General features: G+C 59.6%; 92 protein-coding genes, 2 tRNA genes and 2 pseudogenes (2 of these 96 cut by a window edge). 36 read left to right on the forward strand and 60 right to left on the reverse strand.

Annotated features, from left to right (window positions below):
* Both betT and mgrA read left to right on the forward strand, forming a co-directional pair.
* Window positions 1-264, forward strand: partial view of a choline transporter BetT gene (gene betT, locus H045_RS22180; protein ID WP_167325133.1) — the end only. 1,698 nt of this gene lie to the left of the window's left edge; only the last 264 of its 1,962 coding nucleotides appear in the window; the start codon falls outside the window, past its left edge; it ends in the stop codon at window positions 262-264.
* Between the two features lie 110 nt (window positions 265-374).
* The gene (gene mgrA / locus H045_RS22185; protein ID WP_003236041.1) at window positions 375-1,412 is read left to right on the forward strand and encodes an L-glyceraldehyde 3-phosphate reductase; all 1,038 of its coding nucleotides are present in this window, start codon (window positions 375-377) and stop codon (window positions 1,410-1,412) included.
* Window positions 1,413-1,480: 68 nt separating this feature from the next.
* On the opposite strand, the gene gshA is transcribed toward mgrA, so the two are convergent.
* Window positions 1,481-3,064 carry a glutamate--cysteine ligase gene (gene gshA, locus H045_RS22190; RefSeq protein ID WP_003236039.1) on the reverse strand — a complete coding sequence of 528 codons (1,584 nt, stop codon included), beginning with the start codon at window positions 3,062-3,064 and terminating at the stop codon, window positions 1,481-1,483.
* Between the two features lie 291 nt (window positions 3,065-3,355).
* On the reverse strand, window positions 3,356-5,692 hold the full coding sequence (locus H045_RS22195) for a Tex family protein (protein WP_015373499.1): 2,337 nt from the start codon (window positions 5,690-5,692) through the stop codon (window positions 3,356-3,358).
* Between the two features lie 355 nt (window positions 5,693-6,047).
* Between H045_RS22195 and ompR the strand changes: the two genes are divergently transcribed.
* Together ompR and H045_RS22205 are read left to right on the forward strand one after the other, a co-directional pair.
* A complete protein-coding gene (gene ompR / locus H045_RS22200) occupies window positions 6,048-6,788 on the forward strand; it encodes an osmolarity response regulator transcription factor OmpR (protein ID WP_015373500.1) in 741 nt (246 codons plus the stop codon).
* A gap of 117 nt (window positions 6,789-6,905) precedes the next feature.
* Window positions 6,906-8,219: an ATP-binding protein gene (locus H045_RS22205; protein WP_003236033.1), complete on the forward strand. Its 1,314-nt coding sequence runs from the start codon at window positions 6,906-6,908 to the stop codon at window positions 8,217-8,219.
* Window positions 8,220-8,297: 78 nt separating this feature from the next.
* On the opposite strand, the gene rimK is transcribed toward H045_RS22205, so the two are convergent.
* From rimK to rimA, 3 genes are read right to left on the reverse strand one after another with little or no spacing between them, the layout of a single operon-like run.
* Window positions 8,298-9,203, reverse strand: a complete 906-nt coding sequence (rimK, locus tag H045_RS22210; RefSeq protein WP_003171022.1) for a 30S ribosomal protein S6--L-glutamate ligase — start codon at window positions 9,201-9,203, stop codon at window positions 8,298-8,300.
* The gene (gene rimB, locus H045_RS22215) at window positions 9,200-9,682 is read right to left on the reverse strand and encodes a retropepsin-like aspartic endopeptidase RimB (RefSeq protein ID WP_003236030.1); all 483 of its coding nucleotides are present in this window, start codon (window positions 9,680-9,682) and stop codon (window positions 9,200-9,202) included. Before rimB ends, rimK begins: the two co-directional genes overlap by 4 nt.
* Window positions 9,683-9,695: 13 nt before the next feature.
* Window positions 9,696-10,475, reverse strand: a complete 780-nt coding sequence (rimA, locus tag H045_RS22220; protein ID WP_015373501.1) for a S6 modification regulatory phosphodiesterase RimA — start codon at window positions 10,473-10,475, stop codon at window positions 9,696-9,698.
* 116 nt (window positions 10,476-10,591) lie between these two features.
* On the opposite strand from rimA, the gene H045_RS22225 reads away from it, so the two are divergent.
* On the forward strand, window positions 10,592-10,999 hold the full coding sequence (locus H045_RS22225) for an RNA-binding S4 domain-containing protein (RefSeq protein WP_003236026.1): 408 nt from the start codon (window positions 10,592-10,594) through the stop codon (window positions 10,997-10,999).
* 125 nt (window positions 11,000-11,124) lie between these two features.
* On the opposite strand, the gene H045_RS22230 is transcribed toward H045_RS22225, so the two are convergent.
* Window positions 11,125-11,928, reverse strand: a complete 804-nt coding sequence (locus tag H045_RS22230) for a phosphatase PAP2 family protein (RefSeq protein WP_041931558.1) — start codon at window positions 11,926-11,928, stop codon at window positions 11,125-11,127.
* A gap of 125 nt (window positions 11,929-12,053) precedes the next feature.
* Here H045_RS22230 and hslO point away from each other — a divergent pair, with 125 nt between their 5' ends.
* Window positions 12,054-12,956 (forward strand): Hsp33 family molecular chaperone HslO, encoded by a 903-nt coding sequence (hslO, locus tag H045_RS22235; protein WP_015373503.1) that lies wholly within the window; start codon window positions 12,054-12,056, stop codon window positions 12,954-12,956.
* A gap of 179 nt (window positions 12,957-13,135) precedes the next feature.
* Window positions 13,136-14,677 (forward strand): phosphoenolpyruvate carboxykinase, encoded by a 1,542-nt coding sequence (locus H045_RS22240; RefSeq protein WP_015373504.1) that lies wholly within the window; start codon window positions 13,136-13,138, stop codon window positions 14,675-14,677.
* Window positions 14,678-14,854: 177 nt separating this feature from the next.
* On the opposite strand, the gene H045_RS22245 is transcribed toward H045_RS22240, so the two are convergent.
* The 3 genes from H045_RS22245 to H045_RS24860 all read right to left on the reverse strand — a co-directional run bounded on the left by H045_RS22245 (window position 14,855) and on the right by H045_RS24860 (window position 16,389).
* Window positions 14,855-15,211: a DUF1493 family protein gene (locus tag H045_RS22245; RefSeq protein WP_015373505.1), complete on the reverse strand. Its 357-nt coding sequence runs from the start codon at window positions 15,209-15,211 to the stop codon at window positions 14,855-14,857.
* A gap of 408 nt (window positions 15,212-15,619) precedes the next feature.
* Window positions 15,620-16,219 (reverse strand): putative adenosine monophosphate-protein transferase Fic, encoded by a 600-nt coding sequence (locus tag H045_RS22250; protein WP_015373506.1) that lies wholly within the window; start codon window positions 16,217-16,219, stop codon window positions 15,620-15,622.
* A complete protein-coding gene (locus tag H045_RS24860) occupies window positions 16,219-16,389 on the reverse strand; it encodes a YhfG family protein (RefSeq protein WP_003236014.1) in 171 nt (56 codons plus the stop codon). Before H045_RS24860 ends, H045_RS22250 begins: the two co-directional genes overlap by 1 nt.
* A 234-nt stretch (window positions 16,390-16,623) precedes the next feature.
* On the opposite strand from H045_RS24860, the gene H045_RS22255 reads away from it, so the two are divergent.
* Both H045_RS22255 and H045_RS22260 read left to right on the forward strand, forming a co-directional pair.
* On the forward strand, window positions 16,624-18,561 hold the full coding sequence (locus tag H045_RS22255) for a RecQ family ATP-dependent DNA helicase (protein ID WP_015373507.1): 1,938 nt from the start codon (window positions 16,624-16,626) through the stop codon (window positions 18,559-18,561).
* A 25-nt stretch (window positions 18,562-18,586) separates the two neighbouring features.
* Window positions 18,587-19,018 carry an acyl-CoA thioesterase gene (locus H045_RS22260; RefSeq protein ID WP_015373508.1) on the forward strand — a complete coding sequence of 144 codons (432 nt, stop codon included), beginning with the start codon at window positions 18,587-18,589 and terminating at the stop codon, window positions 19,016-19,018.
* Window positions 19,019-19,091: 73 nt separating this feature from the next.
* Here the strand turns inward: H045_RS22260 and H045_RS22265 are convergent, their stop codons facing one another.
* The 4 genes from H045_RS22265 to H045_RS22280 form a co-directional block, all read right to left on the reverse strand.
* Window positions 19,092-19,565 carry a glycine zipper domain-containing protein gene (locus tag H045_RS22265; protein ID WP_015373509.1) on the reverse strand — a complete coding sequence of 158 codons (474 nt, stop codon included), beginning with the start codon at window positions 19,563-19,565 and terminating at the stop codon, window positions 19,092-19,094.
* A gap of 200 nt (window positions 19,566-19,765) precedes the next feature.
* Window positions 19,766-22,114 (reverse strand): FdhF/YdeP family oxidoreductase, encoded by a 2,349-nt coding sequence (locus H045_RS22270; RefSeq protein ID WP_015373510.1) that lies wholly within the window; start codon window positions 22,112-22,114, stop codon window positions 19,766-19,768.
* Entirely contained in the window at window positions 22,111-22,950 is an 840-nt protein-coding gene (gene fdhD / locus H045_RS22275; RefSeq protein ID WP_015373511.1) for a formate dehydrogenase accessory sulfurtransferase FdhD, read from the reverse strand. Before fdhD ends, H045_RS22270 begins: the two co-directional genes overlap by 4 nt.
* 97 nt (window positions 22,951-23,047) lie before the next feature.
* Window positions 23,048-23,935: a LysR family transcriptional regulator gene (locus H045_RS22280; RefSeq protein WP_015373512.1), complete on the reverse strand. Its 888-nt coding sequence runs from the start codon at window positions 23,933-23,935 to the stop codon at window positions 23,048-23,050.
* Between the two features lie 139 nt (window positions 23,936-24,074).
* On the opposite strand from H045_RS22280, the gene lysM reads away from it, so the two are divergent.
* Complete coding sequence (gene lysM, locus H045_RS22285; RefSeq protein ID WP_003235997.1) at window positions 24,075-24,515, forward strand: peptidoglycan-binding protein LysM; 441 nt, start codon at window positions 24,075-24,077, stop codon at window positions 24,513-24,515.
* A gap of 48 nt (window positions 24,516-24,563) precedes the next feature.
* Here the strand turns inward: lysM and yrfG are convergent, their stop codons facing one another.
* Window positions 24,564-25,226, reverse strand: a complete 663-nt coding sequence (yrfG, locus tag H045_RS22290; protein ID WP_015373513.1) for a GMP/IMP nucleotidase — start codon at window positions 25,224-25,226, stop codon at window positions 24,564-24,566.
* Window positions 25,227-25,313: 87 nt separating this feature from the next.
* Between yrfG and nudE the strand changes: the two genes are divergently transcribed.
* Window positions 25,314-25,880, forward strand: a complete 567-nt coding sequence (gene nudE, locus H045_RS22295) for an ADP compounds hydrolase NudE (protein ID WP_003235993.1) — start codon at window positions 25,314-25,316, stop codon at window positions 25,878-25,880.
* Complete coding sequence (gene cysQ, locus H045_RS22300; RefSeq protein WP_003235991.1) at window positions 25,877-26,713, forward strand: 3'(2'),5'-bisphosphate nucleotidase CysQ; 837 nt, start codon at window positions 25,877-25,879, stop codon at window positions 26,711-26,713. The genes nudE and cysQ overlap by 4 nt, the downstream gene beginning before the upstream one ends.
* Window positions 26,714-26,780: 67 nt before the next feature.
* Here cysQ and H045_RS22305 read toward each other — a convergent pair whose 3' ends face one another.
* Genes H045_RS22305 through rfbB form a run of 7 tightly spaced genes read right to left on the reverse strand, consistent with a single transcriptional unit; the run spans window position 26,781 to window position 33,864 of the window.
* On the reverse strand, window positions 26,781-27,236 hold the full coding sequence (locus H045_RS22305; protein ID WP_015373514.1) for a thioesterase domain-containing protein: 456 nt from the start codon (window positions 27,234-27,236) through the stop codon (window positions 26,781-26,783).
* 26 nt (window positions 27,237-27,262) lie between these two features.
* Window positions 27,263-28,648: a sigma-54-dependent transcriptional regulator gene (locus H045_RS22310; protein WP_003235988.1), complete on the reverse strand. Its 1,386-nt coding sequence runs from the start codon at window positions 28,646-28,648 to the stop codon at window positions 27,263-27,265.
* Entirely contained in the window at window positions 28,645-30,453 is a 1,809-nt protein-coding gene (locus H045_RS22315; protein ID WP_015373515.1) for a sensor histidine kinase, read from the reverse strand. Before H045_RS22315 ends, H045_RS22310 begins: the two co-directional genes overlap by 4 nt.
* 36 nt (window positions 30,454-30,489) lie before the next feature.
* On the reverse strand, window positions 30,490-31,371 hold the full coding sequence (rfbD, locus tag H045_RS22320; RefSeq protein ID WP_015373516.1) for a dTDP-4-dehydrorhamnose reductase: 882 nt from the start codon (window positions 31,369-31,371) through the stop codon (window positions 30,490-30,492).
* Window positions 31,368-31,913: a dTDP-4-dehydrorhamnose 3,5-epimerase gene (gene rfbC, locus H045_RS22325; RefSeq protein WP_015373517.1), complete on the reverse strand. Its 546-nt coding sequence runs from the start codon at window positions 31,911-31,913 to the stop codon at window positions 31,368-31,370. Before rfbC ends, rfbD begins: the two co-directional genes overlap by 4 nt.
* Window positions 31,910-32,785 (reverse strand): glucose-1-phosphate thymidylyltransferase RfbA, encoded by an 876-nt coding sequence (rfbA, locus tag H045_RS22330; protein ID WP_041931559.1) that lies wholly within the window; start codon window positions 32,783-32,785, stop codon window positions 31,910-31,912. Before rfbA ends, rfbC begins: the two co-directional genes overlap by 4 nt.
* A complete protein-coding gene (gene rfbB / locus H045_RS22335; RefSeq protein WP_015373519.1) occupies window positions 32,782-33,864 on the reverse strand; it encodes a dTDP-glucose 4,6-dehydratase in 1,083 nt (360 codons plus the stop codon). The genes rfbA and rfbB overlap by 4 nt, the downstream gene beginning before the upstream one ends.
* Before the next feature lie 334 nt (window positions 33,865-34,198).
* Here rfbB and aguA point away from each other — a divergent pair, with 334 nt between their 5' ends.
* The 3 genes from aguA to H045_RS22350 all read left to right on the forward strand — a co-directional run bounded on the left by aguA (window position 34,199) and on the right by H045_RS22350 (window position 37,346).
* Entirely contained in the window at window positions 34,199-35,305 is a 1,107-nt protein-coding gene (gene aguA, locus H045_RS22340) for an agmatine deiminase (protein WP_015373520.1), read from the forward strand.
* Window positions 35,306-35,539: 234 nt separating this feature from the next.
* The gene (locus tag H045_RS22345; RefSeq protein ID WP_003235972.1) at window positions 35,540-35,743 is read left to right on the forward strand and encodes a hypothetical protein; all 204 of its coding nucleotides are present in this window, start codon (window positions 35,540-35,542) and stop codon (window positions 35,741-35,743) included.
* A gap of 301 nt (window positions 35,744-36,044) precedes the next feature.
* Window positions 36,045-37,346, forward strand: coding sequence for an OprD family porin (locus H045_RS22350; protein ID WP_015373521.1), 1,302 nt, complete (start codon window positions 36,045-36,047; stop codon window positions 37,344-37,346).
* A gap of 80 nt (window positions 37,347-37,426) precedes the next feature.
* On the opposite strand, the gene H045_RS22355 is transcribed toward H045_RS22350, so the two are convergent.
* Genes H045_RS22355 through H045_RS22365 form a run of 3 tightly spaced genes read right to left on the reverse strand, consistent with a single transcriptional unit; the run spans window position 37,427 to window position 40,767 of the window.
* A complete protein-coding gene (locus H045_RS22355) occupies window positions 37,427-39,004 on the reverse strand; it encodes a M48 family metallopeptidase (protein ID WP_003235969.1) in 1,578 nt (525 codons plus the stop codon).
* 15 nt (window positions 39,005-39,019) lie between these two features.
* Window positions 39,020-39,385: a hypothetical protein gene (locus tag H045_RS22360; RefSeq protein WP_003235967.1), complete on the reverse strand. Its 366-nt coding sequence runs from the start codon at window positions 39,383-39,385 to the stop codon at window positions 39,020-39,022.
* Window positions 39,382-40,767 (reverse strand): CHASE2 domain-containing protein, encoded by a 1,386-nt coding sequence (locus H045_RS22365; protein ID WP_015373522.1) that lies wholly within the window; start codon window positions 40,765-40,767, stop codon window positions 39,382-39,384. Before H045_RS22365 ends, H045_RS22360 begins: the two co-directional genes overlap by 4 nt.
* 1,215 nt (window positions 40,768-41,982) lie before the next feature.
* Here H045_RS22365 and H045_RS22370 point away from each other — a divergent pair.
* On the forward strand, window positions 41,983-42,636 hold the full coding sequence (locus tag H045_RS22370; protein ID WP_015373523.1) for a sce7726 family protein: 654 nt from the start codon (window positions 41,983-41,985) through the stop codon (window positions 42,634-42,636).
* A gap of 8 nt (window positions 42,637-42,644) precedes the next feature.
* On the opposite strand, the gene H045_RS22375 is transcribed toward H045_RS22370, so the two are convergent.
* The 13 genes and pseudogenes from H045_RS22375 to H045_RS22425 form a co-directional block, all read right to left on the reverse strand.
* Window positions 42,645-43,772: a beta family protein gene (locus H045_RS22375; RefSeq protein WP_015373524.1), complete on the reverse strand. Its 1,128-nt coding sequence runs from the start codon at window positions 43,770-43,772 to the stop codon at window positions 42,645-42,647.
* Between the two features lie 3 nt (window positions 43,773-43,775).
* Entirely contained in the window at window positions 43,776-44,270 is a 495-nt protein-coding gene (locus H045_RS24865; RefSeq protein WP_157225376.1) for an ImmA/IrrE family metallo-endopeptidase, read from the reverse strand.
* The gene (locus H045_RS22380; protein WP_157225377.1) at window positions 44,267-44,938 is read right to left on the reverse strand and encodes a hypothetical protein; all 672 of its coding nucleotides are present in this window, start codon (window positions 44,936-44,938) and stop codon (window positions 44,267-44,269) included. Before H045_RS22380 ends, H045_RS24865 begins: the two co-directional genes overlap by 4 nt.
* Window positions 44,939-45,859: 921 nt before the next feature.
* Window positions 45,860-46,183: a hypothetical protein gene (locus H045_RS24870; RefSeq protein WP_015373527.1), complete on the reverse strand. Its 324-nt coding sequence runs from the start codon at window positions 46,181-46,183 to the stop codon at window positions 45,860-45,862.
* Entirely contained in the window at window positions 46,180-47,106 is a 927-nt protein-coding gene (locus H045_RS25385) for an integrase domain-containing protein (RefSeq protein WP_049818610.1), read from the reverse strand. The genes H045_RS24870 and H045_RS25385 overlap by 4 nt, the downstream gene beginning before the upstream one ends.
* Window positions 47,107-47,193: 87 nt before the next feature.
* Window positions 47,194-47,943 (reverse strand): annotated as a pseudogene (locus tag H045_RS25945) (IS110 family transposase); the annotation flags it as partial.
* 180 nt (window positions 47,944-48,123) lie between these two features.
* Window positions 48,124-49,122: pseudogene (locus H045_RS24880) on the reverse strand (IS3 family transposase); the annotation flags it as partial.
* Between the two features lie 88 nt (window positions 49,123-49,210).
* A complete protein-coding gene (locus tag H045_RS22400) occupies window positions 49,211-49,669 on the reverse strand; it encodes a hypothetical protein (RefSeq protein ID WP_015373531.1) in 459 nt (152 codons plus the stop codon).
* Window positions 49,666-50,175, reverse strand: a complete 510-nt coding sequence (locus H045_RS22405) for a hypothetical protein (protein ID WP_157225378.1) — start codon at window positions 50,173-50,175, stop codon at window positions 49,666-49,668. Before H045_RS22405 ends, H045_RS22400 begins: the two co-directional genes overlap by 4 nt.
* A 120-nt stretch (window positions 50,176-50,295) precedes the next feature.
* Window positions 50,296-50,371 (reverse strand) — tRNA-Thr (locus tag H045_RS22410).
* A 119-nt stretch (window positions 50,372-50,490) separates the two neighbouring features.
* Complete coding sequence (locus tag H045_RS22415) at window positions 50,491-51,867, reverse strand: HlyD family type I secretion periplasmic adaptor subunit (RefSeq protein WP_003235959.1); 1,377 nt, start codon at window positions 51,865-51,867, stop codon at window positions 50,491-50,493.
* Window positions 51,857-54,010: a type I secretion system permease/ATPase gene (locus H045_RS22420; protein ID WP_003235957.1), complete on the reverse strand. Its 2,154-nt coding sequence runs from the start codon at window positions 54,008-54,010 to the stop codon at window positions 51,857-51,859. The genes H045_RS22415 and H045_RS22420 overlap by 11 nt, the downstream gene beginning before the upstream one ends.
* A 45-nt stretch (window positions 54,011-54,055) precedes the next feature.
* On the reverse strand, window positions 54,056-55,408 hold the full coding sequence (locus H045_RS22425; protein WP_003235955.1) for a TolC family outer membrane protein: 1,353 nt from the start codon (window positions 55,406-55,408) through the stop codon (window positions 54,056-54,058).
* Window positions 55,409-55,754: 346 nt separating this feature from the next.
* Here H045_RS22425 and H045_RS22430 point away from each other — a divergent pair, with 346 nt between their 5' ends.
* On the forward strand, window positions 55,755-71,531 hold the full coding sequence (locus H045_RS22430) for an Ig-like domain-containing protein (RefSeq protein WP_015373533.1): 15,777 nt from the start codon (window positions 55,755-55,757) through the stop codon (window positions 71,529-71,531).
* 123 nt (window positions 71,532-71,654) lie between these two features.
* Window positions 71,655-71,993, forward strand: coding sequence for a hypothetical protein (locus H045_RS22435; RefSeq protein ID WP_003237545.1), 339 nt, complete (start codon window positions 71,655-71,657; stop codon window positions 71,991-71,993).
* A gap of 55 nt (window positions 71,994-72,048) precedes the next feature.
* On the opposite strand, the gene lapD is transcribed toward H045_RS22435, so the two are convergent.
* Both lapD and lapG read right to left on the reverse strand, forming a co-directional pair.
* Window positions 72,049-73,995: a cyclic di-GMP receptor LapD gene (lapD, locus tag H045_RS22440; protein ID WP_015373534.1), complete on the reverse strand. Its 1,947-nt coding sequence runs from the start codon at window positions 73,993-73,995 to the stop codon at window positions 72,049-72,051.
* Window positions 73,996-74,006: 11 nt separating this feature from the next.
* On the reverse strand, window positions 74,007-74,723 hold the full coding sequence (gene lapG / locus H045_RS22445) for a cysteine protease LapG (RefSeq protein ID WP_015373535.1): 717 nt from the start codon (window positions 74,721-74,723) through the stop codon (window positions 74,007-74,009).
* 266 nt (window positions 74,724-74,989) lie between these two features.
* Here lapG and bcsQ point away from each other — a divergent pair, with 266 nt between their 5' ends.
* Window positions 74,990-75,934 (forward strand): cellulose biosynthesis protein BcsQ, encoded by a 945-nt coding sequence (bcsQ, locus tag H045_RS22450; protein WP_015373536.1) that lies wholly within the window; start codon window positions 74,990-74,992, stop codon window positions 75,932-75,934.
* Between the two features lie 240 nt (window positions 75,935-76,174).
* Here bcsQ and H045_RS22455 read toward each other — a convergent pair whose 3' ends face one another.
* The 5 genes from H045_RS22455 to H045_RS22475 form a co-directional block, all read right to left on the reverse strand.
* Complete coding sequence (locus H045_RS22455) at window positions 76,175-77,362, reverse strand: methyltransferase (RefSeq protein WP_015373537.1); 1,188 nt, start codon at window positions 77,360-77,362, stop codon at window positions 76,175-76,177.
* Window positions 77,343-78,074 (reverse strand): ABC transporter permease, encoded by a 732-nt coding sequence (locus H045_RS22460; RefSeq protein WP_003237534.1) that lies wholly within the window; start codon window positions 78,072-78,074, stop codon window positions 77,343-77,345. The genes H045_RS22455 and H045_RS22460 overlap by 20 nt, the downstream gene beginning before the upstream one ends.
* Window positions 78,071-78,766 carry an ABC transporter permease gene (locus tag H045_RS22465; RefSeq protein ID WP_003237533.1) on the reverse strand — a complete coding sequence of 232 codons (696 nt, stop codon included), beginning with the start codon at window positions 78,764-78,766 and terminating at the stop codon, window positions 78,071-78,073. The genes H045_RS22460 and H045_RS22465 overlap by 4 nt, the downstream gene beginning before the upstream one ends.
* A gap of 73 nt (window positions 78,767-78,839) precedes the next feature.
* Window positions 78,840-79,592, reverse strand: a complete 753-nt coding sequence (locus H045_RS22470; RefSeq protein ID WP_003237532.1) for an ABC transporter substrate-binding protein — start codon at window positions 79,590-79,592, stop codon at window positions 78,840-78,842.
* Window positions 79,593-79,605: 13 nt separating this feature from the next.
* On the reverse strand, window positions 79,606-80,379 hold the full coding sequence (locus tag H045_RS22475) for an ABC transporter ATP-binding protein (RefSeq protein WP_003237530.1): 774 nt from the start codon (window positions 80,377-80,379) through the stop codon (window positions 79,606-79,608).
* Between the two features lie 556 nt (window positions 80,380-80,935).
* On the opposite strand from H045_RS22475, the gene gabP reads away from it, so the two are divergent.
* The gene (gene gabP / locus H045_RS22480; RefSeq protein ID WP_003237528.1) at window positions 80,936-82,327 is read left to right on the forward strand and encodes a GABA permease; all 1,392 of its coding nucleotides are present in this window, start codon (window positions 80,936-80,938) and stop codon (window positions 82,325-82,327) included.
* 56 nt (window positions 82,328-82,383) lie between these two features.
* Here gabP and H045_RS22485 read toward each other — a convergent pair whose 3' ends face one another.
* The gene (locus tag H045_RS22485) at window positions 82,384-82,797 is read right to left on the reverse strand and encodes a hypothetical protein (protein ID WP_015373538.1); all 414 of its coding nucleotides are present in this window, start codon (window positions 82,795-82,797) and stop codon (window positions 82,384-82,386) included.
* 150 nt (window positions 82,798-82,947) lie between these two features.
* Between H045_RS22485 and H045_RS22490 the strand changes: the two genes are divergently transcribed.
* Together H045_RS22490 and H045_RS22495 are read left to right on the forward strand one after the other, a co-directional pair.
* Entirely contained in the window at window positions 82,948-83,913 is a 966-nt protein-coding gene (locus H045_RS22490; protein ID WP_015373539.1) for an arsenic resistance protein, read from the forward strand.
* An 86-nt stretch (window positions 83,914-83,999) separates the two neighbouring features.
* On the forward strand, window positions 84,000-85,607 hold the full coding sequence (locus tag H045_RS22495; protein ID WP_041931561.1) for a glycosyltransferase family 39 protein: 1,608 nt from the start codon (window positions 84,000-84,002) through the stop codon (window positions 85,605-85,607).
* Window positions 85,608-85,701: 94 nt separating this feature from the next.
* Here the strand turns inward: H045_RS22495 and H045_RS22500 are convergent.
* The 4 genes from H045_RS22500 to H045_RS22515 form a co-directional block, all read right to left on the reverse strand.
* A tRNA-Phe gene (locus tag H045_RS22500) sits at window positions 85,702-85,777 on the reverse strand.
* A 103-nt stretch (window positions 85,778-85,880) separates the two neighbouring features.
* On the reverse strand, window positions 85,881-86,153 hold the full coding sequence (locus tag H045_RS22505; protein WP_003237521.1) for an oxidative damage protection protein: 273 nt from the start codon (window positions 86,151-86,153) through the stop codon (window positions 85,881-85,883).
* Window positions 86,150-87,217: an A/G-specific adenine glycosylase gene (gene mutY / locus H045_RS22510; RefSeq protein ID WP_015373541.1), complete on the reverse strand. Its 1,068-nt coding sequence runs from the start codon at window positions 87,215-87,217 to the stop codon at window positions 86,150-86,152. Before mutY ends, H045_RS22505 begins: the two co-directional genes overlap by 4 nt.
* A complete protein-coding gene (locus tag H045_RS22515) occupies window positions 87,214-89,430 on the reverse strand; it encodes an AsmA family protein (RefSeq protein WP_015373542.1) in 2,217 nt (738 codons plus the stop codon). Before H045_RS22515 ends, mutY begins: the two co-directional genes overlap by 4 nt.
* Before the next feature lie 325 nt (window positions 89,431-89,755).
* Here H045_RS22515 and H045_RS22520 point away from each other — a divergent pair, with 325 nt between their 5' ends.
* The 7 genes from H045_RS22520 to H045_RS22550 all read left to right on the forward strand — a co-directional run bounded on the left by H045_RS22520 (window position 89,756) and on the right by H045_RS22550 (window position 95,515).
* A complete protein-coding gene (locus tag H045_RS22520; RefSeq protein ID WP_003237515.1) occupies window positions 89,756-91,390 on the forward strand; it encodes an OFA family MFS transporter in 1,635 nt (544 codons plus the stop codon).
* 266 nt (window positions 91,391-91,656) lie between these two features.
* The gene (hisB, locus tag H045_RS22525) at window positions 91,657-92,250 is read left to right on the forward strand and encodes an imidazoleglycerol-phosphate dehydratase HisB (protein ID WP_003237513.1); all 594 of its coding nucleotides are present in this window, start codon (window positions 91,657-91,659) and stop codon (window positions 92,248-92,250) included.
* A complete protein-coding gene (gene hisH, locus H045_RS22530; RefSeq protein WP_003237511.1) occupies window positions 92,250-92,888 on the forward strand; it encodes an imidazole glycerol phosphate synthase subunit HisH in 639 nt (212 codons plus the stop codon). Before hisB ends, hisH begins: the two co-directional genes overlap by 1 nt.
* A complete protein-coding gene (locus tag H045_RS22535; protein ID WP_003237509.1) occupies window positions 92,888-93,145 on the forward strand; it encodes a DUF2164 domain-containing protein in 258 nt (85 codons plus the stop codon). The genes hisH and H045_RS22535 overlap by 1 nt, the downstream gene beginning before the upstream one ends.
* Window positions 93,146-93,184: 39 nt before the next feature.
* The gene (gene hisA, locus H045_RS22540) at window positions 93,185-93,922 is read left to right on the forward strand and encodes a 1-(5-phosphoribosyl)-5-[(5-phosphoribosylamino)methylideneamino]imidazole-4-carboxamide isomerase (RefSeq protein WP_003237507.1); all 738 of its coding nucleotides are present in this window, start codon (window positions 93,185-93,187) and stop codon (window positions 93,920-93,922) included.
* Between the two features lie 9 nt (window positions 93,923-93,931).
* On the forward strand, window positions 93,932-94,702 hold the full coding sequence (gene hisF / locus H045_RS22545) for an imidazole glycerol phosphate synthase subunit HisF (RefSeq protein WP_003171107.1): 771 nt from the start codon (window positions 93,932-93,934) through the stop codon (window positions 94,700-94,702).
* 66 nt (window positions 94,703-94,768) lie between these two features.
* Window positions 94,769-95,515: a substrate-binding periplasmic protein gene (locus tag H045_RS22550; protein WP_015373543.1), complete on the forward strand. Its 747-nt coding sequence runs from the start codon at window positions 94,769-94,771 to the stop codon at window positions 95,513-95,515.
* Between the two features lie 3 nt (window positions 95,516-95,518).
* Here H045_RS22550 and H045_RS22555 read toward each other — a convergent pair whose 3' ends face one another.
* The 5 genes from H045_RS22555 to gpmI all read right to left on the reverse strand — a co-directional run bounded on the left by H045_RS22555 (window position 95,519) and on the right by gpmI (window position 102,346).
* Window positions 95,519-97,117 carry a S1 family serine peptidase gene (locus H045_RS22555; protein WP_015373544.1) on the reverse strand — a complete coding sequence of 533 codons (1,599 nt, stop codon included), beginning with the start codon at window positions 97,115-97,117 and terminating at the stop codon, window positions 95,519-95,521.
* 65 nt (window positions 97,118-97,182) lie between these two features.
* A complete protein-coding gene (locus H045_RS22560; RefSeq protein ID WP_003237501.1) occupies window positions 97,183-97,968 on the reverse strand; it encodes a divergent polysaccharide deacetylase family protein in 786 nt (261 codons plus the stop codon).
* 1 nt (window position 97,969) lies between these two features.
* Entirely contained in the window at window positions 97,970-99,298 is a 1,329-nt protein-coding gene (locus H045_RS22565; protein ID WP_003237499.1) for a S41 family peptidase, read from the reverse strand.
* A 30-nt stretch (window positions 99,299-99,328) separates the two neighbouring features.
* The gene (locus H045_RS22570) at window positions 99,329-100,624 is read right to left on the reverse strand and encodes a murein hydrolase activator EnvC family protein (protein WP_003237497.1); all 1,296 of its coding nucleotides are present in this window, start codon (window positions 100,622-100,624) and stop codon (window positions 99,329-99,331) included.
* 195 nt (window positions 100,625-100,819) lie between these two features.
* Complete coding sequence (gene gpmI / locus H045_RS22575) at window positions 100,820-102,346, reverse strand: 2,3-bisphosphoglycerate-independent phosphoglycerate mutase (protein ID WP_015373545.1); 1,527 nt, start codon at window positions 102,344-102,346, stop codon at window positions 100,820-100,822.
* Window positions 102,347-102,497: 151 nt separating this feature from the next.
* On the opposite strand from gpmI, the gene H045_RS22580 reads away from it, so the two are divergent.
* The 3 genes from H045_RS22580 to secB are packed head-to-tail and all read left to right on the forward strand — an operon-like array spanning window position 102,498 to window position 103,683.
* The gene (locus H045_RS22580; RefSeq protein WP_003237494.1) at window positions 102,498-102,911 is read left to right on the forward strand and encodes a rhodanese-like domain-containing protein; all 414 of its coding nucleotides are present in this window, start codon (window positions 102,498-102,500) and stop codon (window positions 102,909-102,911) included.
* 1 nt (window position 102,912) lies between these two features.
* Entirely contained in the window at window positions 102,913-103,164 is a 252-nt protein-coding gene (gene grxC / locus H045_RS22585) for a glutaredoxin 3 (protein ID WP_003237492.1), read from the forward strand.
* 39 nt (window positions 103,165-103,203) lie between these two features.
* Window positions 103,204-103,683 carry a protein-export chaperone SecB gene (secB, locus tag H045_RS22590; protein WP_003237490.1) on the forward strand — a complete coding sequence of 160 codons (480 nt, stop codon included), beginning with the start codon at window positions 103,204-103,206 and terminating at the stop codon, window positions 103,681-103,683.
* 152 nt (window positions 103,684-103,835) lie between these two features.
* On the opposite strand, the gene H045_RS22595 is transcribed toward secB, so the two are convergent.
* Window positions 103,836-104,291, reverse strand: coding sequence for a tRNA (cytidine(34)-2'-O)-methyltransferase (locus H045_RS22595; protein WP_015373546.1), 456 nt, complete (start codon window positions 104,289-104,291; stop codon window positions 103,836-103,838).
* Between H045_RS22595 and H045_RS22600 the strand changes: the two genes are divergently transcribed.
* On the forward strand, window positions 104,290-104,730 hold the full coding sequence (locus H045_RS22600) for a hypothetical protein (RefSeq protein WP_015373547.1): 441 nt from the start codon (window positions 104,290-104,292) through the stop codon (window positions 104,728-104,730). The genes H045_RS22595 and H045_RS22600 overlap by 2 nt on opposite strands.
* A gap of 622 nt (window positions 104,731-105,352) precedes the next feature.
* On the opposite strand, the gene ntrC is transcribed toward H045_RS22600, so the two are convergent.
* The 4 genes from ntrC to glnA all read right to left on the reverse strand — a co-directional run bounded on the left by ntrC (window position 105,353) and on the right by glnA (window position 110,321).
* On the reverse strand, window positions 105,353-106,789 hold the full coding sequence (gene ntrC, locus H045_RS22605; protein WP_003237477.1) for a nitrogen regulation protein NR(I): 1,437 nt from the start codon (window positions 106,787-106,789) through the stop codon (window positions 105,353-105,355).
* Complete coding sequence (glnL, locus tag H045_RS22610) at window positions 106,786-107,871, reverse strand: nitrogen regulation protein NR(II) (RefSeq protein WP_003237475.1); 1,086 nt, start codon at window positions 107,869-107,871, stop codon at window positions 106,786-106,788. The genes ntrC and glnL overlap by 4 nt, the downstream gene beginning before the upstream one ends.
* A gap of 321 nt (window positions 107,872-108,192) precedes the next feature.
* The gene (locus H045_RS22615) at window positions 108,193-108,735 is read right to left on the reverse strand and encodes a chorismate mutase (RefSeq protein ID WP_003237473.1); all 543 of its coding nucleotides are present in this window, start codon (window positions 108,733-108,735) and stop codon (window positions 108,193-108,195) included.
* A 179-nt stretch (window positions 108,736-108,914) separates the two neighbouring features.
* Window positions 108,915-110,321, reverse strand: a complete 1,407-nt coding sequence (gene glnA / locus H045_RS22620; RefSeq protein WP_003237471.1) for a type I glutamate--ammonia ligase — start codon at window positions 110,319-110,321, stop codon at window positions 108,915-108,917.
* A 334-nt stretch (window positions 110,322-110,655) separates the two neighbouring features.
* On the opposite strand from glnA, the gene thiI reads away from it, so the two are divergent.
* Together thiI and typA are read left to right on the forward strand one after the other, a co-directional pair.
* Window positions 110,656-112,110: a tRNA uracil 4-sulfurtransferase ThiI gene (thiI, locus tag H045_RS22625; RefSeq protein WP_032871373.1), complete on the forward strand. Its 1,455-nt coding sequence runs from the start codon at window positions 110,656-110,658 to the stop codon at window positions 112,108-112,110.
* Window positions 112,111-112,249: 139 nt separating this feature from the next.
* A complete protein-coding gene (typA, locus tag H045_RS22630; protein WP_003237466.1) occupies window positions 112,250-114,070 on the forward strand; it encodes a translational GTPase TypA in 1,821 nt (606 codons plus the stop codon).
* A gap of 368 nt (window positions 114,071-114,438) precedes the next feature.
* Here the strand turns inward: typA and H045_RS22635 are convergent, their stop codons facing one another.
* On the reverse strand, window positions 114,439-114,873 hold the full coding sequence (locus H045_RS22635; RefSeq protein ID WP_003237464.1) for a YkgJ family cysteine cluster protein: 435 nt from the start codon (window positions 114,871-114,873) through the stop codon (window positions 114,439-114,441).
* A 238-nt stretch (window positions 114,874-115,111) separates the two neighbouring features.
* Here H045_RS22635 and H045_RS22640 point away from each other — a divergent pair, with 238 nt between their 5' ends.
* On the forward strand, window positions 115,112-115,343 hold the start of the coding sequence (locus H045_RS22640; RefSeq protein ID WP_003237462.1) for a glycogen/starch/alpha-glucan phosphorylase. It continues 2,219 nt past the right edge of the window; the window shows 232 of its 2,451 coding nt (coding positions 1-232); its start codon is at window positions 115,112-115,114; its stop codon lies off the right edge, out of view.

The following is a 115,343-nucleotide window of genomic DNA, read 5'->3' on the forward strand; positions in this document are numbered from 1 at the left end:
GACAGCGTCAGCCTCGAGATCGGCCATGGCGAGGAACACCCGTTCATCTACCAGGTGCAGATGCGCGGCTACTTCACGCCGTCGTTCGCCCGTGGCGGCATGGGCTCCAAACAGATCAACAACCGTCGCTACTACCGGGCGGAAGTGCACTTGAGCGAGGGCAGCCAGGACTACGATCTGGTGGGCTACACCAAAGAGCAGATCATCAACGACATCCTCGACCAGTACGAGCGGCATTTGCAGTTTCTGCATCTGGTGCGCTGATGCCCTGTGATCGTTCCCATGCCCTGCGTGGGAACGATCATCGGCAGGTCCACTCTGTTGTTAAATTGCTGTAAAAGGGAAACCACGCCCAACAGCCCAGAGAGGATTCGATGACGTACATTGCTGCCGAAAACCGCTATGAATCTATCCCGTATCGCCGCACAGGCCGTAGTGGCCTGGTGCTGCCGGCCCTGTCCCTGGGGCTGTGGCACAACTTTGGCGACAGCACCCCGATCGCCACGCAGCGCGCGCTGCTGCGTACCGCGTTCGACCTGGGGATCAATCACTTCGACCTGGCCAACAACTACGGCCCGCCCTACGGCAGCGCCGAGATCAACTTCGGCCGCCTGCTGCGCGAAGACTTCAAGCACTACCGCGACGAACTGATCATCTCCAGCAAAGCCGGCTGGGACATGTGGCCCGGTCCTTACGGCCAGGGCGGTGGTTCGCGCAAGTACGTGCTGGCCAGCCTCGATCAGAGCCTGCAGCGCATGGGGCTCGACTATGTGGATATTTTCTATTCCCACCGTTTTGATGCCGACACGCCGCTGGAAGAAACCGCCAGCGCCCTGGCGACTGCCGTACAGCAGGGCAAGGCGCTGTACATCGGCATCTCGTCGTATTCCGGGGTGAAAACCCGTGAGATGGCGGCGCTGCTCAACGAGTGGAAAGTGCCGCTGTTGATTCACCAGCCGGCCTACAACCTGCTCAATCGCTGGGTGGAGAAAGACCTGCTCGACACCACCGATGAACTCGGCGTCGGCGTGATCGCGTTCACCCCGCTGGCCCAGGGCCTGCTCACCGACAAGTACCTCAACGGCGTGCCGGCCGACGCGCGGGTCAACCGTCCGGGCGGTGGTTCGCTGCAGGCTGGTCACCTGTCCGAAGCCAACCTCGCCCATGTGCGCGCCCTCAACGAAATCGCCCAGCGTCGCGGCCAGAGCCTGGCCCAACTGGCGCTGGCCTGGACGTTACGTGACCCACGGGTGACCAGCGCGCTGATCGGCGCGAGCCGGCCGGAGCAGATCATCGAGAACGTCGGGGCATTGAAGAATCTGAGTTTCAGCAAGGAGGAACTGGCGCAGATCGATCGGTTTGCACAGGAAGGCGGGATCAACCTGTGGGAGAAGCCGTCCAGCGCTGAGTAAGCTGAGAGTGGGAATCGGGCTTGTTGTGGCAAGCCCTCTTCCGCACTTATAGCCAAGTCAGCCTTTGTTCAGTTGCTGATGGCCAGGATGCTCGCCTGATACGACCCGACGAACACATCAAAGTCGCCCACTTCGGTTTGCTCCAGCTCCGCCTGTTGCGCCAGCGACTTGCGCGCCAGCTCTTCAAAGTGCGCCTGTTCGTCTGTTGTCAGCGGATCGTTGCGGAAATACTCGGCATGCAGCTGGCTCTGGTGCAGGGAGAACTGCGCGAAGCTCTCTTTGCGCTCGGCCATTGCTGCCAGCACCTGGGCCGACGGGGTCAGCGACGGGTCCTGGATTTTTGCCAATTGGGCGTCCAGAGCCTGGCTGTGTTCGCTGATGCCGTGGCTCTCGTCGAGCAGGGCGGCCAGTGGCGCAATCTGCTCCAGCAGCTCGGTGGCCCATTGCTTCATGTCCACCGCCGCGCCGTCGCGCTGCAACTCCAGGCCCGGACGACGGCCTTCCTTGACCACGCTGAGGAAGTTGGCGCTGGCGTTGCCGCATTCGTTGTTGGCGAACAGCGGGCTGTCGTTGAGTGCGCAATACAGCAGGAACGCGTCGAGAAAGCGCGACTCCGGCAGATCGATGCCCATGGGCAGGAACGGGTTAATGTCCAGGCAGCGCACTTCGATGTACTGGATGCCACGGGCCACCAGCGCCTGGATCGGCCGTTCGCCGGTGTAGGTCACGCGCTTGGGGCGGATGTTGGAGTAGTACTCGTTTTCGATCTGCAGGATGTTGGTGTTGAGCTGCACCCACTCACCGTCCTTGTGCGTGCCGACTTCGACGTACGGCGCGTAGGGCGTTGCTACCGCCTGGCGCAGGCTATCGGTGTAGCTTGCCAGGTCGTTGTAGCACGGCGTGAGACCGGCCTGGGCGTTGCTCTGGTAACCCAGGTCGCTCATGCGCAGGCTGGTGGCGTAGGGCAGGTACAGCGTATCGGCGTCCAGCACTTCGAGCTGGTGCGAGCGACCGCGCAGGAACCCGGCGTCCAGGGCCGGCGAGGCACCGAAGAGGTACATCAGCAGCCAACTGTAGCGGCGGAAGTTGCGGATCAGCGCGATGTAGGCCGTGGACTGATAGTCACGCTCAGTCCCGACGAAGCCTTCGGTGTCCTTGAGCAGCGGCCACAGCTGTTCCGGCAGGGAAAAGTTGTAGTGAATACCGGCGATGCACTGCATGGTCTTGCCGTAACGCAGCGCCAGGCCCTTGCGGTACACGTACTTGAGCTGTCCGATGTTGGAAGTGCCGTAATAGGCAATCGGGATATCTTCCTCGGCCGGCAACGGGCAAGGCATCGACGGGCTCCACAGGTATTCGCTGCCGAGCTTGGTGTAGGCAAAGCGGTGGATCCTGTCCAGGCTGCTCAGGGTATCGGCCGGGTTGGGCAGGGCCGGGGTGATGAACTCCAGCAGCGATTCCGAGTAGTCGGTGGTGATCATTTCGTTGGTCAGCGCGGCGCCCAGGGCTTCGGGGTGCGGCGTTTGTGCCAGGCGACCCTCACCGGTGACCCGCAGGCATTCGCGCTCGATGCCGTGCAAGCATTGCTCCAGCAGGGAGAGGTGTTCGCGCTTGCCGAGCAGAGCCAGGCGGCGGTTGAGAAGTTCGCTCAAGTTGGATTCCTTCACGCGTCAGTCGCCCCAATATGGGGGTGGGCAGGACGGTCTACAAGGGTGAAGTGGAAACTGGCGTTATCGCCTGGTTTTGAATCGAGGTGACCTGCATTGAAAAAGCCTCCATCGCTCCATGAATTGGGCTACAGCGCATCAAGAAAATTCCGACGCTGTGATTGCAGCGCCGAAATTAACTCAAATCGAGGGTGGGGAGCTATAGGGCAACGAAGGTGCCCTGTGCTTTTGCGACAAGTCTTGCGCGCGGGTACGCGCACGACTTTGATTTGACCCCTAGCGTTTCTTTAACTGCTTGGCGTTGGCGAACAGCGAGGCCATGGCGTTGTTGGCCGGCGCCGCGGTCGCGGTTTCCTTGCGCGGTTGGCTGTTTTCCGAGCGATTCTGCGACTGACGCGGTGCCGAGCCCGGACGCGCGCCGCGTGCACCGTCGACTTTCTCGCCGGGGGTGTCGCTCATGCGCATCGACAGGCCCACGCGTTTGCGCGGGATGTCGACTTCCATGACCTTGACCTTGACCACGTCACCGGCCTTGACCGCTTCGCGCGGGTCCTTGATGAACTTCTCCGACAACGCGGAGATGTGTACCAGGCCGTCCTGGTGCACGCCAATGTCCACGAACGCGCCGAAGTTGGTCACGTTGGTCACCACGCCTTCGAGGATCATGCCCGGCTGCAGGTCTTTGAGGTCTTCGACGCCATCCTGGAATTCGGCGGTCTTGAACTCGGGACGCGGGTCGCGACCGGGTTTCTCCAGCTCTTGCAGAATGTCGGTGATGGTCGGTACACCGAAGGTTTCGTCGGTGTATTTCTTCGGGTCCAGGCGCTTGAGGAACGCGGCGTCGCCGATCAGCGAGCGAATGTCGCGGTCGGTTTCGGCGGCGATGCGTTGCACCAGTGGGTAGGCTTCCGGGTGGACGGCGGACGAATCCAGCGGGTTGTCGCCATTCATGACGCGCAGGAAACCGGCAGCCTGTTCGAAGGTTTTTTCACCCAGACGTGCGACTTTTTTCAGCGCGGCGCGGGTTTTGAACGCGCCGTTCTGATCGCGGTGGGTGACGATGTTCTGCGCCAGTGTCGCGTTGAGGCCGGAGATACGTGCCAGCAGCGCCACCGAGGCAGTGTTCACGTCCACGCCCACGGCGTTTACGCAGTCTTCCACCACGGCATCCAGGCCGCGCGCCAGTTTCAGCTGCGACACGTCGTGCTGGTACTGGCCGACGCCGATGGATTTGGGGTCGATCTTCACCAGCTCCGCCAGCGGATCCTGCAGGCGGCGGGCGATGGACACCGCACCTCGGATCGACACGTCGAGGTCCGGGAACTCTCTGGACGCCAATTCCGACGCCGAGTACACCGACGCACCGGCCTCGGAGACCATGACTTTGGTCATCTTCATGGCCGGGTATTTTTTGATCAGCTCGGCGGCCAGCTTGTCGGTTTCACGGCTGGCGGTGCCGTTGCCGATGGCGATCAGGTCCACCGAATGCTTGGCGCACAGTGCGGCCAGGATGGCGAGGGTCTGATCCCACTTGTTGTGCGGCACATGCGGGTACACGGTGGCGTGGTCCAGCAGCTTGCCGGTGGCGTCGACCACCGCGACCTTGCAACCGGTGCGCAGGCCGGGGTCCAGGCCCAGGGTGGCGCGCGGGCCGGCGGGGGCGGCCAGCAGCAGGTCGTGCAGGTTGTGGGCGAACACGTTGATCGCCTCGGTTTCGGCGCCGTCACGCAGTTCGCCCAGCAGGTCGGTTTCCAGGTGGGTGTAGAGCTTGACCTTCCAGGTCCAGCGCACGACTTCACCGAGCCACTTGTCCGCAGGACGGTTCTGGTTCTGGATACCGAATTGTTGCCCGATCATGCCTTCGCACGGGTGCATGGTGCCCGGCAATTCGTCGCCGACTTTGAGCGCAGAGCTGAGAATGCCTTCGTTGCGACCGCGAAAAATGGCCAGCGCGCGGTGCGACGGCATGCTCTTGAGCGGTTCGTCGTGCTCGAAGTAATCACGGAACTTGGCGCCTTCTTCCTCTTTGCCGGCGATGACGCGGGCGCTGAGCACGGCTTCCTGCTTGAGGTAGTTGCGCAGTTTTTCCAGCAGGTTGGCGTTTTCGGCGAAGCGCTCCATGAGGATGTACTTGGCGCCTTCGAGAGCGGCCTTGACGTCGGCGACGCCCTTGTCGGCATCGATGAAGCGTGCGGCTTCGGCTTCCGGGCTCAGCAACGGATCGTTGAACAGGCCGTCGGCCAGATCGCCGAGGCCGGCTTCCAGGGCGATCTGGCCCTTGGTGCGGCGCTTTTGCTTGTAGGGCAGGTAAAGGTCTTCGAGGCGGGTCTTGGTGTCGGCGAGCTTGATATCGCGCTCAAGTTGCGGGGTGAGCTTGCCCTGTTCCTCGATGCTGGCGAGGATGCTGATGCGCCGTTCGTCGAGTTCTCGCAGGTAGCGCAGGCGTTCTTCCAGGTGCCGTAGCTGAATGTCGTCGAGGCTGCCGGTCACTTCCTTACGGTAACGGGCGATGAAAGGCACCGTGGAGCCTTCATCCAGTAGAGCGACGGCCGCTTCGACCTGTTGGGGGCGTACGCCGAGTTCTTCGGCGATGCGGCTGTTGATGCTGTCCATAAAACCACCTGAAATTCTGAAAAGCAGCGCGCAGGCCCGCAAAACAAGGCCCGGCAAGACTGGTTGAGCGGCCCGACCGGCACCGCTGCCTGGGTCAAGAGGCAGCCAATTGACCCTCGAAATCTAAAAAGTCGCATCAAGCGGGTAAAAAAAGGCGGCAGTAACCGGAAACGATCTGACGTTGCCCTGCAAGACGGCGCCGCATTATAACCAGCGTTCTGTCCTTGAGGGGTACTGCGCCGGTGGTTGTAGGACGTGGGTCCGCTGGTGGTCGAGGAAAAATCTGCTAACAATGCACACGGTGCGTATAACGGCAGCTAGGCCATAATGCGCGCCGAGATAAGAGGAGCATCTAATGAGCAGCACTGCACAAACTGCTGAAGGCGAAAAAATTCTCATCGTTGATGACGATCCGGGGCTGAGCAGCCTGCTGGAGCGCTTCTTCAACTCCAAGGGCTACCGTGCCCGTGCGGTGCCGAATACCGAGCAGATGGACCGCCTGCTGGGGCGAGAAGTATTCAATCTGGTCGTACTCGACCTGATGCTCCCCGGCGAAGATGGCCTCACCGCCTGCAAACGCCTGCGTGGCGCGAACAACCAGATTCCGATCATCATGCTCACCGCCAAGGGCGACGAGCTGAGTCGCATCAAGGGCCTGGAACTGGGTGCAGATGATTATCTGGCCAAGCCGTTCAACCCTGACGAGTTGATGGCCCGGGTCAAGGCCGTACTGCGGCGTCAGGCCCCGCCGGTGCCGGGCGCTCCGGGCAGCGAAGACGAAAGCGTCACCTTTGGCGACTACGAGCTGTCGCTGGCGACCCGTGAACTCAAGCGTGGCGACGAAGTACACATGCTCACCACCGGTGAGTTCGCGGTGCTCAAGGCCCTGGTGATGAACGCGCGCCAGCCGCTGACACGCGACAAGCTGATGAACCTGGCCCGTGGCCGGGAATGGGACGCTCTGGAGCGCTCCATCGATGTGCAGATATCCCGTCTGCGTCGAATGATCGAGCCGGACCCCTCCAAGCCTCGCTATATCCAGACGGTCTGGGGTGTGGGTTACGTGTTTGTGCCGGATGGCACTGCGACCAAGTGACCGATGACTTGCAGGCGCGGGTATCCCGGCGTTTGATCCCTTGAGGGTCAACGGGGTGCTCGGCGTCTGCAATTCCGCGAGCGCTGCTTTTTCCTGCCAGGTGTCCAGCTGTCTCTTATGAAAACCCCATTGTGGTTCCCACAAAGTTTCTTCTCGCGCACCCTTTGGCTGGTGTTGATCGTCGTTCTGTTTTCCAAGGCACTCACACTGGTTTATCTGCTGATGAACGAGGACGTGCTGGTTGACCGGCAATACAGCCACGGCGTCGCGCTGACGCTGCGTGCCTACTGGGCGGCCGACCCCGAAAACCGCGAGAAGATCGCCAAGGCCGCCACGCTGGTGCGTGTTGCCGGTGCGGGCGTGCCGGAGGGCGAGCAACATTGGCCCTACAGCGAAATCTATCAGCGCCAGATGCAGGCCGAGCTCGGTGAAGACACTGAGGTGCGCTTGCGCATGCATGTGTCGCCAGCCCTGTGGGTGCGTGCGCCGAGTCTGGGTGAAGACTGGCTGAAGGTACCGCTGTATCCGCACCCGTTACGCGGGCAGAAGATCTGGAACGTGCTCGGCTGGTTCCTGGCGATCGGTTTGCTCTCCACCGCCTCTGCGTGGATTTTTGTGCGTCAGCTCAACCAGCCGCTTAAACGCCTGGTATTCGCCGCCCGCCAGCTCGGTCAGGGACGCAGCGTGCGCCTGCCGGTGAGTGACACACCCAGCGAGATGACCGAGGTGTACGGCGCGTTCAATCAGATGGCGGAAGACGTCGAACAGGCCGGGCGCGAGCGGGAGCTGATGCTGGCGGGGGTATCCCATGACCTGCGTACGCCGCTGACGCGTTTGCGGCTGTCTCTTGAATTGATGGGCAACCACACCGATCTGACGGACGACATGGTCCGCGACATTGAGGACATGGATGCGATTCTGGATCAGTTCCTGGCGTTTATCCGCGATGGCCGTGATGAAGTCGTTGAAGAAGTCGATCTGACCGACCTGGTGCGTGAAGTCGTGGCGCCCTACAACCAGAACGGCGAACAGGTGCGCATGCGCCTTGAGCCGATCCAGCCCTTTGCGTTGCGCAGGGTTTCGATGAAGCGCCTGCTCAATAACCTGATCGGCAATGCCTTGCACCATGCCGGTTCCGATGTGGAGGTGGCGGCATATGTGTCCGGGGATAGCACGGCGCCCTACGTGGTGCTGAGCGTGATGGACCGTGGCGCCGGTATCGATCCCGCCGAACTGGAAGGCATTTTCAACCCGTTCACCCGCGGCGACCGTGCCCGTGGCGGCAAGGGCACCGGGCTGGGACTGGCTATTGTGCGGCGAATTGCATCGATGCATGGCGGCAATGTTGAGCTGCGCAACCGTGCGGACGGTGGGCTGGAGGCACGGGTGCGTTTGCCGCTTGGTTTGATGCTGCCCCGAGATGCGGTCTAACCAACAACACTGATTGAAAATGTGGGAGAGGGCTTACTCCCACATTTGGTTTTATGGTGTGTCAGAGGAGGAGGGGTTTCAGCCCTTGCCTTTGGTCCGGGTCATATTCGGTCCACCATTCTTTTCCAGATGTTGAATGATGATCCCCGCCACATCCTTGCCCGTGGTGGTTTCGATTCCCTCCAGGCCTGGCGATGAGTTCACCTCCATTACCAGGGGGCCATGGTTGGAGCGCAGGATATCCACACCCGCCACGGCCAACCCCATCACCTTCGCTGCGCGCAATGCGGTCATGCGTTCTTCCGGGGTGATCTTGATCAGGCTGGCGCTGCCGCCACGGTGCAGGTTGGAGCGGAATTCGCCCGGCTTGGCCTGGCGCTTCATCGCGGCAATCACCTTGTCGCCCACCACGAAGCAGCGAATATCCGCGCCACCGGCTTCCTTGATGTACTCCTGCACCATGATGTTCTGCTTGAGGCCCATGAACGCCTCGATCACCGACTCGGCGGCAGTCGCCGTTTCGCACAGCACCACGCCGATGCCCTGAGTGCCCTCCAGCACCTTGATCACCAGTGGTGCACCGTTGACCATCTCGATCAAGTCGGGGATGTCGTCGGGCGAGTGGGCAAAACCGGTGACCGGCAGGCCGATACCCCGGCGCGACAGCAGTTGCAGTGAGCGCAACTTGTCCCGCGAGCGGGCAATGGCCACGGACTCATTCAGGGGGAACACCCCCATCATTTCAAACTGGCGCAGCACCGCGCAGCCGTAGAAGGTCACCGATGCGCCGATACGCGGGATCACTGCATCAAACCCTTCCAGGGGCTTGCCCCGGTAGTGGATCTGCGGCTTGTGGCTGGCAATGTTCATATAGGCACGCAACGTGTCGATCACCACCATTTCGTGGCCACGTTCGGTACCGGCCTCAACCAGGCGGCGGGTGGAATACAGACGCGGGTTTCGCGACAGCACAGCGATCTTCATGCAGCACCTGGGACAGAAATGGTAGAGACCGGGAACACCGGCTTGTCTTGAACGTACTTGACGCCGGGACTGACCACCAATTGGCCGTCAATCAGCGCCTTGGAGCCCAGCAACAGGCGGTAACGCATGGCCTTGCGGCAAGCCAGGGTGAACTCCACCCGCCATACCCGATCACCCAGCGCCAGCGTGGTGCTGATCACGTATCGCACCTGCGCGTGGCCGTTGGAGCTCTTGATGGTCTTCATGGTCACCAACGGCGCCTCGCAGCGCCGATGACGCAGTTGCACGACCGTGCCCAGGTGCGCGGTAAAACGTACCCACTGCGCACCATCGCGCTCAAACGGCTCGATATCGGTGGCGTGCAGGCTTGAGGTACTGGCACCGGTGTCGATCTTCGCGCGCAGGCCCGCCACTCCCAGGTCGGGAAGGGCCACCCATTCACGCAGACCCACAACGGTCAAATGGTCAAATGTCTTCAATATAGATAACCGGTCAATTCGCCCAGGCTTGAGGAGCAACCTTGGCCAGGGCGTTGAATGCGGGCCTGGCGAACCAGTAGCCCTGCATCAGAAATATTCCACAGTCGGACAGGAAGTCGCGCTCGCCGGCACTTTCGATGCCTTCAGCGATGACAGTAACCCCCAACTGCTCACAGATTGTGACAATTCCCCGGACGATCACCTGACGGACACGGTCCTTGTCGATATCGCGGATCAGCGCCATGTCGAGTTTGATCAGGTCAGGTTGGAAATCGGCCAGCAGATTCAGCCCCGAATAGCCCGCGCCGAAATCGTCGATGGCGGTCTTGAAGCCGAATTCGCGGTATTCACGCAGAATATTCGTCAAATGGCGATAGTTATCGACGTACTCGCTTTCCACCGTCTCGAAAATCAGCCGGTTTAGCGGGAAATTGTGCGCCCGGGCCGCGTCCAGAGTGCTGCGAATACACAGCTCAGGGCGGTACACGGCGTTGGGCATGAAATTGATCGAAAGATTGCTTTGCATATCCAGCGCCGCAGCGCGGGCGATGGCCTGGGTGCGGCAGCGCTGGTCGAAGCGGTAGCGATTGCTGTCATTGACCTGGTTCAGTACCGAGAGGGCGCCTTCACCCTGAGGGCCTCGCACCAGCGCCTCGTGGGCAAAAATGGAATGATCGCGCAGGTCTACGATAGGCTGGTAGGCGAAGGCAAAGTCAAAGCTCAGTGGTTCGCTTTGCTGGCAACCCACGCAACGCTGGTTGGGCGAGGTGAGTGAAGTGGGGAAGTCGGTCACAGCGTATCCTCGCGAAAACAGGGTGCTACCCGGCGTATCTTAGGTGAGCCTTGGGATTTATGCGTCGAAGGGTTTCGACGGTAAGGTTGCGACATTTTTCAGAGCGGGGAATTCAAGTGGCTCAAAAGCAGGAAGAGGAAGAAAAGGTCCGTTTGGACAAGTGGCTGTGGGCGGCGCGATTCTATAAAACCCGCGCCCTGGCCAAGGCTGCCATCGAAAGCGGCAAGGTGCACCATCGGGGCGAGCGCTGCAAGCCGGGCAAGGAACCGCGTGTTGGCGACGAGTTTCAGATTCGTACAGGGTTTGATGAAAAAACCATTGTGGTGCAGGCGCTTTCCATCGTACGTCGTGGCGCTCCCGAAGCGCAGGCACTGTACGCCGAGACCGAGGCCAGCATCGCCAAGCGTGAAAACGCTGCAGCCATGCGCAAGGCCGGGGCGTCAGGCCTGACCACGGATGGCAAGCCGAGCAAGAAGCAGCGTCGCGATCTGTTCAAGTTTCGCGGCAGCGGCAATGACGACTGATTGCGCTGATCTCGTGGTTCAAATGTGGGGGAGGCTTGCTCCCGATGGCGGTGTATCAGTCACCTATGCATGAACTGACAATCCCTCATCGGGAGCAAGCCCCCTCTCACATTACATACTCGGCGTTACGCAGTTTGTCGTATGACACTCAATCGCCCGATCACCGGCAGCTTACCCAGCAACCCGAAGATCGGCGCCGTCACGCGCAGCAACGCCCCCGACACCTTCGCCGCAAACGGTGTGTAATACCCCCACCCCAATGCCAGCAACGCCAGCAACACGCCGCCGATATAGTCGTCCTGCCCCCAGTGCGCGCCCGCCACCAGGCGCGGCATCATGAACAGCAGCGCCAGGCCCCAGATCACCAGCACCTGGCCGATGCTGCGGGCAAACACGGTCATGAACATGCCCCAGATCAGCAGCACCGACGCATGGTCCCCCGGGAAACTCTGGCTCGAACGGTCCTTCAGCTCCCAGGTTTTCTCAAGCCCTGGGAAGTAGTCGCTCATCTGCACGGCACCGCCGATCACCATCGACGGGCTGCTGTGCTGCCAGCCCATGTGCGCGGCGAGTTTGGAAAACAGCATGCGGATAAACAATAGCAACAGCAGAATGCCGAGAAAGCCAAAGAACGCCTGGCGTACCTGCACCGCCTTGAATACCCAGTCACCGCGAACCAGCAGGGCCAGCAAAATCAGCCCAACCACCGCATCAAACGGGCGCAGACTGGCCACGGCCCACACATGCAGCCAGGTTGCGCTGGTCGCCAGCGGATCATTGAGCAGGTGAAACAGCCATTCGTCGAAAAACACACATAGCATCTGGCCCGTGGGCCACAGCCAAAAACACAGCAGTCCGATAGCGAGTAGATTGCAAAGAGCCCATCGCCGGAGGTTCCACTTTGCTTGGAACAAACCCGGATTGTTCATAAACTGTCCCTCTTCGCTCTAGTAAGTTCTCTGTTTCCAGGAGAAAACCGCACCAAGATGGTGCTAAAGCGTTTAATTTTATAAATTTTGTAATCATTTTGTCATCAATTCAGATACCCAAACCTATGACTGATCTACCGGATACCGACTTCACTCAACGCTTCATCTTCGACGAGAGCGACGCCCGCGGCGAACTGGTCTCGCTGGAGCGCAGCTATGCCGAAGTCCTCGCCAAGCACGCCTATCCGGAGCCGGTTGCGCAACTGCTCGGTGAGTTGATGGCGGCCGCGGCGTTGCTGGTGGGCACCATGAAGTTCGATGGTTTACTGATTTTGCAGGCCCGCTCCGATGGCCCTATTCCCTTGCTGATGATCGAGTGTTCCAGCGAGCGCGACATCCGGGGCCTGGCCCGTTACGACGCCGACCTGATCGCCCCTGACGCCACGCTGAGCGACCTGATGCCCAACGGCGTGCTGGCGTTGACGGTGGACCCGACTGTGGGGCAGCGTTATCAAGGCATTGTCGACCTCGACGGCGACACGCTGTCGGACTGCTTCACCAATTATTTCGTGATGTCCCAGCAAGTCGGCACCAGGTTCTGGCTTAACGCCGACGGCAAGCGCGCTCGTGGCCTGCTGCTGCAACAACTGCCGGCCGATCGCATCAAGGATGACGATGACCGTGCCGAAAGCTGGCGCAATCTCACCGCCCTGGCCGGCACCCTCACGGCTGAAGAGCTGCTGGGCCTGGACAACCCGACCATCCTGCACCGCCTTTATCACGAAGAAGCCGTGCGCCTGTTCGACCCGCAAACGCTGCGCTTCCACTGCAGCTGCTCGCGCGAGCGTTCTGGCAACGCGCTGGTCAGCCTGGGCCTGGAAGATGCACAGAATCTGGTGGTCGAACACGGTGGCCATATCGAAATCGACTGCCAGTTCTGTAACCAGCGTTATCTTTTCGATGCGGCCGATGTTGCTCAATTATTCGCCGGCGCAGGCATCGACACCCCTTCCGACACCCGCCACTAAAACGTTTAAGCACAGGTAAATCACCTGAGAAATGCCGAGATAGCGCTGTTCTGACGGGAGGGCCCTACTCTTTTTGGGCTTTTCTGGCATAATCCGGCCCACTTTTTTCGCGGTAGTAGTGCGCAACTTTCTACTACAAAACGTTTGGAGCACTCGGCCATAGGCCGACGGGGAACCTCATGACGCAAGCCAACAACGCCGTATACACCGATCTGAGTGTTGACGATCTGGTTAAAGAAGCCCTGAGCCGCGGTGAAGGCGAGCTTGCCGATACTGGCGCGCTGGTCGTACGTACCGGTCACCGCACCGGCCGTTCGCCGGTCGACCGTTTCATCGTTGAAGAGCCTTCTACTCAAGACGCTATCGCTTGGGGCCCGATCAACCGCAAGTTCCCGGCCGACAAGTTCGATGCCCTGTGGAGCCGCGTGGAAGCATTCAACAACGCGCAAGAGCACTTCGTTTCCCATGTTCACGTAGGGGCCGCAGAAGACCACTACCTGGCCGTGAAAATGACCACCCAGACTGCCTGGCAGAACCTGTTCGGTCGCTGCCTTTTCATCAACCCGGCGCAGTACAACCCGGCCGGTCGTGAAGAATGGCAAGTGCTCAACGTGGCCAACTTCGAGTGCGTGCCAGAGCGTGACGGCACCAACTCCGACGGTTGCGTGATCCTCAACTTCGCGCAGAAAAAAGTCCTGATCGCCGGCATGCGCTACGCCGGTGAAATGAAGAAAGCCATGTTCTCGGTGCAGAACTTCCTGCTGCCGGCCTCCGATGTGCTGCCGATGCACTGCGCCGCCAACATCGGCGAAGCAGGCGACGTGACTCTGTTCTTCGGCCTGTCGGGCACCGGCAAGACCACCCTGTCCGCCGACGAAAGCCGTTACCTGATCGGTGACGATGAACACGGTTGGGGTGAAGGCGTGGTGTTCAATATCGAAGGCGGTTGCTATGCCAAGTGCATCGACCTCTCCGAGAAGAACGAGCCGGTGATCTGGAAAGCCATCAAGCACGGTGCGGTGCTGGAAAACGTCGTGATCGACGACGCCAAGCACGCCGACTATGCCGATGTCAGCCTCACCCAGAACAGCCGCGCGGCCTACCCGCTGGAGCACGTTGCCAAGCGTTCCGAGAAGAACCTGGGTGGCGAGCCTAACGCTGTGATCTTCCTCACCTGCGACCTGACCGGCGTACTGCCGCCCGTGTCGATCCTCAGCGAAGAACAAGCGGCCTACCACTTCCTGTCCGGCTACACCGCGCTGGTGGGTTCGACCGAAATGGGCTCGGGCGGCGGCATCAAGTCGACCTTCTCCACCTGCTTCGGCGCGCCGTTCTTCCCGCGCCCGGCCGGCGAATACGCGGAGCTTCTGATCAAGCGCATCCGCGGTTTCGGTTCCAAGGTTTACCTGGTCAACACCGGCTGGACCGGTGGCGGCTACGGCGTTGGCAAGCGCTTCAACATCCCGACCACTCGCGGCGTGATCGCAGCCATCCAGAGCGGCGCGTTGATCGGTGCCGAGACCGAGCACCTGGACACCATCAACCTGGACGTGCCGTTGGCGGTGCCGGGTGTTGAGACTGGGCTGTTGAACCCTCGCAATACCTGGGCTGACAAGGCTGCTTATGACGAAGCGGCGAAGGCGCTGGCAGGGTTGTTTGTCGAGAACTTCAAGAAGTTTGAAGTGAGTGATGCAATCAAGGCGGCGGGTCCCAAGTTGTAAGACTCGATCGTAATGAAAAAGCCGCCCTTATCGGGCGGCTTTTTTGTGCCCGATCGCCAGGTCGTTAGGGATCAGGTGTGGGAGGGAGCTTGTTCCCGATAGCGGTATGTCATTCAAATGTTCGCTGACTGACACTCTGTCATTGCGAGCAACCCCCTCCCACAGTTTGTGGCGCACTTAACTCAGGTTTTCCAGCGTCTGCGTGTCCCAGCTGTGGGTCTTGATAGCCAGGTAGAGCATGCCGATGGTCAGCGGGATTTTTTCCCCACGGCCTTTGGCGCGGTGTTTGAAGAAGACATCAAACACTGGCGGCTGGAAGTAACGGTAGGCATCGTAGTCGCCCAGGTCGACGGCGAAATCCTGCTCCAGCGTCTCCATCAGTTGCCTGGCTTCGCCGCCATCGCAGCCCAGGTCGAGATTGATCGCGGTTTGCAGGCGAAGGGTTTTATGTTGCGGCAATCCGATTTCTTCGTGCAGCAGTTGCAGGAGTTGCTGCATATCGGAGTCTTCGGGGAAGTTTGGGGCCAGGTTCATGTTGGAGGTTCGCAGAAGTGGGTGAGCATGACGTCGTCGACGATATATGGCTCGTGTGATCAAGGCAGAAATTATCAGGAAGAGAGCCAGACTGATCCAGAAGCTATATTCAGTCATTGAAGCAGCCGCCCCGGCGTTGCCGGATCATCCTTGAAGGGCGAATCACGGCAAATTTGAAACCGTAACGGCCGTTGTGTTGAGTCCTTTCGATGTTCACGGGCTTTACCGAGAAAGTGGAGAGGACGTTAGTTTCGGTCAGAAAGAGGGATATTCAATAGAGGGGTAAGCAGGTGTTTTTTGCAGTTTGGGAAGCGGATTGCGCGGTATTTCGTCCTTTCCTACAGTGATTGCCGGCATCTTCAGCTTAGCGTCGATCTTTCGATCAGCACTGCCCAACCATGGGAACGATCATGGCGTTGCCGGTGTGCTTATGCAGCGCTTGAAAATCGTTTCCAGCCCCCTGTAATCACACGCCACCGCGTCGATGTTCGCAGGTATCCACGCTGCGTCTTTTACCAGCCACCAGTTCACCGAGAATCCCGCATTTACGATGATTTGTTCAAACAGGATCCGTTGCGCCCGGCCATTGCCTTCGCGAAAAGGATGGATGACGTTGAGGTCGCCATAAACTTCAGCGATTTGAGTCACCAGGTCAGCCTGGGTGGCGCCGACAAACCAGTTCGCCTCTTCCATATGCCGAATAATCTTTTCCGCTTCCGGGGCGATACGCTCGGGCGTGCAGAATAGCGTGTCGCCTTTCTGGATATTGACGCTGCGCAGCTCACCGGCCCAGTCGTAAATATCGCCAAATAAAGTGCGGTGGATGTTTTGCAGGCGATCAAGGTCGTAGGGCGGCGGGAAGAGGGGAAGATTACCTATGGCGATTTCGGACAATTCCCGCTCGGCTTCATGCAAGCGTACTTCATCGAGCAAATCGAGACGGTTGCGCAGGACGTTGCTATCGGGATAGCAGTAAGGATCCTGGCCCACCCCGTATTTGTCGAGCATCAGCGCGGGGTATTGCGGTACTTGGCAAGGACGGCTTCGCGAGTGGGCAGCGGTTTGTCGACGTCCGCCGGCTGGGTATCGAACCCCTCCAGGCGCAGGCTGGCCAAGTAATTGGAACGGCGGATCTTGTGGTAATGATCCTGTTTTTGCTCAAACGTCAGTTCGCTCATCGCAGCGTACTCCTAGATAGCAAGGCTTGATTGTAGCGCAATGCGTCTGCGCGAAGGCAGTCTTTGGATAGGCAAGATGTGGTAGTTGTTCCTACAAGCTTGCGCGAATAGTCCTGCTTTCCACCACGCTGTGTATCATCCTGTCTCTTTTTTTCCATGCGACCTTTCTCGATTCGCTGACCCGGGTGAGCTACGTTTTTAAGCCACCCTCAGCGGTCAATGGAGTGACAGCCTATGCACGACACCCTCCAGCAGGTCTTTGGTTATCCACAGTTTCGTTCGGGCCAGCAGGAGGCAGTGAGCGCCGTGCTGGCCGGGCGCTCGGCGGCTGCAATTTTCCCCACCGGTTCCGGTAAGTCCCTGTGCTATCAGCTGTCGGCGGTTCTGCTCCCGCACCTGACGCTGGTGGTTTCACCGCTGCTGGCGTTGATGCAGGATCAGTTGGGCTTTCTGCAGCGCCACGGTATTTCAGCCGGTAGCATCGATTCGGCGCAGAGTCGCGAGGATGCCAATGAGGTGATGGCGCGGGCGCGCTCCGGTGAGCTGAAAATCCTGATGATTTCCGTAGAGCGCTTGAAGAACGAGCGTTTTCGCAACTTTCTGCAAAGTGTGCAGATCTCGCTGCTGGTGGTGGACGAAGCGCACTGCATTTCCGAGTGGGGCCATAACTTCCGTCCGGACTATCTGAAGCTGCCGGACTACCAACGCCAGTTCAATATCCCGCAAGCCCTTCTGCTGACGGCTACAGCAACACCCAAGGTGATTGCCGACATGCAGGCCAAGTTCGCCATTGCGCCGAGCGATGTGATTACCACGGGCTTCTATCGGCCCAACCTCAACCTGCTGGTAGAGCCGGTCGGCGGCGTGAACAAGCGCCAACGTCTGGTGCAGTGGATGAGCGAGCGGACCCGCCAGCCGAGTATCGTCTACGTCACCCTGCAAAAAACCGCCGAGCAGATCGCTGAGCACCTGAACCGCAACGGTATCCAGGCCGAGGCATATCACGCCGGGTTGCCGCACGATAAACGCGAGGGCATCCAGCAGCGATTCATGGGCGGGCGCTCCAACTGCATCGTCGCTACCATCGCGTTCGGCATGGGTATCGACAAGAGTGATATCCGCAACGTGGTGCACTTCGACCTGCCCAAGTCCATCGAGAACTACAGCCAGGAAATCGGCCGCGCAGGACGTGACGGGCAGCCATCGGACTGCCTGGTGCTGGCCAACCGTGACAGCCTCAATGTGCTGGAAAATTTTGTGTACGGCGACACGCCGGAGCAAGAGGGAATCCGCCGTGTGCTGGAGGAGTTGCAGGCTTCACGCAGCGAGGGGCAGTGGGAGTTCCTGCTGCGCTCGTTGTCGGACCATAGCAATATCCGTGAGCTGCCGCTCAAGACCTTGCTGGTACAACTCGAACTCAAGGGCGTGATCGCGCCGCGCTATGCTTTTTATGCCGAGTACCGTTTTAAATACCTGATTGAGCCGCAGGCTTTGCTGGCGCGTTTTTCCGGCGAGCGGCAGCAGTTTGTCGCGGCGATCATCCAGGTGTGTAAACGCGCCAAAACCTGGGCGACGGTGGATTTCGACGTGCTTTATCAACAGCACGGCGCTGAGCGCAACCGGGTGGTGAAGGCACTGGATTATTTCCAGGAGCAGGGGCTGATTGAACTGGAGAGCAAGCAGATGACCGAGGTCTACAGTTTGCTGAACACGGATTTCGACCCGCAGGTATTGAGCGCCGAGTTATACACAGGCTTCAAGCAGCACGAGGTAACGGAAGTGGCGCGTATTCACGCCATGCTTGATCTGTTCGCCACCGAATATTGCCTCGGTCATCGTCTGGCGCAGTATTTTGGCGATGACCAGGCGCCGCAACGCTGTGGAAACTGTTCGGTATGCCACGGCCATATCGCGCATTTGCCACCGCCGCCGAGCCTGCCGGCGCTTGTGGATAAAAACTTCATGGGCCTGTGCAGTGATTTTATCCACAGGCACCATGAACACACCGGCGACTTGCTGGGCGCCGAACGGCTCGCGCGCTTCCTCGGCGGAATCAGCGTGCCGTTGTTTACCCGGTTGAAGGCGCGCAGCATTCCCGGGTTCGCCGCGCTGGAGGACTATCCCTACGCAGAGGTACGCAAGTGGGCCGAGGCTCATTTGCAGGACCTGTAAACAGACACCTTGAAGAGACTTGCCAATGCCTGACTCAGTGCCACAACGCGCCGATTACGCTCACTTCCAGCCGATCATCACACGCTGGCACGACAATGATGTGTATGGACATGTGAACAACGTCACCTACTACAGCTTTTTTGACACGGCGGTGAATACCTACCTGATCGAGCAGGGCGGGTTGGACATTCACGACGGCGAGGTGGTGGGTTTTGTGGTGAGTTCAGCCTGTGATTATTTTGCGTCGATTGCCTTTCCCGAGCGCATCGAAATCGGCCTGCGGGTGGGCAAGTTGGGCAACAGCTCGGTGCAATATGAGTTGGCGGTATTCAAGGCCGGCGAGGAAGAGGCCTGTGCGGCGGGGCGGTTCGTGCATGTCTTCGTGGATCGGGCTTCGAACCGGCCTGTGATGATCCCGCAGACGCTGCGCGAGGCGCTGCAGCGTTTGCTTGCTTAGGCGAAACACCCTCTAGGCGGATGTGAGAGGAAGCACGCTCCTCCCACATTGGATGTGCGGTGGCCTTGAGCCCTCAGCGGTGAAGATGATGATGCTTGCGATGCCCATAGGCATGGCCACGGCCGCGATGGTCATCACGGTCATAACGACGGTTATCGCGTCCACGGTAACGACGATCATCGTTATCGCTCTTGTTGCCCATGTAGTTGCCCAGCGCGCCCCCGGCACCACCGCCGGCGGCTGCGCCCACCAGGCTGCCGGTGTTGCCGCCTACACTGCGACCTACCACGTTGCCACCGGCCGCGCCCAATGCACCGCCGATGGCGGCTTCGCCACGGCTGCGCTTGTCGGCACCCACGGCGCTGCCGCCTGCGCCGCCCAAGGCTGCACCGATGGCCGAACCTGTGTTGCCGCCGATCTGCTGGCCTACGACCGAACCCAGAACCCCACCCAATGCGCCGCCCACACCGGCTTCGGTGGTGCCACCCGCCATGGCTGCGCCGCTGACGAGGCTAAAGGACAGCAAGAGAATCGAGGAGAACTTCATAGGGAGACCTCAAGAGGATGACGCCGCGATCCTGAGGTCGCAGGAGAATGCTGACAATCGAAATCCGACCAGTGGCAATAGTTGTATACAATTCGCTAACTTGCTGTTTTATATAGGGAACTTAAGTCGTTTTGACCAGTCTCTATCTACTTCGGAACGGCCGCTTTTATGCAAAAAGCGGCCTTTTTTGTGCCTGTAATTTATGCAGTGCGGGCCATGATCAACCCGTTGTCACTCGCCGCTTCCAGGCGGATCGCCACGAATTTCGAGGTCGGCGTATGGCTGCCGTCCCCGGTGCTTTCCAGCGGCACCAGCGGGTTCACTTCCGGGTAATACGCGGCGGCCTGACCCGCCGGAATATCAAAGGCCAGCAGAGTGAAGCCCTTCACGCGGCGTTCACGGCCGTCTTCCCACAGCGACACAATGTCGGCCTTCTGCCCCGGCTTGAAGCCCAGGCGGATGATGTCTGCTTCGTTGACGAACAGTACGTCACGCTGGCCTTTCACTCCGCGATAACGATCATCCAGGCCATAAATGGTGGTGTTGTACTGATCGTGGGAGCGCATCGACTGCATGATCAGGTCCGGCACGCGGCCTGTGGCGTGAGTGCGTTCGTGGATCAGGTCTTTGGGCAGAATGTTGGCGCGGAAGTTGGCGCGGCCCAATGGGGTGTTCCAGCGACGTGCGCCGGCCGAGTTGCCGAGGTAGAACCCGCCTGGGTGCTTGATGCGTTCGTTGAAATCCTTGAAGCCTGGAATGGTGTCGGCGATCAGGTCGCGAATGCGCCCGTAGTCGGCCACCAGCCAGTTCCAGTCCACCGGCTTGCTGCCCAGGGTGGCGGCGGCGATGCCAGCGATGATCGCAGGCTCCGATTTCATCAGCTTCGACAGCGGTTGCAACTGGCCATTGGAGCCGTGAACCATGCTGAACGAGTCTTCCACCGTCACCGCCTGGGGGCCGTCGGCCTGGATGTCGATGTCGGTGCGGCCCAGGCACGGCAAAATGAGTGCGTCCTTACCGTGCATCAAATGGCTGCGGTTGAGCTTGGTGCTGATCTGCACCGTCAGGTCGCAGTTGCGCAGCGCTTCGAAGGTGCGCGAACTGTCCGGCGTGGCCTGGGCAAAGTTACCGCCCAGGGCGATGAAGACTTTGGAGCGGCCTTCGAGCATGGCGTGAATCGCTTCCACCACGTTGTGGCCGTTTGTGCGCGGCACCTGGAACTGGAAACGACGCTCCAGGGAATCCAGAAACGCGACCGGCGGGCGCTCGTTGATGCCCATGGTGCGGTCGCCCTGCACGTTGCTGTGGCCACGCACCGGGCACAGGCCGGCGCCTGGGCGGCCGATGTTGCCGCGCAGCAGCATCAGGTTGGCGATTTCCTGGATGGTCGGCACCGAGTGGCGATGCTGGGTGATGCCCATCGCCCAGCACATGATCACGTTCTTGCCCTTGGCGTACATGCGCGCGGCTTGCTCGATCTCGACCAGGGTAAGCCCTGACTGCTCGACGATTTCATCCCACGAGGTGTCGTCGATCTTGCCCAGGTAGTCGAGCACGTTGGCGGTGTGTTCGTTGAGGAAGTCATGGTCGAACACCGCTTCCTTGCCTTCGGCCTGCGCCTGGCGTTCCCACAGCAGCAGGAACTTGGCCATGCCGCGCAGGATGGCCATGTCGCCGCCCAGCGCCGGGCGGAAGTAAGCAGTGTTGGTGGGCTTGTCACCGTTGGTGAGCATTTCCAGCGGATGCTGCGGGTGCTGGAAGCGTTCGAGGCCGCGCTCTTTGAGCGGGTTGATGCACACCACCTGGGCGCCGCGTTTAACCGCTTCACGCAGAGGTTCGAGCATGCGCGGGTGGTTGGTGCCGGGGTTCTGGCCCCACACGAAGATCGCATCGGCATGTTCGAAGTCATCGAAGGTCACGGTGCCTTTGCCGACGCCCACGCTTTGCGCCAGGGCCACGCCGCTGGCCTCGTGGCACATGTTCGAGCAATCCGGGAAATTATTGGTACCGTAGGCGCGCACGAACAGCTGGTACAGGTATGCGGCTTCGTTGCTGGCACGGCCCGAGGTGTAGAACTCGGCCATGTCCGGGCTGGGCAGGGCGTTGAGGTGCTTGCCGATCAGGTCGAATGCCGCTTCCCAGCTGACTGGCTGATAGCGGTCGGCTTCGGCGTTATAACGCATCGGCTCGGTCAGGCGGCCCTGGTATTCGAGCCAGTAGTCGCTCTGCTCCAGCAGCGCGGTGACGCTGTGCCTGGCAAAGAATGCCGGATCGACACGGCGCTTGGTGGCCTCCCAGTTGACCGCCTTGGCGCCGTTTTCGCAGAACTTGACCATGCCGCTTTCCGGCGAGTCACCCCAGGCGCAGCCAGGGCAGTCAAAGCCGCCGTTCTGGTTGGTCTTGAGCATCATGCGCAGGTTTTTCAACGCATTATCGCTGGTCAACCATGCCTGGGCTACGCTGATCAGCGCGCCCCAGCCGCCCGCCGGGCCTTTGTAGGGCTTGTAGCGCGGGGTCGGGGTTTGGTCGGCTTGATGATGATTGCTCACGGCTGGTTCTCCATCGCGGGGCTGTAGACCCGCGGCGCACTTTTCTGCGGCAGGTGGATGAGATTGAGGTTGTGCCGGCGTGCCCATTGCAGGGCCAGTCCGGTGGGCGACGACAGGCTGACCAGGGTCTGGATGCCTGCACGCAGCACTTTTTGAATCAATTCGAGGCTGCAACGACTGGTGACAATCGCCAGGCCGCCGTCGGTCGGGATTTTTTGGCGGATCAGTGCACCGATCAACTTGTCGAGGGCGTTATGCCGGCCGATGTCTTCACGGCCCAGCAGCAACTCGCCCTGGCCGTTCATGAACACTGCCGCGTGCACGGCGCCGCTGTGCTGGCCCAATGGCTGAAATGCGCTGATGCGTTGACGCAGGCCGTCCAGCCAGTCAGCAGGCGGTAACGGCGCGCCCGGCAGCACGTTGAGGTCCGGCAAGGCTTGTTCTACCGCTTCGACGCCGCACAACCCGCAGCCGCTGGTGCCGGCCAGTTGTCGGCGCTGCTGCTTGAGGTTCCAGAACGCACGGCTGGAAATCTGCACCTCGGCGTACTGCGCCGAACCCGAGCCACTGAGTTTGAGGTCATAAATGTCGCTGACGTCGGCAATGATGCCGCTGCCCAAGCTGAAGCCGACGATAAAGTCTTCCAAGTCCGTTGGCGTCACCAGCATCACGGCTTGGCTGATGTCGTTGTAGGCGATGGCCAACGCCACTTCTTCGGCCAGCGCGGTGCTGGCCACTTCTGTGTGTTCAAGATTGCAGAACTGGTAGCTCTGGCTGGCGACGGGCGCAGGCGTGTCGAGAGCGGGCGCCGCGCAGACCGGGTGCTTGGCGTTCATGGGGCAATACCATCGGCGGATTGGTCAGTGCTTAGACTAGGCGCGACAAAGCGTCGCGTCTAATCGCCAGTACTGATCTGTCGATAGATGGCGTCGATCAAGAGGCTGTCGGCGATTTCTGAAACAGTGCGAAGCAGGCCTCTGCCAAGGCCGAGCGCGGTGCACTGCGCCGCATGATCAACCCCAGGCGCGCGAGGGTGTGGGCATCTTCGATAGGTTGCAGGCGCAAATGCTCGGTGAGCGCATCCAGACCGCCCTCCAGAGGCATCACCGCGCAACACAGCCCGCCGTGCACCGCTTGCAGCAACTGATGAACGGCGTCGGTCTGCAACAGCGGTTGTGGGTTGAGGCCGCGGCTGTGGAAGTTGTGGTCGATGGACTGGCGAAAGTGCATGCCGCTGGTAAGCATGCCCAGGGGCAGTTCTATCAGCGATTCCCAGCTCAACGGCGTATCGCCGAAGCTGAAGAAACGTTGATCGTAGAGCAGACCCATGCGCGTTTCGCCGAGGGCCAGGGAGTCGAAGCGTTCGGTGTCCAGACGCTCCAGGTACGACACGCCAAGGTCCAACCGATTGTTCGCCAGTTGCTCCAGGATCTGTTCGGAGCTGAGGGCCGACAGTTCAAAACGCAGGCTGGGGTGTTCCTTGTGCAATTGCTGCATCAGCGCCAGGGGGTCAAAGCTCGACAGCGGCACCACGCCCAGACGTAGCGTACCCACCAGATTGCCTCGACAGGCCGCCGCTTCGGCCTGCAAGCCGTCATACGCCGCCAGCACGGTACGGGCCCAAGCCAGCACACGTTCGCCGGGGGCGGTGAAGCCTTCGAAACGCTGCCCGCGATTGACCAGCGGCAGGTCCAGCTCTTCTTCCAGGCTGCGCAGTCGCATCGACAGGGTCGGCTGGGTGATGTGGCAACGCGCCGCCGCTTGGCCGAAGTGACGGGTTTCGTCGAGGGCGATGAGGAATTTCAGCTGTTTGATGTCCATCTTCGCTCCGAGGCTTATTCCAATGGCGGGGGGATTCTAGCGCGTTTGGGTCTGTGCTCGGGCCGGAACCCATGTCGGCAGGGCGGGTCTAGTCTTGGGCATCTGGAAATCAAATCCCGAATCCCAAGGAGAGCGCACCATGAGTCTTTTAAGCTTTGTCAAGGAAGCAGGCGAGAAGTTGATCGACCTGCTGACGCCCGGTAATGCCAACGCCAGCGAGCAATTGAAAGAGCATGTGGCCAAGGTCGGCCTGGGCAATCCCAATGTGCAAACCACGGTAGACGGCGACAAGGTAACCGTGACGGGCGAGGTGGCGACTCAGGAAGAGAAAGAAAAGATCCTGCTGGCATTGGGCAACATTGCCGGTGTGGCGAGTGTGGATGATCAGATCACCGTATCCGGTCCGGTGGTGGCTGCCGCCCGTTTCGTTGTGGTGAAAAAGGGCGACACCCTCAGCGCGATTTCCCTGGCGGTGTACGGCAACGCCAACCAGTACAACAAAATTTTCGAGGCTAACAAGCCGTTGTTGTCGCATCCGGACAAAATCTACCCAGGCCAGACCCTGCGTATTCCCGAGTAATACGCAAATCAAAAAGGTGGGAGGGGGCTTGCTCCCTCCCACAGTGGTTTAGAGCCCGGCGATGAGGTCGCGGTAGTCTTCGACTGCAGAAAATTCTGCGGTGTCCTTGGGCCCCTTCCTGCTGTCCGGCTCTTTCACCGCCAGCAAATGTCCCACGCCGAAATCCCGCGCGCTGCGCAGAATCGGTAAGGTGTCATCGATAAACAGACTGCGGGCAGGGTCGAAGCCGATGTCGGCCTGCAAGGCGTCCCAGAACTGCGGGTTTTCCTTGGCGAAACCATAGTCGTGTGAGCTGATCAACCGCTCGAAATACGGCGCCAGCTCGATGCGCTCCAACTTCAACGATAACGAGTCACGATGGGCGTTGGTGATCATGATCACCCGCTTGCCGGCCTGTTTGATCGCCGCCAGGAAGGTGTCGGCATCCGGGCGCAGGGCGATCAGGTCGGCGGTTTCCAGCTTGAGTTCGCGCACCGGCAGTTTCAATTCGGCGCTCCAGAAGTCCAGGCAATACCATTGCAATTGTCCGGCGTTACGCTCGAACAACGGCTGCAGCTCCATCTCGGCCATGGCCCGACTCACCCCGTGCAGGTCGGCGTAGCGTTGTGGCAGGTGCTCCATCCAGAAGTGGTTGTCGTAATGCAGGTCGAGCAGGGTGCCGTCCATGTCCAGCAGGACAGTGTCGATGGCGTGCCAGGGTAAAGCGGGCATGGGGCGGTCTCATGTAAGTAAAGATATCCGACACAGACAATCGGAAAAGCCACGGTATAGTAACCCGATCACGCCAAGGAGCCTCTCATGCGCCAGAAACCCACCGTCCTCGCCCGCGAAATCGTCGCCAGTAGCCGTTTGTTCCGCGTGGAGGAAGTGCAATTGCGCTTCTCCAACGGCGTTGAACGGACTTACGAGCGTCTGGTCGGACGCGGCGCCGGTTATGGCGCGGTCATGATCGTGGCGATGATCGATGCGGATCATGCGCTGCTGATCGAGGAATACTGTGGCGGGACCGACGAATATGAGCTGTCGTTGCCCAAGGGTCTGATCGAACCTGGCGAGGACGTACTGGCGGCGGCAGATCGCGAGCTCAAGGAGGAGGCGGGCTTTGGTGCGCATCAGTTGGAGCACATCACCGAGTTGTCGTTGTCGCCTGGCTACATGAGCCAGAAAATTCAGGTGGTACTGGCCACCGACCTGTACGAAGAACGCCTGGAGGGCGATGAGCCCGAGCCGATGCGTGTAGACCGGATCAACCTGCGCGAGCTGTCGCAACTGGCGCAAAACGAGCAGTTCAGCGAAGGCCGCGCATTGGCCGCGCTTTACCTGGTACGAGACCTGTTGACCCAGCGAGGAGCCTTCAGCGCATGAGCGAACTGTTTTTAGGTCACCCGTTGATTGCCCCCGTGATCGAGCTGGCACGCCAGGCCGGCGACGTGATCCTGCCGTATTGGCGCGCCGATGTGGCGGTCACTGCCAAGGCGGATGACTCGCCGGTGACGGCGGCGGACCTGGCCGCTCACCACCTGATTCTCGCCGGCCTGACTGCGCTCGACCCCAGCATTCCCGTACTGTCCGAAGAGGACGCCGATATCGACCAGAGCGTGCGCGCGTGTTGGCAGCGCTGGTGGCTGGTGGACCCGCTGGATGGCACCAAGGAGTTCATCAGCGGCAGTGAAGAATTTACCGTCAACGTGGCGTTGATCGAACAGGGTCGCGTGGTGTTTGGCGTGGTGTCGATGCCTACCAGCGGTCGTTGCTACTTCGGTGGCGCAGGCCTGGGCGCGTGGCGTTCGGATGTAAACGAAGCGCCCCGGCAGATCCAGGTGCGCAAGACCCCGGCTGCGGGCGAAGCGTTTACCGTCGTCGCCAGCCGCCGCCACAGCAGTCCCGAGCAGGAGCGTTTGCTGGACGGCTTGAGCCAGGGCTTGGGTGAGTTGAAGCTGGCGAATATCGGCAGCTCGTTGAAGTTCTGCCTGTTGGCTGAAGGCAGCGCCGATTGTTACCCACGGCTGGCGCCCACGTCGCAGTGGGACACGGCGGCGGCCCAAGGTGTACTGGAAGGCGCGGGCGGCGAGGTGTTGGAGTTGAGCGGCGAGCGGTTCAGCTATCCGGCGCGGGAATCGTTACTGAACCCATTTTTTTTGGCGTTGCCGGCGCAGGCGGCGTGGCGTGAGCGCCTGTTGAGCCTGGCCAGATCCTGAATCCTCTGAACAATCAAAATGTGGGAGGGGACCAGCTCCCTCTCACAGGGATTTTTTGGTGGGGCCGCTAGCGGTGCAGCACGTACTGGCCGGTAAACGCCACGGCCCGCTCTTCACTGCCTTCGTTCAACACCCACGTATCCAATGTCAGCCGCGCCCGCCCGTGGCGTTTGTAGGTCGCCAGGAAGCGCTGCCACACCTTTTCCTCCGGCGGCCCGCACACTACGGTCGCATCCCGGGTTACCGGCAGCGGATAACTGATCTGCCCCTCCTGAATCACGATATGCCCGTCTTCAATGCCATTACGGCGCAATTGCAGGTGCAGCCAGCCCCAGCCCGCCAGCACGGCGCCGCAGTACAGGCTGCCGCCAAACATGGTGCTTTTGTGGTTGATATTGGCCTGCAACGGCATGCGCAACCGTAGTTGGTCCTGTTGCCAGTCGACGACCTTGAGGCCCATTTCCCGAGTGAGCGGGATGTCGTGGTGCAGGACGGATTCCAAATAACTGCTATCGCTTGGCATGTCAGCCTCCTGGCGGTTGGGGCGGGTCATTCGTCGTCGGTGCTGTGGCTGGCGCTGTCGGCGAAGTTCAGGCCGTGCTTGCGCAGTTTGTCGTGCAAGGTCTTGCGCGGTAAGCCCAACGCTTCGGCAAGGCTGCGCAGGGAGCTGTGGGGACGTGTGAGTTCGGCGGCGATCAGGCTTTTTTCGAACTGCTCGACCTGTTCGCTCAATCCGCCCGGTGTGGACGTCAGCACGCTAATGGCAGGGTTATCCGGCGTGTTGTCCAGTGCCAGTTCCAGGCCCAGGGCGAAGCGCTCGGCAGCGTTCTGCAATTCGCGCACGTTGCCCGGCCAGCTATGGCGCAACAGCAACGCGCGTTGGCCCGGTTGTAGTTCGTGCAGCGGCAGGCCGTGGCGGCTGCTGGCCTCGTCGGCGAAGTGCTGGAACAGCATCAACGCATCCTCACCGCGCTCGCGCAGCGGCGGAATGCGCAGCGGCGCAACATTGAGGCGGTAATACAAGTCAGCGCGAAAGCGCCCCTGGTCGGCGGCTTGGCGCAGGTCTTCCTTGGTGGCGGCGATGATGCGGATGTCCAACGGGATCAACTGGTTGCCGCCCAGGCGCTCGACTACGCGCTCCTGCAACAGGCGCAACAGCTTGACCTGCACATCCAGGCTCATGCTTTCGATCTCATCCAGAAACAGCGTGCCGCCGTTGGCGAATTCGAACTTGCCGATCCGACGTTTCTGCGCGCCGGTGAACGCGCCCGGTTCATGGCCGAACAGTTCGCTTTCAACCACCGATTCGGCCAGGGCCCCGGCGTTGATCGCCACGAACGGCCCGCTGCGCCGGCTCGACAGGTCGTGCAGCGCGCGGGCGACGACTTCCTTGCCGGCGCCGGTTTCGCCAAGGATCAGCACGTCGGCACGGGTCGCGGCCAGGGCGCCGATCTGCTCGCGCAGGCGCAGCATCTGCGGCGAGTGGCCCACCAGACGCGTGCTCAACTGCTGACGGTCACTGAGGGCCAGGCGCAGGCTGCGGTTGTCCAGCACCAGCCGGCGCAGGGCCAGCGCGCGGCGCACGCTGTCGAGCAGGGCGTCGCTGGCAAAGGGTTTTTCGAGAAAGTCATAGGCACCCGCGCGCATGGCTTGCACCGCCAGCGGCACATCGCCGTGGCCGGTGATCAGCAGCACCGGCAGGTCCGGGTCCTGGCCGTGCAGTTCGGCGAGCAACTCCAGGCCGTCCATGCCGGGCATGCGAATGTCGCTGACCACCACGCCTGGCCAATCGCGGGACAGGCGTGCGGTGAGGCCATTGGCTTCGCCCAGGGGCAGGACATTCAGCCCGGCCAGGTCCAGGGTCTGGCACAGAGCCTGACGCAGGTGTGGATCGTCGTCGATCAACACCACCTGGATCTGGTTATCGATACTCATACACTGCGGTCCTCGGACGGTTGCAGACTTACGCCCGGCGAGCCGGCGCGCAGTTTCAAGGTTAACAGCGCGCCGCCTTCCTTGTGATTGGCGAACAACAGTTCGCCGCCAAAAGCACGCATCAGGGTTTCGCAGATCGCCAGGCCCAGGCCGAGCCCCTGGGTGCGCGTCTTGGTGGTGTAGAACGGCTCACTGGCGCGGCCCAGGGCTTCCATGCAAAAGCCCGGGCCGTTGTCGCGGATGTACAGGTTGACGCCCTGCGCAGTGGTTTCGGCACTCAGCCACAGTCTGCGCGGCGGGCCCTTTTCGGTGAGAGCGTCCAGGGCGTTGGCCAGCAGGTTGCCCAGTACCTGGCGCAAGCGGGTTTCGCCGGCCTGCACCCACAAGGTGGCTTCCGGCAGGTCGCGGATCAGTTCCACCTCCATTGACCGACGCCGCTTGGCCAGCAACGCCAGTGCATCGTCGAGCGCCGGTTGCAGGGCCACACTCTCCGGCGCATGACGGTCGCGGCGGGCGAACGCGCGCAAATGGGCGATGATCGAGGCCATGCGCCCGGTCAGTTCGCTGATCAGCTTGAGGTTGCCACGGGCATCGCTGGTGCGTTCGTGATCAAGCAGGATTTCGGCGTTTTCCGCATAGCTGCGAATAGCCGCCAGGGGCTGGTTGAGTTCATGGCTGATGCTTGCCGACATAGTGCCCAGCGCCGAGAGTTTGCCGGCCTGCACCAGGTCATCCTGGGCGCGTACCAGTTCCTGCTGGGCGTGCTCGCGTTCCAGCACTTCCTGTTTGAGGCGCCTGTTCAGGCCTTCAAGGTCACTGGTGCGTTCCACCACGCGCATTTCCAGTTCGCGGCGCGCCTTGGCTTCGAAGGCAATGCGCTCCAGGTAATGGCGACGGCGCTGCATCAGCAGCCCAAGCAGGAGCATCAGCACCAGCAGCGCGGCACCGCCCACCGCCACCACGGTGCGTACCGGGCGGTCGATCAAGGATTGCGGCGCGAGGATCTCCACGTTCCAGCCGGTCTCGGCGATGGCGGTGGACTGGCGCAGCCAGGCCGTATTGCTGAGGCTCAGCGGCTGCGGGTCGCGCGTGGGGTAGGGCTGGATGGCGCTGATGGCCTGGCGCTCTTCGGCGCTCAAGGGCCGCGTGGCGCGAAAGCGCCATTGCGGACGCGACGTGAGAATCACCACGCCGTTGTGGTCGGTCACCAGCAGTTGTTCCGGGGTGTTGCCCCACAGGCTTTCGGTGTGGTCCAGGTCGACCTTGACCACCAGCACGCCGATGACCCTGTCGCCATCGCGTACGGCGGCGGCGAAAAAATAGCCGCGCTTGGCCGAGGTGGTGCCCAGTCCGAAGAAGCGTCCCAGGCGCCCGGCCATGGCTTCACTGAAATACGGGCGGAACGAGAAGTTGCGCCCGACGAAGCTGTCCTGTTTGTCCCAGTTGGACGCGGCGAGGGTCTTGCCGGACGTGTCCATCAGGTACATCACTTCCGCCCCGGCCTGGGCGGCGACGTCTTTGAGCAGCAGGTTGGCGCCGGCCAGGTTGGTGCTGACCTCTGGCGCATCCAGCGCGGTACGCAAGGCCGGCAAGTCGCCGAGGATCTGCGGCAGCACCTCGTAGCGATGCAGCGTACCGAGCAGGTTAGCGACATAGAGGTCGAGGGTCTGACGGTTCTGCCCGGCCAGTTCGTTGCGGTAATAACGCTCGGCCAAGTGCTCCAGCGGCCACAACAGCGGCGCCAGGCACAACGCCAGCAGCGCCAGGCTGCGCCAGCGGGGTCTTCGCGGAAGGGGTGGAGTCATGTGAACTGTGCGCCTGTGGGTACAGGCGCATTATGCCTAGTGCTGGCCGGCAAGACACTCGCGCAATGCATCCTGCCACTGCGGTTGGCTGACCTGCCACTGCTGCTGCAGGCGGCTGCAATCGAGGCGCGAGTTCAGCGGGCGCCTGGCGGGTGTCGGGTAGGCGCTGGAGGGGATTGCTTCCAGCTCGGCGCAGGTTTTGCCGGCGGTCTGCAAATGCTCGGCAATGGCCTGGGCAAAGCCGAACCACGATGTTTCGCCCCCTGCCGTCAGGTGATACACGCCCCAATCGCCCACCTGGCCGGCCTGCCAACGCTCGATCAACCCGCGCGTGCTGTTGGCGATGGTCCCGGCCCAGGTCGGCGCGCCGATCTGGTCGGCGACGATGCGCATGTGCGGCTTCTCTTGCAGCAGCCGCTGCATGGTCAGCAGGAAGTTTTTACCGGTGTTGGAATAAACCCAACTGGTACGCAGCACCAGATATTCGCCGCCAACGGCCGCGATCGCCTGCTCACCTGCCAATTTGCTCTGGCCGTAGACGCCCAGCGGGTTGGTCGCGTCGGCCTCGGTGTAGGGTGCAGGCTTGCTGCCGTCAAACACGTAGTCGGTTGAGTAGTGAATCAGCGGGATGCCCAGCGCCTTGGCTTCCTCGGCAAGCACGCCCGGCGCTATGGCGTTGATGGCGAAGGCTGCGTCCGGCTCGCTTTCAGCCTGGTCGACCGCCGTGTGTGCGGCTGCGTTGATGATCAGGTTGGGGCGGTGGGTGCGCACTTGCTGGCGGATCTGCTCAATGTTGGCCAAGTCCAGTTGGTCGCTGCCCAGCACGATCAGTTCGCCGAGGCCCTGGAGCTGTTGCTGCAGGGCCTGAGAAACTTGGCCGTGTCGGCCGGTGATCAGGATTCTGAGAGCGCTGCTCATGGGAACACGTCCGCATCTTTCAGGCTTTTGCCGTTCTGGTCCTTGGCAGACAAGGTCGGCGCAGCGCTCAATTGCCAGTCAATGCCCAGCTCGGCGTCGTCCCAGCGAATGCAGCGTTCAGCTGCAGGCGTGTAGTAGTCCGTAGTCTTGTAGAGGAACTCGGCATGGTCGCTGAGAACTACGAATCCATGGGCAAACCCCGGCGGGATCCACAATTGGCGACGATTTTCGGCAGACAGCCGCACACTGGTCCACTTGCCAAAATTGGGCGAGCTGCGACGAATGTCCACGGCAACATCCAGCACTTCACCTGCGGTTACACGCACCAATTTCCCTTGGACGTGTTCTATCTGATAGTGAAGGCCACGCAACACGCCTTTTTGCGAGCGTGAGTGGTTGTCCTGTACAAATTGCTGTTCTAACCCTGCGACACGGGCGAAATCGCGAGCATTGAAACTCTCGTAGAAAAAACCGCGTTCATCGCCGAAAACCTTAGGCTCGATGATCAATACACCCGGCAGCTCAGTGGCAATCACATTCATTTATTGGCCCCGGCGAGTGTATACAGGTACTGACCATAGCCGGTTTTGCCAAAGTATTTTGCGCGCTCAAGCAAATAATCACGACTGATCCAGCCATTGTCGTAGGCGATTTCTTCGAGGCACGCCACTTTTAAGCCCTGACGGTGCTCGATGGTCTGCACATATGTCGAAGCCTCAAGCAGGCTGTCGTGGGTGCCGGTGTCCAGCCAGGCAAAACCACGGCCAAAGCGCTCAACATGCAGATCGCCACGCTTGAGGTATGCGTTGTTGACGTCGGTAATTTCCAGCTCTCCACGTGGAGAAAGCTCGACAGCCTTGGCGATCTCGATCACGTCGTTGTCATAGAAATACAGGCCAGTCACCGCATAAGACGACTTGGGTTTGGCCGGTTTCTCTTCGATGGACAGGGCACGGCCTTCCTTGTCGAAGTCGATCACGCCGAAACGCTCCGGGTCCTTGACCCAATAGCCGAATACTGTAGCGCCAGAAGGACGCTCGGCAGCCGTGCGCAGTTGCTCACCGAAATGCTGACCGTGGAAGATGTTGTCGCCCAGGATCAGGCACACCGGGTCAGTGCCGATAAATTGCTCACCAATGATGAACGCCTGGGCCAAGCCGTCCGGCTTGGGCTGCTCAGCGTAGGTGAAGCGCACGCCAAACTGGCTGCCATCGCCCAGCAGATTGCGATACTGCGGCAAATCAACCGGTGTGGAGATGATCAGGATGTCCTTGATGCCGGCCAGCATCAGCACCGAGATCGGGTAGTAGATCATCGGTTTGTCATACACCGGGAGCAGTTGCTTGGACACACCCAGGGTGATGGGGTGCAAACGAGTGCCGGAGCCGCCGGCCAATACGATTCCCTTCATCATGCGATCAAATCCTTCACGTCGGTGTTGCCCAATCGTTCACCCTGATAACTGCCGTCCTGGACCCTGCGGCACCATTCCAGATTATCGAGGTACCACTGCACGGTTTTACGCAGCCCTGTTTCAAAGGTTTCTTCCGGGATCCAGCCCAGTTCACGTTCGATCTTGCCGGCGTCGATGGCATAGCGCTGGTCGTGGCCGGGGCGATCCTTGACGAAGGTGATCAGGTCGGTGAATTGCGCTACGCCGGCCGGGCGCTGTGGCGCCAGTTCTTCGAGCAGGCCGCAGATGCCGCGCACCACGTCGATGTTCTTTTGCTCGTTGTGCCCGCCGATGTTGTAGGTCTCGCCCACCACACCTTCGGTCACCACTTTGAGCAGCGCGCGGGCATGGTCTTCGACGAACAGCCAGTCGCGCACCTGCAAGCCGTCGCCATACACCGGCAGCGGTTTGCCCGCGAGAGCGTTGAGAATCACCAGCGGGATCAGCTTCTCGGGGAAGTGGAACGGCCCGTAGTTGTTCGAGCAGTTGGTCAGCAGCACCGGAAGGCCGTAGGTGCGCTGCCAGGCGCGGACCAGGTGGTCTGACGCGGCCTTGCTGGCCGAATAGGGCGAGCTTGGCGCGTAGGGCGTGGTTTCGGTAAACAGGTCGTCCACCCCATGCAGGTCGCCATACACTTCATCGGTGGAAATGTGATGAAAACGGAATGCGCTTTTGGCAGGCTCCGCCAGTTTCTGCCAGTAGGCTCGGGTGGCCTCCAGCAGGCTGTAGGTGCCGACGATGTTGGTCTGGATGAAATCCGACGGGCCGTCGATGGAGCGGTCGACATGGGATTCGGCCGCCAGGTGCATGATGGCCTGCGGCTCGAAACGCGTCAGTAACGCGCTGACGGCGTTCTGATCGATGATATCGGCCTGCACGAACTCATAGCGGCTGTTGGAGGCGATGCTGGTCAGCGATTCCAGATTGCCGGCGTAGGTGAGTTTGTCCAGGTTGAGCACTTCGTGCTCGGTGTTTTGAATCAGGTGGCGAATCAGGGCGGAGCCAATAAAACCGGCGCCGCCGGTAACGAGAATGCGCATGTCGGAAGCCTTTTCCTTAGACGGACATCAAGCAAATGAAGCATAGCTTGAGTGGTGGCGTCAGGCGGCGCAAGCACGATGTGTGCACTGGGGTTGCGTGACTCTCCTGCACAATCGCGATATGCACGCCTGAAAAGCCGAGGTCGTCAGAATGCTACGTGCCATATTGATCCACCGACACGCAGTCGAAGGCGATGCGTAAGTAGTTGCAATTAACCCGATTTTTATCGGTTATTTGATGTTCTCTTTGTCGCCTACCTTTTTTTATCCCTGTCAAAGCCGATTTTTATCCGTTATAAAGTCGACCTTCACCCCATTCGGAGCCATGATCGCCATGACCACCCTGCTCAGCAAACCCCGCGCCGATGGCTTCCATATGCCTGCCGAATGGGCGCCACAAACCCAGACCTGGATGATCTGGCCCGAGCGCCCGGACAACTGGCGCCTGGGCGGCAAGCCGGCGCAAGCGGCTCACGTTGCCGTGGCCAAGGCCATCGCGCGATTTGAACCGGTGACCGTGGCCGTGTCCGCCGGCCAGTACGAAAACGCCCGCGCCCGCCTGGATGTGCCGAATATTCGTGTGGTGGAAATGTCCAGCGACGACGCGTGGGTTCGCGACACCGGCCCTACATTTGTCATTAATGACAGTGGCGAAGTGCGCGGTGTGAACTGGGATTTCAATGCATGGGGCGGTTTTGATGGCGGTCTTTATGCGCCGTGGAACCGCGATACGCAGGTGGGTGGCAAGATCCTCGAGATCGAACGCACGCCCCGTTATCGCACCGAAGGTTTTGTGCTGGAAGGCGGCTCCATTCATGTCGACGGCGAAGGCACGGTGATTACCACCGAAGAATGCCTGCTGAACCGCAATCGCAATCCGCACATGGACCGCGCGGCCATCGAGGCTGTCCTCAGCGACAACTTGGCTGTGGACAAGATCATCTGGCTGCCGGACGGCCTGTTCAACGACGAAACCGATGGCCATGTGGATAACTTCTGTTGCTACGTGCGTCCAGGTGAGGTGTTGCTGGCCTGGACCGACGATCCGCAAGACCCGAACTACACACGCTGCCATGCCGCCATGGATGTATTGCAAAGCAGCACCGACGCCAGGGGGCGCGCGTTTATCGTGCACAAAATGCCGATTCCGGGGCCGCTGTATGCCACTGAGGACGAGTGCGCCGGCGTGGATCCGGTGGATGGCAGTCAGGAACGCAACCCGACCGTGCGGTTGGCCGGCTCCTACGTAAACTTCCTGATCGTCAACGGCGGCATCATTGCACCCAGCTTCGACGACCCGCTGGACAGCCAGGCCAGGCACATCCTCCAGGGCCTGTTCCCGCAGCACGAAGTGGTGATGGTGCCGGGACGTGAACTGTTACTCGGCGGCGGCAATATTCACTGCCTGACTCAACAGCAACCAGCGCCGCACAAAAACTGAGTGCCGTTGTAACAGTGATGGAGTGCACGCATTAAGGCCATCACTTCAACGTGCTCATGCAAGCCCGCGCCCTGGCAAGGTCGCGGGCTTTTTTGTGTCTGCGTGCCTGCAATCCGCAGACATTGGCATAGCTCTTGTATCGCTGTCGTAACAGTGGCCCCCGGTGAATGACGGTGCCGTTCTGTCATAAACCTTGAGTAAGTTAGCCGCTCACGCAGTAGGGAGAGCGCGAAAATGAATGCTCACAGCAATTCGTCCAAGACGTATACGCATCACCCGGCGCGGGTGAATGGCGATGCAATTCATGCGCTGGCGCAGTGGTTGAAGGCAAACGACTCACGTCAGCCCGACCTGCGCAGCGTCTTGAATGAGCGCTACCCGGCAGGGCTGTTCAGCGAGGATGAGATGACGGCGCTGTGTGACCTGGCACGTAACTGAAGAACACCGGAGTCAAAAAATGGGGTTGGCCCAAAATGTCAGCCCAAGCGGTGTAGCTGGCTGTTTAGAGTTTTTTCGTCTGAGCTCAGAACATTCACGAAATTGACATAAAGTTCAGCGCGCGACTAGGATTGCGCCCAACGCCTGTGGCTAACCGCCATGACTCATCCAATAAAAAAAGGCCCGCGGCAGTTCAGTCGTCCGCGGGCCTTTTTTGTTCTGGAAAAAGTCGACACCAGAAAAAGCGATACGGGGCCTGGTGTCACAGCGCGTACTCAAACAGTAATAAGGAATATAAGAAATGTTGAAGCAACGGATGAGTCTGGTCGCTCTGGGGATTTTGAGCGCATCGGCAGCCATGGCAAACGATCAGGAGCAATCCAAGGGTTTTGTCGAAGACAGCCACCTGAATATCGCCGCACGTAATGCCTACATCAGCCGTGATTATAAAAACGGCAAGCAGGACAAAGCCGAATGGGGCCAGGGCTTTATCGGCAAGCTGGAATCGGGTTTCACCCAAGGCACCGTGGGCGTGGGTGTGGACGTGATTGGCCAGTACGCCATTCGTCTGGATGGCGGTAAAGGTCGCGCCGGCGCCGGCGGTATCGATTTCTTCAAACAGGGCAACGGCACCACCGATAACCCTGGTTCCGCCCCCCATGACCTGGCCAAGGGCGGCGCTGCCGTGAAGTTTCGTGTATCCAACACCGTGCTCAAGTACGGGGACCAGTTTCCGGCCGTGCCGGTGTTGCAGTACGACAACTCGCGTTTGCTGTCGGAAACCTACACCGGTACTTCCATCGTTTCCAAAGAGATTGCCGGCCTGCAACTGGACGCCGGTCATTTCACCAAGGAAGCGCGCAAGAGCGCCGAAGGCACCGACAGCGGCCGCCTCAAAAACATCGACTACATCGGTGGCAGCTACAAATTCACCGAAAGCCTGTCGGCTGCGTTGTATGCCTCCCACATGCAGGACGTGCTGAAGAAGCAATACGTCAACGTCAACTACGTACTGGCCCTGCCAGAGAAGCAGTCGCTGACCTTTGACTTCAACGGCTACAAAACCAAGCTGGACCGCAGCTTCGCCCTGGAAAACCAGAAAGACGCTGACGCCCGCGACAACAAGATCTGGAGCCTGGGCGCGACCTGGGCCGTTGGCGCGCACAGCTTCACCGTCGCTCACCAGCGCAGCACCGGTGACACCGGCTACCTGTATGGCGGCTACCGCAACGCCGGCGGTATCGGCGATGGCGGCAACACCATCCTGTTGGCCAACTCCTACTGGTCCGACTTCAACGGCAAGGACGAGCGCTCGTGGCAAGTGGGCTACGGTATCGACTTCGCCACCTTCGGCGTACCGGGCCTGACCTATAACGTTGCCTACGTGCGCGGCACCAATATCGACGACGGCACCGGCCGTGGCGATGGTACCGAGCGCGAGATCTGGAACCAGTTCAAGTACGTGGTCCAGGGTGGCCCGGCCAAAGACCTCAGCCTGCGCGCGCGCGCATCCTGGCTGCGGGTGTCGAACAACGCCGACCAGTACAACGTGGGCGGCAATGAAATCCGCCTGTTCGCCGACTACCCGATCAATGTGTTCTAAAGTGATTTGGCGTCGCGCCTGATTCAAGGCGATAAAAACCCCCGACTGGTTCGGGGTTTTTTATGCGCGTCGTTTCAGCGTCAGGCTTTTTGCGGGGCGAGCTTCTTGCAGTTTTCCTTGCGAGTCGGGTATTGCTCGCACTTGCGCAACACGGTTTGCACCTGCTGCGTGTCCTTGAGCTGCTGGTTGGCCAACAGTTTCTCGGTGATGAACAGCTCCTCCGAGCCCAAGTTGCGCTCGGCCTTGTCGATCATTGCGAGCGCCGCCTGGCCGTCGCCACGCTTGAGATGGTAGCTGATGATCAAGTCATAGGTGGAAGGGCCGGCCAGGGACCAGTCCTTGATCGCCTGCAACTCTTTCACCGCCTCGCTGCCTTTGCCCTGGGCCAGGCGCACGGTGTACGCAGTGCGTCGAATGCCCGGTTGATCCTTGACCGGCGACGCCAGCGCCTTGCGGATAAACGCGTCGGCATCGGACACCTTGTTTTTTTCCAGGGCGTCATTGGCAAAGTACGCGTCCTTATAGCCCTGCAGCGCCTTCGCCACCTGCGGCGTGTTCTTCATCGTCGCCCAGCTTTTAGGGTTGACCCGTGCGCGGCGTTCTTTTCGATATTCGCGTTGCAGGTACTGGCGCAGCTCGGTGTCGCGGTCCATCGCGGCCATGTGCGAGCGGTTGAAGTACTGTGTGGTGGCGGTGATGCTGGTGGCCAGGCCGTCCTTGATCAGCACGTCCAGCTCCTTTTGGAACTGGCTGAGATTGAACTGCTGCAACGAGTCCTGCATGGCATTCTTGCGTGCGGTGAGAAAACCCGCGAGCAACGGCTTCTGCTTGCCCTGGAAATCGTTGAGACGTTCCAGGCTGTGGGTGGCCGCGCGCGGGGCGTAGCCTGCGCGAATCATCAGATCGGTGCCGAGCAGGTCAGCCTGGTCCTCCTGGCTGCGGCCCCAGGCGGTGCTCCACACGTGATCGGAGAAGGTATTGGCCAGCGCGGTGTAGAGCACGGTATTGCCGATGGTCTTCTGGGTGCCGGCCGGGTCCTTGCTGAACACCTTCATGGTGCCGGAGCTGCGGTCCACACGAGTGTCGGCGGCCATGGTGGCCAGGGCGACAGTGGACGCCACAGTGGTGAACATGTCTTTCTGCTGCTGGAATGCGGCCATGCGGTCATGGTGATGCAGCAAGATGTGGCTCATCTCGTGGCCCAGCATGGCGGCGATTTCGTCTTCGCTGGCGACGTTATCCAGCATGCCCAGCGGCACGAACAGGTTGCCGTAGGGGTCGGCCGCAGGCCCGAAGCCGTAGCTGTCGGTGATCTTCACCTGCAAGGTCGGCAGCTCGCCCGGCCAGCCCTTGGACAGGCGCGTGACGATACCCTGCAAATACACCTGCAGCATCGGGATATCCACCAGGTTCTGCTGACGCGCTTCCGCTGCCGGCACTGCGCGTCCGTCGTAGCTCAGGCGTTGCTTGCTCTGTCGCTGCGGGTCGAGCTTGTAGTACTGGCGCACGTCAGTGTTGTCCACGTAGTGGCCCTGGACCCTGGATTGAGTCGACGGCCCCACCAGATTGAGGAACGCCTGGTCGGCGCCCTTCAAGGTTGCGCAACCACTGAGCAACGCGCTTGCCAGCAGGCTGGCTGCCACGAGAAATCCCTTCACCCTGACGCTCCTTTGTTATTGATTGCAGCCGGCACCGAAACCGATGGTGGAATGATTACGGCTGCTTTTTGCCTGGCTCTTGGTCAGGCCTTCGCAGGGCAGGCCCACCACCTTCAGGGGCGGCTCAATGCGCAGATCCATGGTATCCAGCCACACCTTCTGACCGGCCAGTTCCACCTGTACGATTTCCAGTGCCGAGTTGTACTGCAGCACCGTCAGCGGTTGGGTGGGGGCGTCTTTTTTCGCCAGGTCGCGCTGAGGTGCACCTTGTTCATCCAGCACCGTCACCGGGTCGGCGAGGAACGCGTTGATGGTGTGGGTTTCTGCCCAGGCGCCCTGAGTAAAGAGGGCGGTGAGCAATACGATGAGGCTTCTGTTCATCCTTGGGTTCCTTGAGTTGAATCACGCAGCGGTCGGTCAGAGCGCTCGCCATCGAAGAAGGCTTCGATGCGCTCGCTGAACAACACCAATGACAGCGAAATGATGCCCAGCACGTTGACCGGGGTGATGCTGTTACAGCTCAGCACAATGCTCAAAGCAATGAGCAATGACATCACCAGCAGCCAGGACGGATAGGGTGAGGAGAAAAACCATGCTTCCTGGCGTCGGCAAAAGGTAAAGGTGCTGTGGCCCGCCTGCATGCGCCTCTGAAGCTCCTTGAGCAAGGCAATCAGCGCCAGCAGGCTTAGTTCCAGCAGGTCCAGCCCATTGACAGGCAGGCGGGAAAGATTGGCGGGTTCGTGGTTGTAGTCCATGCCCTTGTTGATCAGGTTATCCAGGGCCATGGCATGCAGATACACGCCGGGCAGTTGGCCGTGTACGGGTGACTCCACCAGGTCGCCGGTAGACTCAATACGGGCACCGACCAGTACCAGGCGACCGCGCAGCAGTTCGGCGATCAGGGCCTGATCTTCGGGGCTGGTGACTTCCAGGTCGCTGGCGGTCAGCGTTAACGTGTAGGGGTAGACTTGCTGAGCCGAGTCATCCAGTTTCCAGAACACCGCCTGGAAAAACTGCATCACGGCGTCCAGCAGAAAATGTCGCGGCGGCTTGGCGTCGGCGATGTCAGCGATACGCGCCTGGTCCGGCGATAACTTCAGCCCCCATTGCACCGCAATCGGCTGGCGCTGCGCGGCGGCTTCGGCGTCCACGGGGGGCGTGTCGCAGTGCCGCGTTGCGCAGAACACGCGATACAGCGCCAGCGCGGGCGTTTCCATCAGGCCCACCTGTGTGTGCACCGCCAGCGGGTACTGGTCGTCCACGTCTTCCCACTTCACCAGCGCCGGGCGGCTGACCTGCGTGAAGGGGGCCAGCGTGTTAGCCTGGCCTTCTTCACCACGCGTCTGGCCGGTATTGGCCAACCACAACGGAATGCCCTGACGCTGATAGCGCTCAAACACATTGGCCAGCAACTGACTGCCGCGCGTGGGATCGCCCAGCGAGTGATCATGGCTGTAAAGTAGGTCCGCAAACACCGCCTGGGGCTTGTAGGCGAGCAAGCGCTTGAACAGCTTGCTCTGCTCACCATAGGGCATCGGCCACGAAGTGCCGTTGCGCATCAGGTAGTCATCATCGATCAACACCACCGCCACATGCTGCTGCCCAACGCTGGGGTAACTGCTGGAGAGCATGCGGTTGAGCCACTGCGCCGACGCCTTGTCGCTGGAACTGGCCAGGCCGAAAGGGTCGAGAATCGCGAGCGCTACGATGATGACCGCCAGCAGACAGCGACGTTTAGTGAACAGCCAGAGAGTCGACAACATCCATGTCTCGATAGGAAAGCAAAAGCAAGGCGGGGTTTTTAACGGAGTGGGGCGGGGGTGTCAATTGGAAAAGTGGCTAAGTGCCACGATTTGGGCTTCAACGCATCGCTTATGTGGGAGGCTCTGCCAAATCTTCGACTTAGCGCTGTCGCGCAGCAAACCGGAGCCTCTGTGGCGAGAGCGGGCTTGCCACAGAGATGTGTTTATCTGAAAGTTATTTTTTATAAGAGGGGCTCAGCGCACGTTTGCTTAATGTTTGATATGGCTGCGCGACTGCAATTCCTTCATCACACCATCAATCACCGCCTTGCTCATCTCCGCTGACGTGGTGCAGGTTGGAGTGAAAGAAGAAGGGTTGTTGGCGCCGAGCGTGGGGTACTTGATTTCTGGATGTGGACGTTTTTTGGACGTTTTGACGAAAACGGGATATCAACTGTTGAGGAATTCCCAAACCCCAGAAACCACAAAGCCCCGCATTGCGGGGCTTTGAGATATGGTGCGGCACCAGGAGTCGAACTATACAAAAAATTGTAATTATTTCAGTAGCTTGTGTTCGTGCTGAGCTCCTATTTACCCCTATTTCTATCCTTAAGCGGCTGGTCCTCACTGAATTACCTTGGATTTTCTACGCACCTTGCAAGCTCATTTGGACTGCTCCCCATATCCTAGATATCTTCAACCCATGCAGACCACGATTTTACTAACTGATAAAACGGCCCATCCCATAGTCGTGGCAGGTCCCCGCTTTTTGATTGATCTTATTATTTGATTTTCGTTTTAACCGGATTGCGCCCAGTAATAGGGAGTACTTCGTTTATGCGGCGGTAATGCATGGCATGCTAGATAAAGGCATCAATAGAAAATGTGCGCTGTTTGGGGTTGGATAGTTGTAATATTGCTGGCTTGAGTTGAATTAGAATTGTATTTTTGGAATAACCTAGAAACGCCATAAATATTATGCGTGCTAGTGAAAGAGTAGTGATGACGTCCGATTGCCCGCTTATCTGGAGCGGTGCAGAATTCTAGCTTTATATTGATTTCAATGCAGGTTATACTTAAGTTTCGATACTGTGGATAATTAATATTTTCCAGAAAGTTCGGGGAGTGCTGAAAATGTCAGGAGGGCTGGAAATATTTTGTTTTCGTGTCTGCTGCAGAGATGCTTTGTTATTGGGCTGTGTGCGTTGGTTAAATGTATGAAAGCGGTGTTTAAATATGGGTGAGAAAGAGATTAAAACGACGGTTTTAGACAAACTTTTGAAAACAGGGCAGATTGATTTTTCGTCCATTGTTTTTAGTGAGATGAACTTGGCAAGAAAAGCTCGCAGGGTAGATCTTGGTTATATTCGGAATCAAGAGATGGTCGCAATTGAAATTAAGAGCGAAAAAGATTCGTTATTTCGATTGGCGGGACAGCTCGAAGAGTATAGAAAATACTTTGATCGCGTCATTGTTGCCGTTGCTGGGAAGTACGTTGAAGGGGTCCTCGCTATCGCTGATGATGATGTGGCGGTTTGGGAGGTGACCTCGGACGGGTTAAAGGTTGTTCGCAAGGGGCGTCTGATTAAAAATATATCTAAGCAAAATTACCTTGAGCTTATGACGAAGAGAGAAGTTTCCCTTCTAGCTAGGCGGATCGGCATAATTCCTTCCGACCTTGCAATGTATGAGTTGAAAATCGAAGTCTCAAGTAGGTTGAATAAGATTTCTAAATCTGATGTGAAAGACATACTTCTAGACGGGATTTCTAAGAGATTTAGCATGCCGTCAAATAGGTTCCTGGCCAAGGTCTGTGCTTTTGGTAGTGTCAGACCATCCGATGTGATTTTGTTAAGCCCATATTTGAAGCGCGTAGTCGAGGTAGCATGAGAGAGTGGTCAATCCACCCACTCTTCATCGGTGTTAATTATATCCCCAATAGCATTGTAATGAAGTTGGTTGAAAAGATGGATGTTGATGCGAACTGCGGTGGATTTTTGAGCACTGTAAATTCCGAACTCATTATTTTCAGAGGTTATTTCAATCTGTTGGGTGCCCCAAAGGCGTAGCTCTGGAATCCAATATTCATCACTGATTATTTCCTTTGCAATATCTATATAGGCAGTCGTGCGTTTGGCTTTGGAGTCTGGCGCGTTATCGTCAACTTCTCGTCTGACGAATTTCCAATCTTTTTTTAATGGGTAATCAATTCTAGGAGGAGGAACTCCCGAGCCACCATCTTGTTTCTCTGCACGTGCGCTTCCTCTGTCGGAATAAACGACAGGATTGAAGATTCCTTTTTCTGCTATTGTATTAAACAGAATTCTCTCGTATATAGAGTTCGTTCCTCGATGTTGCCCTGCAAAACCTGAAGGGAAAGAGGACGCGCTTATTGATATCGTAACATTTGCAATCTGGCGTTTTGCTTCTAGCATCAGCCTTTCTAAAAGCGGAATTCTCTCGTGGAAATTTACGTCGATCCCACCTAGATCGTAAATAATAAGAACATTTTCCGCTTTAGTAACATTGAGAGCGGTAACCAAGCGTTGATGCTTCTCAATATTTAGCTCGTTTGGACAGATCCTCAAGACTAACCCTCTATCAAGGGATGACAGCTTGTTAATCTGGCCCTCAATACCTTGTAGGCTTTCATGTCGAAGGCAAGGGATCGCATTTTTTTGGCTTTTTATGAAACTATACCAATTGTCATAACTGTTACTAGGGTCTAAAAGCTGCACTAATTCTTGATACACGGGTTTTTCGGGATATTCTCCTGTGAACAGGAATACTTTATTTTCGGAAAGAAATTTTTCGTCGATATCTGAGATCCAAGGACGGTTTCCTATGGACTCCTCAATTTTCTTGAGTGAGTTTTCCAGGCGATGAGCACTAACCCATCCTCTCAGGGAAAAGAGCGGAAGTAGTTCATCTTTTTCTTTGTCGGGGAGTTGTGCAATCGCCGTCATTTCAGCAAGACTTATTGCTAAGATCGGTATGTATTCCCAATTTGGAAATGTATCTTGCATAAACTATTTTTTCCCCGTCCTGATTTTTATTGCGGCGAGCGATACTTGGGCGAGCTCAGCGATTTTTTTATATCGATCATCTGGTTTTAGCGCGCCATGCATAATTAGCGCTTCTTGGATAAGCGATGCAGGCATTATTATATCTGCCGCTAATCTATTGGCTTCTCTTTCCAGGTCATCCGAGAGTCTCGAGCGATAAAGTACATCATCTGTGATGCCGCCAGCGAGACGTTCACGATGTAGCAAAAAATGCGCGATTTCATGCGCAATAGTAAATCGTTGCCTTTCTTTAACATCGTGGCGATTAACCTTGATCGTAATAACTCCCTCCGTCTCCCTTATTTCTCCTGAAATTGAACCTGGCATAGTAGATTTAAGAATGGTTAATCCGAGATCCTTGGCGATTGCTCCGACCGCCACTGGCAGATTAGTTTGATGCGAAGATATGACGGTTCTTTGATGATCGCTCAAAGAGTTCCATTCTGGAGAAGTTCTCAATTTGACCGCTCCTCATCTGCAACTTCATCCGGCATTGAAGTATCTCGATATACAATATTTTCCACAGCGTTTTGAATTAGCCTGTCGAATCTATTTTCTTCGATTAGCTTAATTATATTATCTTCTGTTGCTCTCGGAATTTCTTCTTTGGCGACTATTTTTACAGTTTCTTTTGCGGTTTTTCGAGCGTCTTTAATAGCTTCGTTCTTGATGTTGCGATACCCAAGTATTGCTAGTATCGCAATAAGTACTCCAAGTACAGTGATGATTACTGATACAGCGGATAATAAAAGCGTGGCCACGCTGTTATCGTCAGGTTTTCTTAATTCTGAGAGTTCTTTCTCTAGATTTTTTATTTTTTCAGCTTGGAGTTTTACTTCCAGTGCGAGATCTCCTGTGCTGGAATCCGCTTTGGGAGTCATCGACTGGACGATCTCCTGAATAAGAAGATAGTCTTTCAGGTTGTTGTGTTTTGTCAGACTTGACTCTTCTTGATTTTGTTCTTTTGTTTCGGTGTTGGATGTTTCTGCAAGAGTCTTGATGGCGTAAAGACTAATAATTAAAGCCAGAATCAATGTGGCTAACGTTGTTGTTAAGCGCATATGTCTTATATTTAGAATAGGAGTACTATTTTTTTGCGCTGTGTTGGGCATGCTGTTGTTCATCATGTTGTCGACGCTGCAATGCGCCGGTTTGTTGTTCCCCAATCTTTAATTACTGTATAGACTGGTGATAAAAGATGGAGTATGCCAGCAGGGGGCACGAAGAAAAGACAAAGCATAAATGAAAGTGTTTGTTGCATGCGCGTTAAATCGTATCGATGTTGAGAGTGCGACGGCGTGGATTTCTCCATACGCTTTCGTTCTCGGATATCTGATAAAGTCTCTTTCCAAGATTTTATATATTCCATCACTGCACTTTCTCCTTCTACTACCTTGAAGCTTGAAGTAAGTAGCCCTACTATCTGCCTATACTTTTATGATGATTGGATGTCTAATTTTAATATATACTTTCATCAGCTCATTAGTGTCAGTGTGCCATTAGATGGGGCCAATATTCAACCTCCGATGCTGTTTAGGGTTGCTCCTTCAAATTATTCAAGGGCTTGAGTCTAAACCGATTATCGACTCGGTCATTGATCCGACCACGAATGCTGTGTGTTATCAAGCTTTTAGAGCTCCCAGCGTGGATATACTGACTTGATGCTAGTCACGTCGCCCGGAAAGCTAAATTAGCCTAAAAACGGGAGACGTCGAGAAGCACCTCGCGATGACCTGCAAATTCAAGTGAGCGTTTGCCGGTTTAAAATGCCCAACAACCGTCCTCCATCGAGGCGGCCAGGATCGGGATATCCCTGAACCTATTGGAAGATCTTTCACGCTATCTCGCCGATCTGGCCAAGACGAGTGGCCAAGTGCGAGTTGCTTGGTGTTGGACGTTTTTCACGATGACATCGAGCATGAGAGGACTCAGAACGAATGGGTCGAACTGCGGTGGAGCAGACCGATTAAGGTAAATTCAGCCACTGATGAACAACTAGCAGGGATGCGTGCCCCGCGCGGGATGCGGGTTGAGTGGCTGGAAAACTCTCAAGAACCTGGAAGACGAAGATAATTATGGCGATTAGGGTCCTTCGCCTTATGGCTGAACTGCCATGACTTTCCTAATCGCTTCGTGAGCAACCGTATCGTCAGCACAAAGTAATAGCGCGATGATTCCGCATGCCCATTCACGTGGTGATTTAAAAACCATACGAGGTGCTTCTGCTGCCACGTCCACGGATTGTCTCGATGCCAGCGGTCTGCAATTGCATTTTGGATAGCCTTAGCCTGCCGAATATGGCGCTGGCGCGTGGAATGCGACCCGCTCAGAACTCCCGCCAGAAACAGCTCCATTTCGAATGCTTTGCTCATGCTCGGCCTCCGATGTACGCCGACACTATGTCGATACGCCCGTGACCAAGTTCATAGCTGATTTGCACCCGAGCTTCACGATCCAAACGCTGTTCCAGTTGATAGCAATGGCCGCCATTGATGGGCGCGGGATGCTGGGTGATCTGCTCATAGCGTTCACACGCATAGGCCGCCCGCAATTCGTGGAAGCCTTTGAGGTGATAGGTCTGCAGGATGCCCCGTGCGAGTCGGACGACTTCCCGCAGAAAGTCTCGATAGCTTTCATTTGGTGCCAGCAGGTTCCGACTACCAGTGGGCGACACATGCTCGGCGTAGTTCAATGCTTCGCGAATATGATCATTTGCGAATATCCAGCGAGGTGCTGACGTTCCCGAGCGACCTCCTTTGGTGCCATCCTGAATGTTGATCTTGTCGTAGTGTTCGACCTCCCGTTGAAGACGCGGTAGGTCGGCTAAGATGGCTTCGCGCAGGCGCATCCCTGTGGAGCGTGCCAACTGTGCGATGGCGGCGGCACGAGGATGCTGTTTGCGGAGCGCATCTAGGATGAGCATCACGTGTTCGCGATCCTGGCCTTGTGGAACTGTCGTGCGGATTGTGGTGCGCTGCATTTCCAGCGCCTTGCTCGGACTCGGCACTTTCACGCGCTGATCACCGCGAAGCGCTGCCATGGTCCGGTTCACGCTGGATAATCGATTTTGTGCGGTGGCGATAGTGAAGTCGCCGCGCTCGACTAAGTGACGCAGATGCGCCGCGTAATCCGACAATATCTGGCGATCTATCTGCCGTGCATCGTTGAGTCCTGGTCCATCGTCTGAGCGGCACCAGCGCACGAATGCCTGCCAACGATCACTGTGCGCTTTGACGGTCCCGTAATGCCCTCCGCGGAACATGTCTTTTAACGCCTGCGGCCCGGCATAACTCATTTGCCGACCATAGCCAAAATTGCGCCCGTCACGTTTAACACCACAGAGCGCAGCAAGAGCGGACTCACTTTTCAGTCGCTCAGGGTTATCCCCTGCAACGGAGATCAAAGTGGCCGCTGTCTGAGGGCCAACACCGAATTGACTACGAAGGCGATGTGCATACTGCTGCGTTAGCGAGTCCAGCGTGTCATCTAGCTCCTGCAACTCTGCCGCAAAGGCCTGCCAGCGTTTAGCCAGAAGTCTAAGCGATGTAGTCAGGGCGCTCAGGAATGGGGCGTGCCCCAGTGAGCCAATGTGTGCACAGTTGTCGACGCAAATTGCAGGTTTGACGTCCCAGAGCCGCTCTCTGATTTCTTGAGGAGCACTGACCAGCAGTGATCTGATCTGGTTGATAGCTTGTGTTTTGGCTTTCACCGCACTTCGGCGAACTACAGAAATCTCCCTCATTGCCTCGGCAGCGCCTGAGTGGGTTTTAGCGATGACAGTGGCGCTCCCCGCCAGCACCGAACGAGCTGCGCTTTCCGCATCGGTAGGGTCTGACTTTCCCTCCAATCTGCGCTTGCTTCGATCAGGGCGATTCACTTCAAAAACAGCAATGCCGTTTTCGCGAAGTTCAAGTGCAAGCCCAGCACCGTACGTACCAGTGCCTTCGACGCCAGCCCGCTGGAGCCGCCCGAATGACCTTGCCCAAGTCAGCAACTTAAGGTAGCCGCGAGTCTGTGTTTCTACAGCAAGGGTACCTAACAGCTGCCCATTCGCGTTGATCAGGGCGCCAACATGGACATCCAGATGCGTATCCACACCTAGGATGACCTCAGTGAGTTTTGCAGTGCTCATGCGTAATACCTCTGAGTTTACGCACTACCGCCCTTGGACGCAGGACAGGACTCTCGCGGTGCAGCACAAAGCTCCTATTAAGTCACAGACGCCAAGCCTGGCAGTGCCAGGGAACGTCAGCGATCAATCGACAGGTCAACACCAAGGCATCTAGCTAGCCAATCCCAGCACGAGTCAAATTGAGCTGACGCTCTTGAACATAGTGAACTGAGAACCCCAGCAGTTTCCTCGTCGGCTCATGCTCTGGCGCATGCGGTATCGCCACAACCGTTGGCGAAAGAGTCGGCTTGCATATTGCGATCACATTCTTACTGTCCGAGTGGAATAGCAGGTCCGAAGGCCTGCCACGCTGCTCGTAAGCCATATCCAGCGCTTTGATCACCAGCTCAGCGTCTGGCTTTTCCGACAGTGCCCAGCCTACGATCCGACGCGCATAAAGATCCAGGACTACAGCCAGGTAATGCCACTTTCCTTGAGCCCAAATGTAGGTGATATCGCCGCACCAGACTTGATTGGGCGCTGGCACGTCGAACTCGCGGTTCAATGTGTTCGGGATATCCAGTCTTTCTACTGTTGCTCGTTTGTAGGCATGGGAGCCGGGTTGTTTGCTGACTAATTCAAGCTCGCGTATCAAGCTACGCACTTTGAATCGACCGAGTTGCTCACCGTCTTCACGCATCAGCGACAGAATGCTGCGACTGCCCGCAGAGCTGCGACTTTGCGAGAACAGCTCACTGACGCGACTACGTAATCGAAGCCGTTCAACATCGGGCGTGCGGCGCCGCAGGCGCTGGGCGTAGTAACACGAGCGAGTGACGTCAAACACCTTGCACAGCCAATCAACCGGCTCATGTGTGCTCAACTGGTCAATCAGCGCGAACGCTCGTGATCTTCCGACATCAAGAGCGCGGTAGCCTTTTTTAGTATTGATTTCTCTCGCTCAAGCCGAGCAATCCGGGCTTCCAGCTCCTGAATTTTTTGCTGTTCCGGAGTCAGGGTCTTGCTCTGCGGGGTGACGCCTTTATGTTCTTTCTGAATCTGGTCAACCCAGCGGCGCAATGCCGACTCACCAATACCGAGTGAGCGGCTGGCTTCGATGTAGCTGTAGTTTTGTTTGAGCACAAGGTCGGCAGCCTCGCGCTTAAATTCAGTAGTAAAGGAGCGGCGTTGTTTGGTCATCTGACACCTCGATCTGGCGAGCATTCTCGCCTAAATGGGTGTCCGGTTTCATTAGACCACTACATCAGTGATGCTGCGGATCCAGCGCTTAAATTCCTAAAAACCGATTTTGCGTGACGCTGTCTAAGCCTTCTAGACCCTGATAGGCCGGTGCTGGTGGAACCATCATGCCTGTGCCGCCGATCTCTATGAGCATCGGGCTGAGAGCACGGTTTTGAAAAAGAGTGTGATTTTTTCCCCAGTGCATATTGATAATGCGCAGCGGTATTGCTCCCTTAGGCTGCGGAGCGGGGTTCGGTTGGATGGTTGTTGTACCGGCGGCCGTGTATACGAAAATCCAATCACCTGACTGAACCATGCCTTGACCGAACCACAACATGTGGTCCTTTACAGGGACTGAGCCACCTTCTGGTGTTGGAAACGTCAGGATTAGACAATAGTCCGCTAGGTTGCAGGATTTGTGGACATAGATAGCTATTCGCTCTTCATTGGGGATTCCATGGCACTGGACATCCACAATCTCAAGTGTCTCGATGCGTTTGATCATGAGTCTTTCCCCTTGCTCGGCAAGAAGCTAATCGCGAGAAGCACTAGGCCAAGGGCCGCCAACGGCAACCACAAATTTGAGCTGGATTTGTAGAGGTCGAGTGCGAAGGAAAAAGCGATAGGGCTGCAGAAGATCAAGAACTTTTCGATCCGGGAGCGGAGTAAAGCAGCACTTAGCCGTTCCTCCAGCCTTACGTTCGTCAACTTTTGCTCAACCAGATCTGCGTTAATTTTGAATAGTTGAGTCTGAACCGTAGCAACCTGTTTCCTAGCTTGCTCTTTGTCGTACTGGGTATCACTGATGATGGCGGCAATGACCGGGCTCAATTGCTGCCCACCGTAATTATCGGGACTGTCCTCGATCAATCGGAGGAGCGTGCGTGGAAGGAAGTCGCCTTCCATCGGAGCGGGGGTAGGTTGAATGTCGTCTGGCGAGCCAGGCTGTTGTGCGCCTGATACACCACTGTTTCTTTTTCCAGGATCAGGTACAGCTGATAATTCCGTCATTGTTACCTCGTAAGGCACCCAGCTGGACCGTCATACTAAGGCTTGCTGACGGTTTATTACGTCTTGTTACGTGCGACGGAAAAAACAAAGGCCTGCATCGCTGCAAGCCTTTGATTTATATGGTGCCGGCACCAGGAGTCGAACCCGGGACCTACTGATTACAAGTCAGTTGCTCTACCAACTGAGCTATACCGGCGTGTTAGGGCGACGATTATAGCGATTGGCGAGATCCTGTAAACCCCTGAAAACTGACTATTTTTACAAAATCCTCAGTTTCCCCCAATTCCCCACCCACACCGCGTAAATCCAAAGCCATCAACGCTCGTGCAACGCCTCGGCCCGCGATTTGATGATCGGCTTGAGCAGATAGCTCAGCACGCTCTTCTTGCCGGTAATGATGTCCACCGACGCCACCATCCCCGGGATGATCAGCAATGGTTTCTCATCGGTGCCCAGGTGGCTGCGTTCGGTGCGCAGTTTGATGACGTAGAAGGTGTTTTTCTTCTCTTCATCCTGCACGGTGTCGGCGCCGATCTGTTCCAGTTTGCCTTTGAGGCCACCGTAGATGGTGTAGTCGTAGGCGGTGAATTTGATCATGGCTTCCTGGCCCGGGTGCAGGAAGGCGATGTCCTGCGGGCGGATGCGTGCTTCCACCAGCAGGGTGTCGTCCAGTGGCACCACTTCGGCGATGTCGCTGCCGGGCTGGATTACGCCGCCCACGGTGTTGACCAGCATCTGTTTGACGATGCCGCGCACCGGCGAGGTGACCATGGTGCGGCTAACGCGGTCTTCCAGGCCTTTGGAGGTGGCCTGGGCCTTGCTCAGGTTGGTGCGTGCTTCGTTGAGCTGGGCCAGGGCTTCGCTGCGGAATTTGCCGCGGGTTTCGTTGATCTTTTGCTGCACTTCGTTGATAGCCGCCTGGGCGCGCGGGATGGCCAGGGTGGTGCCGTCGAGCATGCCGCGGGTTTCGACTTCCGAGCGCTTGAGGCGCAGCACTTCCACTGGCGAGATCGCACCCTGCTGTACCAGCGGTTCGGACATGCCGATCTCCTGGCGCAGCAGGCCCAGGCTGTTGCGGTACTGTTCCTGCTTGGAGCTGAATTCACGCAGCTCCTGCTGACGCTGCAGCAGTTGCTGTTGCAGCCCGCCAATCTCGTCGGCCAGTTGCTGGCGTCGGCTCAGGTACAGCGATTCTTCGTTCGAGGCCTGGTTGGGGACGGCCTTGCGGGCATCCTCGGTGATGTTCAGCGGGCGGTTTTCCACTTCTGCGCTCAGGCGCTCGACGCGCAGTTCCATGGCCACGCGGTCGGCTTCGGTTTCGCCGACGTTGGAGGCAAAACGCGTGTCGTCCAGGCGCACCAGCGGTGCGCCGGGCTCGACGATCTGGCCTTCGTGCACGTAAATCTGCGCGACGATACCGCCTTCCAGGTTCTGGATTTTCTGGATGCGCGATGACGGGATGGCCTTGCCTTCGCCTTTGGTCACTTCATCGATGATCGCGAAGTGCGCCCACAGCACGAGGAACACGAAGAAGCCGATCACGCCCCAGATAGTCAGGCGCACGATGCGCGGTGCGTCGTCGACCAGTGCTTTTTCCACTTCGGGCAAGGGCTGGTCGTCGAGGGAGTCGGTGCCTCTGAAATAACCGACGATGACGTCTTTGAGGCGGCGTGGTCCGGATTTAAGCGACACTGATCTGCCCCTTTTTCAGCGCTTCCATGACGGCCGCTTTCGGGCCGTCTGCGAGGATCTGGCCGCGGTCGATCACCAGCAGGCGGTCGACCAGGCTCAGCAGCGAAGCACGGTGGGTGACGAGAATCACCGTCTTGTTTTCGATCACCGACTGCAGGCGCTGCTTGAGACGCTCTTCGCCGGTGTTGTCCATGGCGCTGGTCGGCTCGTCCAGCAGCAGGATGGGCGGGTTGAGCAGCAGCGCACGGGCCAGGGCAACGTTCTGGCGTTGGCCGCCGGACAGGTTTTGCCCACGCTCGCCCACTTGCAGTTCGTAGCCTTGCGGATGCAGCCTGGCAAACTCATGCACGCCGGCCAGTTCGGCCGCTTGCAGTACCATTTCATCGTCAACGTAGCGCGCACCCGACACCAGGTTGTCACGCAGGGTGCCGGCCAGCAATTGAATGTCCTGGGCCACGTAGCCGATGTTGTGGCGCAGTTCGCTGACGTCGATCTGGCGGATGTCCACGCCGTCCACCAGCAAAGAGCCGGCGTCCGGCTGATACAGGCCCACCAGCAGTTTGGCCAGCGAGCTTTTGCCCGAGCCGCTGCGGCCGATGATGCCGATCTTCTCGCCGGGGCGAATGTTCAGGTTGATGCCGCGCAACGCCAGGGTCTGCTGATTCGGGTAGGTAAAGTCGACTTCACGGAACGCCATCGCGCCTTGCAGCGCTTTGCGACTGAGCGGGCGCTCGTCGTAATTGCGCTCTTGCGGCAGCTCCATCATCTCGTCCACCGACACCATCGTCACCTTGGCCTGCTGGTAACGGGTCAACAGCCCCGACAGCTGGGCCAACGGCCCCAGCGCGCGGCCACTGAGCATGTAGCACGCCACCAGGCCGCCCATGCTGAGGTTACCGTCGATGATCTGGTACACGCCGAAAATGATCATCGCCACGCCGGCCACTTGCTGGATCAGCAAGGTGATGTTCATGGCCAGGCCCGACAGCACCTTGACCCGCAGTTCGAGCCGGCTGAGGGTGCCGATGGTCTGTTCCCACTGGTACTGGCGCTCGCTCTCGGCGTTGTTGACCTTCACCGCATCGAGCCCGGCGAGGGTTTCGATCAGGCTCGACTGGCGCTCGGCGCCCAGGGCCATGGTGCGTTGCAGGGTCGCCGTCAGCGGCTTTTGCAGCATATGGCCGATACCCAGCGCCAACGGGAAGGCGATGATCGGGATCCACACCAGGTGGCCGCCGAGCAGGGCGATCACCAGCAGGATGATCAGGGTAAACGGCAGGTCGATCAGGCTGGTGAGGGTCAGGGACGTGAGGAAGTCGCGCATTCCCTGAAACTCATGGATATTTTGCGCGTAGCTGCCCACCCGGGCCGGACGCACTTTCATCGCCATGCCCACGATGCGCTCGAACAGCGTCGCGGAAATGATCAAATCGGTTTTCTTGCCCGCCAAGTCCAGGCACAAACTGCGCAGGCTCTTGAGCAGCAGGTCGAACAGGTACGCGCCACAGATACCGATGGCCAGCACCCACAGAGTGGCGGTTGCCTGGTTCGGCACCACGCGGTCGTACACGTTCATCACGAACAGCGGCGCAGCCAGGGCGATCAGGTTGATCACCAGGCTCGCGGCGATGGCATCGGCGTACAGCCAGCGTGAGCGTTTGAGGGTGTCGCGAAACCACGAGCGCGCACGCGGGATCAGCGTGCCGTTGGTGACGTCGAACTTGTGCTGCGGCTGAGCGAAGAACACCCGGCCGCTGTAGTCCTGGCTCAACAGCTCACGGCTGACCTGAACCTCGCCGCCGTCACTTTCGCTCAGCAGCAGGCGCGCCGTGTCCCCGTCCCAGCCCAACAACACCGCACTGCGCCCTTCCTTGAGCAGCAGCATGGCCGGCAGGGCAATCGTCGGAATCTGTTCCAGCTTGCGCTGCAGCAATCGCCCCTGCAAACCCGCGCGGGCGGCTGCGCGTGGCAGCAGCTCGGCGCTCAGGCGTTGCGCGGCCAGGGGCAGGCCGGTGGTCAGCATTGCCCGGCTGGCGGGTTTGTAATGCAGGGAACAGAGGGTCAGCAGACCATCCAGCAAAGGATCGTCGTGCTGACTGCGCGGGTCATGATTGAGCTGCGCCACATCGATATCAGAATTCAAGCTGACTCTCTCTTAATGCGTTGAGTGCTCCAACTCCGTAAAAAATCAGTTCATCCCTGGCAGGTTCACTTTCGTTTTGACTTCGTTTTGCACGACCGAGGCCAGCGGAGCGACGATGCCCTGGCTTCTCAGCAGTTGGCCCATGTCGGCCTTGATGCGGTATTGCGTGTACAGCTGCAGGTTCTTGATCTGCGCCAGACGCTGCGACGCGGTGAACAGTTCGTTCTCGCTGTCGAGCAGGTCGAGCAGTGTACGCTCACCGAGGCTGAACTGCTGCTGGTAAGAAGTGCGCACGCGGGTGCTGCGGTCCACGTATTCCTGAGCGATCGGCACCTGCGCCGCGGCGTTGTTGTAAGCGTTCCAGGCCAGGCTCAGTTCCTGGTTCAGCTCGCGCAGGGCGTTGTTGCGAATATCCAGCGCCTGGGAGGCCTGGGAGGCCTTGGACTGCAGGTCGGCCTTGTTGCTGCCGCCGGAGTACAGGTTGAACTGCATGCGCAGCATGGCCGAGTAGCCGTTGTCATGCCCTTCTTCGCCGCCGACATTGTTGTTGGCCGAGCGCTGCAGTTCGGCGTCGAAGCGCGGATAGAAGGTCGACTTGGCGGCTTCGTACTGCTTTTCGGCAGCGGCGATGTCCGACTCGGCCGAACGCAGTACCGGGCTGCTCTCGACCATCTGGCGCCGCGCCTCTTCAAGGTTGGCCGGCATCAGGGCGACAAAACCCTGCGGCCGTTCCAGCTGATCGGGCTCTTCGCCGACGGCGCTGATGTAATTGGCCTTGGCGTCTTCGAGGTTGGTCTGCTCGGTCAGCAGGTTGTTACGCGCCTGAGCCAGTCGGGCTTCGGCCTGGTCCATGTCCGCCATTCTTCCGACGCCACGGCTGGTGCGCAATTTGATCTGGTCAAAGATGCGTTCGTGGCTTTTCAGGTTGTCTTCTGCCAGTTGCACCATCTCGCGACGGGTCAGCACATCCAGATAAACCTGAGCGACCGTCAGGGCGGTGCGTTCGGTGGTGTTGAGCAGCGCATAGCCACGGGAGTTGGCGGTGGCTTGCTGGCGGCTGACTTCATTTTGCGTGCCGAAGCCCTGGAACAGGTTCTGTTGCAGGCGAATGCTCGACTCACCCCGGTTCAGGGTTTTCCAGTCATGGCTGTTGCTGGCGGCGCGAGTGGTGGTGTTGTCGGAGCTTTCACGGCCATAACCGCCCAGCAAGTCCACTTTAGGCAGATAGCCGCCTTGGGCCGCTCGCACTTGATAGTCGGCAGCGATGCGCGCATTCACGCCAGCCTGAATCTCCGGGTGCACGTCCACCGCCTTCTGCATGGCCTCAGAGAGGGTTTGGGCCTGCACGAAACTGGCGGCGAGAGCGAACGGCACGGCGATGAAAAAGTGCAAACGCATTCTGATGTTTCCCCGGAGATCTGGTTGCCTGCAAAGCTGCAACAAATTTGGAATATTGCATGGGAGTGGCAGCTCGAAATGCCCGTTTTTAGTGGGCGCCGGAGGGCGCAAACAGAAAGTCGCGAGGCCGCTTAAATATCAATGTGACATTACGGGGCGGATTGTTTAGGATGGCGCCCGATAGGTCAATACCTTGACGGAAAAGTAATTCTTCCGAAAAAACATCAAAATATTGACGCCAAAATTTTTACGCAAGAATCAAGTACTCCAGCTATTGAATCGGCACCAGCGTTAGGGCCGGTCTCCTTGATGGATGCCCCCTGAACGGTATTTCGGAGATTTTTTTATGAGCAGCGTTGCGGTCGTCAAAAGCATTGTCGGTCAAGTGTTTGCGGTATCCCCGGAAGGGATTCGCCGCCTGCTTGTAGAAGGTGATCGCCTGTTCGCCGGAGAACAGGTCGATACCGGCCCTGCTGGCGCCGTATCGCTGGAGCTTGCCGATGGCCGTGTGATTGACCTGGGCCGCGACAGCCAGTGGAGCGCCGACGCGCCCGACTCGTCCACCGACCTGAGCGCCGCCACTGCCCAGGCCGCGCCTTCCGTTGCCGAGCTGCAGCAAGCCATCGCTGCCGGCGCCGACCCGACGCAGGACCTCGAAGCCACCGCCGCCGGCCCGAGCGCCGCCGGTGCAGACGGCGCCGTCGGGGGCGGGCACAGCTTCGTGGTGCTGGACGCGACCGCAGGCGTGGTCGACCCCACCATCGGCTATCCGACCAACGGCCTCAACGCTGCAGATGCCGGCGCTGCGCCGCTCACCGCCGGCAACACTAACAACGGCGCCACTGCGCAAAACGTCACCGTCACACTGACCGCCACGCCGACCATCACCGAAGCCGGCGGCGTGGTGGTTTACACCGCATTCGCCACCCAGGCTCCGACCAGCGACCTCACCGTTACCTTGTCCAACGGCCTGGCCGTAGTGATCGCGGCCGGTCAGACCTCCGGCGCGCTGAACGTCACCTTTGCCGGCAATGACACACCGTACCTGGATGCCTCGTCGATCTCTGCCACCATCACTGGCACGACCGGCGGCGGCAACGTGGTCGTCACCACGGACCCGACGCCTGCGGTGACGCAAGTCAACGACACCATCGACACCACCACCGTGACACTCACCGCCGCCGCCTCGGTGGATGAGGGCGGCAAGATCGTCTACACCGCCACCGTGACCAACGCCGCGCAGACCGACGTCACCGTCACGCTGTCCAACAACACCACCATCACCATTGAAGCCGGCAAAACCACCGGCACCGTCAGCGTCGACACCCCGGCGAACCTGGCCGATGGCAAGGACCTGACCGTCAGCGCCAGCATCACTGCCGCCAGCGGCGGCAACTACGAGAACCTCGCGATCAACCCACAAGCGGCGACCACCACGGTGGTGGCTGTGGATAACCCGAGCGTACTGGTGGCCGACACCGCCACCCTCGCCGAAGACGGCGTTGCGACCGGCAACGTGCTGAGCAACGACAGCGATATCGACAACGTGTTGTCGGTTGCCACCTTCACTGTGGGCGGCACCACGTTCAACGCCGGCCAGACCGCGACCATTGCCGGCGTGGGCAACATCACCATCGGCGCCGATGGCGCGTACACCTTCACCCCGATCAAGGACTTCAACGGTGATGTGCCGCAGATCGGCTACACCACCAACACCGGATCCAGCAGCACGCTGAATATGAACGTGGTGGCGGTTGATGACGCGAGCGTGTTGAAGGCGGACACCAGCACGGTGCAGGAAGATAACGTTGCGACAGGCAACGTGCTTTCGAATGATGTCGATGTCGACAACGTGTTGAGCGTCGCGACTTTCAGCGTCAACGGCACCACTTATAACGCTGGTCAGACTGCGACTATTGTGGGTGTGGGCTCAGTTACCATCGGTGCTGATGGTACTTATGTGTTTACGCCGGTCAAAGACTTCAACGGCGATGTGCCGCAAATCGGTTACACGACCAACACCGGTTCGAGCAGCACGCTGGATGTGAAGATTGATGCTGTAGATGATGCGAGCGTTCTCAAAGCCGATACCGGTAGCGCGCTTGAAGACAACGTTGCCACTGGCAATGTGCTGAGCAACGACGTCGACGTGGATAACGTGTTGAGCGTTGCCACCTTCAACGTCAACGGCACCAATTACAACGCCGGTCAGACCGCCGTTATCGCGGGCGTGGGCAGCATCACCATTGGTGCAGACGGCGCTTACGCCTTCACACCAGTCAAAGATTTCAATGGCGATGTGCCGCAAATCGGTTACACCACCAATACCGGCTCTAGCAGCACGCTGGACGTGAAAATCGACGCAGTCGACGACGCAAGCGTCCTCAAAGCCGATACCGGCAGCGCGCTTGAAGACAACGTTGCCACTGGTAACGTGCTGAGCAATGACGTCGATGTCGATAACACATTGACTGTAGCCACGTTCAACGTTGGTGGCACCACTTATAACGCAGGCCAAACCGCCGTTATCGCGGGCGTGGGCAGCATCACCATTGGTGCAGACGGCGCGTACGCCTTCACACCAGTCAAAGATTTCAATGGCGATGTGCCGCAAATCGGTTACACCACCAATACCGGCTCTAGCAGCACGCTGGACGTGAAAATCGACGCAGTCGACGACGCAAGCGTCCTCAAAGCCGATACCGGCAGTGCGCTTGAAGACAACGTTGCCACTGGCAACGTGCTGAGCAACGACGTCGACGTCGATAACGTGTTGAGCGTTGCGACTTTCAGCGTAAACGGCACCAGCTACAACGCTGGCCAGACTGCCTTAATTGCAGGTGTGGGCAGCATCACCATCGGTACTGATGGCGCCTACGCCTTCACGCCAGTCAAAGATTTCAACGGCGATGTGCCGCAAATCGGCTACACCACCAACACCGGTTCGAGCAGCACGCTCGATGTGAAGATTGATGCGGTTGATGACGCAAGCGTTCTCAAAGCAGACACCGGCAGCGCCCTGGAAGACAGCGTTGCCACCGGCAATGTGTTGAGCAATGACGTTGACGTCGACAACACTCTCACTGTTGCCACGTTCAACGTGGGCGGCACCAACTACGCAGCTGGCCAGACTGCCGTGATCGCGGGCGTGGGCAGCATCACTATCGGCGCTGACGGCGCCTACGTCTTCACCCCAGTCAAAGACTTCAACGGTGATGTGCCGCAAATCGGTTACACGACCAACACGGGTTCGAGCAGTACCCTGGACGTGAAGATTGATGCGGTTGATGACGCAAGCGTTCTCAAGGCGGATACCGGCAGTGCGCTTGAAGATAACGTTGCCACCGGCAATGTGTTGAGCAATGACCTAGACGTCGACAACACCCTGACTGTTGCCACGTTCAACGTGGGCGGCACCAACTACGCAGCTGGCCAGACTGCTGTGATCGCGGGCGTGGGCAGCATCACTATCGGCGCTGACGGCGCCTACGTCTTCACTCCAGTCAAAGACTTCAATGGCGATGTGCCGCAAATCGGCTACACGACCAACACGGGCTCAAGCAGCACGCTGGATGTGAAGATTGATGCGGTTGATGACGCAAGCGTTCTGAAAGCCGATACCGGCAGTGCGCTTGAAGACAACGTTGCTACCGGCAACGTGCTGAGCAATGACGTCGACGTCGATAACACATTGACTGTAGCCACGTTCAACGTGGGTGGCACCAACTACGCCGCCGGCCAGACTGCCGTGATCGCGGGCGTGGGTAGCATCACTATCGGCGCTGACGGCGCCTACGCCTTCACGCCTGTTAAAGACTTCAACGGTGACGTTCCGCAAATCGGTTACACCACCAACACCGGTTCGAGCAGCACGCTGGATGTGAAAATCGACGCAGTCGACGACGCAAGTGTCCTCAAGGCTGATACCGGTAGCGCGCTGGAAGATAACGTTGCAACAGGCAATGTGCTGAGCAACGACGTTGACGTCGACAACACCCTGACTGTTGCAACGTTCAACGTGGGTGGCACCAACTACGCAGCCGGCCAGACGGCCGTAATTGCAGGTGTGGGGAGTATCACTATCGGCGCTGACGGTGCCTATGCCTTCACGCCGGTCAAAGACTTCAACGGCGATGTGCCGCAAATCGGTTACACGACCAACACCGGTTCAAGCAGCACGCTTGACGTGAAGATCGACGCGGTTGACGACGCAAGCGTTCTCAAGGCGGATACCGGCAGTGCGCTTGAAGACAACGTTGCCACTGGCAATGTGCTGAGCAATGACGTCGACGTCGATAACGTGTTGAGCGTTGCGACTTTCAGTGTCAACGGCACCAGCTACAACGCTGGCCAGACGGCCGTAATTGCAGGCGTGGGCAGCATCACCATCGGTGCAGACGGCGCCTACGCCTTCACGCCGGTCAAAGACTTCAACGGCGATGTGCCGCAAATCGGTTACACGACCAACACCGGTTCGAGCAGCACCCTAGACGTGAAGATCGACGCGGTTGACGACGCAAGCGTCCTCAAGGCGGATACCGGCAGTGCGCTTGAAGACAACGTTGCCACTGGTAACGTGCTGAGCAACGATGTTGACGTCGATAACGTGTTGAGCATCGCCAGCTTCAGCGTCAATGGCACCAGTTACAACGCAGGCCAGACCGCCGTTATCGCCGGCGTGGGCAGCATCACCATCGGTAATGATGGCGCCTACGCCTTCACGCCAGTCAAAGATTTCAACGGCGATGTGCCGCAAATCGGCTACATCACCAACACGGGTTCGAGCAGCACGCTCGATGTGAAGATTGATGCGGTTGATGACGCAAGCGTTCTCAAAGCAGATACCGGTAACGCCTTGGAAGATAACGTTGCCACCGGCAACGTGCTCTCGAATGACGTAGACGTCGACAATGTACTGACAGTCGCCACGTTCAGCGTGGCAGGCACTAGTTACGCAGCCGGCCAGATCGCTGTTATCGCAGGCGTTGGCTCAATCACGATCGGTGCAGACGGCGCATACGCTTTCACCCCCGTTAAAGATTTCAACGGTGATGTACCGCAAATCGGTTACACCACCAACACCGGTTCCAGCAGCACCCTTGATGTGAAGATCGACGCAAGCGTGCTCAAGGCGGATACCGGCAGTGCGCTGGAAGACAACGTTGCCACTGGCAATGTGTTGAGCAATGACGTCGACGTAGATAACACATTGACTGTCGCCACGTTCAACGTGGGTGGCACCAACTACGCCGCCGGCCAGACTGCCGTGATCGCGGGCGTGGGTAGCATCACTATCGGCGCTGACGGCGCCTACGCTTTCACCCCCGTTAAAGACTTCAACGGCGATGTGCCGCAAATCGGCTATACCACCAATACCGGTTCGAGCAGCACGCTGGATGTGAAGATTGACGCGGTTGACGACGCGAGCGTCCTCAAAGCCGACACTGGCAGCGCGCTTGAAGACAACGTTGCCACTGGCAACGTGCTGAGCAACGACGTCGACGTCGATAACGTGTTGAGCGTTGCGACTTTCAGCGTAAACGGCACCAGCTACAACGCTGGCCAGACTGCCGTAATTGCAGGTGTGGGCAGCATCACTATCGGCGCTGACGGCGCCTACGCCTTCACGCCAGTCAAAGACTTCAACGGCGACGTGCCGCAAATCGGTTACACCACCAACACCGGTTCGAGCAGCACGCTGGATGTGAAGATTGATGCGGTTGATGACGCAAGCGTCCTTAAGGCCGATACCGGTAGCGCGCTTGAAGATAACGTTGCCACTGGCAATGTGTTGAGCAATGACGTTGACGTCGACAACACTCTCACTGTCGCCACGTTCAACGTGGGCGGCACCAACTACGCAGCTGGCCAGACTGCCGTTATCGCGGGCGTGGGCAGCATCACTATCGGCGCTGACGGCGCCTACGTCTTCACCCCAGTCAAAGACTTCAACGGCGATGTTCCGCAAATCGGCTACACCACCAACACCGGTTCAAGCAGCACGCTGGACGTGAAGATTGACGCGGTCGATGACGCAAGCATCCTCAAAGCTGACACCGGCAGTGCGCTGGAAGACAACGTAGCCACCGGCAATGTGCTGAGCAACGACGTCGACGTCGATAACGTCTTGAGCGTTGCGACCTTCAGCGTCAACGGCACCAGCTATAACGCCGGCCAGACCTCGACCATCGCGGGTGTTGGCTCAATCACCATCGGCACTGATGGCGCGTACACCTTCACGCCAGTCAAAGACTTCAACGGTGATGTGCCGCAAATCGGCTACACCACCAATACCGGCTCTAGCAGCACGCTAGACGTGAAGATCGACGCGGTTGACGACGCCAGTGTTCTGAAAGCCGATACCGGCAGTGCGCTTGAAGACAACGTTGCTACCGGCAACGTGCTGAGCAATGACGTCGACGTCGATAACACATTGACTGTAGCCACGTTCAACGTGGGTGGCACCAACTACGCCGCCGGCCAGACTGCCGTGATCGCGGGCGTGGGTAGCATCACTATCGGCGCTGACGGCGCGTACGCCTTCACCCCCGTTAAAGACTTCAACGGCGATGTGCCGCAAATCGGCTATACCACCAATACCGGTTCGAGCAGCACGCTGGATGTGAAGATTGATGCGGTTGATGACGCCAGTGTTCTGAAAGCCGATACCGGCAGCGCGCTGGAAGATAACGTTGCCACTGGCAATGTGCTGAGCAACGACGTCGATGTGGATAACGTGTTGAGCGTTGCCACCTTCAACGTCAACGGCACCAATTACAACGCCGGTCAGACCGCCGTTATCGCGGGCGTGGGCAGCATCACCATTGGTGCAGACGGCGCGTACGCCTTCACCCCCGTTAAAGATTTCAACGGTGATGTACCGCAAATCGGTTACACCACCAATACCGGTTCGAGCAGCACGCTGGATGTGAAGATCGACGCAGTCGACGACGCAAGCGTGCTCAAGGTGGATACCGGCAGCGCGCTTGAAGATAACGTTGCTACCGGCAACGTCCTTTCGAATGACGTCGATGTTGACAACGTCTTGACCGTTGCGACCTTCAGCGTTAACGGCACCAGTTACAACGCAGGCCAGACCGCCGTTATCGCGGGCGTGGGTAGCGTCACCATCGGCACTGATGGCGCGTACACCTTCACCCCAGTCAAAGACTTCAATGGTGATGTACCGCAAATCGGCTACACCACCAACACCGGCTCGAGCAGCATCCTGGATGTGAAGATTGATGCGGTTGATGACGCCAGTGTTCTGAAAGCCGATACCGGCAGCGCGCTGGAAGATAACGTTGCCACTGGCAATGTGCTGAGCAACGACGTCGATGTGGATAACGTGTTGAGCGTTGCCACCTTCAACGTCAACGGCACCAATTACAACGCCGGTCAGACCGCCGTTATCGCGGGCGTGGGCAGCATCACCATTGGTGCAGACGGCGCGTACGCCTTCACCCCAGTCAAAGATTTCAATGGCGATGTGCCGCAAATCGGTTACACCACCAACACCGGTTCGAGCAGCACGCTGGATGTGAAGATCGACGCGGTTGACGACGCAAGCGTCCTCAAAGCGGACACCGGCAGCGCGCTGGAAGACAACGTTGCCACTGGCAACGTCCTTTCGAATGACGTGGACGTCGACAACGTACTGACAGTTGCCACGTTCAATGTCGGTGGTACCAGTTACGCAGCCGGCCAGACCGCAACTATCGCAGGTGTCGGCGCTATTACCATCGGTGCAGACGGCGCCTACGTCTTCACGCCAGTCAAAGACTTCAACGGTGATGTGCCACAAATTGGCTACACCACCAACACCGGTTCGAGCAGCACGCTGGACGTGAAGATCGATGCGGTTGACGACGCGAGCGTCCTCAAAGCAGACACCGGCAGCGCCTTGGAAGATAACGTTGCCACTGGCAATGTGTTGAGCAATGACGTCGACGTAGACAACACGCTGACTGTTGCCACGTTCAATGTTGGTGGCACCACTTATAACGCCGGCCAAACCGCGACCATTGCTGGCGTCGGCTCAATCACCATCGGTGCTGATGGCGCATACGCCTTCACCCCCGTTAAAGACTTCAACGGCGATGTTCCGCAAATCGGTTACACGACCAACACCGGTTCGAGCAGTACCCTGGACGTGAAAATCGACGCAGTCGACGACGCAAGCGTGCTCAAAGCCGATACCGGTAGCGCGCTTGAAGATAACGTAGCCACTGGCAATGTGCTCTCGAATGACGTGGACGTAGACAACACCCTGACTGTCGCAACGTTCAACGTGGGTGGCACCAACTACGCAGCCGGCCAAACCGCCGTTATCGCGGGCGTGGGCAACATCACCATCGGTGCAGACGGCGCGTACGCCTTCACGCCAGTCAAAGACTTCAATGGTGACGTGCCACAAATCGGCTACACGACCAACACCGGCTCAAGCAGCACGCTTGACGTGAAGATCGACGCAGTCGACGACGCAAGCGTCCTCAAAGCCGATACCGGTAGCGCGCTGGAAGACAACGTTGCCACTGGCAATGTGCTGAGCAACGACGTCGACGTCGATAACGTGTTGAGCGTTGCGACTTTCAGCGTCAACGGCACCAGCTACAACGCTGGCCAGACGGCCGTAATTGCAGGTGTGGGCAGCATCACTATTGGTGCAGACGGCGCCTACGCTTTCACCCCAGTTAAAGACTTCAACGGCGACGTGCCACAAATCGGCTACACGACCAACACCGGTTCGAGCAGCACGCTGGACGTGAAGATCGATGCGGTTGACGACGCGAGCGTCCTCAAAGCCGACACCGGCAGCGCCCTGGAAGATAACGTTGCTACCGGCAATGTGTTGAGCAACGACGTTGACGTCGACAATACCCTGACTGTTGCCACGTTCAACGTTGGTGGCACCACTTATAACGCCGGCCAAACCGCCACCATTGCTGGCGTCGGTTCAATCACCATCGGTGCTGACGGCGCCTACGTCTTCACCCCAGTCAAAGACTTCAATGGCGATGTACCGCAAATCGGCTACACCACCAACACCGGTTCGAGCAGCACGCTGGACGTGAAGATTGACGCGGTCGATGACGCAAGCATCCTCAAGGCAGATACCGGCAGTGCGCTGGAAGATAACGTTGCCACTGGCAACGTGCTGAGCAATGACGTGGACGTGGACAACGCCCTGACTGTTGCCACGTTCAATGTTGGTGGCACCACTTATAACGCCGGCCAAACCGCGACCATTGCTGGCGTCGGCTCAATCACCATCGGTGCAGACGGCGCCTACGCCTTCACGCCGGTCAAAGACTTCAACGGCGACGTTCCGCAAATCGGCTACACGACCAACACCGGTTCAAGCAGCACGCTTGACGTGAAGATCGATGCGGTTGACGACGCAAGCGTTCTCAAGGCGGATACCGGCAGTGCGCTGGAAGACAACGTTGCTACCGGCAACGTGCTGAGCAACGACGTCGATGTGGATAACGTGTTGAGCGTTGCGACTTTCAGCGTAAACGGCACCAGCTACAATGTTGGCCAGACTGCCGTAATTGCAGGTGTGGGCAGTATCACTATCGGCGCTGACGGTGCCTATGCCTTCACGCCGGTCAAAGACTTCAACGGCGACGTGCCACAAATCGGTTACACGACCAACACCGGTTCGAGCAGCACGCTGGACGTGAAAATCGACGCAGTCGACGACGCAAGCGTTCTCAAAGCGGACACCGGCAGCGCGCTGGAAGACAACGTTGCCACTGGCAATGTGCTCTCGAATGACGTGGACGTAGACAGCACCCTGACTGTTGCCACGTTCAATGTTGGTGGCACCACTTATAACGCCGGCCAAACCGCGACCATTGCTGGCGTCGGTTCAATCAGCATTGGTGCTGACGGCGCCTACGCCTTCACGCCAGTCAAAGACTTCAACGGCGATGTTCCGCAAATCGGTTACACGACCAACACGGGTTCGAGCAGTACCCTGGACGTGAAGATTGATGCGGTTGATGACGCAAGCGTTCTCAAGGCCGATACCGGCAGTGCGCTGGAAGATAACGTTGCTACCGGCAACGTCCTTTCGAATGACGTGGACGTCGACAACGTACTGACAGTCGCCACGTTCAACTTCGGTGGTGCCAGTTACGCAGCCGGCCAGACTGCCGTGATCGCGGGCGTGGGCAGCATCACTATCGGCGCTGACGGCGCATACGCTTTCACCCCAGTTAAAGACTTCAACGGTGACGTGCCACAAATCGGCTACACCACCAATACCGGCTCTAGCAGCACGCTGGACGTGAAGATCGACGCGGTTGACGACGCAAGCGTTCTCAAAGCGGACACCGGCAGCGCGCTGGAAGACAACGTTGCCACTGGCAATGTGCTCTCGAATGACGTGGACGTAGACAGCACCCTGACTGTTGCCACGTTCAATGTTGGTGGCACCACTTATAACGCCGGCCAAACCGCGACCATTGCTGGCGTCGGTTCAATCACCATCGGTGCAGACGGCGCGTACGCCTTCACCCCCGTTAAAGATTTCAACGGTGATGTACCGCAAATCGGTTACACCACCAACACCGGTTCGAGCAGCACGCTGGATGTGAAGATTGATGCGGTTGATGACGCAAGCGTCCTCAAAGCCGATACCGGCAGTGCGCTTGAAGACAACGTTGCCACTGGCAACGTGCTGAGCAACGACAGCGATGTCGATAACGTTCTGAGCGTAGCCACCTTCAGCGTCGGAACCGCTAGCTACGCTGCTGGCCAAACCGCCGTCATCACTGGCGTAGGCTCTATCACCATCAGCGCCAACGGTGCCTACACCTTCACCCCGGTCAAAGACTTCAACGGTGACGTACCGCAAATCGGTTACACCACTAACACCGGCTCAAGCAGTACGCTGAACGTGAACATGGTGGCGGTCAACGACGCGCCGGTTGCCATCGCAACCACCGCAACCGGTACTGAAGACCCAACCAGCGGTATCGCCGTCAAGTTGAGCGCGACCGACGTGGATGGCCTGGCGAACGTGAAATCGTTCTCCGTGGGCACGCCAAGCAACGGCACCTTCTACACCGATGCAGCGATGACCACCAAAGTGACCGGCCCGATCACCGCCAGCAATGGCGAGGCGACCGTTTACTTCAAGCCGGCCACCGACTTCAACGGCACGGTGAACTTCACCTATACCGCCACCGACAGCGGCAACGCTGACGGCAGCAACGTGCTGACCTCGCCAGCGGTCAACGGCACCATCACCGTGACCGCGGTCAACGATGCGCCGGTTGCCATCGCAACCACCGCAACGGGTACTGAAGACCCAACCAGCGGCATCGCCGTCAAGCTGAGCGCGACCGACGTGGATGGCCTGGCGAACGTGAAATCGTTCTCCGTGGGCACGCCAAGCAACGGCACCTTCTACACCGACGCGGCGATGACCACCAAAGTGACCGGCCCGATCACTGCCAGCAATGGCGAGGCGACCGTTTACTTCAAGCCGGCCACCGACTTCAACGGCACGGTGAAATTTACGTACACCGCGACCGACAGCGGCAATGCTGACGGCAGCAACGTGCTGACCTCGCCAGCGGTCAACGGCACCATCACCGTGACCCCGGTCAACGACGCGCCGGTTGCCATCGCAACCACCGCAACGGGTACTGAAGACCCAACCAGCGGCATCGCCGTCAAGTTGAGCGCGACCGATGTAGACGGCCTGGCGAACGTGAAATCGTTCTCCGTGGGCACGCCAAGCAACGGCACCTTCTACACCGACGCGGCGATGACCACCAAAGTGACCGGCCCGATCACCGCCAGCAATGGCGAGGCGACCGTTTACTTCAAGCCGGCCACCGACTTCAACGGCACCGTCAACTTCACCTACACCGCCACCGACAGCGGCAATGCTGACGGCAGCAACGTGCTGACCTCGCCAGCGGTCAACGGCACCATCACCGTAACCCCGGTCAACGACGCGCCGGTTGCCATCGCAACCACCGCAACGGGTACTGAAGACCCAACCAGCGGCATCGCCGTCAAGCTGAGCGCGACCGACGTGGATGGCTTGGCGAACGTGAAATCGTTCTCCGTTGGCACGCCAAGCAACGGCACGTTCTACACCGACGCGGCCATGACCACGAAAGTGACCGGCCCGATCAGCGCCAGCAATGGCGAGGCGACCGTTTACTTCAAGCCGGCCACCGACTTCAACGGCACGGTGAACTTCACGTACACGGCCACCGACAGCGGCAATGCTGACGGCAGCAACGTGCTGACCTCGCCAGCGGTCAACGGCACCATCACCGTGACCCCGGTCAACGACGCGCCGGTTGCCATTGCAACCACCGCAACCGGTGCCGAAGACCCAACCAGCGGTATCGCCGTCAAGCTGAGCGCGACCGACGTAGACGGCCTGGCGAACGTGAAATCGTTCTCCGTGGGCACGCCAAGCAACGGCACCTTCTACACCGATGCAGCGATGACCACCAAAGTGACCGGCCCGATCACCGCCAGCAATGGCGAGGCGACCGTTTACTTCAAGCCGGCCACCGACTTCAACGGCACGGTGAACTTCACCTATACCGCCACCGACAGCGGCAACGCTGACGGCAGCAACGTGCTGACCTCGCCAGCGGTCAACGGCACCATCACCATCACGCCGGTCAACGACGCGCCGACCGCCACCAATGGCAACATCGCCAGCAACGAAGACACCCCGGTCGAACTGACCTGGGCCACCTTCGGCGTCAACGATGTGGACTCTGCCAACCCGAAAGTGGTGTTCACCAGCCTGCCTGCCGGCGCCATCGAGTACAAAGTCAACGGCGTGTGGACGCAACTGACCACCGCTGACTTGAAGACTGATACCTCGGCCGGCAAGGCGTTCAGCCAGGCCGACTTCGACAGCCATAATGTGCGCTACACCCCGGTGGCCAACGAGTCGGGTGATAACAGCTTCGGCGGCACTGGCGTGGGCAACAAGCAAAGCGACTACACCCAGCTGAAGTTCCAGGCCTACGACGGCAGCCTCTACAGCGACACCAAAATCATCACCGTGGATATTCACCCGGTGACGGACGTGCCGGTGGTAAGCCTGAGCCAATACGGCGCGGTGCCGACCGGTTTGACCCTGCAGACCTGGACTGGCGGCACACTGGCCAAGGACCTGGGCACCAACGGTAACGGCGTGGCGCAGTCCAGCGACCTGATCCGCGTGATCGACGCCAAGACCGCTGCCACCGCAGTCTCCACCGGTGTGGTCAGCAGTGTCAGCAACAGTAACGTGGTGGAAGGTACGGCGACCAAGGTCTCCGGCCTGATCTACCTGGAAGCCGGCAAGAGCTACAACTTTACCGGCACTGCCGATGACAGTCTGGCAATCACCGTGGGCGGCAAGCTGGTCGCCAGCGAGACCTGGAGCAAACAGGGCGGTGCGATTACCGGCACCGCATACACGCCGACCGAATCGGGTTACTACACCCTCGACATCTACCACTACAACCAGGCTGGCGCAGGCAACTACGACATCAATGTGTCCATCAACAACGGCCCGTCGATGTCGCTGGGCAACAGCGGCGTACAGACCTACACCGGCGTGGATGCCTTGAAGGCCGCAGGTGCGGTGCTGGGCGACAGTCATGTGGTCAATGGCGAGGGCTACTACACCGGCTACGTCTACAACCGTGGGCTGGAAGACACCACCATCAAGGTCGCGCCGATCACCACCATGTTCGTCGACAACGACGGCTCGGAATCCCACAAGGTGGAAATCAGCGGTTTGCCGTCCGGCACCGTGATCACCGACGGCACCAGCGGCCACAGCTTCACCTCGACCGGCGCTACCGCGTTCTACGATGTGAGCACCTGGAACCTGAAAACCCTGACGGTCACCCCGTTCAAGGACTCGACGGCCAGCTTCGACCTGACCGTGAAAGCCACGGCCACCGAACTGAGTACCGGCGTTGCGCAAGTCACCACCGGCAAAGTGAGCATCGTGGTCACTGCCGTCAACGACGCCCCGACCCTGGACCTCAGCACGGCCGACGGCGCGGTCGCCACTGGCTTCGCCGCTACCTACAACGAACGCAGCACCAGCGGCGTGGCGATTACCGGCAGCGTGGCCATCGGCGACGTCGACAGCAGCCAGATGCAGAGCGCGAGTATCACCCTCAAAAACGCCAGTGCCGGGGATCAATTGACCTCCGGCCTGGTGGCGGTGGGCGGCACCTACAAAGGCATCACCCTGACCAGCGTCGGCACCGACGTCAGCGGCAAGATCATGCTGAGCCTGTCGGGCGCGGCGGATGCGGCGACCTACAAGGCGCTGCTGGAGTCGTTCCAATATTCCAGCACCAGCAAGTACCCGGCCACCGGCGACCGTACCATCGAGGTCTCGGTGATGGACAACGAAGGCGGCAACAGCCTGAGTTCGAGCATCGCCACCAGCACCATCACCGTGACGCCGCAGGCTTACCTGGTGACCGAAGGCACTGGCGTGGCCGATGTCGTCAACTTGAGCAGTTCCTCGGTCAACAACGTGGTGGTCGGCGACAAGGCCGGCGTCGTTACCCAGGGCAGCAACTACAACATTGCGTTCCTGGTCGACACCTCGGGCAGCATCGGCACCACTGCCATGGACTCGATCAAGAACCAACTGGCCAGTGTGTTCAATACCTTGATTGCCAATGCCGGCAATAAAGACTCGGGCGTGGTGAAAGTGCTGCTGGTCGATTTTGACACGCGCATCGAATCTCAGGTCTCGGTCAATCTGGCCGACAAGGACGCTGCCAAAGCGGCCTTGCAGGCGGTCTTGACCCAGATGACCTCCAACTCCAGCGACATGACCAACTACCAGGATGCGTTCAACGCCGCCACCAACTGGTTCAAGAGCAGCGACGCCACCAGCAACAAGGGCGCGACCAACCTCACGTACTTCATTACCGACGGTTCGCCGAACGTATTTACCGAGGTGCACGGCAACCCTTACCTGGGAACGACCAGCTCGTTCTGGGGCTCGGATGTTTACTTCGACAGCGTGGTCAACAGCTCCAACTACGTGTTGGGCCAGGGCAACGCGGTCTACACCACCATCAACGGCTGGTCGCGGATGATTGTGGACGGTAATGGCAAGGTCTATTCCTACAACGGTTGGGGCCAGGCGATCTATGAAGGCACCGTTGTGGCGAACGCCAAGGGCGGCTTTGACGTGGCGGCGGTCTATCAGGACGACGACACCGCCCTGGCCAACGCCAAGGCGGCCTACGCCAACCTGGTCAACGCGGTGGACAGCAAGGTCGTGGTCGAGGCCATCGGCCTGGGGTCGAGCATCGATACCACGGTGCTCAAGCAGTTCGACACCGACAAGGTGGTTGCCACCATCGACACAGCTAAGCTGGCCGATGCCATCACCGGCCACACCGCCGATGCGGGCGCCGACAACCTCACCGGCGGCTCGGCCAACGACATTCTGTTCGGTGACCTGATCACCTACAAAGGCCAGGAAGGCAGCGCCGCGCTCAAGGCCTTCGCTGCCGAGAAACTGGCCACTACCGTCGACCACATCGACGACCGCACCTTGCACCAGTACATCACCGAGCACGTGCAGGACATCGGCGCACTGGCCAACGCGTCGAACATCTACGGCACCAAGGATGGCAACGACACCCTGATCGGCAATGCCGGCAATGACATTCTGTTCGGCCAGGGTGGTAACGACAGCCTCTCCGGCGGCGCCGGCAACGACATCCTGGTGGGCGGCAAGGGCGATGACGTGCTCAGCGGCGGTGCAGGTGCCGATACCTTCGTGTGGCTCAAAGGCGACACCAACACCAGCGGCGGCTTCGATCGCATCACCGACTTCAAGCACGGCGAAGGCGACAAGCTGGACCTGTCCGACTTGCTGCAAGGCAATAACGACAACAACCTGTCCAACTACCTGAAGCTGACCACCGATGCCTCGGGCACCTCGACATTGAGCGTCAGCAGCGCCGGTACGTTCACCGCTTCGGGCGGCGGTACGGCCGATGTCACGATCAAGGTCGATGGCGCCAGCTGGGGCAACGGCAGCGCTGCGATCAATAACCTGATCGCCGGTGGCGACCTGACCGTCAAGCATCACGACTGATCACCCCGACGGCGCCAATCTTCGAAGATTGGCGCCGTCGGGCATCTGCTTCGGGAAAATCTGTGTAATCTCTGTGGGCGCCGTGCGCGGTGCCTGCAGGGATTTTTTATTGGGAGAACCGTGATGTTCTACGTGCAACGCGATCAACATAGCGCGCTGGTTCGCGTCGAGGCGCAGGCCTTTGCCGAAGCCACCGAGACACTGCCGGCCGACCACCATGAAATCCAGGCGTGGTTCGCCGGTGATGCGGTGGACACCAGCCTCAAGCAGCTCAAGCAAAGCGACCTTGAGATGATTCGAGTGTTGGATGACTTGATTCAGGTGCTGATCACCAAGAACGTGATGAGCATCACCGACCTGCCACCGGCGGCGCAGGTCAAGTTTCTTGAGCGTACCCAGGCGCGGGCCGCGCTGGGCGGCTTGAGTGAGCTGATCAACGACGATGAAACCGGCTTGATCTGACCGCGGCCACCTCCTTTACGGCGTGACCGGCAAGGAGGCTCGAGGTGTCAGCGCTTCACTTCCAGGGCGCGGGTTCGCCGACCAGTCGGCCTTGCACCCCTTCGATGCCCATCTCGCGAATCACCCGCAACTCACCTTCGGTTTCCACGCGCTCGGCAATCAACGGCAGGTCGATGCTGTGGGCGGCGCGCTGGATCGCTTCGATGAAAAAGCGCTTGTGGCTTTCGTGGTCAATGGCGCGGATGTAGCTGCCGTCGATTTTCAGGTAGGCCAGCCCCAGGTTCGCCAGGTTGCCGATCATGCTGAAGCGCCCGCCGAAACGTTGCAGACCAAGGCTGAAGCCCAGGTTGCGCATGCGCCGGGTCATGCGCTCCAGCTCGGTCTGTTCGGGCACTTGCTCCTCGCCTATCTCCAGCGTCAACTGCACGCCCAGCGTGGGGTGCTGGGCCAGGCGTTCGAATACCCGCTCCAGGGCTTGAGGATCCTGCAGGGTTGCGGCCGACAGGTTCAAGGCGGCCGACACGGGGTGCTGGGTCAGGTGCTTGATCACCAGGTCCAGCATCAGTTGATCGAGCCGCGCGGTCCAGCCGAAGCGTTCCAGCCAGGGCAGGAAGTGGCCTGCCGCGATGGTCTGGTCCTGGCTGTCGAGCAGGCGCGACAGCACCTTGTAATGCAGCACCTGTTGGGTGTCGCCGCTGCTCACCACCGGCTGGAAAAACAAGCGGAAGCGACCTTGCTTCAGGGCGTCATCGAGCAGGGTGTGCCAGCTGTGCGGGTCATCGCTGACGGTGCCGGTAACCTGATGCTCCAGGCACACCCAGCTCTGGCCGCCGCTGGCTTCAGCCTGGGTCAGCGCCTGGTCGGCCAGTATCAGCAGGTCGGCGGAGGCGTCGCCCGGGTTGTACGGCGCCAGACCGATGAAGGCCACGGTCGGCATGTCGGTGGCGCCGGTTTCGTGCAGGCTTTGCAGGGTCGCTTCCAGCGCCTGGGCCAGTTGCAAGGCTTCGTCGCGCACCAGCCCCGGGGCCAGCACCGCGAATTCGCCGCCACGGCTGCGGGTGATGAGGTTGTGGGTTTCCGGGTACTTGGCGCAGGTGCGCACCAGTTGCTGGCTGACCGCCTGCAGCAACTGGTCGGTACGTTGCCCGCCCAGGCGCTGGTTGAGGCCGCTCAGGTCGTTGACGCGCAGCATCAGCAGGTATCCGGAGCTGGATTCCTCCAGATTGCTGACCCGAGATTGCAGCTGCATCTCGAAATAGCGACGGTTGGCCAGCCCGGTGAGGCTGTCTTGATACGACTCCACGCGCAGCTTCTCACTGCGTTCGGTCTGCTCATGGAACAGGGCCTTGAGCTTCTCCACCATCTGGTTCATCGCCTGCACAACACGGCGCAGCTCCGGGGTGCGCGGCAGGTCGGGCAGGCTCAGGAATTCGCGACGGGCAATCGCATGGGACTGCTCGACCATGTAGTCCAGCGGCTTCAATTGACGGCGCAGCAGCAGGGCGCCGAGTACCGCGCTCACCGCTCCGCATACCAGCAACCAGCCAAGGCTACCCAGGGCGCTCTGCCAGAGTTTGGCCAGGGCGAACATCGGGTGGCTGACCACCTCGACCCGCGCCGCCTGCTGCCAGCCACGGCTGACGATGGCATCACCGCCGGCAGGTTCCAGCCCGATCATCTTCACGAACCACGCCGGCACATTGCTGGCATCCGGCTCGGCGGCGCGCTCCACCAGCACCTGGTTATTGCTCAGGTCCACCACGCGGATGCTGGCGTAGTAGCCGCTGTCGAAAATCGAGCTGACCATCAGCTCGGTCATCGCCGGGTCATCGATGTTCGGGGTCAGTGACAGGGCCAGCGCGGTGGCTGCGTCCTGAGCGTGGGAGCGCAGCTGATTGACGTACTGGGTACGCGAGCTCTCCAGGCTGACCATGAAGCTACCGCTGAACGCGACTATCAGGAACACGCAGATAGCGATCAGCAATTGTTTGAACAGTGACATCGTAGCTCCTGTTAATTGTCCGAACTGGCCGGAAACCCTTCAGCGGTCATTTTTTTCAACACATCCTGCCAGCGTGACAGGCGTTTGGTGTCACCGACTTTCTTGTTGCCTGCCGCGCCGGTCAGCCACAGGCCTTCGCCGTTGAAGGCATACACGGGGAGCAAATCCTGGCGTTGGCTGGCAGGCAGAATCGGGTCCATCAGGCTGTCGAGCACCAGGGGCATGGCCTCGGGGCTCGCATAATACGTCAGCACCATGTGCGCACGGTTCTGGCGCAAGGCCTTGACGTAGGTAATACGCAGTTTCTCGGCCGGCACGCCGAGGTGGCGCAGGCTGAAGTACTTGGCGATGGCGTAGTCTTCACAGTCGCCGGCGCCTTTCCACAGCGACTGAATGGGGGTTGCCCAGTAATCGACCTCGTGCCACAGGTCGATGTCTTCCTCGTAGTGCATCTGCCGGTTGAAGAACAGGTTGACCACCTTGAGTTGCTCGGCCTCGCTCACCTGTTTCTGGGTAGACAGCAACTGTTGCCACGCATCGATGCGCTGACGGCCGGCACCGAGCGGCCCGTAGAGCGTTTCGGCGCGTCTGCTGATCTGGCTGAAATCCCAATCGGCCAGCAAATCGCCCAGCAGTCCGCACGCCAGCAGCAGCGTGATGGCAACACCGGAGAGGATCCGAGGGAGTTTGAAGCGTAACGCCACTGCGATTACCCAGGCATGCAGCATGGAAGGTGCGGCAATGGTGAGGTGATACCATGCAAAAGACAATGGCACAGTGAAATCACTTTTGATGAATTACAGAAAGTGATCGTCATTTAATTGGCTATTTTCCACTCGTCTGAAAGGCTGCTGGCGATTTAATCAAAATAATGACACTTGCAAGGAGCTGTCGGAGAATGAGCCCTCAAAATGCCTACAAAAAGACCTGCGGTGAAGCCAGTAACCTGCCGGCCTTTCACGTCTTTACAGGGCGCTGTTAAGGAGCTCCGGCCATGAGCCGCACCGATTATCTGTTTGCCTTGTTCGGCAAGAGCATTTCCCGCGATCCTGAGGGACGAAACGCTCGGCTGCACTTCTTCGGCACCGTGCCCTTTGACGATGGCACCCGGGTAAACCAGAGAGATGGCTCGCATTACCGCAGCCATCCTCAGGAACGGCTCCAGGCGCAGGAGCAGACGGTCGCGCGTCCCACGGTGGTGGCGGTGGTGTCGATCAATGGTGGCGTGGGTCGCAGCACGTTGGTCACGGCATTGAGCAGCGGGCTGCAACGACTTGGCGAGTCGGTGGTGGCCTTGGATCTGGACCCGCAGAATGCGCTGCGCCACCACTTCGGCGTAGAGGCCGAGCAACCCGGCCTGGGCCGTGCCAGCCTGCTTAATGCGCCCTGGACGAGCATTGTGCAATCGGGGTTTGCCGGGTGCCAGGTCATCCCGTTTGGCAACACCGACAGCCATCAGAAGGAAAGCCTGCAGCGCTGGCTTACGCGTGAGCCGAAGTGGCTGGCGCAGCGCTTGTCGGCACTGGCGCTGGATGAGCGCGGCCTGGTGATCATCGATACCCCGGCCGGCAACAACGTCTATTTGCAGCAGGCACTGAGTGTGGCCGATATCGTGCTGGTGGTCGCTCAGCCGAATGCCGCCTGCCTCGGCACCCTGGACCAGTTGGATGCATTGCTGACGCCGTGCCTTGAGCGCGCTCCGGGTTGCCACGTTGTGATCAATCAAATGGATGATAAGTCGGCGTTCAGCCTGGAGATGTTCGAGGCGTTCAAGCAACGTCTGAATGACAGACCCGTTGAAGTGATCCACTACGATCCCTCCATCAGCGAAGCCTTGGCTTTCGCATCCGACCCTTTGGATAACACACAAGCGAGCCTGGCGGGCGATGATATCAACCGCCTGTGTCGCCGGTTGATTGCCCGTAAAAAGCGTTTGTAATTGCCGTTTATGCGCGTGACGCCAGATGCTTATGCACAATGGCTCGGTGCCGCCTGTCATGAAACAGCCATGACGTGGCGCCGTCTGCGTGACGTTGCAACTGCCTGTTTTGCGTGCGTTTTATTATGTGAACAAAAAATGACCAGGGCGGCTTGCGGGCTGTAGGGTAGATGACTACAGCGTCTGTAAATATTTCATCAACAGAGTTATCCACAGGGCGCAGCGTATGAACGCTGCCCCTTAATCGTGCTCGGCCAGCAACATCAGGTTGCGCGGGGTCAACGAAGGTTCGCAGAAGGTGCCCACCTCGATGGCGTAGCCCTGTTCCTGCAAAAACAGCGCCCGATCGAGCACCAGCCAGACTTCCAGTGGCCGTCGAAACAGCCCACGCAGCAACTCCAGATTTCTGACCTCGGCCAGACGATGCCAGCCGTGCGCCTCCAGGGTTTCCCACGGTTGCTCTCCTGTGGATAAACCCTTGAGGCGTGCCAGCTCCTTGCAGTAGTCGGCGTAGGATTTGTCCAGCCAGCTGGCAGGCAATGAGGGCGTGGCGAGGTAGTCGTCGACGCCACGCAGTTGCCGTTGCAGGTGGTCGAAGCCCAGGCGCCAGGCCATGGAGCGGTCGCGCTGCTGGCGCACGCGCTTGCCGGCGGTCACGGTTTCGGTGAGGGGCAAGCCGAGGTCATCGACCGAAAGGTGCAAGGCCGAGGCGCGGCCTGCGCCGGACAGTGGCTGATAGCAATCGGCATTGATGCGGTTATAGCAGCAGGGCGACAGGGCCAGTTGCTTGCAGCCGGCGGCGCTGGCCATTTGCAGCAGACGCACATGCAGGTCGCCGCAGGCGTGCAAGGCGATGGGCGTGTGCTCGGGGCCGATTGCCACGTCTGCCATCACGTCCTGCAGGCGGTGGGTGGCGGGCAGCCGATGGTGATCGCTCAAGGCTTGCCCGGCCGCGACGAGGGCCGGGTCGTATTCCAGGCACGTCAGCGCTTGCCCGGCGTGCAGCAGACGGCGGCCGAGGTGGCCTTTGCCCGCGCACCAGTCCAGCCAGTGCCTGGGTGTGTCGGCAAAGGGCAGGGCTGCGCCGAAGGCTTCAATCTGCTGCCACTTGCGGCCCGGTACGTCGACGTTCAAGCGAGAGCGGGCAGGCGCCAGAGGATGAATCGGTAACTTATCCACAGCGCTCAATTGCAACGCTTGTCGCGCCAGCTGTGGAAAAGGTGCCGGTGCGGGCAAATCGTGGGGTTGGTTGTGGCTGTCTTGCGCCTCGCTCAGGGTGCGTTGGCGCAGCCACGCAGCGAGTTGCGGATGCTCGGTTTCCCAGGGCAAGTACCGATGAACAAAGGGCCGTGGTCGCCACAACCTTTGGTGTTCGATCAGGAACGCATCCAGCGCGTGGAAGCGCGCCTTAACGTCCCTGGCAGGCATCGACGCGCAGCCAGCGTTCCAGCAATTTGAAGCCGCGTACCAGGATGTAGGCCATCAGCAGGTAGAACAGCCCGGCGGCGAAGAAGATCTCCACCGGCAAATAGGTGCGCGCGATGATCGTACGGGCCATGCCGGTCAGTTCCAGCAGGGTCACGGTGCTGGCCAGCGCGCTGGCCTTGAGCATCAGAATCACCTCGTTGCTGTACGCCGGCAGGCCGATGCGCGAGGCGCGGGGCAGTATGATGTAGAACAGTGTCTTCGGCCTGGACATGCCCAGGGCGCGTGCCGCTTCGATTTCGCCGGGCGGAATTGCCTGGATCGCGCCGCGCAGGATCTCGGCGATGTAGGCGGCGGTGTGCAGGGTCATGGTGGCGGTGGCGCACCAGAACGGATCGCGCAGGTACGGCCACATGAAACTGTGACGCACCGTGTCGAACTGCGCCAGGCCGTAGTACACCAGAAACAGCTGCACCAGCAGCGGCGTGCCACGGAAGAAGAAAATGTAGCCGTAGGGCAGGGCGCGCACGTACCACAGGCGTGAGGAGCGGGCGATACCGAGCGGGATGGCCAGCAGCAGGCCGGCGATGACGGCAATGGCCACCAGCTCAAGAGTCAGGGTGGCGCCCTGTGCCAGTTTGGGCAGCCACTTGATGATCACCGACCAGTTAAGGCCCAGGTCGAAGTGCGCCAGCCAGCTGTAGTCGCCGCTCATTGGGTGCTCCTTGCAAAGCCGCGGGCGGCGCGTTTTTCGAGGAAGTACATGCCGGTCATGGCCAGCACTGTGAGGCCCAGGTACATGAACGCCGCGACCATGAAGAAGGTGAACGGTTGTTTGGTGACCGTCACGCCGATCTGCGCGTGGCGCATGATTTCTTCAAGGCCGATCACCGACACCAGCGCGGTGTCCTTCATCAGGATCATGAACAGGTTGCCCAGGCCCGGCAGGGCGATGCGCCACATCTGCGGCATGATCAAGCGGGTAAAAATCCGATACCTGGACAGCCCCAACGCTACACCGGCTTCGCGGTGGCCCTTGGGAATGGCGAGTATCGCGCCACGGAACACTTCCGTTGCATAGGCGCCAAAGCACAGGCCCAGGGCGATGACGCCGGCGGCGAACGCGCTGAGTGACAGGTCGGGGATACCGAAGGTCTCGCCCAGGCTGCGCATCAGGTTGACGGTGCCGAAATAAATCAGCAGCACCCACAGCAGTTCGGGGATACCGCGCACGATGGTCGAGTAAGTACCGCCCAGCCATTGCAACGGCTTGTAGGGGGACGTCTTGGCCAGGGCGCCGGCAAGGCCTAGCACTAGCCCCAGGCACAGGGCGGTGAGCGCCAGTTTGACGGTCATCAGCGCACCGGCGGCAAGCGCGGGGCCGAATCCGTAGAGATCGAAATTCATGGTGTTTTCATATCGCGGCAGGCAAGGCAAAAGCCGGCGCGCTCAGGTGAGCGCGCCGGGCAGGCCATTCAGGTCATTCGATGCTGAACGGGAAGTACTTGTCGTTGATTTTCTTGTAGGTGCCGTCGGCCTTGATCTCTGCCAGGGCTTTGTTCAGGCGCTCGCGCAGCGGGTCGCCCTTGCGTACGGCGATACCGATCTTGTCGCTTTCCACCACAGGGTCGCCCTTGAACTCATACGCTGAACCGTCTTTGCTCTTGAGCCATTCGTATTGCACGTACTTGTCGGCAAGAATGCCGTCCAGGCGACCGGACGTCAGGTCGAGGTAGGCGTTTTCCTGGGTGTCGTACAGCTTGGCTTCGGTGTCCGGCAGTTTGTCTTCAAGGTAGGTGCCGGCCAGCGTCGCGCGCTGTGCACCGATGACCTTGCCTTTGAGGTAGTCAGCATCGGGTTTGAAGTCGGTGGTGGCTTTGGGCGCGATGAACTGCAGCTTGTTGGAGTAGTACGGGTCGGTGAAATCGACGGCCTGTTTGCGCTCATCGGTGATCGACAGCGAAGACACCAGGAAGTCGAACTTCTTGGCGTTCAGGGCCGGGATGATGCCGTCCCAGTCGGATACGTACACTTCGCACTTCTCGACTTTCATCTTGGCGCACAGTGCATCGCCGATGTCCTTGTCAAAGCCCACCACGTTGCCGCTGGCGTCTTTGTTGTTGAACGGCGGGTAGGCCGCTTCGATCCCCATTTTCAAGGTTTCCGCCATGGCCGTGGCGCTGAACGCCATCGAGACGGCCGCGGCCAGAAGGAATTTTTTATAGTTCTGCATGCATGTTGCTCCGTTAGCGGTTGCTGGACATGAATTGTTTGCAGCGCGCCGAAAGCGGGTTTTCAAACACCTGCTGTGGCGATCCTTGCTCTTCGACCAGGCCCTGGTGCAGAAACACCACTTCGCTGGACACCTGACGGGCAAACCCCATTTCATGGGTGACCAGCAGCATGGTGCGGCCTTCTTCGGCCAGTGCGCGGATCACATTAAGTACTTCCTGGACCATTTCCGGGTCAAGCGCGGAAGTGGGCTCGTCAAACAGAATGACTTTAGGCTGCATCGCCAACGTGCGCGCGATGGCCGCGCGTTGCTGCTGACCACCGGACAATTGCGCAGGGTAGGCGTGACGCTTGTCGGCGATGCCGACCTTGGCCAACAGGGCTTCGGCCACTTCGATCGCCTCGGCCTTGCTCTGGCCGAGCACACGGCGCGGCGCCTCGATGATGTTGTCGAGGATGCTCATGTGCGGCCACAGGTTAAAATTTTGAAACACAAAACCGATTTCGCTGCGCAGGCGGTTGATCTGCTTGCCGTCGGCGGCTTGCAGCTCGCCATTTTTTGCGGCCTTGAGCTTGAGCGCCTCGCCGGCCACCAGGATCTGGCCCTGGTGCGGGTTCTCCAGCAGGTTGATGCAGCGCAGCAGCGTGGATTTGCCGGAACCGGAAGAACCCAGGATCGAGATCACATCGCCGTCGCGGGCGGTCAGCGAGATACCCTTGAGTACCTCCAGCTCACCATAGCGTTTATGCAGGTTGCGGATTTCAAGCGCGGGCGTGGCCTCGGCCATGTGGGGTCCTCATTGTGTTCGTTGCATTCGGCGCTGCGGGGCCGCCTTTCTGGCGAGGCGCCAAGCTAGCATAGCGTCCGAAGGACAGCCAACAGCGCGGCGGGCGGTTAAACGGTGGTCTGCGGCAGGGTGTCGCATCGGCACAGCGGCGTGTCGCGCCATCAACAACCGAACAACCGTTTGACCCGCAGAATGCGCAGGCTTTGCGTAAAAAAGGGCGCGATGGTGCCAGCTTTGGCCGGGGGTTGGAAGGGTTAACCGGGCAAACGGTGCATATCAGCCCTTTAATGGGGCGTCACGTACTTTTTGTGTGTGTTTTTGGTGCGCTCAGGCGTCTTGAATGTGGGGTGCACGGTAACGCTATAGCGAAATGCCATTGTTCTCAATGACTTGCGATGAGCTTGGAAATGTCCTACAGGCCGCGCCGACTAAGGTTTCGTAACATTTTGGCGCAAATCTTGCGTAAAAAATAAAGAACGCCTCTGTTGGTTTCTTTTCACGAGAAAGCATCCAAACCGGGCGGACCGTTTTCGCAATTCCTCGCAAAGGTGTGTCAATGAGTAGTACGCAAAGCTCCAATGACCTCGAACAGGGGCTCAAACCGCGTCACGTCACCATGCTGTCGATTGCCGGCGTTATCGGCGCCGGTTTGTTCGTCGGCTCCGGCCACGCGATTGCTGCCGCTGGCCCTGCCGTACTGCTGGCGTATGCCGCTGCGGGCACGCTGGTGGTACTGGTGATGCGCATGCTCGCCGAAATGGCCGTGGCGTCGCCGGACACCGGTTCGTTCTCCACCTACGCCGACCGCGCGATCGGGCACTGGGCCGGCTTTACCATCGGCTGGTTGTACTGGTGGTTCTGGGTGCTGGTGATTCCGCTGGAGGCCAACGCGGCGGCGACCATCCTGCATGCATGGTTCCCCGACGTGGCCATCTGGGCCTTCACCCTGATCATCACCCTGCTGCTGACAGCGACCAACCTGTTCAGCGTGAAGAACTACGGCGAGTTCGAGTTCTGGTTTGCGTTGATTAAAGTCGTGGCGATCGTGGCCTTCGTGCTTCTGGGCCTGGCGGCAATTTTCGGCATATTGCCCACTAGCCAGGTCAGCGGCGTGTCGCACCTGTTCGACACTCAGGGCTTCATGCCCAACGGCATGGGGGCTGTGTTGGCGGCAATTCTGACCACCATGTTCTCGTTCATGGGCACCGAGATCGTCACCATTGCGGCGGCTGAATCTAAGAACCCCGGAAAGCAAATCACCAAGGCCACCAACTCGGTGATCTGGCGGATCGGTTTGTTCTACCTGTTGTCGATTTTCATCGTGGTGTCTCTGGTGCCGTGGAATGATCCGACCCTGGCGGCGGTAGGTTCCTACCAGACCGTGCTGGAACGCATGGGCATCCCGAATGCCAAGCTGATCGTCGACCTAGTGGTGCTGGTGGCCGTGACCAGTTGCCTGAACTCGGCGCTGTACACCGCGTCGCGCATGCTGTTTTCCCTGGGCCGTCGCGGTGATGCCCCGGCCGTGGCCAAGCGCACCAACAAGAGCGGCACGCCTTATTGGGCTGTGCTGCTGTCGACAGGGGCTGCGTTCCTGGCGGTATTCGCCAACTATGTGGCACCGGCGGCGGTGTTTGAATTCCTGCTGGCCAGCTCCGGCGCCATCGCGCTGCTGGTGTACCTAGTGATCGCGGTGTCGCAACTGCGCATGCGTCAGAAGAGTGTGGCGGCGGGGGAGAAACTCGAATTCAAGATGTGGCTGTTCCCTGGCCTCACCTACGCGGTGATGGTGTTTATCGTCGGCACCTTGACCATCATGCTGTTCCAGGAAGCGCACCGGGTCGAGATCATCGCGACCGGGGTGTTGAGCCTGCTGGTGGTAACGGCGGGACTGGTCGTGGCGAGCCGGCGCAAGGCTCAGCGGGCGGGCGCTGCGGTACTTAACTGAGTTGATGTGGTTCCTCTGCGGGAGGGGGCAAGCCTCCTCCCACATTTTATTTTGTGTCAGTCCTGGGCATTCACCAGCGACTGTGACGCCGCCACGTAATCGGCCTGGAACTGGGCAGATTCAATCCACGCCAACGCCGCCGCTTCATCGTCACTGTCCGTGGTCCATTGCCGATACTCGATCAGCGCGGCCAGGATAAAGTCGGTGGCTTCTTCTTCGCCCTCCTGCTCCAGCACCAGCGCCAGCAACGGGTGCGCCAGGAACGCGGCACACATCGCCTGTTGGCTGGTTTCGCTGGCAGCGCGCATCTCTATGAACAACTCGGTCAAATCCACCGACTCAAGGTCGATACGATCGTCGTCACCGGCAAACGCATCCGGCTTGGTCGCCACGGCGCGCTGGGTGCGGTTCTGCTTGGCTTTGGCCTTGGCCCGATGGGCACGTTTTTGCTGCTTGTTCGGCGAGGCCATGGGTTCGGTTTCCTTGGATTGGGTGGGGTATTGAAGCGCAGGTTGGGGTAAATCCCAAGGGGTTATGTGAGGGGGCGATTCGCGGTGCTGCTATTGCTCCTTGCTTGTGCTGCTAATACGCTCGCGTCTGCATCGGCCCAGAGCTTCTTCATGACCCGCGAAACCCTCGAACACAACCAGATCCCCCTCTACTTCGTCGCGGTCTTTCTTGCTGCCACCCTGGGCCTGTTCGCGCCTTCGCTGGGGCATGGTCTCGTCGCTCTGGTCACGCCTGCCATCGCCGTGCTGATGTACGCGATGTTTCTGCAGATCCCTTTTCTGGATTTGCGTCAGGGCTTGGGCAGCAAGCGTTTCATGGCGGCGCTGCTGCTGGCCAATTTCATTCTTGTGCCGTGGCTGGTCTGGGCATTGACCCGTGGTCTTGTGGAGAGCCCGGCGTTGCTGGTGGGAGCCTTGCTGGTGTTGCTGACGCCGTGCATCGATTACGTGGTGGTGTTCACCCACATCGGCAAGGGCGATTCGCGGTTGATGCTGGCAGCGACGCCGGTGTTGCTGCTGTTGCAGTTGGCGCTGTTGCCGGTGTACCTGGGGTTGATGCTGGGCCCGCGGCCCGAGGTGGCGGTTGAGTTCGGGCCGTTTATCGCGGCGTTTGTCTGGTTGATTGTGGTGCCGATGGTGCTGGCGGTAATGACGACGTCCCTGGCGCGACGATCGGCTGTCATCAGTGCGTGGAACAGCGCCTGGGGCTGGTTGCCGGTGCCAGCGATGGCATGGGTGCTGTTTGTGGTGATCGGTTCGCAGATCACCTCGGTGGTGCGCGATCTCCATCTGCTGCTGCCGGTGATTCCGGTTTATCTGGGGTTCGTGTTGCTGGCGCCATTGCTGGGAATGCTGGCCGCACGAATGTTCGCGTTGCCGGCAGGAGCGGCGCGAGCGGTGACTTTCAGCGCCGCCACGCGCAACTCGCTGGTGGTGCTGCCGTTGGCACTGGCGCTGCCTCAAGACGTGCGCGGGTTGGCGGCGACGGCGGTGATCTTGCAAACCTTGGTCGAGTTGGCTGCCGAATTGGTTTACGTGCGCCTTGTCCCCGCAGTGGTGTGGCGCAAAAACCGGTAAACGCATGAAGGTTCAGGTCTGTTCAGGCGCTATTCAGGGGTGCGTTGTGCACCATGAGCGGCGCCTTACACCTGACAGGTCAACCGATGGATCACCGCAACCGTTTTCGCCTGGAGTCTCTGGGCCTGTTTCTGATCGCCCTGCTGTTGTTCACCCTGGGTATCTGGGACCAGCAGCCCCAGGGCTTTGACGGGCGCTGGGCGCTGTTCCTGCAAGAAATGTTTCGCCATGGCGCGAGTCTTTTCCCTACGACCTACGGCCAGCCCTACGCGGACTACCCTGGCACGGCGACGTTCTTCAGTTTCGTGTTTGCCCGCGTGTTCGGCGCGCCCAATCACCTGGCGAATATCTTGCCCACCGCACTGGCATCCGCCGGGGTGATTGCCGTGATCTATCGGCTGCTGGCCCCCCGCAGTCGGCAATGGGCACTGCTCACTGTGTTGTTGACCTTGCTCACGACACAACTGCTCGAAAAGTCCCGCTCGGTGTGCCTCGATCAAATGGTCGCGCTGCTCTGTGTGGGCAGCTTCTATCTGCTGCACAGCGGTGAACGCCTGGGCTCGCGCTGGCGACAACTGGCGGTGTTCCCGTTGTTCATCCTGGGCTTTGCGATTCGCGGGCCGCTTGGGCTCGTCGAAGTCTGCGGCGTGGCATGCGTTTACTGGGCGCTGGGTCGTCCCGGCGAGCGGGTCAGGCAGGTGTTGATTCACGGCGTGGTCGGCCTGGTGCTGTTGGCGGCTTTCTGGTGGCTGCTGATGAAGCTGGCGCGGATCAGCGGGGGCGACGCGTTTGCCGACGAGGTATTCAAAATGCAGGTGGGCGGGCGCCTCGATGAAAACGGTGAGCCGTTCTATTTCTACTTCCAGTTGAGTTTGTACCGTTACTTCCCCGTGGTGCCGTTGGCCCTGGCGACTTTGTTCGCGCTGCGCCACCGATGGGCGTTGCGACGGACCGATGAAGACGTGCATATGGTCGTGCGGCTCGGCGCGTGCGGCTTGATGATTCTACTTGGCCTGTCGGTGCCGCACTTCAAGCGCGCTTATTACATCCTGCCGATGGTGCCGATGTTTGCCGCTGTCGCGGCCTATGGGCTGCTGCAGGCGCAGGGCTGGCTTGCTGGCGTGCGCCGATGCTACGAAGGCCTCGTCGCGGCGCTGCCGGCGTTGTGCGTGGTGGCGGTCCTGGTGTGTCGGCAGGCGTGGCACAAGCACGGCTATTGGCCGGACGTGTCGTTGCCGTTGTTGTTCAGTGTATTGGCGTTGCTGCAGGTGGCGGCGCTGGTCGCCTGGCGTCGGGCTGCGCGTCTGGTGTGGCTCAGCCTCATCGCACTGGCGGCGCAGTGGTTGCTGCTGGTGGCGGTGGTAGAGCCGTCCAAGGACCTGCAATTCGACACCCGCAGGTTTGTCGGTCAGGTCGAATCGCTTCGCGCCCTGAACCCCGGGCCTTTGGTCTTCGTCGATCTTGGCCAGGACACCTGGGGCGTGCGCTACATGATGAACCTGGATCACGACGAGCGACCGCTGTTCGTGGGGCGCCATGAGCTGGAGAAATTGAGCGCGCTGCCAAGGCCGGCCTGGGTGATTGTGGAACGCACGGAAACGGCCTTGCTGAAGGGCTCACCGGTGGAGCACCTGGCTCCGGCGCTCAACGGGCGACTGAATGACAATCCGTTGATGGTGTTTTTGTTGAAGTGAGTGAGGAGTGCCAAATCGCAGGCAACAAAAAACCCGCACCAGGCGGGTTTTTTGTGTGTTTCGGATGATAGCTGCACCACCTGAAACTGATTAGTGGTGCCCAGAGACGGAATCGAACCGCCGACACGGGGATTTTCAATCCCCTGCTCTACCGACTGAGCTATCTGGGCAACGGGGCGCATTAAACGGGTTTTTCAGGGGGGCGTCAAGCAAGTTTTGGAAAAATATTTAATTATTACCGTCGCTTACGTGCCGGCCCCGGTTTTTGCTCAATTATTGAGCAGGTGGGACGTAGCCCTCGGCCTGGGCGTATTCCTCGCCGGAAAAGAACTTGTCCATTTCGCCCGCCAGGTATTTGCGGTCTTCGGCGTTCATCATGTTCAGGCGTTTTTCGTTGATCAGCAGGGTCTGGTGTTTGAGCCAGTCGCCCCAGGCTTTGGCGGAGACATTGTCGTAAATGTCCTGGCCCTTGGCGCCCGGGTACGGAGGGCGGTCCAGGGCTGGCAGTTGTTCTTTGTACTTGCGGCACATTACGGTGCGGGTCATGACGACACTCCTGCATTCAATACGTCGGCCGCGCGCTTCAGCAGTTTCTTGACCGGGGCGGCAAGGCCCAGGCGCGGCGGGGTGGCGAGGTTATACCAGAGCCAGTCGGCCTCGGCCACGTGATGGGCCGATTCCTCGACCTCGACCAGCCAGGGTTCGATGGCCAGCTGGAAATGGCTGAAGGTGTGGATCAGTCCTGGCAGTTCCTGATGTTTGCCCAGCTCGAGCGCGTGCTGTTCGGCCAGGTGCTTGAGGTCGCCAAGATCGTCCAGCTCCGGCAGGCTCCACAACCCGCCCCACAGCCCGGTGGAGGGGCGGCGATACAGCAGAATCGCGCCGTCAGCGTTGGCCAGCATGGGCATCAATGTACGCTTTTGCGGGATGGTCTTGCGCGGCTTGGGGATCGGGTAGCGCGTCTCCAGGCCGAGCATGTGGGCCTCGCAGCCTTTTTCCAGCGGGCACAGCAGGCAGCTGGGTTTGCTGCGGGTGCAGAGAGTGGCGCCCATGTCCATCATTGCCTGAGTGTAGGCGTTGACACGTTCATGGGGCGTGAAGCGCTCTGCGGTGGCCCACAGCTGTTTGGCCACCTTGGGTTCGCCGGGGTAGCCCTCCTGCGCGGTAAAGCGCGCCAGCACGCGTTTGACGTTGCCGTCGAGGATCGGCGCACGCAGGCCCATGCTCAGGCTGGCGATGGCGCCGGCGGTGGACAGGCCGATGCCGGGTAGTTCGGTGAGTTTTTCGATGCTTCTGGGAAACTCGCCGCCGTAGTCGGCCACCACGATCTTTGCGGTCTTTTGCAGGTTGCGCGCCCGGGTGTAGTAGCCCAGGCCGGTCCACAGGTGCAGCACTTCGTCTTCCGGCGCGGCGGCCAGGGCTTCGACCGTCGGCAGCGAGGCCATGAACCGGTCGAAGTAACTGAGCACGGTGCTCACCTGGGTCTGTTGCAGCATGATCTCCGAGACCCACACCCGGTAAGGCGTGATGCCCTGTTGCCAGGGCAGGTCGTGGCGACCGTGACGGTCGTACCAGTCGAGTACGGCCTCTGAAAACTGCTCGTTTCTCATCGTTTGAACAGGCCTTTCAAAGCATCTTTGAGCTGCGGGTTGACCTTGTCGAGCTTCTCTTCCAGTTTCTCGTTGAGGCGATTGCCAGCGGCCTTGATGGCGACCTGGCCCAGGCCGTCCTTGTCCAGGCGACAGGCCTTGGCGCCCAGCTCCAGCGGGCCTCGGCAGCGCAGTGGCACTTCGATGTTCTGGAAGTTGGCGCCGACCTGGCACGCCGGGTCCGGCACCTCGCGCTGGTCGCCTTCGACAATGATGCCGACGCGGTAGTCCATGCCCAGCACGCGCAGGTCGACGTCACCGTTGCCGTTGACGGTCAGGCCCGGGATGCGCACTTTCAGGTCGGGGTTGCTGGCCACGCCATTGCGGAACGTGAGGTTGCCGCGCAATTCTTCGAACGGCGTGTCCTTGCCCGGTGGCGTGCTGCTCAGGGTCTTGCGGTTGAGCAGGGCGATGCCGGTGCACACCTGCTGTTCAATGTTGGCATTGAGCAGCACGCCGTTGTTGATCACAAAGCTGGCAGTGCCGTTGAGGCTGTCGATCAGCGCTTTCTGGCTGTTGCCACGGCCGCTGAGGTTGCTGTCGAGGGTGACCTGGCCTTTCACCGGCGGGGTTTGCCCCTGGGCTTGCAGGATGCGTTCGACCGGCACTTGCTTGATCTGGCTTTGCAGCGCGAGCAGCGGAATATCCTGGCGCACATCGAGCGTGCCTTTGGCCTGGAAGGTGCCGTTGTAGAGGCCGCCGCTGAGGGCGTCGAGCTTGAGCTGGCCGTCGATGCCGGAGGCTTTCAGCGCGGCGTTCTGGATCGGCAGTTTGCTCAAGGTCAACTGACCAAAGGCAAGGTCGGCATTCACGTCGAGGGTGCGCAGGCGGGTGATCGGCAGCAGCTTGTCGGTGCTCCAGGCGCTTTTGGTCGGCGCGTCGGGCAGTGGCGTGGTGCCGCCGGCCGCCATGGCCCCGGCTTCGCTGTTCTGCACTTCGGCCTGGCGAGCGGCGGTGGCACCCTTGGCGGATTCGGACTTGGCCGGCAAATAGTTGTCGGCGTTGAAGCTGTCGCCCTTGAGTTGCACGCGCAGCGACTGTTTGGCGAAATCTTCCACGGCGACGCGGCCGGTGAAGGTGCTGCCGTCGAGCTTCAGGTTCAGGTCTTCAAGCGCCACGCTGGTGGGCGTGCCCTTGAGCCGGCTGACCAGCTCGACCTTGCTCAGGCTGCCGTCGGCCATCGGCGGCAGTGGGTGGCCGACGCTGTCGAGGAACTTGGCGAGGTCGAATTGGGCGATGGATAGGGCGCCGCTGAGCTGCGGGGTCTTGTCCAGGTCGTTGACTTTCAGCTCGCCCAGCGCGCGCAGCTGGTTGGCCGACAGTTTCAGGTTGGTCCATTCGGCGATATTCGCCGCCTGGTCCACCAGCAACTGGCCCTGGGTGGAGAAGGTCACGGTCTTGCCCTGCAGCGGCTCGCCGGTGGCTTCACCGGTGACCTTCATGTCTTCGAACTGGTAGCGCTTGAGGGCGCGCTGGATGCGCAGGTTGCCGTTGAGCTCGGTCTTGACGCGCATCACGGGCTGGTTGCTGCCGAAGAACGCGGTGAGCTTCACCGGAATGCTTGCGCCTTCATGCACGGCACCGGCGCTCAGTTGGATGCTCTCGGCGCTGAACTGCTTGCCGGTCTGCTCGTCGTTGTATTCGACGCGGGCGTTGTTGACCGTCAGGCTGTCGATGTCCAGGCGGATCGGTTGCGGCGGTTTCTCCGGTCTGCTTTCAGCCACGGGTTCCGTCGGGGCAGGAGCAGGGGTGTCGGCCGTCGCGTCAGGCGCGTTCTTGCCGATATCTTCCCAGTTGCCATGGCCCTGCTTGTCGCGGTTGAGGCGCAGGTTCAGGCCTTCGACCCGCACATCGCTCATCTGCACTTCGCGGCGCAGCAGGGGCAGCACGCGTACCGACAGGCCGAGCATCTGCAGGTCGGCGAACGGTTGGGTCGGGGTGGTCAGGGTCGCCACGCTGGCGTCATGCAGTTCGAGGCCGAGCCAGGGGAACAGGCTCCAGCCGATATCGCCATTGAGCGTCAGCTCGATGTGGGCCTTGTCGCGGGCAATCTGGCGAATCTCTTCCTTGTAGTCGTTGGGATCGAAGAGGTGGGTCAGGGCAAAGCCGAGAGCCACAATGATCAGCAACAGCCCGAGGAGTACCAGACCCAGGATTTTGCCGAACGCTTTCATGGGCGAGTCCTTGTATGTCGATTTCAAAATTTAGCCGCAGAGTATAACGCCAGGCGACCTGCGTCAGTTCAGCGATCGTTACATTGTATCCAGATCGGGCAGAACAGGAATTTGGCGTCAGAAAAAGCGAATTTCCTGAAAAAAGTGATATCAGTTTGGTTTTTATCGGCTCCACAGGTGCTAATCTCTGCGCGTTCGTCCGCCTTCTGCGACTTATCGTCGCGCCAAAATGGAGCTTTACTCGACCACCACGGCCACGCTCTGCGTGCAAGGCCGAGGGGGAGAGCGCCTGACGGACACATACTAACAACTGGGGGAAACACCAATGAGCACCAAGCCTGCGTTCCTGTCCAAGGAGCGCATCATCGCCAAGCCGGGGTTCAACCGCTGGCTGGTTCCACCGGCCGCCCTGGCCATCCACCTGTGCATCGGCATGGCCTACGGCTTTTCGGTGTTCTGGCTGCCACTGTCCAAAGCGCTGGGTATCACTGCGCCGGTCGCATGTGCACCGGACATGAGCTTTATCACACAGGTTTTTTCGTCCCAATGTGACTGGCCCATCTCCATGCTGGGCTGGATCTACACCCTGTTTTTCATCTTCCTGGGCTGCTCGGCAGCGATCTGGGGCGGCTGGCTGGAACATGCCGGGCCGCGCAAGGCCGGCGTCGTATCGGCCCTGTGCTGGTGCGGTGGCCTGTTGATCTCGGCGTTGGGTATCTATACCCACCAGATCTGGCTGATGTGGATCGGTTCCGGCGTGATTGGCGGTATTGGCCTGGGCCTGGGCTATATCTCGCCCGTTTCGACCCTGATCAAGTGGTTCCCGGACAAGCGCGGCATGGCCACCGGCATGGCGATCATGGGCTTCGGCGGCGGCGCGATGGTGGGTGCACCTCTGGCCGCAGCGCTGATGGGTCACTTCGCTTCGCCAACCAGCGTGGGCGTGTGGCAGAGCTTTCTGGTGATGGCTGCGATCTACTTCGTGTTCATGATCGGCGGCGCACTGTCCTACCGCGTACCGCCGACCGGCTGGAAGCCTGAGGGCTGGACGGCACCGGCGAAAAAAGCCAGCAATGCGATGATCACCAACCGTCACGTGCACGTGAACGTGGCCTGGAAAACTCCGCAATTTCGCCTGGTGTGGCTGGTGCTGTGCCTGAACGTTTCCGCCGGTATCGGCATCCTGGGCATGGCTTCGCCGCTGCTGCAGGAAGTGTTCGGCGGCAAGCTGCTGGGTGTGGATGTGCCGTTCGGTCAACTGGATGCCGGGCAACTGGCGTCGATCGCTGCCATTGCGGCAGGCTTTACCGGTCTGTTGAGCCTGTTCAACATCGGTGGCCGGTTCTTCTGGGCGTCGTTCTCCGACTACCTGGGTCGCAAAAACACCTACTTCCTGTTTTTCGCCCTGGGCTTTGCCCTGTACGCACTGATCCCGAACCTGGGGCACCTGGGCAACGTGGCGCTTTTCGTGGCGGCGTTCTGCGTGATCCTGTCGATGTACGGCGGCGGTTTCGCCACGGTGCCGGCTTACCTGGCCGACCTGTTCGGTACGCAAATGGTCGGCGCGATCCACGGTCGCCTGTTGACCGCCTGGGCTGCTGCCGGCGTGCTGGGCCCGGTGTTGGTGAACTACCTGCGTGAATATCAATTGAGCATCGGCGTTGAACGCGCTGCGGCCTATGACATCACCTTGTACATCCTCGCCGGTCTGCTGGTGCTGGGTTTCATCTGCAACCTGCTGGTGCGTCCGGTGGCCGACAAGTACTTCATGAGCGACGCGGAGCTGGCTGCCGAACAGGCGCTGGGCCATGACAAGGGCGCTGACGCGTCCACCGTACTGGAGTGGAAAGCCTCCCCAGGCAGCAAGCCGTTGGCGATTGCCGCCTGGCTGGTGGTGGGTATTCCGTTGGCGTGGGGTGTGTGGGTGACCCTGCAGAAGACGGCGGTACTGTTCCACTGATACCGCAATAAGGGTGGGCCCGGTTCCTGTGGGAGCCGGGCTTGCACGCGATGGCATCGCCTCGGTGTACCTGACACACCGGGGTGCCCGCATCGCAGGCAAGCCAGCTCCCACAACAGCCAGTCCCCGGAAATAGTCTGGCTGGCAGTTGTATGCACATGTCTATCCCCGACACTCCATCAGTCTTATCCCCTCCGATGTTTCTGTTTGCCGCCCGCACCCCTATAATGGCCACCTTTTTCGCCCAATGATTTGCGGAGCTGGTGATGGTCGAACGTATGGCGTCCGTCGAGCGCGACACTCTGGAAACCCAGATCAAAGCCTCGATCAACCTGGATGGCACCGGAAAGGCCCGATTTGATATCGGTGTACCTTTTCTTGAGCACATGCTGGACCAGATCGCCCGTCACGGGCTGATCGACCTGGATATCGTCAGCAAGGGCGACCTGCACATCGACGACCACCACACGGTGGAAGACGTGGGCATCACCCTCGGCCAGGCCTTTGCCAAGGCCATCGGCGACAAAAAAGGCATCCGTCGCTACGGCCACGCCTATGTCCCGCTGGATGAAGCGCTGTCGCGCGTGGTCATCGACTTCTCCGGTCGCCCGGGCCTGCAGATGCACGTGCCCTACACCCGCGCCACCGTGGGCGGCTTCGACGTCGACCTGTTCCAGGAATTCTTCCAGGGGTTCGTCAACCACGCACTCGTCAGCCTGCACATCGACAACCTGCGCGGTACCAACACCCACCACCAGATCGAAACCGTGTTCAAGGCCTTCGGCCGCGCGCTGCGCATGGCCGTGGAGCTGGACGACCGCATGGCCGGGCAAATGCCGTCGACCAAGGGCGTCCTGTAATGCAGACGGTCGCGGTTATCGACTACGGCATGGGCAACCTGCACTCGGTGGCCAAGGCCCTTGAGCATGTGGGCGCCGGCAAGGTGCTGATCACCAGCGATGCCGATGTGATTCGCGAAGCCGACCGCGTGGTGTTCCCCGGTGTGGGCGCGATTCGCGACTGCATGGCCGAGATTCGTCGGCTGGGCTTTGACAGCCTGGTGCGTGAAGTCAGCCAGGACCGGCCGTTCCTCGGCATCTGCGTGGGCATGCAGGCCCTGCTTGAGCGCAGCGAAGAGAACAATGGCGTCGACTGCATCGGTCTGTTCCCAGGCCAAGTGAAGTTCTTCGGCAAGGACCTGCATGAAGACGGCGCCCATTTGAAAGTCCCGCACATGGGCTGGAACGAGGTGCGCCAGACGCTGGATCACCCGTTGTGGCACGAGGTGCCGGACATGGCGCGCTTTTACTTCGTGCACAGCTACTACATCGCCGCCGGTCAAGCGGGCCAGGTGGCGGGTGGCGGGCATTACGGCGTCGACTTCGCTGCGGCGCTGGCCGAGGGTTCGCGCTTTGCCGTGCAGTTTCACCCGGAAAAAAGCCATACCCATGGCCTGCAACTGCTGCAGAACTTCGCCGCGTGGGACGGCCGCTGGTAATGGCCAGGAAGGCCAAGCCACCGATCCTGACGCTTGCGCCTGAGCAGGAACGTGAGGCCACCGACAAGATCAAGCGCTTCATGCAGGACCGTTTCGAACTCACGCTGGGCTCGTTCGAAGTGGCCGAGATTCTTGAGCTGTTCACCCTTGAGGTGGCGCCGCACTATTACAACAGGGCGATTTTCGACACGCAGACGCTCCTTAAAGAAAGGTTCGAAAGCATCGAAAGCGACCTGTGGTCGCTTGAGAAACCCTGATTTCCCAAGCATTGCTGAATATCGAATAAGGTTTGCCAGATGCTGATTATCCCCGCTATCGATCTCAAGGACGGCGCCTGCGTACGTCTGCGCCAGGGCCGCATGGAAGACTCCACCGTGTTCTCCGATGACCCGGTGAGCATGGCCGCCAAGTGGGTGGAAGGGGGCTGCCGTCGCCTGCATCTGGTGGACCTGAACGGCGCCTTCGAAGGTCAGCCGGTCAATGGTGAGGTGGTCACCGCCATCGCCAAACGCTACCCGAACCTGCCGATCCAGATCGGTGGCGGTATCCGTTCCCTGGAAACCATCGAGCACTACGTCAAGGCAGGCGTGAGCTACGTGATCATCGGCACCAAGGCAGTGAAAGACCCGGCCTTCGTTGCCGAAGCCTGCCGTGCATTCCCCGGCAAGGTGATCGTGGGCCTGGACGCTAAAGACGGTTTCGTCGCCACCGACGGCTGGGCTGAAATCAGCACCGTGCAGGTGATTGACCTGGCCAAACAGTTCGAAGCCGACGGCGTGTCCGCCATCGTTTATACCGACATCGCCAAAGACGGCATGATGCAGGGCTGCAATGTGCCGTTCACCGCAGCGCTGGCCGCCGCGACGAAGATTCCGGTGATTGCTTCCGGCGGTATCCACAACCTGGGCGATATCAAGTCGCTGCTGGACGCCCGTGCGCCCGGCATCATCGGCGCCATCACCGGCCGCGCGATCTACGAAGGTACTCTGGACGTCGCGCAAGCCCAGGCTTACTGCGACGCCTATAACGGCTGAGGACTGACCATGGCGCTGGCCAAACGCATCATCCCTTGCCTGGACGTCGACAACGGTCGCGTGGTCAAGGGCGTCAAGTTCGAGAACATCCGTGATGCCGGCGACCCGGTGGAAATCGCCCGTCGCTACGATGAGCAGGGTGCCGATGAGATTACCTTTCTCGACATCACCGCCAGCGTCGACGGCCGCGACACCACGCTGCATACCGTCGAGCGCATGGCCAGCCAGGTGTTCATCCCGCTGACCGTGGGCGGTGGCGTGCGCACCGTGCAGGACATTCGCAACCTGCTCAACGCCGGTGCCGACAAGGTCTCGATCAACACCGCTGCGGTGTTCAATCCTGAGTTCGTCGGCGAGGCTGCGCAGCACTTCGGTTCGCAATGCATCGTGGTTGCCATCGACGCCAAGAAGGTCTCCGGCCCCGGCGAAACCCCGCGGTGGGAGATCTTCACCCACGGCGGGCGCAAACCGACCGGCCTGGACGCGGTGGAGTGGGCGATGAAGATGGAAGGCCTGGGCGCTGGCGAAATCCTGCTGACCAGCATGGACCAGGACGGCATGAAAAACGGTTTCGACCTGGGCGTGACCCGTGCCATCAGCGACGCCCTTGGCATTCCGGTGATCGCCTCCGGTGGTGTCGGCAACCTGCAGCACCTGGCCGACGGCGTGATCGAGGGTCACGCCAGCGCAGTGTTGGCGGCGAGCATTTTTCACTTTGGCGAATACACCGTTCCCGAGGCCAAGGCCTACATGGCGGCGCGCGGCATCGTTGTGCGCTAAACGCCGCTGGACAGCATGGCAGGCGCGCGGCACTCTCTGCGCTTGCCATGGATTCCGGTAGCCTACATGTTCAAACAACTCCTGCTCGCCACGTCCCTGCTGTTGGCAGGGACGGCCCACGCCGACGATCCCTCTGACGCCGCGCTGGTGTTGCTGACGGAAAATTTTCCGCCTTACAACATGGCAAAAAACGGCAAGAATTTCGCCAGGGACGAGAACATCGAAGGCATCGCCGCAGACATCGTGCGCGAAACCTTCAAGCGCGCCGGCATTGCTTACAACCTCACCCTGCGCTTCCCCTGGGAACGTATCTACAAACTCACCCTGGAAAAACCCGGCTACGGTGTCTTCGTGATGGCGCGCCTGCCCGATCGTGAAGCGTCATTCAAATGGGTCGGCCCCATCGGCCCGGACGATTGGGTGCTGCTGGCCAAGGCCGATAGCAAGATCCAGCTCAGCAGCCTTGAGCAGGCGCGCCGCTATAAAATCGGCGCCTACAAGGGCGATGCCATTGCCCAGACCCTGGACAAGCAAGGCCTCAAGCCGCTGGTTGTATTGCGCGATCAGGACAATGCGCAACGACTCATGGACGGTCAGATCGACCTCTGGGCCACCGGCGATCCCGCCGGCCGCTACCTGGCACGCCAGGTGGGCGTGACCGGGCTCAAGACGGTGCTGCGCTTCAACAGCGCCGAGTTGTTCCTGGCGCTCAACAAGGATGTGCCGGACGAGTTGGTTGCCAGGCTACAAGCGGCCCTGAACCAGTTACGCAAGGAAGGCGTGGTCGACGCAATCATGGCGCGCTACCTCTAGACCTCAGCGCGGCTTTAGCACGTCCACACGCAAGGTGGAGGGCTGGTCCGCCTGGTCGTAGGCGTAGGTGCAGATCTTGTAGGGCATGCCCTGGACGCTGATCAATTGCGCGTATTTTTCCGGCGGCGTGGCCGGGTCATCGTTGAGTGGGTGCACCAGGGCGATGACCTCTTCGTCCTCGTCTTCGTCTTCCTTCACCGGCGTCGGCGTCGGCGGTATGGGCAGATAGTCCACCGGACGCAGGCAATCGGTGGTGGCGGCCGGACCGTACTTGTAGGTGTAACGCTGCATGAAGGGCGGTGCCAGGTGCCAGACCAGCGTATAGGCCGCAAGGCCCTGTTTATCCAGGCTGATGCTCAGGTTCGGTGTACGCGCCGAGCCCGGTTCGGCCAGTTCGACGGCCAGGCTCAGCGCATTTTTCATCATGCCCGACGTAACGCGCTGCTCGGCGGACTCCACGCCGACGATACACAGCATGTGCATGCCGGTTTGCGGGCCGATGGGGTCATTGACGTATGCATGGGCAGCCTTGATCGGCACGCTGTAGAGCGCCGGGTTTTCGCAGTCGATGGCTCGGCGCGTGGTTTTGTAGCGATAGAACGGCGTGTTGATGCTGAAGGGCAGGTTCCAGCGCGGCACGATGTCCTTGCCCCTGCCGTCGGCTTTCTTGAGGAAGTACTGCTGGATGGGTGTCGGTTTTTTGAACGTGATGGAGGTGGTCGGGTACAGCTCGCAGTGCTCGCCATCCGTCTGCAGCACACCGCCGACAAAACACTGGTTGAGGAACGTTATCGGGCTGCCGTAGTTGGTCTCGGTCTGCCAGACGGGTATGCCGTTATTGACCTCGCATGGCGCGTCGCGCTGGCATTTGCGCTCGGCGGGCTGCCCGCGGGTGCTGGTACTGAGGATGCCGAAGAGCCGGTTGCTGGCGCGGTCGAGCAGCGGCCCGCCAAAGCCGCCGAGGGCGACGCCCTGACATTGGTTCTTCATCGTGACTCGCCACACGAACGGCTGTTCCACCAGTTCCCGCGAGGTCTGTTGAGTGCAGGCCGCCAGGTGCAGGGTGTCCCATTCGGGAGCGGTGAGGGCGAGGATATCCACTCCGTCAGCGGGTATTTCCTCGGCCAGTTTCAGCGGCGTGATGCCCGCCGTGATCAGGCTTGCCAGGGTCGCCTGCAATTCAATCACGGCCAGGTCGACCCCGTGGCTGCTGCCCCATCTCAGGGTTTTCAGCGGGTAGGTCTTGAGGGCCTCAAGGGTGTCGTCGAAATAGTTGAAGCTGATGCTGCCCTTGATCGACAAATCCCGTTGCACCGCGCCGTTGAGGCGATGCAGGCAATGACTGCTGGTGACCACATAAGCGGGGCCGGACTTGCCGCTCTCATCACGGGTGTCCAGCAGGCTGGCGGTGCACAACGTCTGACTTTCATTGCGGATGCGGCCGACGCCGTTCCAATGGTCATGTTGATGCCTGGCGTTACGCAGAATCTGTGCCGGGCCGCTATTGGCCAGGCCTTCGCCGAAATCCTTGTTGGCGGCGTGCAGTGCGCCGCACAGGCTGGCCAGCAGCAGCCCAGAAGCAACAACGTTTTTAAGGTTCATGACGTGTCCTGAAAAGAGTGAGTGAGGGCTCACTATTCAGGGCGGGCGTGCAGGGCGGGCGTTAGTTATCTAGGGCTCGGGCGGTAGGTGCCGTCACGGCCATGGCCGCCCATGGCCTGATTGCTGCGCAGGCCGATCATCGACTTGATATCGATCCACTCGACGCCTTGGGCCTTGAGCTTGGGCAGCTCGCGTTCCAGTACTGCCAGAGTCTGTGGGTACGGGTGGCCGATCATCACCGCAGAACCCTGCTTGTGCGCCAGCTTGATCGCGGTTTGCAGTTGGGTGGTGATCGCCGCTTCGGTGCGCTCGTCATCCAGAAACACATCCCGCGAGACGCTGGCCAGGCCGATCTTCTGCGCCTCGGCGGCAGCGACGGTCTGCGCGCTGGTGCGGCTGTCGACAAAGAACTTGTGACGCCGCTGCAGCTCGCCCATCAGCCAGGCCATTGCCTGTGGCTGGGCGGTCATGCGGCTGCCCATGTGATTGTTGATGCCGGCGGTGAAGGGAACCGCTTCGAAGGCGGCGTCCAGGCGCTTGCCGAGTTCTTCGATGGGCAATTCAGGATGCCAGGCGAACGGGCCGGTGGCCGGGTCCATGGGCATGTGCAGGATCACGATCTTGCCGGCCTTGTGGGCTTCGCGGGCGAATTCTGCGGCGTGGGGCGTGTCGGGCATGATCGCGGTGGTGACCGGCCCAGGCAGGGCCAGCACGCGCCGATCCCGGGGCAGGTTTTGCCCCAGGTCGTCGATGATCAGGGTCAGGTAGGCTTTGTGCGGTTCGCCGGCAGGCGTCGCGTGGACGACGCCTGCCAGGCTGCACAGCACGGCGATGATCAGGGCAAGGCGCATATCAACGGTTGCGCGTGATGCTCAGGCCCTTGAGCAGGCTCAACGCCTGGGCCAACTGATAGTCGTCGTCCTGCGGCATCGGCTTGGCTTTGGCACCGCTGCCGGTAGGCTGGTCGGCACCGCCGTTGCCATTGCCCAGGTGACCCTGCAGGTCGGCCTCCTTGTAGTACTCGCTGTCGATCTCGTTGGTGATCTTGGCCTTGCGCACCTCAATGTCCGGCACGATGCCCTGGGCCTGGATCGAGCGACCGTTGGGCGTGTAATACAGCGCGGTGGTGATCTTCAGCGCGCGCTCGTTGTTCAGCGGCAACACGGTTTGTACCGAGCCTTTACCGAAACTGGTGGTGCCCATCAGTACGCCGCGCTTCTGGTCCTGCAGGGCGCCGGCGACGATCTCCGAGGCCGAGGCGCTGCCGCCGTTGATCAGCACGGCCAGTGGCACGTTTTCGCTGAGGTCGTTACCGGTGGCCGAGAAGCGCAGCTCGGAGTTGGCAATGCGCCCCTTGGTGTAGACGATCAGGCCCTTGGTGATGAAGTGGTCGACCACTTCCACCGCCGATTGCAGCACGCCGCCCGGGTTGTTACGCAGGTCGAGCACGATGCCGTTGAGTTTCTTGCCGTTGTCCTTGCGCAGCTTGGCCAGGGCCTTGGCCACTTCGTCGCCGGTCTTGACCTGGAATTGGGTGATGCGGATGTAGCCGTAGCCCGACTCCAGCAACTGGCTCTTCACGCTTTTGACCGTGATGGTCGCGCGGGCCAGGGTCACGTCAAACGGGTTACCGCCGTCGCGCACCAGGGTCAGGGTGATTTTCTGGCCGAGCTTGCCGCGCATCTTGTCGACGGCCTCGGTCATGGTCTGGCCACGGGTGGGCTGACCGTTGATCTTGACGATCAGGTCGCCGGCCTGGATGCCAGCCTTGGACGCCGGAGTGTCGTCGATGGGCGAGACCACTTTGATCTGGCCGTCTTCGGCGCCCACTTCAATACCCAGGCCACCGAACTCACCGCTGGTGCTTTCCTGCAGCTCGGCAAAATCTTCCGGGCCCAGGTAGGCGGAGTGCGGGTCGAGGTTGCTGAGCATGCCCTTGATGGCATTTTCCAACAGGGTCTTGTCATCTACCGGTTCGACATAGGCTGCCTTGATCCGGTCCATGACCTCGGCAAAGGTGCGCAACTCGTCCAGCGGTAACGGCGCCTTGGTGGTCGCGGCAGAGCTCGCGGCGGTGGCGGCGGGCGCTGCCGGTGCGGCCTGATCGGCGAAAGCCAGCGGCGCACCGGTCACCAGGGCGATCGTCAGGGCCAGCGAAGTGAGGCGGGACAAATGCAGCATGTCGAACGAACTCCTAATGTAGGTACGGCCCTATCCTTGGGAACGGCACCATTGTGCAGGGTCGCTCGGGCGACCCTGCTGACGAATAGCGAAGTACAGCGCCGGGGTGTCCTGGCCACCACTGTTACCCACAGTGGAGATGGACTCACCGGCTTTTACAACATCACCTGCCGACTTGAGTAATGTCTGATTGTGGCCGTAAAGGCTCAAATAGCCATTGCCGTGGTCAAGAATCACCAGCAGACCGGCGCCGCGCAGCCAATCGGCGAACACCACGCGCCCACCGTGAACGGCGTGGACCTGGCTGCCTGCGGCGGCGCTGATCATCACGCCATCCCACTTGGCGCGGGTGTCGTCGCCACGGGTTTCACCGAAGCGTGCCAGTAATCGACCATCAACCGGCCATGGAAGTTTGCCGCGCGCTGAAGCAAAGGGGCCGCCGAACGATTCGCCGGTGCTGGAAACCATCGGGCCGGGCGCCGCGCGTGCCGGTTTACGCGGCGCCGGAGCGTCGGTGGTGGCCGCTTGTTCGGCCTCACGCTGGCGCTTTTTTTCCGCTTCCTGCTGGGCGATCAGCGCTTTCTGCCGCGCTTCTTCTGCCTCGCGAGCCTGGCGGGCCAGGGTTTCCTCGATGGTCTTGAGCACCTTGGCCAGGTCAGCCTGGTCCTGCACGCGCGCTTGCAGCTTGGCGTCGCGGGCCTTGACGTCGTCGTTGAGCTTGGCCAGGGCCAGCTGGCGCTCCTTGCGTACCTTGTCGAGCTGATCGCGCTGAGTGTCGAGGGCGGTTTTCTGGTCGAGCAGCTGCGATTGCTGGTCGGCGATTTCCTGTTCGACGTTGGCCAGTTGGCGCAGGGTTTCGTTAAACCCCTTCAATTGATCCAGTCGCGCTTTGCTCAGGTAATCGTAATAGGTCAGGGTGCGTGCGAATTTCTCGGGATTCTGCTGATTGAGCAACAGCTTGAGGTATTCCTGGCGGCCGCTCTGGTAGGCGGCGCGGGCCTGGATCGCGATCAGGCGTTGCTGTTCAACGCGTGCGCTCTGGAGTTTTTTTTTCTCAGCGTCGAGTCGCTCCAGTTCCGACTCGCTCTTCTTTAATTCTTTTTGCAGCTCCTGGACCTGCTTTTCCAGCTTGCCCATCTCGGTTTCCGTACCGCGCAGGTCTTTCTGCACCCCGGATTTTTCTTCCTGAAGCTTGCCGAGCAGTTTTTTCAGCTCGGTAATGTCCTGACGCGTAGCGTCCAACTGTTGTTGGGTTTGTGCGCGCTCATCGGCAAACGCCGGTTGGAGCAGGCAGACAAGAGCAAGGGTAATCAAGGCGCGAAGCATAGAGGCGGGCGACACCAGGGAAATGGACGGCCTAGTATGCCCGCCAAGCGCGGCAAAAAAAACGCCCAATTGGGGCTCGCGAGCAAGTTAGGTGCCGAGTGGCGCGAGTGTGGCGAAAAGATATCGACTAAACACTGAAGTACATGTGGGAGGGAGCAAGCCCCCTCCCACACGGTCTTTTGGTGTTTTATAGAATTAGACCAGGATCGAGGTCCCGGTCATCTCTTTGGGCTTCTCCATCCCCATCAGCATCAGCATCGTCGGCGCCACATCTGCCAGCACGCCGCCGTGACGCACTTTGAAGTCGCGCTTGCCGACATAGATGAACGGCACCGGCTCGGTGGTGTGGGCGGTATGGGCTTGACCAGTCGATTCATCGGACATCTGCTCGCAGTTGCCATGGTCGGCGGTGATCAGCGCTTCGCCGCCGACCTTGTCCAGCGCGTCGACAATGCGACCGACGCACAGGTCCAGGCATTCCACGGCCTTGGTCGCGGCCTCCAGGTTGCCGCTATGGCCGACCATGTCGCCGTTGGCGTAGTTGACCACGATCACGTCATAACGCTGGTGCTCGATGGCATCGACGATCTTGTCGGTGACTTCCGGCGCGCTCATTTCCGGCTGCAGGTCGTAGGTGGCGACTTTTGGCGACGGGATCAGGATGCGTTCTTCGCCCGGGAACGGTTCTTCGCGCCCGCCGGAGAAGAAGAACGTCACGTGGGCGTACTTCTCGGTCTCGGCGATGCGCAGTTGGGTCTTGCCGTTTTTCGCGAGGTAATCGCCCAGCACGTTGTCCAGGCTGCTCGCGGCAAAGGCGGCGGGGGCCGGGATGCTGGCTGCGTATTGGGTCAGGCCCACGTACTGGACTTTCGGCTGGCGCGCGCGCTCGAATTCCTTGAAGCCATCTTCGACAAACACGCGGCTCAGCTCACGGGCACGGTCGGCGCGGAAGTTCATGAACACCACGGCGTCGCCGTCTTCGACCTTGACCGGCTCGCCGAGGGTGGTGGCTTTGACGAATTCATCGCTCTCGCCACGGGCGTAGGCGGCTTCCAGGCCTTGTTGGGCGGTGGCGGCGTTGAATTCGGCCTGGCCGTCGACGATCAGGTTGTAGGCCTGGGCGACGCGGTCCCAGCGGTTGTCGCGGTCCATGGCGAAGTAACGACCGACCAGGCTGGCGATGCGGCCCTTGCCGAGGGCGGCGAAAGTGGCGTCGAGCAGTTCGATGGACGACTGTGCGCTTTTCGGCGGGGTATCGCGACCGTCGAGGAAGGCGTGCAAGTAGATTTTGTCGGCGCCGCGCTTGAAGGCCAGCTCAGCCATGGCGACCAGGTGGTCCTGATGGCTGTGTACGCCGCCGTCGGACAGCAGGCCCATGAAGTGCACGGCCTTGCCGGCAGCCACTGCTTTATCTACCGCGGCGCAGATGGTGGGGTTCTCAAAGAACTCGCCGTCGCGGATGGCTTTGGTGACGCGGGTGAAGTCCTGGTATACCACTCGTCCGGCGCCCAGATTCATATGGCCGACTTCCGAGTTACCCATCTGGCCGTCCGGCAGGCCCACGTCCATGCCCGATCCGGAGATCAGCCCGTTGGGCACGGTGGCGGTGAGACGGTCCAGCACTGGCTTGCGCGCCGCGTATACCGCGTTGTCGTGGTGGCTTTCGCTGTGTCCGAAGCCATCGAGAATTATCAGGACCAAAGGTTTAGGCGTGGTAGTCATAGATCCTCTCGCGGCGGTAATAAAGGAAGGCGTTTGAAAAGTGAGTGGCAGTTTAAAGCGAAGTTCAGACTGCGTCACCGCTTTACAGGGGTTGGCCCCCCCTGACGGCTGTGTATACTTACCGCCATTTTAACGCCCTGGAACCTCCTTGATGGTTGATCACCTGATTGCATTTGCCACTGCCCACTATCTGCTCGTGGGTGCCTTTGTCATCCTGCTGGCGCTGCTGATCGCTCATGAAATGAGCCGTGGTGGTCGCAGCTTGAGCACCTCGGAGCTGACCTCGCTGGTCAACAAGGACGAGGCCGTTGTGGTGGACATTCGCCCGGCCAAGGATTTCGCCGCCGGTCACATCGTCGGCGCCCTGAACATCCCCCAGGACAAGCTGATTGCGCGCCTGCCGGAGCTTGAAAAGCACAAGGCCAAGACCATCATCCTGGTCGATGCCCAAGGCCAGCACGCTGGCACCCATGCCCGCGAAATGCTCAAGCTCGGTTTCACCGCCGCCAAGCTGTCTGGCGGCATTGGCAGCTGGAAGGCCGACAACTTGCCGCTGGTGAAGTGATATGAGCCAGGTTGTCGTGTATTCCAGCGATTATTGCCCTTTTTGCATTCGAGCCAAGCAATTGCTTCAGAGCAAGAAAGTGGCCTTCGACGAGATCAAGGTCGATGGCAAGCCTCAGGTGCGCGCCGAGATGACCAAGAAGGCTGGCCGCACGTCGGTCCCGCAGATCTGGATCGGCGACACACACATCGGTGGTTGCGACGACCTGTTTGCCCTCGAGCGCGGCGGCAAGCTCGATGCGCTGCTCGCCTGACTCCCAACCCCCTAACGCCCCCAAGATCAAGGATCTGCGATGACTGACCAACAGAATACCGAAGCAGCAGAAGCCCAAGGCCCACAATTTTCCCTGCAGCGCATCTACGTGCGTGACCTGTCGTTCGAAGCGCCGAAAAGCCCGGCCATCTTCCGTCAAGAATGGACCCCAAGCGTTGCGCTGGACCTGAACACTCGTCAAAAGGCGCTGGAAGGCGACTTCCATGAAGTCGTGCTGACCCTGTCGGTCACCGTCAAGAACGGTGAAGAAGTGGCCTTCATCGCTGAAGTGCAACAGGCCGGTATCTTCCTGATCCAGGGCCTGGACGAAGCGTCCATGAGCCACACCCTGGGCGCGTTCTGCCCGAACATCCTGTTCCCGTATGCCCGTGAGACCCTGGACAGCCTGGTTACCCGTGGTTCGTTCCCGGCGTTGATGCTGGCCCCGGTGAACTTCGATGCGCTGTACGCGCAAGAGCTGCAGCGCATGCAAAGTGAAGGTTCGTCGACCGTTCAGTAATCTCGAAGCGGTAAAAAAATGTGGGAGTTGGCTTGTGTGGGCGCTGGCTTGCCTGCGATAGCATCACCGCGGTGTACCTGATACACCTCGGTGCCTGTATCGCGGGCAAGCCCGGCTCCCACACAAACCCGCTCCCACATTTGTTTTATGTGTCAGTTGAAACCGAGTTGGCGCCAGCCTTCGTAGACCGCCACCGCTACGGTGTTGGACAGGTTCAGGCTGCGGCAGCCCTCGCGCATCGGCAGACGCAGGCGATGACCCTCGGGCAGCGCGTCGAGCACCTCGGCAGGCAGGCCCCGGCTTTCCGGGCCGAACAGGAACGCGTCGCCGTCGGCAAAGCTCGCATCATGGAAGGGCCGCGAACCCTTGGTGGTGAACGCGAACAGCCGGGGGTGGCCCAGGCTTTCCAGGCAACTGGCAAGGTCGGCATGGCGCTTGAGCGTGGCGTATTCGTGGTAGTCCAGCCCGGCGCGGCGCAGGCGCTTGTCGTCCATGTCGAAGCCCAGAGGCTCGATCAAATGCAGGTGGCAGCCACTGTTGGCGCACAGCCTGATAACGTTGCCGGTATTCGGCGGAATTTCTGGTTGAAAAAGGATGACGTGAAACATGCACGGCTCCGAAGGCAAAGATGCGCTGCATTCTACCCCTGAAGACGACCCAAGGCCGAAGCTATTGCCGCGTGTGATGGGCTCTTTGGCGATTGTCGGCTTGATGGTGGGTTTGATGATTGGTCGCCTCACCATTGCGGATCCCGTCGAGCTGCTGCGGGTGGAGACTGTCGCTGACGGCGTCGTGGTGTGGTTCAACCGCGAGCCCAAGCTGCATGGCGAACACATCGACGGCACCGTGGCACTGCTGTTCGGCGCGCAGGGCAAATCATCCGGCGGGCAGTTGCAGGTCAATGAAAGTCTGGTGAACTGGCGCGTGCGCAAGACCGATGGTGGTCTGCTGCTGAACCTGGTGTCGGCTCGGCCGTTGCGCGGGGACTGGAAGGGCCAGTCGGTCGACGACCGCTGGCGGTTGGAGATCCATCTCCAGGAGCAATAAAAGAGGGAGTTCCCGGCCTGCCTGTACCAGGGCTCCCAAAACGGGGTGAAGCCAGAGGCTTCGGTGTTAAAGAGGGGATTCTCGGCCTGCCTGTACCAAGGTCCCCGAAACTGGGTAGTACAAGGGTTATTGCAGGGCGCGTGCCAGAATTTTCATTTTTTGTTAAAAACCTTTGCTAAAAAGCGCAAAGCCCCGGAATACGGGCTTTGGTGTTTTGCACGGTTGGTTTTTTTCTGCGATTACCGGATTGTTCTGCGCTGTATCCATGCTCGATAGCGGTTCAGGTTGCATTGAAGCGGTGCACGCCTTTGAAACCTGCGTGCGAGCGAGTTGTGAAGAACGGGCTTCTGTGGCGAGCGGGCTTGCCCCGCGTTGGGGTGCGAAGCGCCCCCCATTCAAGAACAACGCGGTACACCTGACACTGCCCAGAGCATGGTCTTGGGGCTGCTGCGCAGGCCAACGCGGGAGAAGCCTGCTCGCCACAGGGATGTGGTCGCCCCAAAATGGTCGTGCACAGTCAATACTTCAAGGTGACTGTCAGGCTTTAAAATCAACACGTTATTGTAAGTTTTATAAGAGGGAGCAAGCCCCCTCCCACATGGGTTTTCAGTGGACCCGAGCTTCAGGCGTCGTCGCCCTCGTCGTCATCCCCGCCATCCACCTTCATGCCCAATTCCTTGATCTTGCGCGTCAGGGTATTGCGCCCCCAACCCAGCAACACCGCCGCATCGCGACGACGCCCGGCCGTGTGCTTGAGCGCGGTCTCGATCATGATCCGTTCGAACGCCGGCACGGCACTGTCCAACAGGTTCGACTGGCCACGCGCCAGGGCCTGATCGGCCCATTGGCGCAACGCCTGTTCCCAGTTGGTCACCGGGGCCGAATCCTGCGGCAGGCTCAGCAGCTCCGGCGGCAGGTCGCTGATATGCACTTCGCGCCCGGAGGCCATCACCGTGATCCAGCGGCAGGTGTTCTCCAGCTGGCGCACGTTACCGGGCCACGGCAGGTTCTTGAGGTATTCCTCGGTCTCGCTTTTGAGCAACTTCGGCTCCACCGCCAGCTCAAGGGCTGCGCGGCTGAGGAAGTGGCGGGCGAGGGTGGGGATGTCTTCGCGACGGTCCGACATGCGCGGAATATGGATGCGGATCACGTTGAGGCGGTGGAACAGGTCTTCACGGAATTTACCCGCGTGCACCAGGGTTTCCAGGTTCTGGTGGGTCGCGGCGATAATCCGCACATCGACCTTGACCGGTGTGTGCCCGCCAACCCGGTAGAACTCGCCGTCCGCCAGTACGCGCAGCAGGCGGGTTTGGGTATCGGCCGGCATGTCGCCGATTTCATCGAGAAACAACGTACCGCCGTCGGCCTGCTCAAAGCGCCCGCGCCGCAGGTTGGCCGCGCCGGTAAACGCGCCTTTCTCGTGGCCGAACAGCTCGGATTCCATCAGGTCCTTGGGAATGGCGGCCATGTTCAACGCAATGAACGGCGCCGCTGCCCGTGGACTGTGACGGTGCAGGGCATGGGCCACCAGCTCCTTGCCGGTGCCCGACTCGCCATTGATCAGCACGGTGATGTTGGAGTGGCTCAAGCGGCCGATAGCGCGAAACACTTCCTGCATCGCTGGCGCTTCGCCGATGATTTCCGGGGTGCGGGTCAGGGCCGGTGGCGCTTCCTGATTTTGCTGTTCCTGAGCGTGCTGGTTGGCACGCTTGACCAGCGCCACCGCTTCGTCCACGTCGAACGGCTTGGGCAGGTACTCAAACGCGCCGCCTTGATAGGAGGCGACAGCGCTGTCCAGGTCCGAATGCGCGGTCATGATGATCACCGGCAGGCGCGGATGCTGCTCGCGAATCCGCGCCAGCAGGTCAAGGCCACTGGCGCCGGGCATGCGGATGTCGGAGATGATCACGTCGGGCTGCTGGCGCGCCAGGCGGCTCATGACGCCGTCGGCGCTGTCGAAGCTCTGGGTGGTCATGCCTTCCTGTTGCAAGGCTTTCTCCAGGACCCAGCGGATAGAACGGTCGTCATCGACGATCCAGACAGTTTCACTACGGCTCATGTCGATGGGGCTCCTTGTTCCAGTGGCAGAAAGATCGAGAACGTGGTGTGGCCGGGATGGCTCTCACATTCGATCAGGCCCTGATGCTGGCTGATGATGTTCTGGGTAATGGCCAGGCCCAGCCCGGTACCGTCCGGGCGGCCGCTGACCATGGGAAAGAAAATGGTGTCCTGCAGGTCGGCAGGAATGCCCGGGCCGTTGTCGATGATCTCGACCTTGGTGACCAGGCGATGGCGTATGTGGCCGATGGTGAATTGACGCAGCGCGCGGGTGCGCAGGCTGATGCGGCCCAGGCGCAGTTCGTTCTGGCTGCTGATGGCTTGCATGGCGTTGCGCACGATATTGAGTACCGCCTGGATCATCTGTTCACGGTCGATCAAGACGTCGGGAATGCTCGGGTCGTAGTCGCGCACCAGCGTGATGCAGCCCTGGCTTTCGGCCTCGACCAATTGGCAGACGCGTTCGAGCACTTCGTGCACGTTGGTCATCGCCAGGGATGGCAGCTTGTTGGAGCCGAGCATGCGGTCCACCAGGTTGCGCAGGCGGTCGGCCTCTTCAATGATGACGTTGGTGTAGTCCTTGAGATGCTCTTCGGGCAGCTCGCGCGCCAGCAGCTGTGCCGCGCCGCGAATGCCGCCGAGGGGGTTCTTGATCTCATGGGCCAAGCCGCGCACCAGCATTTTGCTGGTTTCCTGCTTGGACAGCTGTGCTTCTTCCTTGGTGATGCGCAGCAAGCGATCTCGAGGGTGCACTTCCAGCAGCAGCAGCGTGGCGCCGTTGCTGAGGATGGGGGTTACGGCGTAGTCGACGGTCAGCGTCTGGCCGGTGAGGGCGGTGAGCATCGCTTCGCGCTTGGTAAACGGGTGTGCCTGTTCTACCGCCTGGCGCAACGAGCTCAGAGCTTCGGCCGATTCGGTGAACAATTCGCTGATGAACTGCCCATGGCTGCGCTGGCCGCTGATGGCCAGGAGCATCTCCGCCGCCGGGTTCATGTACTCAAGGCGCAGGTCGGCATTGAGCAGGATGGTCGCGGTGGTCAGGTTGTCGAGTAACAAACGGTGCAGTGCATCGCTGATGGTCATCGGGACCTCTTTTGGAGCAAGGCGCAGGCTTGAGGCACACGCTGATACAAGGAAAATGCAAAAACCAAACCAAGGCTCCGAAAAGAAGCGCGTAACGCCTGAAATAGCGACTTTAGGCGCGAAACTGTGGCGTTCTGCCAGCTTGAGCGGGAAGTTTCGAACCAAAATGGGATGGGCAGGTGAGTAGGGTGCAGGCTTGCGCACTAATATAGTGCGATTTCTTCAGGTTTGTTCAGGAAGCTGTCGCACGAGGATGCTGAATGCGTGATAGCTAAATGTGGGAGCGCGTATGCTCCCACACGATTGATCAGGTTTGCAGGTTTAGCCCTTGTATATGCACAGCTCGGCGGTGGCGCGGATCATCGCCAGTTGGCGCAGCGGATCATTGAGCGGTTCGTGCACGGCTTCGGCCAGCCATTGCGGGCATTGAGGGTCGGTGCGTTGAGGGGTGAAATCAGCCAGTTGCTTGAGCAGGCTTTTTTGCAGTTCGTCCAGTTGCGGGCGGATTTGCTTGACCAGGTCCGGGCGCGGATCGTCAGGCGCCTTGCCCTGGAACTGCCAGTCGGACAAGTGGGTGTACTGCACCAGTTTGTTCGCTTCGATTTGCGCAGAGAAGAATTGCTCTGCGGCGGCAGGGTCGAGCTTGTAGCTCGGGGCCTGGGCGACAACGCTGGCAATCACTTCCTGCTCGCGTTTCTTGTCTTCCACAGGCTTGTGGCTGTCCCATTTGCTCAGGGCCACCTGATCGGCAATCTCCAGGCGCTCGGCGATGCTGTTGAGCAGCGGCTCAAGGGTGGGCGGCGCGGCACTGGCAGTGGCGCTGGCGCCGGCAAACATCAAGGCAAACAAAAATCGTGATTTCAACGGTGATCTCCTTGTGGGAGGGGACTTGCTCCCGATGGCGGTGGGTCAGGTTATACAGGTATTGCCTGAAACTCTGCCATCGGCGGCAGGCTCCTTCCCGCATTCTTCATGCTCGGGCAAAAAAAAGACCTCCCGAAGGAGGTCTTTTTCATCACGCCACCTTAAGCGGCGCTACCGGATCAGCAGCTGTAGTACAGCTCGTATTCCAGTGGGTGTACGAAGGTGCGAACCTTGATTTCTTCAGCGCTCTTGAGCTCGATGTAGGCATCGATGAAGTCGTCGCTGAACACGCCGCCTTTGGTCAGGAACGAACGGCCCTTGTCCAGCTCTTCCAGGGCCTCTTTCAGGCTGCCACACACCTGTGGAATTTCCTTGGCCTCTTCAGGCGGCAGGTCGTACAGGTTTTTGTCGGCGGCGTCGCCAGGGTGGATCTTGTTCTGGATACCGTCCAGGCCAGCCATGACCAAGGCAGCGAAGGCCAGGTACGGGTTGGCAGCCGGATCCGGGAAGCGGGCTTCGATGCGACGAGCGCGCGGGCTGGACACGTAAGGAATACGGATCGAAGCGGAGCGGTTGCGCGCCGAGTAGGCCAGCATCACTGGCGCTTCAAAACCTGGGACCAGACGCTTGTAGGAGTTGGTCGACGGGTTGGTGAAGCCGTTCAGGGCCTTACCGTGCTTGATGATACCGCCGATGAAGTACAGGGCGGTGTCGGACAGGCCGGCATAGCCTTCGCCAGCGAAGGTGTTCTTGCCATCTTTGGCGATGGACAGGTGAACGTGCATGCCCGAACCGTTATCGCCGTACAGAGGCTTGGGCATGAAGGTCGCGGTACGGCCGTAGGCAACGGCGGTGTTGTGTACGCAGTACTTGAGGGTCTGAACTTCGTCAGCCTTGGCAACCAGGGTGTTGAACTTCACACCGATTTCGTTCTGGCCGGCAGTGGCCACTTCGTGGTGATGCACTTCGATGACCAGGCCCATGTCTTCCATGGCGTTGCACATGGAGGTACGGATTTCGTGGTCGTGGTCGAACGGTGGCACCGGGAAGTAGCCGCCTTTGATGCCGGGACGGTGGCCGTGGTTGCCGCCTTCCACGTCCTGGTCGGACATCCAGGAGCCTTGTTCGGAGTAGATCTTGAACATGGAGCCGGAGATGTCGGACTTGAACTTCACTTGATCGAAGATGAAGAACTCTGGCTCAGGGCCCACGAATACGGTGTCACCGATACCGGTCGACTTCAGGTATTCCTCGGCACGCTTGGCGATCGCACGTGGGTCGCGGTCATAGCCCTGCATGGTCGAAGGCTCGATCACGTCGCACACCAGGATCAGAGTAGGCTCTTCGGTGAACGGGTCGAGGACGGCAGTGGTGTCGTCCGGCATCAGGATCATGTCGGAGGCTTCGATGCCTTTCCAGCCGGCAATGGAGGAACCGTCGAACATTTTGCCTTCTTCGAAGAACGCATCATCCAGCGCATCGCGAGCCGGCATGGTCACGTGATGCTGAGTGCCTTTTGTGTCCGTGAAGCGCAGATCAATCCATTTAACGTCATGATCTTTGATGAGTTGAACCGACTTCGACATGGTGTCCTCCGGGTGGCTTCGGGCTGGGGTAGTGGAGTTAGCCCTTAGAATGTTGGTGATGCCGGCGCGGATAGTCCGCCATGGCAACCTGCCTCACAAGAGAGCAAATTGCATGCCAGTGCGCCAACATGGGATTTATGCTCCAAATGCGACCCTATAAAGGTGCATAGCGACAAATGACGCAAAGCGGTGCACCTCAATGTAGCGTTGCGAGCTGCAAATGCACGCATTTAGTGCGCGACAAGTGCGGTGCATATTAACTGGTTAAACCTTGAGCGATTTCCGCTATAATCCGCGCCCCCCTTTTTCAGCAGGCCCGGCACGCGCTGTTTCCATGAAATTAATCGTAAAAGTCTTCCCCGAAATCACCATCAAGAGCCGACCGGTACGGATGCGCTTCATCCGTCAGTTGGCCAAGAATATCCGCGCCGTGCTCCGTGATCTGGACCCGGCCGTGGTGGTGAATGGTGTGTGGGACAACCTCGAGCTGGAAACCCGCCTGACCGACGCCAAAGCCCTGAAGGACATGACCGAGCGCCTGAGCTGCATGCCGGGCATCGCGCATTTCCTGCAAGTGGACGAGTACCCGCTGGGTGACTTCGATGACATCACCGAGAAGTGCAAGCTGCACTTCGGTAATGAGCTTGAAGGCAAGATTTTTTCGGTACGCTGCAAGCGTGCCGGCAAGCACCCGTTCAGCTCCATGGATGTGGAGAAATACGTCGGCAGCAAGCTGCGTCGCGAGTGCGGCGCCGCCGGAATTTCCCTCAAAGCGCCGCAAATTGAAGTGCGCATGGAAATTCGCGACCAACGGTTGTTTGTGATTCACAGCCAGCACAACAGCATCGGCGGCTACCCGCTGGGCGCCCTGGAACAGACCCTGGTATTGATGTCCGGCGGTTTCGATTCCACAGTGGCGGCCTATCAGATCATGCGCCGTGGCCTGATGAGCCACTTCTGCTTCTTTAACCTGGGCGGGCGTGCACACGAATTGGGCGTGATGGAAGTCGCGCACTTTATCTGGAAGAAGTACGGCAGCTCCCAGCGCGTGCTGTTTGTGAGCGTGCCGTTCGAGGAAGTACTGGGCGAAATTCTCGCTAAAGTCGATAACAGTCATATGGGCGTGGTTTTGAAGCGTATGATGTTGCGCGCTGCGTCCCGCATTGCCGATCAATTGCAGATCGACGCGCTGGTGACCGGCGAGGCGATCTCCCAAGTGGCCAGCCAGACGCTGCCCAACCTGTCGCTGATCGACTGCGTGACCGAGAAGCTGGTGTTGCGCCCGCTGATCGCCAGTCACAAGCAGGACATTATCGATCTGGCCGAAGAAATCGGTACCGCCGATTTTGCCAGGCATATGCCGGAATACTGCGGGGTCATTTCGGTGAACCCCAAGACCCACGCCAAGCGCAACCGCGTGGAGTACGAAGAACAACAGTTTGATATGGCGGTTCTGGAGCGTGCGCTCGAGAACGCCAAGCTGGTCCCGATCGATCGTGTGATCGACGAGTTGGGCCAGGATGTGCAGATCGAAGAAGTCAGCGAAGCCCTGGCCGGTCAGATCGTCGTCGACATCCGTCACCCGGATGCTGCCGAGGATGAGCCGCTGGAAATCGCCGGCATCGACGTACAAACGCTGCCGTTCTATGCATTGAACGCGCGTTTCAAGGAACTGGATAACAGCCGTCAGTACCTGCTGTATTGCGACAAAGGCGTGATGAGTCGCCTGCATGCCCACCATTTGCTCAGTGAGGGGCATGCCAATGTGCGCGTTTATCGACCGAGCTAAGAGCCCGGGGCTGTTTGCCTGTGGCCTGCGTCACCGGCCCCCCGACTCTGCCGTCAAGCTGTAACGGCAAGGCCTGACTCTACTGTTAATCGCTGCCACGACCTGTCAGCACACCGAATCCTCTGATCGAGATACACAAGTGATCGAAAATCTACGTAACATCGCCATCATTGCTCACGTTGACCACGGTAAAACCACCCTGGTAGACAAACTCCTGCGTCAATCCGGCACCCTGGAGCGCAACGAGCTCAACGACGAGCGCGTGATGGACTCCAACGACCAGGAAAAAGAGCGCGGTATTACCATCCTGGCGAAAAACACCGCCATCAACTGGAACGGCTACCACATCAACATCGTGGACACCCCGGGCCACGCCGACTTCGGCGGCGAAGTGGAACGCGTGATGTCGATGGTTGACTCCGTGCTGCTGCTGGTTGACGCTCAAGACGGCCCTATGCCGCAAACCCGTTTCGTGACCAAGAAGGCCTTCGAAGCCGGCCTGCGTCCGATCGTGTGCATCAACAAGGTTGACCGCCCAGGCGCGCGTCCGGATTGGGTTCTGGACCAGATCTTCGACCTGTTCGACAACCTGGGTGCCACCGAAGAACAGCTGGACTTCCAAGTCATCTACGCCTCGGCCCTGAACGGTATTGCTGGTCTTGACCACACCGACATGGCTGAAGACATGACCCCGCTGTACCAGTCGATCGTCGACAACGTACCCGCGCCGAAAGTTGACCGTGAAGGCGCGTTCCAGATGCAGATCTCTGCACTGGACTACAACAGCTTCCTGGGTGTTATCGGCGTTGGCCGTATCGCTCGCGGCAGCGTCAAGCCGAACACCCCGGTTGTGGCTATCGGCGCCGACGGCAAGAAGCGTAACGGTCGTATCCTGAAGCTGATGGGTCACCACGGTCTGCACCGTGTAGACGTTGAAGAAGCTTTCGCCGGCGACATCGTCTGCGTGAGCGGCATGGACTCGCTGTTCATTTCCGACACCCTGTGCCAGCCGGACACCGTCGAGGCGATGAAGCCTCTGACCGTTGACGAGCCAACCGTTTCGATGACCTTCCAGGTGAACGACTCGCCGTTCTGCGGCAAGGAAGGCAAGTTCGTGACCTCCCGTAACATCAAGGAGCGTCTGGACAAAGAGCTGCTGTACAACGTTGCACTGCGCGTTGAAGAAGGCGACTCGGCTGACAAGTTCAAAGTCTCCGGCCGTGGTGAGCTGCACCTCTCGGTACTGATCGAAACCATGCGTCGCGAAGGCTTCGAAATGGGCGTGGGTCGTCCGGAAGTGATCATCCGTCAGGTTGACGGCGTGAAGCAGGAACCGTTCGAAAACGTCACCATCGACACCCCGGAAGAATCCCAGGGCAAGGTCATGGAAGAGATGGGCCTGCGTAAAGGCGACCTGACCAACATGGTGCCGGATGGCAAGGGCCGTGTACGTCTGGAATACAACATCCCTGCGCGTGGTCTGATCGGTTTCCGTAACCAGTTCCTGACCCTGACCAACGGTGCTGGCATCCTGACCTCGATCTTCGATCGCTACGACACCATGAAGTCCGGCGACATGTCCGGCCGTCAGAACGGTGTACTGGTATCGGTAGAAACCGGCAAGGCGCTGACCTACTCGCTGGAAACCCTCCAGGCGCGTGGCAAGCTGTTCGTTGAACACGGTCAAGAGATCTACAACGGTCAGATCGTTGGTCTGAACAGCCGTGACAACGACATGGGCGTCAACCCAACCAAAGGCAAGAAGCTCGACAACATGCGTGCTTCGGGTAAAGACGAAACCATCGCTCTGGTCCCACCTGTTCGCTTCACCCTGGAACAGGCCCTGGAATTCATCCAGGACGACGAGCTGTGCGAAGTCACGCCTAAGTCGATCCGCCTGCGTAAGAAGATCCTGGACGAAGGCGAGCGTACCCGCGCTGCCAAGAAATCCAAGAACTGAGTTAACTCAGGCTGAATAAAAACGCCCCCGGTCGAAAGGCCGGGGGCGTTTTTTTATGCCTGCATTTTGTGCTGGGCTGTTGTGGTGAGCAGGCTAATGAGATGGTCACTCCCAACACCCTGTGAAAGCTTAGCCCTCACCGGGTGTTGGGGGTGACCATAGATTGTTGTGGCGAGCGGGCTTGCCCCGCGTTGGGCTGCGAAGCGGCCCTAAAACCTGGCGCCGCGGTTTGTCTGGGAGAATGCGGCGGCCTTATTGGGGGCTGCTGCGCAGCCCAACGCAGGACAAGCCTGCTCGCCACAGGGAATCTGCGCTTAACTGAATGGCATTGGGGCAAGCCCGCAGGACACAGGGAATCGGCTTTTGGATCAGAACTTGTCGAGGGTCTTGAAATTAGTCTCGCGCACCACTTCTTTCGGCTTATACGCGCAATACCCTGGCCGCGGCCCGATTTTCGGGTGGTTGCGGCACGTATCCGGGCGCTTGTCATAAATAGTGCAGAAGCGCGTCTTACGATCCAGGTACAGGCAATCGTTGTTGCTCATGCGTTGCAGGGTGAAGATTTCCGATTTGGAATTGAAGCGCTCCACGATGCCTTCCTTCTGCAACCGCTTGGCGATGTTCTTCGGCGGGTCACCGCGCTCGAATTCGTCGACGATGCCAATGCGGATCAGGTCCTTGATCTTCACCTCCACCGGCAGCGTGCAGCAGCTGGACACGCAGCCGCCGCACATGTGGGCGGAATATTTCTGCCAGGTCTCTAGACGGTCGAGTTCCGCGGCGGCGATCAGTTGAGGCTTCATCAGGGTTCCAGGGTGGGGCGGTAGCAGGGCGCGCGATCATACCGGGATTGGTGGTTTTTTGAACAATATTTTGCGGGTTTCGGCCAAAAGGCATGCCTGGGCCAAAAGCGGGCACGGCGCCTGCATCAAATTCACCAAACGGTGAATGAGTTAAAAAACTGACGAACCGCAGCCGCTACCGTCGGTCAGACGGTCTAGGCTCTAGCAACTCCTTCTATCTCGCCCGAGGTCGCAATTGATGTCTCAGGAACCACTTGCACGAGAAGCAGAGGTAGCCGCATTTCGCGATGCCGTCTTGACCAAACTCACCTATGCGGTGGGCAAGGACCCGGATCACGCCTTCGACCACGACTGGTTCGAAGCCATTGCCCTGGCCGCCCGCGACCAGATGGTCGAACACTGGATGGACCACACCCGGCGTATCTACCGCAAAGGCCAGAAGCGGGTGTATTACCTCTCTCTGGAATTTC

The sequence above is a fragment of the Pseudomonas poae RE*1-1-14 genome, assembly GCF_000336465.1.
GTDB classification, from domain to species: Bacteria; Pseudomonadota; Gammaproteobacteria; order Pseudomonadales; family Pseudomonadaceae; genus Aquipseudomonas; species Aquipseudomonas poae.

Coding starts and splice junctions, on each gene's coding strand:
- H045_RS22560 (WP_003237501.1), bottom strand. CDS start 97,968: ATGCGCCTTGCCCTGATCATCGCCGTGCTGTGCAGCCTGGCAGGCGTC.
- H045_RS22360 (WP_003235967.1), bottom strand. CDS start 39,385: ATGAACAGAAGCCTCATCGTATTGCTCACCGCCCTCTTTACTCAGGGC.
- H045_RS22280 (WP_015373512.1), bottom strand. CDS start 23,935: ATGGACATCAAACAGCTGAAATTCCTCATCGCCCTCGACGAAACCCGT.
- hslO (WP_015373503.1), top strand. CDS start 12,054: ATGACTGATCTACCGGATACCGACTTCACTCAACGCTTCATCTTCGAC.
- H045_RS22430 (WP_015373533.1), top strand. CDS start 55,755: ATGAGCAGCGTTGCGGTCGTCAAAAGCATTGTCGGTCAAGTGTTTGCG.
- lapG (WP_015373535.1), bottom strand. CDS start 74,723: ATGCTGCATGCCTGGGTAATCGCAGTGGCGTTACGCTTCAAACTCCCT.
- secB (WP_003237490.1), top strand. CDS start 103,204: ATGACTGACCAACAGAATACCGAAGCAGCAGAAGCCCAAGGCCCACAA.
- H045_RS22550 (WP_015373543.1), top strand. CDS start 94,769: ATGTTCAAACAACTCCTGCTCGCCACGTCCCTGCTGTTGGCAGGGACG.
- mutY (WP_015373541.1), bottom strand. CDS start 87,217: ATGAGAAACGAGCAGTTTTCAGAGGCCGTACTCGACTGGTACGACCGT.
- glnL (WP_003237475.1), bottom strand. CDS start 107,871: ATGACCATCAGCGATGCACTGCACCGTTTGTTACTCGACAACCTGACC.
- H045_RS22365 (WP_015373522.1), bottom strand. CDS start 40,767: ATGTTGTCGACTCTCTGGCTGTTCACTAAACGTCGCTGTCTGCTGGCG.
- H045_RS22305 (WP_015373514.1), bottom strand. CDS start 27,236: ATGCCAAGCGATAGCAGTTATTTGGAATCCGTCCTGCACCACGACATC.
- H045_RS22470 (WP_003237532.1), bottom strand. CDS start 79,592: ATGCAGAACTATAAAAAATTCCTTCTGGCCGCGGCCGTCTCGATGGCG.
- H045_RS22230 (WP_041931558.1), bottom strand. CDS start 11,928: ATGAACAATCCGGGTTTGTTCCAAGCAAAGTGGAACCTCCGGCGATGG.
- H045_RS22495 (WP_041931561.1), top strand. CDS start 84,000: ATGGATCACCGCAACCGTTTTCGCCTGGAGTCTCTGGGCCTGTTTCTG.
- H045_RS22250 (WP_015373506.1), bottom strand. CDS start 16,219: ATGCTCGACAAATACGGGGTGGGCCAGGATCCTTACTGCTATCCCGAT.
- H045_RS22375 (WP_015373524.1), bottom strand. CDS start 43,772: ATGCAAGATACATTTCCAAATTGGGAATACATACCGATCTTAGCAATA.
- H045_RS22595 (WP_015373546.1), bottom strand. CDS start 104,291: ATGTTTCACGTCATCCTTTTTCAACCAGAAATTCCGCCGAATACCGGC.
- H045_RS22460 (WP_003237534.1), bottom strand. CDS start 78,074: ATGAGCGGCGACTACAGCTGGCTGGCGCACTTCGACCTGGGCCTTAAC.
- H045_RS24860 (WP_003236014.1), bottom strand. CDS start 16,389: ATGAGCGAACTGACGTTTGAGCAAAAACAGGATCATTACCACAAGATC.
- H045_RS22205 (WP_003236033.1), top strand. CDS start 6,906: ATGAAAACCCCATTGTGGTTCCCACAAAGTTTCTTCTCGCGCACCCTT.
- H045_RS22520 (WP_003237515.1), top strand. CDS start 89,756: ATGAGCACCAAGCCTGCGTTCCTGTCCAAGGAGCGCATCATCGCCAAG.
- lapD (WP_015373534.1), bottom strand. CDS start 73,995: ATGTCACTGTTCAAACAATTGCTGATCGCTATCTGCGTGTTCCTGATA.
- gpmI (WP_015373545.1), bottom strand. CDS start 102,346: ATGACTACCACGCCTAAACCTTTGGTCCTGATAATTCTCGATGGCTTC.
- ntrC (WP_003237477.1), bottom strand. CDS start 106,789: ATGAGCCGTAGTGAAACTGTCTGGATCGTCGATGACGACCGTTCTATC.
- H045_RS22400 (WP_015373531.1), bottom strand. CDS start 49,669: ATGATCAAACGCATCGAGACACTTGAGATTGTGGATGTCCAGTGCCAT.
- rfbA (WP_041931559.1), bottom strand. CDS start 32,785: ATGATGAAGGGAATCGTATTGGCCGGCGGCTCCGGCACTCGTTTGCAC.
- H045_RS22555 (WP_015373544.1), bottom strand. CDS start 97,117: ATGAACCTTAAAAACGTTGTTGCTTCTGGGCTGCTGCTGGCCAGCCTG.
- H045_RS22240 (WP_015373504.1), top strand. CDS start 13,136: ATGACGCAAGCCAACAACGCCGTATACACCGATCTGAGTGTTGACGAT.
- H045_RS22345 (WP_003235972.1), top strand. CDS start 35,540: ATGAATGCTCACAGCAATTCGTCCAAGACGTATACGCATCACCCGGCG.
- cysQ (WP_003235991.1), top strand. CDS start 25,877: ATGAGCGAACTGTTTTTAGGTCACCCGTTGATTGCCCCCGTGATCGAG.
- nudE (WP_003235993.1), top strand. CDS start 25,314: ATGCGCCAGAAACCCACCGTCCTCGCCCGCGAAATCGTCGCCAGTAGC.
- rfbC (WP_015373517.1), bottom strand. CDS start 31,913: ATGAATGTGATTGCCACTGAGCTGCCGGGTGTATTGATCATCGAGCCT.
- H045_RS22405 (WP_157225378.1), bottom strand. CDS start 50,175: ATGACGGAATTATCAGCTGTACCTGATCCTGGAAAAAGAAACAGTGGT.
- H045_RS22265 (WP_015373509.1), bottom strand. CDS start 19,565: ATGAAGTTCTCCTCGATTCTCTTGCTGTCCTTTAGCCTCGTCAGCGGC.
- hisH (WP_003237511.1), top strand. CDS start 92,250: ATGCAGACGGTCGCGGTTATCGACTACGGCATGGGCAACCTGCACTCG.
- H045_RS22350 (WP_015373521.1), top strand. CDS start 36,045: ATGTTGAAGCAACGGATGAGTCTGGTCGCTCTGGGGATTTTGAGCGCA.
- aguA (WP_015373520.1), top strand. CDS start 34,199: ATGACCACCCTGCTCAGCAAACCCCGCGCCGATGGCTTCCATATGCCT.
- grxC (WP_003237492.1), top strand. CDS start 102,913: ATGAGCCAGGTTGTCGTGTATTCCAGCGATTATTGCCCTTTTTGCATT.
- mgrA (WP_003236041.1), top strand. CDS start 375: ATGACGTACATTGCTGCCGAAAACCGCTATGAATCTATCCCGTATCGC.
- H045_RS22310 (WP_003235988.1), bottom strand. CDS start 28,648: ATGAGTATCGATAACCAGATCCAGGTGGTGTTGATCGACGACGATCCA.
- bcsQ (WP_015373536.1), top strand. CDS start 74,990: ATGAGCCGCACCGATTATCTGTTTGCCTTGTTCGGCAAGAGCATTTCC.
- H045_RS22515 (WP_015373542.1), bottom strand. CDS start 89,430: ATGAAAGCGTTCGGCAAAATCCTGGGTCTGGTACTCCTCGGGCTGTTG.
- H045_RS22195 (WP_015373499.1), bottom strand. CDS start 5,692: ATGGACAGCATCAACAGCCGCATCGCCGAAGAACTCGGCGTACGCCCC.
- H045_RS22565 (WP_003237499.1), bottom strand. CDS start 99,298: ATGCTGCATTTGTCCCGCCTCACTTCGCTGGCCCTGACGATCGCCCTG.
- H045_RS22505 (WP_003237521.1), bottom strand. CDS start 86,153: ATGACCCGCACCGTAATGTGCCGCAAGTACAAAGAACAACTGCCAGCC.
- fdhD (WP_015373511.1), bottom strand. CDS start 22,950: ATGAACGCCAAGCACCCGGTCTGCGCGGCGCCCGCTCTCGACACGCCT.
- hisA (WP_003237507.1), top strand. CDS start 93,185: ATGCTGATTATCCCCGCTATCGATCTCAAGGACGGCGCCTGCGTACGT.
- H045_RS22255 (WP_015373507.1), top strand. CDS start 16,624: ATGCACGACACCCTCCAGCAGGTCTTTGGTTATCCACAGTTTCGTTCG.
- hisF (WP_003171107.1), top strand. CDS start 93,932: ATGGCGCTGGCCAAACGCATCATCCCTTGCCTGGACGTCGACAACGGT.
- thiI (WP_032871373.1), top strand. CDS start 110,656: ATGAAATTAATCGTAAAAGTCTTCCCCGAAATCACCATCAAGAGCCGA.
- rimK (WP_003171022.1), bottom strand. CDS start 9,203: ATGAAGATCGCTGTGCTGTCGCGAAACCCGCGTCTGTATTCCACCCGC.
- gabP (WP_003237528.1), top strand. CDS start 80,936: ATGAGTAGTACGCAAAGCTCCAATGACCTCGAACAGGGGCTCAAACCG.
- H045_RS22455 (WP_015373537.1), bottom strand. CDS start 77,362: ATGCCTGCCAGGGACGTTAAGGCGCGCTTCCACGCGCTGGATGCGTTC.
- H045_RS22370 (WP_015373523.1), top strand. CDS start 41,983: ATGGGTGAGAAAGAGATTAAAACGACGGTTTTAGACAAACTTTTGAAA.
- rfbB (WP_015373519.1), bottom strand. CDS start 33,864: ATGCGCATTCTCGTTACCGGCGGCGCCGGTTTTATTGGCTCCGCCCTG.
- H045_RS22570 (WP_003237497.1), bottom strand. CDS start 100,624: ATGCTTCGCGCCTTGATTACCCTTGCTCTTGTCTGCCTGCTCCAACCG.
- H045_RS22315 (WP_015373515.1), bottom strand. CDS start 30,453: ATGACTCCACCCCTTCCGCGAAGACCCCGCTGGCGCAGCCTGGCGCTG.
- H045_RS22425 (WP_003235955.1), bottom strand. CDS start 55,408: ATGCGTTTGCACTTTTTCATCGCCGTGCCGTTCGCTCTCGCCGCCAGT.
- glnA (WP_003237471.1), bottom strand. CDS start 110,321: ATGTCGAAGTCGGTTCAACTCATCAAAGATCATGACGTTAAATGGATT.
- rfbD (WP_015373516.1), bottom strand. CDS start 31,371: ATGAGCAGCGCTCTCAGAATCCTGATCACCGGCCGACACGGCCAAGTT.
- H045_RS22475 (WP_003237530.1), bottom strand. CDS start 80,379: ATGGCCGAGGCCACGCCCGCGCTTGAAATCCGCAACCTGCATAAACGC.
- lysM (WP_003235997.1), top strand. CDS start 24,075: ATGAGTCTTTTAAGCTTTGTCAAGGAAGCAGGCGAGAAGTTGATCGAC.
- H045_RS22635 (WP_003237464.1), bottom strand. CDS start 114,873: ATGAAGCCTCAACTGATCGCCGCCGCGGAACTCGACCGTCTAGAGACC.
- H045_RS22485 (WP_015373538.1), bottom strand. CDS start 82,797: ATGGCCTCGCCGAACAAGCAGCAAAAACGTGCCCATCGGGCCAAGGCC.
- H045_RS22245 (WP_015373505.1), bottom strand. CDS start 15,211: ATGAACCTGGCCCCAAACTTCCCCGAAGACTCCGATATGCAGCAACTC.
- ompR (WP_015373500.1), top strand. CDS start 6,048: ATGAGCAGCACTGCACAAACTGCTGAAGGCGAAAAAATTCTCATCGTT.
- H045_RS22435 (WP_003237545.1), top strand. CDS start 71,655: ATGTTCTACGTGCAACGCGATCAACATAGCGCGCTGGTTCGCGTCGAG.
- H045_RS24870 (WP_015373527.1), bottom strand. CDS start 46,183: ATGAGCAAAGCATTCGAAATGGAGCTGTTTCTGGCGGGAGTTCTGAGC.
- H045_RS22580 (WP_003237494.1), top strand. CDS start 102,498: ATGGTTGATCACCTGATTGCATTTGCCACTGCCCACTATCTGCTCGTG.
- H045_RS25385 (WP_049818610.1), bottom strand. CDS start 47,106: ATGAGTTATGCCGGGCCGCAGGCGTTAAAAGACATGTTCCGCGGAGGG.
- H045_RS22380 (WP_157225377.1), bottom strand. CDS start 44,938: ATGATGAACAACAGCATGCCCAACACAGCGCAAAAAAATAGTACTCCT.
- H045_RS22490 (WP_015373539.1), top strand. CDS start 82,948: ATGACCCGCGAAACCCTCGAACACAACCAGATCCCCCTCTACTTCGTC.
- yrfG (WP_015373513.1), bottom strand. CDS start 25,226: ATGCCCGCTTTACCCTGGCACGCCATCGACACTGTCCTGCTGGACATG.
- H045_RS22535 (WP_003237509.1), top strand. CDS start 92,888: ATGGCCAGGAAGGCCAAGCCACCGATCCTGACGCTTGCGCCTGAGCAG.
- H045_RS22260 (WP_015373508.1), top strand. CDS start 18,587: ATGCCTGACTCAGTGCCACAACGCGCCGATTACGCTCACTTCCAGCCG.
- H045_RS22465 (WP_003237533.1), bottom strand. CDS start 78,766: ATGAATTTCGATCTCTACGGATTCGGCCCCGCGCTTGCCGCCGGTGCG.
- H045_RS22600 (WP_015373547.1), top strand. CDS start 104,290: ATGCACGGCTCCGAAGGCAAAGATGCGCTGCATTCTACCCCTGAAGAC.
- hisB (WP_003237513.1), top strand. CDS start 91,657: ATGGTCGAACGTATGGCGTCCGTCGAGCGCGACACTCTGGAAACCCAG.